103 protein-coding genes, 1 tRNA gene and 5 pseudogenes (2 of these 109 cut by a window edge) are annotated in these 113,710 nt (G+C 70.9%); 68 read left to right on the top strand and 41 right to left on the bottom strand.

Annotated elements, in window-relative coordinates:
• Positions 1 to 410 carry the 3' portion of a TetR/AcrR family transcriptional regulator gene (locus ACIPXB_RS01280; RefSeq protein ID WP_401442962.1) on the top strand. The gene continues 178 nt to the left of window position 1, outside the view, so the window shows 410 of its 588 coding nt (coding positions 179-588); its start codon lies off the left edge, out of view; its stop codon occupies positions 408 to 410.
• Positions 407 to 787 (top strand): hypothetical protein, encoded by a 381-nt coding sequence (locus ACIPXB_RS01275; protein WP_401442959.1) that lies wholly within the window; start codon positions 407 to 409, stop codon positions 785 to 787. The genes ACIPXB_RS01280 and ACIPXB_RS01275 overlap by 4 nt, the downstream gene beginning before the upstream one ends.
• 37 nt (positions 788 to 824) lie before the next feature.
• Here the strand turns inward: ACIPXB_RS01275 and ACIPXB_RS01270 are convergent, their stop codons facing one another.
• From ACIPXB_RS01270 to ACIPXB_RS01240, 7 genes are all read right to left on the bottom strand, one after another.
• Positions 825 to 2,534 carry a hypothetical protein gene (locus ACIPXB_RS01270; RefSeq protein WP_401442957.1) on the bottom strand — a complete coding sequence of 570 codons (1,710 nt, stop codon included), beginning with the start codon at positions 2,532 to 2,534 and terminating at the stop codon, positions 825 to 827.
• A gap of 122 nt (positions 2,535 to 2,656) precedes the next feature.
• On the bottom strand, positions 2,657 to 3,208 hold the full coding sequence (locus tag ACIPXB_RS01265; protein WP_401442955.1) for a hypothetical protein: 552 nt from the start codon (positions 3,206 to 3,208) through the stop codon (positions 2,657 to 2,659).
• 186 nt (positions 3,209 to 3,394) lie between these two features.
• Complete coding sequence (locus tag ACIPXB_RS01260) at positions 3,395 to 4,825, bottom strand: dihydrolipoyl dehydrogenase family protein (RefSeq protein WP_401442953.1); 1,431 nt, start codon at positions 4,823 to 4,825, stop codon at positions 3,395 to 3,397.
• 118 nt (positions 4,826 to 4,943) lie between these two features.
• The gene (gene trxA, locus ACIPXB_RS01255) at positions 4,944 to 5,363 is read right to left on the bottom strand and encodes a thioredoxin (protein ID WP_401442951.1); all 420 of its coding nucleotides are present in this window, start codon (positions 5,361 to 5,363) and stop codon (positions 4,944 to 4,946) included.
• Between the two features lie 120 nt (positions 5,364 to 5,483).
• The gene (locus ACIPXB_RS01250) at positions 5,484 to 6,923 is read right to left on the bottom strand and encodes an aldehyde dehydrogenase family protein (protein WP_401442948.1); all 1,440 of its coding nucleotides are present in this window, start codon (positions 6,921 to 6,923) and stop codon (positions 5,484 to 5,486) included.
• An 868-nt stretch (positions 6,924 to 7,791) separates the two neighbouring features.
• A complete protein-coding gene (locus ACIPXB_RS01245) occupies positions 7,792 to 8,976 on the bottom strand; it encodes a thiolase family protein (RefSeq protein WP_401442946.1) in 1,185 nt (394 codons plus the stop codon).
• Between the two features lie 202 nt (positions 8,977 to 9,178).
• Positions 9,179 to 10,228 carry a LacI family DNA-binding transcriptional regulator gene (locus ACIPXB_RS01240; RefSeq protein WP_401442945.1) on the bottom strand — a complete coding sequence of 350 codons (1,050 nt, stop codon included), beginning with the start codon at positions 10,226 to 10,228 and terminating at the stop codon, positions 9,179 to 9,181.
• A 287-nt stretch (positions 10,229 to 10,515) separates the two neighbouring features.
• Between ACIPXB_RS01240 and ACIPXB_RS01235 the strand changes: the two genes are divergently transcribed.
• Positions 10,516 to 12,048 (top strand): MFS transporter, encoded by a 1,533-nt coding sequence (locus tag ACIPXB_RS01235; protein ID WP_401442942.1) that lies wholly within the window; start codon positions 10,516 to 10,518, stop codon positions 12,046 to 12,048.
• A gap of 12 nt (positions 12,049 to 12,060) precedes the next feature.
• Entirely contained in the window at positions 12,061 to 13,497 is a 1,437-nt protein-coding gene (locus ACIPXB_RS01230; protein ID WP_401442940.1) for an amidase, read from the top strand.
• A 3-nt stretch (positions 13,498 to 13,500) separates the two neighbouring features.
• On the opposite strand, the gene ACIPXB_RS01225 is transcribed toward ACIPXB_RS01230, so the two are convergent.
• The gene (locus ACIPXB_RS01225; RefSeq protein ID WP_401442938.1) at positions 13,501 to 14,541 is read right to left on the bottom strand and encodes a hypothetical protein; all 1,041 of its coding nucleotides are present in this window, start codon (positions 14,539 to 14,541) and stop codon (positions 13,501 to 13,503) included.
• Between the two features lie 84 nt (positions 14,542 to 14,625).
• Between ACIPXB_RS01225 and ACIPXB_RS01220 the strand changes: the two genes are divergently transcribed.
• On the top strand, positions 14,626 to 15,075 hold the full coding sequence (locus ACIPXB_RS01220) for a type II toxin-antitoxin system PemK/MazF family toxin (RefSeq protein ID WP_401444369.1): 450 nt from the start codon (positions 14,626 to 14,628) through the stop codon (positions 15,073 to 15,075).
• Positions 15,076 to 15,175: 100 nt separating this feature from the next.
• On the opposite strand, the gene ACIPXB_RS01215 is transcribed toward ACIPXB_RS01220, so the two are convergent.
• A complete protein-coding gene (locus ACIPXB_RS01215; protein WP_401442935.1) occupies positions 15,176 to 15,991 on the bottom strand; it encodes a TIGR02452 family protein in 816 nt (271 codons plus the stop codon).
• A gap of 190 nt (positions 15,992 to 16,181) precedes the next feature.
• Here ACIPXB_RS01215 and egtA point away from each other — a divergent pair, with 190 nt between their 5' ends.
• The 4 genes from egtA to egtD are packed head-to-tail and all read left to right on the top strand — an operon-like array spanning position 16,182 to position 20,531.
• Positions 16,182 to 17,465 carry an ergothioneine biosynthesis glutamate--cysteine ligase EgtA gene (egtA, locus tag ACIPXB_RS01210; protein WP_401442932.1) on the top strand — a complete coding sequence of 428 codons (1,284 nt, stop codon included), beginning with the start codon at positions 16,182 to 16,184 and terminating at the stop codon, positions 17,463 to 17,465.
• Entirely contained in the window at positions 17,462 to 18,781 is a 1,320-nt protein-coding gene (gene egtB / locus ACIPXB_RS01205; protein ID WP_401442930.1) for an ergothioneine biosynthesis protein EgtB, read from the top strand. The genes egtA and egtB overlap by 4 nt, the downstream gene beginning before the upstream one ends.
• Positions 18,781 to 19,542, top strand: coding sequence for an ergothioneine biosynthesis protein EgtC (gene egtC / locus ACIPXB_RS01200; protein ID WP_401442927.1), 762 nt, complete (start codon positions 18,781 to 18,783; stop codon positions 19,540 to 19,542). Before egtB ends, egtC begins: the two co-directional genes overlap by 1 nt.
• Positions 19,539 to 20,531 carry an L-histidine N(alpha)-methyltransferase gene (gene egtD, locus ACIPXB_RS01195; RefSeq protein ID WP_401442925.1) on the top strand — a complete coding sequence of 331 codons (993 nt, stop codon included), beginning with the start codon at positions 19,539 to 19,541 and terminating at the stop codon, positions 20,529 to 20,531. Before egtC ends, egtD begins: the two co-directional genes overlap by 4 nt.
• Positions 20,532 to 20,812: 281 nt before the next feature.
• Here the strand turns inward: egtD and ACIPXB_RS01190 are convergent.
• From ACIPXB_RS01190 to ACIPXB_RS01180, 3 genes and pseudogenes are all read right to left on the bottom strand, one after another.
• Positions 20,813 to 21,340, bottom strand: a pseudogene (locus ACIPXB_RS01190) (lysophospholipid acyltransferase family protein); the annotation flags it as partial.
• Positions 21,337 to 22,110, bottom strand: a complete 774-nt coding sequence (locus ACIPXB_RS01185; protein WP_401442923.1) for a GNAT family N-acetyltransferase — start codon at positions 22,108 to 22,110, stop codon at positions 21,337 to 21,339. The pseudogene ACIPXB_RS01190 and the gene ACIPXB_RS01185, both read right to left, overlap by 4 nt.
• 170 nt (positions 22,111 to 22,280) lie before the next feature.
• Positions 22,281 to 23,543 (bottom strand): extracellular solute-binding protein, encoded by a 1,263-nt coding sequence (locus ACIPXB_RS01180; protein WP_401442920.1) that lies wholly within the window; start codon positions 23,541 to 23,543, stop codon positions 22,281 to 22,283.
• Between the two features lie 200 nt (positions 23,544 to 23,743).
• On the opposite strand from ACIPXB_RS01180, the gene ACIPXB_RS01175 reads away from it, so the two are divergent.
• Entirely contained in the window at positions 23,744 to 23,959 is a 216-nt protein-coding gene (locus ACIPXB_RS01175) for a dodecin (RefSeq protein WP_401442917.1), read from the top strand.
• Between the two features lie 18 nt (positions 23,960 to 23,977).
• Here ACIPXB_RS01175 and ACIPXB_RS01170 read toward each other — a convergent pair whose 3' ends face one another.
• On the bottom strand, positions 23,978 to 24,472 hold the full coding sequence (locus ACIPXB_RS01170) for a hypothetical protein (protein WP_401442914.1): 495 nt from the start codon (positions 24,470 to 24,472) through the stop codon (positions 23,978 to 23,980).
• A 53-nt stretch (positions 24,473 to 24,525) separates the two neighbouring features.
• On the opposite strand from ACIPXB_RS01170, the pseudogene ACIPXB_RS01165 reads away from it, so the two are divergent.
• Positions 24,526 to 24,660 (top strand): annotated as a pseudogene (locus tag ACIPXB_RS01165) (LLM class flavin-dependent oxidoreductase); the annotation flags it as partial.
• A gap of 464 nt (positions 24,661 to 25,124) precedes the next feature.
• Here ACIPXB_RS01165 and ACIPXB_RS01160 read toward each other — a convergent pair.
• A pseudogene (locus ACIPXB_RS01160) lies at positions 25,125 to 25,286 on the bottom strand (HNH endonuclease); the annotation flags it as partial.
• Between the two features lie 386 nt (positions 25,287 to 25,672).
• Here ACIPXB_RS01160 and ACIPXB_RS01155 point away from each other — a divergent pair.
• On the top strand, positions 25,673 to 25,819 hold the full coding sequence (locus tag ACIPXB_RS01155; RefSeq protein ID WP_401442911.1) for a hypothetical protein: 147 nt from the start codon (positions 25,673 to 25,675) through the stop codon (positions 25,817 to 25,819).
• 412 nt (positions 25,820 to 26,231) lie between these two features.
• Here ACIPXB_RS01155 and ACIPXB_RS01150 read toward each other — a convergent pair.
• The 7 genes and pseudogenes from ACIPXB_RS01150 to ACIPXB_RS01120 all read right to left on the bottom strand — a co-directional run.
• A pseudogene (locus ACIPXB_RS01150) lies at positions 26,232 to 26,405 on the bottom strand (hypothetical protein); the annotation flags it as partial.
• Positions 26,406 to 27,004: 599 nt separating this feature from the next.
• The gene (locus ACIPXB_RS01145; protein WP_401442908.1) at positions 27,005 to 27,727 is read right to left on the bottom strand and encodes a hypothetical protein; all 723 of its coding nucleotides are present in this window, start codon (positions 27,725 to 27,727) and stop codon (positions 27,005 to 27,007) included.
• Positions 27,728 to 28,202: 475 nt separating this feature from the next.
• Positions 28,203 to 28,490 (bottom strand): transposase, encoded by a 288-nt coding sequence (locus tag ACIPXB_RS01140; protein WP_401444367.1) that lies wholly within the window; start codon positions 28,488 to 28,490, stop codon positions 28,203 to 28,205.
• Positions 28,491 to 28,506: 16 nt separating this feature from the next.
• The gene (locus tag ACIPXB_RS01135) at positions 28,507 to 29,517 is read right to left on the bottom strand and encodes a hypothetical protein (RefSeq protein ID WP_401442906.1); all 1,011 of its coding nucleotides are present in this window, start codon (positions 29,515 to 29,517) and stop codon (positions 28,507 to 28,509) included.
• A 9-nt stretch (positions 29,518 to 29,526) separates the two neighbouring features.
• Positions 29,527 to 30,276, bottom strand: a complete 750-nt coding sequence (locus tag ACIPXB_RS01130; RefSeq protein WP_401442904.1) for a transposase family protein — start codon at positions 30,274 to 30,276, stop codon at positions 29,527 to 29,529.
• 42 nt (positions 30,277 to 30,318) lie between these two features.
• Positions 30,319 to 32,535 (bottom strand): hypothetical protein, encoded by a 2,217-nt coding sequence (locus ACIPXB_RS01125; RefSeq protein WP_401442902.1) that lies wholly within the window; start codon positions 32,533 to 32,535, stop codon positions 30,319 to 30,321.
• Positions 32,536 to 34,415: 1,880 nt separating this feature from the next.
• The gene (locus ACIPXB_RS01120) at positions 34,416 to 36,095 is read right to left on the bottom strand and encodes an FAD-dependent oxidoreductase (RefSeq protein WP_401442900.1); all 1,680 of its coding nucleotides are present in this window, start codon (positions 36,093 to 36,095) and stop codon (positions 34,416 to 34,418) included.
• Positions 36,096 to 36,419: 324 nt separating this feature from the next.
• On the opposite strand from ACIPXB_RS01120, the gene ACIPXB_RS01115 reads away from it, so the two are divergent.
• From ACIPXB_RS01115 to ACIPXB_RS01095, 5 genes are all read left to right on the top strand, one after another.
• Positions 36,420 to 36,584, top strand: coding sequence for a hypothetical protein (locus tag ACIPXB_RS01115; protein WP_401442898.1), 165 nt, complete (start codon positions 36,420 to 36,422; stop codon positions 36,582 to 36,584).
• Between the two features lie 73 nt (positions 36,585 to 36,657).
• The gene (locus tag ACIPXB_RS01110; protein ID WP_401442895.1) at positions 36,658 to 38,286 is read left to right on the top strand and encodes an ISAzo13 family transposase; all 1,629 of its coding nucleotides are present in this window, start codon (positions 36,658 to 36,660) and stop codon (positions 38,284 to 38,286) included.
• Positions 38,287 to 38,971: 685 nt separating this feature from the next.
• Positions 38,972 to 39,676: a hypothetical protein gene (locus ACIPXB_RS01105; protein WP_401442893.1), complete on the top strand. Its 705-nt coding sequence runs from the start codon at positions 38,972 to 38,974 to the stop codon at positions 39,674 to 39,676.
• Entirely contained in the window at positions 39,673 to 41,655 is a 1,983-nt protein-coding gene (locus tag ACIPXB_RS01100; RefSeq protein ID WP_401442891.1) for an ATP-binding protein, read from the top strand. The genes ACIPXB_RS01105 and ACIPXB_RS01100 overlap by 4 nt, the downstream gene beginning before the upstream one ends.
• Positions 41,656 to 41,691: 36 nt before the next feature.
• The gene (locus ACIPXB_RS01095; RefSeq protein WP_401442889.1) at positions 41,692 to 43,779 is read left to right on the top strand and encodes a hypothetical protein; all 2,088 of its coding nucleotides are present in this window, start codon (positions 41,692 to 41,694) and stop codon (positions 43,777 to 43,779) included.
• A gap of 15 nt (positions 43,780 to 43,794) precedes the next feature.
• Here ACIPXB_RS01095 and ACIPXB_RS01090 read toward each other — a convergent pair whose 3' ends face one another.
• The gene (locus ACIPXB_RS01090; RefSeq protein WP_401442887.1) at positions 43,795 to 44,163 is read right to left on the bottom strand and encodes a hypothetical protein; all 369 of its coding nucleotides are present in this window, start codon (positions 44,161 to 44,163) and stop codon (positions 43,795 to 43,797) included.
• Between the two features lie 155 nt (positions 44,164 to 44,318).
• Here ACIPXB_RS01090 and ACIPXB_RS01085 point away from each other — a divergent pair, with 155 nt between their 5' ends.
• Complete coding sequence (locus ACIPXB_RS01085; RefSeq protein WP_401442884.1) at positions 44,319 to 45,434, top strand: hypothetical protein; 1,116 nt, start codon at positions 44,319 to 44,321, stop codon at positions 45,432 to 45,434.
• A gap of 137 nt (positions 45,435 to 45,571) precedes the next feature.
• On the opposite strand, the gene ACIPXB_RS01080 is transcribed toward ACIPXB_RS01085, so the two are convergent.
• Both ACIPXB_RS01080 and ACIPXB_RS01075 read right to left on the bottom strand, forming a co-directional pair.
• Positions 45,572 to 46,474 carry a phosphotransferase family protein gene (locus ACIPXB_RS01080; RefSeq protein WP_401442881.1) on the bottom strand — a complete coding sequence of 301 codons (903 nt, stop codon included), beginning with the start codon at positions 46,472 to 46,474 and terminating at the stop codon, positions 45,572 to 45,574.
• Between the two features lie 33 nt (positions 46,475 to 46,507).
• The gene (locus ACIPXB_RS01075; protein ID WP_401442878.1) at positions 46,508 to 47,437 is read right to left on the bottom strand and encodes an XRE family transcriptional regulator; all 930 of its coding nucleotides are present in this window, start codon (positions 47,435 to 47,437) and stop codon (positions 46,508 to 46,510) included.
• Positions 47,438 to 48,171: 734 nt separating this feature from the next.
• Here ACIPXB_RS01075 and ACIPXB_RS01070 point away from each other — a divergent pair.
• The 6 genes from ACIPXB_RS01070 (at position 48,172) to ACIPXB_RS01045 (ending at position 53,456) form a co-directional block, all read left to right on the top strand.
• Positions 48,172 to 48,750, top strand: coding sequence for an ATP-binding protein (locus tag ACIPXB_RS01070; RefSeq protein WP_401442876.1), 579 nt, complete (start codon positions 48,172 to 48,174; stop codon positions 48,748 to 48,750).
• Positions 48,751 to 48,816: 66 nt separating this feature from the next.
• Positions 48,817 to 49,014 carry a DUF5999 family protein gene (locus ACIPXB_RS01065; protein ID WP_401442874.1) on the top strand — a complete coding sequence of 66 codons (198 nt, stop codon included), beginning with the start codon at positions 48,817 to 48,819 and terminating at the stop codon, positions 49,012 to 49,014.
• Between the two features lie 62 nt (positions 49,015 to 49,076).
• A complete protein-coding gene (locus ACIPXB_RS01060; RefSeq protein ID WP_401444365.1) occupies positions 49,077 to 50,897 on the top strand; it encodes a glycoside hydrolase family 15 protein in 1,821 nt (606 codons plus the stop codon).
• Between the two features lie 53 nt (positions 50,898 to 50,950).
• Positions 50,951 to 51,835 (top strand): hypothetical protein, encoded by an 885-nt coding sequence (locus ACIPXB_RS01055; protein WP_401442872.1) that lies wholly within the window; start codon positions 50,951 to 50,953, stop codon positions 51,833 to 51,835.
• Between the two features lie 83 nt (positions 51,836 to 51,918).
• Positions 51,919 to 52,155: a hypothetical protein gene (locus ACIPXB_RS01050; RefSeq protein WP_401442870.1), complete on the top strand. Its 237-nt coding sequence runs from the start codon at positions 51,919 to 51,921 to the stop codon at positions 52,153 to 52,155.
• Positions 52,152 to 53,456, top strand: coding sequence for a M14 family zinc carboxypeptidase (locus tag ACIPXB_RS01045; RefSeq protein ID WP_401442867.1), 1,305 nt, complete (start codon positions 52,152 to 52,154; stop codon positions 53,454 to 53,456). Before ACIPXB_RS01050 ends, ACIPXB_RS01045 begins: the two co-directional genes overlap by 4 nt.
• Before the next feature lie 378 nt (positions 53,457 to 53,834).
• Here the strand turns inward: ACIPXB_RS01045 and ACIPXB_RS01040 are convergent, their stop codons facing one another.
• Positions 53,835 to 55,157 carry an XRE family transcriptional regulator gene (locus ACIPXB_RS01040; protein ID WP_401442865.1) on the bottom strand — a complete coding sequence of 441 codons (1,323 nt, stop codon included), beginning with the start codon at positions 55,155 to 55,157 and terminating at the stop codon, positions 53,835 to 53,837.
• A 233-nt stretch (positions 55,158 to 55,390) separates the two neighbouring features.
• Here ACIPXB_RS01040 and ACIPXB_RS01035 point away from each other — a divergent pair, with 233 nt between their 5' ends.
• The 11 genes from ACIPXB_RS01035 (at position 55,391) to ACIPXB_RS00985 (ending at position 64,722) form a co-directional block, all read left to right on the top strand.
• A complete protein-coding gene (locus tag ACIPXB_RS01035; RefSeq protein WP_401442863.1) occupies positions 55,391 to 55,999 on the top strand; it encodes an rRNA adenine N-6-methyltransferase family protein in 609 nt (202 codons plus the stop codon).
• Positions 55,987 to 57,165, top strand: a complete 1,179-nt coding sequence (locus ACIPXB_RS01030) for a phosphodiesterase (protein WP_401442861.1) — start codon at positions 55,987 to 55,989, stop codon at positions 57,163 to 57,165. The genes ACIPXB_RS01035 and ACIPXB_RS01030 overlap by 13 nt, the downstream gene beginning before the upstream one ends.
• Entirely contained in the window at positions 57,162 to 57,977 is an 816-nt protein-coding gene (locus ACIPXB_RS01025) for a TauD/TfdA family dioxygenase (RefSeq protein WP_401442859.1), read from the top strand. Before ACIPXB_RS01030 ends, ACIPXB_RS01025 begins: the two co-directional genes overlap by 4 nt.
• A complete protein-coding gene (locus tag ACIPXB_RS01020; protein ID WP_401442857.1) occupies positions 57,974 to 58,534 on the top strand; it encodes a dCTP deaminase domain-containing protein in 561 nt (186 codons plus the stop codon). The genes ACIPXB_RS01025 and ACIPXB_RS01020 overlap by 4 nt, the downstream gene beginning before the upstream one ends.
• Positions 58,531 to 59,055 carry a dCTP deaminase gene (gene dcd, locus ACIPXB_RS01015; RefSeq protein ID WP_401442855.1) on the top strand — a complete coding sequence of 175 codons (525 nt, stop codon included), beginning with the start codon at positions 58,531 to 58,533 and terminating at the stop codon, positions 59,053 to 59,055. Before ACIPXB_RS01020 ends, dcd begins: the two co-directional genes overlap by 4 nt.
• Positions 59,052 to 59,795: a PIG-L deacetylase family protein gene (locus ACIPXB_RS01010; protein WP_401442852.1), complete on the top strand. Its 744-nt coding sequence runs from the start codon at positions 59,052 to 59,054 to the stop codon at positions 59,793 to 59,795. Before dcd ends, ACIPXB_RS01010 begins: the two co-directional genes overlap by 4 nt.
• Positions 59,792 to 60,526 (top strand): WbqC family protein, encoded by a 735-nt coding sequence (locus tag ACIPXB_RS01005; protein WP_401442850.1) that lies wholly within the window; start codon positions 59,792 to 59,794, stop codon positions 60,524 to 60,526. The genes ACIPXB_RS01010 and ACIPXB_RS01005 overlap by 4 nt, the downstream gene beginning before the upstream one ends.
• Positions 60,523 to 61,629: a glycosyltransferase family 4 protein gene (locus tag ACIPXB_RS01000; protein WP_401442847.1), complete on the top strand. Its 1,107-nt coding sequence runs from the start codon at positions 60,523 to 60,525 to the stop codon at positions 61,627 to 61,629. Before ACIPXB_RS01005 ends, ACIPXB_RS01000 begins: the two co-directional genes overlap by 4 nt.
• On the top strand, positions 61,626 to 63,296 hold the full coding sequence (locus tag ACIPXB_RS00995; RefSeq protein WP_401442845.1) for a proline--tRNA ligase: 1,671 nt from the start codon (positions 61,626 to 61,628) through the stop codon (positions 63,294 to 63,296). The genes ACIPXB_RS01000 and ACIPXB_RS00995 overlap by 4 nt, the downstream gene beginning before the upstream one ends.
• A 197-nt stretch (positions 63,297 to 63,493) precedes the next feature.
• Positions 63,494 to 63,568: transfer RNA gene (locus ACIPXB_RS00990), tRNA-Ala, on the top strand.
• A gap of 74 nt (positions 63,569 to 63,642) precedes the next feature.
• Positions 63,643 to 64,722, top strand: coding sequence for a UDP-N-acetylglucosamine--N-acetylmuramyl-(pentapeptide) pyrophosphoryl-undecaprenol N-acetylglucosamine transferase (locus ACIPXB_RS00985; protein ID WP_401442842.1), 1,080 nt, complete (start codon positions 63,643 to 63,645; stop codon positions 64,720 to 64,722).
• A gap of 7 nt (positions 64,723 to 64,729) precedes the next feature.
• Here the strand turns inward: ACIPXB_RS00985 and ACIPXB_RS00980 are convergent, their stop codons facing one another.
• Complete coding sequence (locus tag ACIPXB_RS00980; protein ID WP_401442839.1) at positions 64,730 to 65,107, bottom strand: HIT domain-containing protein; 378 nt, start codon at positions 65,105 to 65,107, stop codon at positions 64,730 to 64,732.
• A gap of 221 nt (positions 65,108 to 65,328) precedes the next feature.
• Between ACIPXB_RS00980 and ACIPXB_RS00975 the strand changes: the two genes are divergently transcribed.
• The 10 genes from ACIPXB_RS00975 to ACIPXB_RS00930 all read left to right on the top strand — a co-directional run bounded on the left by ACIPXB_RS00975 (position 65,329) and on the right by ACIPXB_RS00930 (position 78,030).
• A complete protein-coding gene (locus tag ACIPXB_RS00975) occupies positions 65,329 to 66,225 on the top strand; it encodes a radical SAM protein (RefSeq protein WP_401442836.1) in 897 nt (298 codons plus the stop codon).
• A gap of 15 nt (positions 66,226 to 66,240) precedes the next feature.
• Positions 66,241 to 67,413, top strand: a complete 1,173-nt coding sequence (locus ACIPXB_RS00970; RefSeq protein ID WP_401442833.1) for a methyltransferase domain-containing protein — start codon at positions 66,241 to 66,243, stop codon at positions 67,411 to 67,413.
• Between the two features lie 449 nt (positions 67,414 to 67,862).
• The gene (locus tag ACIPXB_RS00965) at positions 67,863 to 69,752 is read left to right on the top strand and encodes an ABC transporter ATP-binding protein (RefSeq protein WP_401442830.1); all 1,890 of its coding nucleotides are present in this window, start codon (positions 67,863 to 67,865) and stop codon (positions 69,750 to 69,752) included.
• Between the two features lie 64 nt (positions 69,753 to 69,816).
• A complete protein-coding gene (locus tag ACIPXB_RS00960; protein WP_401442827.1) occupies positions 69,817 to 70,782 on the top strand; it encodes a hypothetical protein in 966 nt (321 codons plus the stop codon).
• Entirely contained in the window at positions 70,779 to 71,255 is a 477-nt protein-coding gene (locus tag ACIPXB_RS00955; protein ID WP_401442824.1) for an NUDIX domain-containing protein, read from the top strand. The genes ACIPXB_RS00960 and ACIPXB_RS00955 overlap by 4 nt, the downstream gene beginning before the upstream one ends.
• The gene (locus ACIPXB_RS00950) at positions 71,252 to 72,031 is read left to right on the top strand and encodes an MFS transporter (protein ID WP_401442821.1); all 780 of its coding nucleotides are present in this window, start codon (positions 71,252 to 71,254) and stop codon (positions 72,029 to 72,031) included. The genes ACIPXB_RS00955 and ACIPXB_RS00950 overlap by 4 nt, the downstream gene beginning before the upstream one ends.
• Positions 72,032 to 72,193: 162 nt before the next feature.
• A complete protein-coding gene (locus ACIPXB_RS00945; protein WP_401444363.1) occupies positions 72,194 to 73,579 on the top strand; it encodes a site-specific integrase in 1,386 nt (461 codons plus the stop codon).
• A complete protein-coding gene (locus ACIPXB_RS00940; protein WP_401442818.1) occupies positions 73,579 to 75,357 on the top strand; it encodes a hypothetical protein in 1,779 nt (592 codons plus the stop codon). The genes ACIPXB_RS00945 and ACIPXB_RS00940 overlap by 1 nt, the downstream gene beginning before the upstream one ends.
• Positions 75,354 to 77,531, top strand: coding sequence for a site-specific integrase (locus ACIPXB_RS00935; RefSeq protein ID WP_401442815.1), 2,178 nt, complete (start codon positions 75,354 to 75,356; stop codon positions 77,529 to 77,531). Before ACIPXB_RS00940 ends, ACIPXB_RS00935 begins: the two co-directional genes overlap by 4 nt.
• A gap of 1 nt (position 77,532) precedes the next feature.
• Positions 77,533 to 78,030 (top strand): hypothetical protein, encoded by a 498-nt coding sequence (locus ACIPXB_RS00930; RefSeq protein ID WP_401442813.1) that lies wholly within the window; start codon positions 77,533 to 77,535, stop codon positions 78,028 to 78,030.
• Between the two features lie 68 nt (positions 78,031 to 78,098).
• On the opposite strand, the gene ACIPXB_RS00925 is transcribed toward ACIPXB_RS00930, so the two are convergent.
• Complete coding sequence (locus ACIPXB_RS00925) at positions 78,099 to 78,434, bottom strand: hypothetical protein (RefSeq protein ID WP_401442811.1); 336 nt, start codon at positions 78,432 to 78,434, stop codon at positions 78,099 to 78,101.
• 87 nt (positions 78,435 to 78,521) lie between these two features.
• Here ACIPXB_RS00925 and ACIPXB_RS00920 point away from each other — a divergent pair, with 87 nt between their 5' ends.
• Positions 78,522 to 78,947 (top strand): heavy metal-responsive transcriptional regulator, encoded by a 426-nt coding sequence (locus ACIPXB_RS00920; protein WP_401442808.1) that lies wholly within the window; start codon positions 78,522 to 78,524, stop codon positions 78,945 to 78,947.
• 73 nt (positions 78,948 to 79,020) lie between these two features.
• Positions 79,021 to 79,335, top strand: coding sequence for a DUF427 domain-containing protein (locus tag ACIPXB_RS00915; protein ID WP_401442805.1), 315 nt, complete (start codon positions 79,021 to 79,023; stop codon positions 79,333 to 79,335).
• On the opposite strand, the gene ACIPXB_RS00910 is transcribed toward ACIPXB_RS00915, so the two are convergent.
• On the bottom strand, positions 79,227 to 80,006 hold the full coding sequence (locus ACIPXB_RS00910) for a CDP-alcohol phosphatidyltransferase family protein (RefSeq protein WP_401442802.1): 780 nt from the start codon (positions 80,004 to 80,006) through the stop codon (positions 79,227 to 79,229). The genes ACIPXB_RS00915 and ACIPXB_RS00910 overlap by 109 nt on opposite strands.
• 176 nt (positions 80,007 to 80,182) lie before the next feature.
• Between ACIPXB_RS00910 and ACIPXB_RS00905 the strand changes: the two genes are divergently transcribed.
• Complete coding sequence (locus ACIPXB_RS00905; RefSeq protein WP_401442799.1) at positions 80,183 to 80,725, top strand: SRPBCC family protein; 543 nt, start codon at positions 80,183 to 80,185, stop codon at positions 80,723 to 80,725.
• Between the two features lie 354 nt (positions 80,726 to 81,079).
• Here the strand turns inward: ACIPXB_RS00905 and ACIPXB_RS00900 are convergent, their stop codons facing one another.
• From ACIPXB_RS00900 to ACIPXB_RS00890, 3 genes are read right to left on the bottom strand one after another with little or no spacing between them, the layout of a single operon-like run.
• On the bottom strand, positions 81,080 to 82,453 hold the full coding sequence (locus tag ACIPXB_RS00900; protein WP_401442796.1) for a dihydrolipoyl dehydrogenase family protein: 1,374 nt from the start codon (positions 82,451 to 82,453) through the stop codon (positions 81,080 to 81,082).
• Positions 82,454 to 82,491: 38 nt separating this feature from the next.
• Positions 82,492 to 83,205 carry a hypothetical protein gene (locus ACIPXB_RS00895; protein ID WP_401442794.1) on the bottom strand — a complete coding sequence of 238 codons (714 nt, stop codon included), beginning with the start codon at positions 83,203 to 83,205 and terminating at the stop codon, positions 82,492 to 82,494.
• Positions 83,202 to 84,179 carry a DUF3179 domain-containing protein gene (locus ACIPXB_RS00890; protein WP_401442792.1) on the bottom strand — a complete coding sequence of 326 codons (978 nt, stop codon included), beginning with the start codon at positions 84,177 to 84,179 and terminating at the stop codon, positions 83,202 to 83,204. The genes ACIPXB_RS00895 and ACIPXB_RS00890 overlap by 4 nt, the downstream gene beginning before the upstream one ends.
• Positions 84,180 to 84,359: 180 nt before the next feature.
• Between ACIPXB_RS00890 and ACIPXB_RS00885 the strand changes: the two genes are divergently transcribed.
• The 8 genes from ACIPXB_RS00885 to ACIPXB_RS00850 all read left to right on the top strand — a co-directional run bounded on the left by ACIPXB_RS00885 (position 84,360) and on the right by ACIPXB_RS00850 (position 90,588).
• On the top strand, positions 84,360 to 84,815 hold the full coding sequence (locus tag ACIPXB_RS00885; protein WP_401442789.1) for a MauE/DoxX family redox-associated membrane protein: 456 nt from the start codon (positions 84,360 to 84,362) through the stop codon (positions 84,813 to 84,815).
• Positions 84,799 to 85,107 carry a hypothetical protein gene (locus ACIPXB_RS00880; protein WP_401442787.1) on the top strand — a complete coding sequence of 103 codons (309 nt, stop codon included), beginning with the start codon at positions 84,799 to 84,801 and terminating at the stop codon, positions 85,105 to 85,107. The genes ACIPXB_RS00885 and ACIPXB_RS00880 overlap by 17 nt, the downstream gene beginning before the upstream one ends.
• 32 nt (positions 85,108 to 85,139) lie before the next feature.
• The gene (locus ACIPXB_RS00875; protein ID WP_401442784.1) at positions 85,140 to 86,708 is read left to right on the top strand and encodes a radical SAM protein; all 1,569 of its coding nucleotides are present in this window, start codon (positions 85,140 to 85,142) and stop codon (positions 86,706 to 86,708) included.
• Positions 86,705 to 87,496: a class I SAM-dependent methyltransferase gene (locus ACIPXB_RS00870; RefSeq protein WP_401442782.1), complete on the top strand. Its 792-nt coding sequence runs from the start codon at positions 86,705 to 86,707 to the stop codon at positions 87,494 to 87,496. Before ACIPXB_RS00875 ends, ACIPXB_RS00870 begins: the two co-directional genes overlap by 4 nt.
• A gap of 114 nt (positions 87,497 to 87,610) precedes the next feature.
• Positions 87,611 to 88,087, top strand: a complete 477-nt coding sequence (locus ACIPXB_RS00865) for a hypothetical protein (protein ID WP_401442779.1) — start codon at positions 87,611 to 87,613, stop codon at positions 88,085 to 88,087.
• Positions 88,084 to 88,992, top strand: coding sequence for a Crp/Fnr family transcriptional regulator (locus ACIPXB_RS00860; RefSeq protein ID WP_401442776.1), 909 nt, complete (start codon positions 88,084 to 88,086; stop codon positions 88,990 to 88,992). Before ACIPXB_RS00865 ends, ACIPXB_RS00860 begins: the two co-directional genes overlap by 4 nt.
• 99 nt (positions 88,993 to 89,091) lie before the next feature.
• The gene (locus ACIPXB_RS00855; protein ID WP_401442774.1) at positions 89,092 to 89,685 is read left to right on the top strand and encodes a redoxin domain-containing protein; all 594 of its coding nucleotides are present in this window, start codon (positions 89,092 to 89,094) and stop codon (positions 89,683 to 89,685) included.
• A gap of 6 nt (positions 89,686 to 89,691) precedes the next feature.
• Complete coding sequence (locus ACIPXB_RS00850; RefSeq protein ID WP_401442772.1) at positions 89,692 to 90,588, top strand: cytochrome c biogenesis CcdA family protein; 897 nt, start codon at positions 89,692 to 89,694, stop codon at positions 90,586 to 90,588.
• Positions 90,589 to 90,688: 100 nt separating this feature from the next.
• Here the strand turns inward: ACIPXB_RS00850 and ACIPXB_RS00845 are convergent, their stop codons facing one another.
• The 3 genes from ACIPXB_RS00845 to ACIPXB_RS00835 all read right to left on the bottom strand — a co-directional run bounded on the left by ACIPXB_RS00845 (position 90,689) and on the right by ACIPXB_RS00835 (position 95,220).
• Positions 90,689 to 92,338 (bottom strand): nickel/cobalt transporter, encoded by a 1,650-nt coding sequence (locus ACIPXB_RS00845; RefSeq protein WP_401442769.1) that lies wholly within the window; start codon positions 92,336 to 92,338, stop codon positions 90,689 to 90,691.
• The gene (locus ACIPXB_RS00840; RefSeq protein ID WP_401442766.1) at positions 92,335 to 93,648 is read right to left on the bottom strand and encodes a tetratricopeptide repeat protein; all 1,314 of its coding nucleotides are present in this window, start codon (positions 93,646 to 93,648) and stop codon (positions 92,335 to 92,337) included. The genes ACIPXB_RS00845 and ACIPXB_RS00840 overlap by 4 nt, the downstream gene beginning before the upstream one ends.
• Before the next feature lie 108 nt (positions 93,649 to 93,756).
• Positions 93,757 to 95,220, bottom strand: coding sequence for a DUF4331 domain-containing protein (locus ACIPXB_RS00835; protein ID WP_401444361.1), 1,464 nt, complete (start codon positions 95,218 to 95,220; stop codon positions 93,757 to 93,759).
• 1,083 nt (positions 95,221 to 96,303) lie between these two features.
• Between ACIPXB_RS00835 and ACIPXB_RS00830 the strand changes: the two genes are divergently transcribed.
• Positions 96,304 to 97,173 carry a DUF4394 domain-containing protein gene (locus tag ACIPXB_RS00830; protein ID WP_401442763.1) on the top strand — a complete coding sequence of 290 codons (870 nt, stop codon included), beginning with the start codon at positions 96,304 to 96,306 and terminating at the stop codon, positions 97,171 to 97,173.
• A gap of 146 nt (positions 97,174 to 97,319) precedes the next feature.
• On the opposite strand, the gene ACIPXB_RS00825 is transcribed toward ACIPXB_RS00830, so the two are convergent.
• The 3 genes from ACIPXB_RS00825 to ACIPXB_RS00815 all read right to left on the bottom strand — a co-directional run bounded on the left by ACIPXB_RS00825 (position 97,320) and on the right by ACIPXB_RS00815 (position 101,749).
• Entirely contained in the window at positions 97,320 to 97,970 is a 651-nt protein-coding gene (locus ACIPXB_RS00825) for a fasciclin domain-containing protein (RefSeq protein WP_401442761.1), read from the bottom strand.
• Between the two features lie 92 nt (positions 97,971 to 98,062).
• Positions 98,063 to 99,658 carry a molybdopterin-dependent oxidoreductase gene (locus ACIPXB_RS00820; protein WP_401442759.1) on the bottom strand — a complete coding sequence of 532 codons (1,596 nt, stop codon included), beginning with the start codon at positions 99,656 to 99,658 and terminating at the stop codon, positions 98,063 to 98,065.
• A gap of 66 nt (positions 99,659 to 99,724) precedes the next feature.
• Entirely contained in the window at positions 99,725 to 101,749 is a 2,025-nt protein-coding gene (locus ACIPXB_RS00815; protein WP_401442756.1) for an MMPL family transporter, read from the bottom strand.
• 529 nt (positions 101,750 to 102,278) lie between these two features.
• Between ACIPXB_RS00815 and ACIPXB_RS00810 the strand changes: the two genes are divergently transcribed.
• Positions 102,279 to 102,689 carry an ATP-binding protein gene (locus tag ACIPXB_RS00810; RefSeq protein WP_401442753.1) on the top strand — a complete coding sequence of 137 codons (411 nt, stop codon included), beginning with the start codon at positions 102,279 to 102,281 and terminating at the stop codon, positions 102,687 to 102,689.
• Positions 102,690 to 102,875: 186 nt separating this feature from the next.
• Here the strand turns inward: ACIPXB_RS00810 and ACIPXB_RS00805 are convergent, their stop codons facing one another.
• Positions 102,876 to 103,115: a chaplin gene (locus ACIPXB_RS00805; RefSeq protein ID WP_401442751.1), complete on the bottom strand. Its 240-nt coding sequence runs from the start codon at positions 103,113 to 103,115 to the stop codon at positions 102,876 to 102,878.
• A 375-nt stretch (positions 103,116 to 103,490) separates the two neighbouring features.
• Between ACIPXB_RS00805 and sigK the strand changes: the two genes are divergently transcribed.
• From sigK to ACIPXB_RS00755, 10 genes are all read left to right on the top strand, one after another.
• A complete protein-coding gene (gene sigK, locus ACIPXB_RS00800; protein ID WP_401442749.1) occupies positions 103,491 to 104,078 on the top strand; it encodes an ECF RNA polymerase sigma factor SigK in 588 nt (195 codons plus the stop codon).
• A complete protein-coding gene (locus ACIPXB_RS00795) occupies positions 104,075 to 104,824 on the top strand; it encodes an anti-sigma factor (protein WP_401442746.1) in 750 nt (249 codons plus the stop codon). Before sigK ends, ACIPXB_RS00795 begins: the two co-directional genes overlap by 4 nt.
• Positions 104,825 to 104,887: 63 nt before the next feature.
• On the top strand, positions 104,888 to 105,370 hold the full coding sequence (locus ACIPXB_RS00790) for a peroxiredoxin (protein WP_401442743.1): 483 nt from the start codon (positions 104,888 to 104,890) through the stop codon (positions 105,368 to 105,370).
• Between the two features lie 130 nt (positions 105,371 to 105,500).
• Positions 105,501 to 106,763, top strand: a complete 1,263-nt coding sequence (locus ACIPXB_RS00785; protein ID WP_401442740.1) for an NAD(P)/FAD-dependent oxidoreductase — start codon at positions 105,501 to 105,503, stop codon at positions 106,761 to 106,763.
• A 71-nt stretch (positions 106,764 to 106,834) separates the two neighbouring features.
• Positions 106,835 to 107,539: a DUF1365 domain-containing protein gene (locus ACIPXB_RS00780; protein WP_401442737.1), complete on the top strand. Its 705-nt coding sequence runs from the start codon at positions 106,835 to 106,837 to the stop codon at positions 107,537 to 107,539.
• The gene (locus ACIPXB_RS00775) at positions 107,536 to 108,876 is read left to right on the top strand and encodes a class I SAM-dependent methyltransferase (RefSeq protein WP_401442734.1); all 1,341 of its coding nucleotides are present in this window, start codon (positions 107,536 to 107,538) and stop codon (positions 108,874 to 108,876) included. The genes ACIPXB_RS00780 and ACIPXB_RS00775 overlap by 4 nt, the downstream gene beginning before the upstream one ends.
• Positions 108,873 to 110,159: a class I SAM-dependent methyltransferase gene (locus ACIPXB_RS00770; protein WP_401442731.1), complete on the top strand. Its 1,287-nt coding sequence runs from the start codon at positions 108,873 to 108,875 to the stop codon at positions 110,157 to 110,159. The genes ACIPXB_RS00775 and ACIPXB_RS00770 overlap by 4 nt, the downstream gene beginning before the upstream one ends.
• Positions 110,156 to 110,986 (top strand): DUF1295 domain-containing protein, encoded by an 831-nt coding sequence (locus tag ACIPXB_RS00765; protein WP_401442729.1) that lies wholly within the window; start codon positions 110,156 to 110,158, stop codon positions 110,984 to 110,986. The genes ACIPXB_RS00770 and ACIPXB_RS00765 overlap by 4 nt, the downstream gene beginning before the upstream one ends.
• The gene (locus ACIPXB_RS00760; protein ID WP_401442727.1) at positions 110,983 to 111,711 is read left to right on the top strand and encodes an alpha/beta fold hydrolase; all 729 of its coding nucleotides are present in this window, start codon (positions 110,983 to 110,985) and stop codon (positions 111,709 to 111,711) included. Before ACIPXB_RS00765 ends, ACIPXB_RS00760 begins: the two co-directional genes overlap by 4 nt.
• 86 nt (positions 111,712 to 111,797) lie before the next feature.
• Positions 111,798 to 112,193 (top strand): hypothetical protein, encoded by a 396-nt coding sequence (locus ACIPXB_RS00755; RefSeq protein ID WP_401442725.1) that lies wholly within the window; start codon positions 111,798 to 111,800, stop codon positions 112,191 to 112,193.
• Here ACIPXB_RS00755 and ACIPXB_RS00750 read toward each other — a convergent pair.
• The 3 genes and pseudogenes from ACIPXB_RS00750 to ACIPXB_RS00740 form a co-directional block, all read right to left on the bottom strand.
• Positions 112,162 to 112,557 carry a hypothetical protein gene (locus ACIPXB_RS00750; RefSeq protein ID WP_401442722.1) on the bottom strand — a complete coding sequence of 132 codons (396 nt, stop codon included), beginning with the start codon at positions 112,555 to 112,557 and terminating at the stop codon, positions 112,162 to 112,164. The two genes, ACIPXB_RS00755 and ACIPXB_RS00750, sit on opposite strands and share 32 nt — an antisense overlap.
• An 82-nt stretch (positions 112,558 to 112,639) precedes the next feature.
• Positions 112,640 to 113,002 (bottom strand): cupredoxin domain-containing protein, encoded by a 363-nt coding sequence (locus tag ACIPXB_RS00745; RefSeq protein ID WP_401442719.1) that lies wholly within the window; start codon positions 113,000 to 113,002, stop codon positions 112,640 to 112,642.
• 270 nt (positions 113,003 to 113,272) lie between these two features.
• Positions 113,273 to 113,710, bottom strand: a pseudogene (locus ACIPXB_RS00740) (hypothetical protein) (its annotated part continues 231 nt past the right edge of the window); the annotation flags it as partial.

Raw genomic sequence — 113,710 nt, 5'->3', positions numbered from 1 at the left:
CGGAGTTGGTCTTCGAGGCCGTGTTCACGACCACCGACCACGCCCCGGTCCCGGACACCGGAACGCTGACCGGGGACCTGACCGCACTGCTGCGGGGCCTGATCGACGAGTTCCGCGCACCCGCCGCGGCAGCGGCGCTCCCGGGGCTGCTCGCCGACTTCGCCGCCGATCCGGTGCTGAGGGCCCGCATCCGCGGCGACTTCCTGGCCCCGTCCAAGGAACGGCTGCTGATCGTCTTCGAACGCGCCGTGACGCGCGGCGAGATCGCGGCCGGCGCACCCGTGGACCTGGTCCTGGACACGCTGGCCGGAGCCGTGTTCTTCCACGTCGGCCTGGTCGGGGAAGCCCCCGACCCTCAGCTGGCCGACCGGCTGGCCGAGGTCATGGCCAAGGGAATCGAGATCCGGTGAACGGCTGGTTTCTCGCGGCGGGCCTCACCGCGTCCGGTGTGGCCGCGGTGCACATCGCCGCCGGGCACCGGGACGTGGTCCGCCCGCTGCTGTCCTGCGGACTCGCGGACGAACCCCGGCGTGTCCTTCATGTCGTATGGCACATGGTGAGCGTCGACCTGGTGCTCTCCGCGGCCGCCCTGCTCTACCTGGCGCCCGCGGACGATACGTCGGCGACCGGCCCGGTGGCGTGGTTCGTGGCCGCGCACTTCGTCGCGTACACGGCCGCTTTCCTGGTCGTCACGCTGTCGGTCGGCTGGCCGAGGCCACTGCTCCGGCTGCCGCAGTGGATGCTGCTCCTGCCGGTGGCGGTCCTGACGGTGGCGGGTGCCGTGTAGCGGCGGCCGACGGCCCGGGGGATGTACGGCATGCCGTTCAGCTGTCGCGGGCCGCGCGGCGGCGCCTGACCAGGAGCCAGCCGGTCGCCGTCAGGGCGGCCGACGCCGCACCGAGGGGCAGCACCGCGGCTCCGGTGGCGGCGAGGGCGGAAGCCGGGCCCGGGGTGGTACCGGCCGTGGTCGCACCGTTCGTGACGGCGCCGGTCGTGGTGGACGTCGTGCCCGTCCCGCCGGCCACCGCCCCTCCGGCCGTCGAGGTACCGCCGTTCGTGGCCGTGCCGGAGGTGGAGGCCCCCGGGTCCGCGGTCGCGCCGGGGGTGGCGGTGGGGCCCGGGGCGGCGGGGCCGCCGGTCGAGCCGCCGGTCGGACTGCCCGTGGCCGGGCCGGACGGCTGCGCAGTCACCGTGAGCGTCATGGCCGCCGTCCGGGCCGTCCCGGCGTCGTTGCGGAACTCCGCACGGTAGCGGTGGCCGTGGTCGGCGGCGGTCGCCGTGAAGGTGTGGTCGGTCCCGGTGGCTCCGGCCACGGGCCGCCAGGTCGCCCCGGCATCGGCGCTGACCTGCCAGGCGACGGTCGGCGGCGGGGTGCCCTCGGCCCGCGCGGTCAGGGTGACCGCGGCGCCGGCGGCCACCGTCCGGTCGGCCGGATCCTGGACGACCTTCGGCGGTACGGCCCGCTCCAGTTCGGTGATCCTCCCCTCGGCCGGGTTGGTCACGAAGACCGTGCCCCCGCCGGGCCGGACGGCCACCGCCGCCGCCCCCGACTGGGCGTGGTTGCCGGGCAGGGACACGGCCGTGGCCACCTCCTTGAGGTCGCCCGTGCGGTACACGGTGAAGGTGCCGTTGTTGTCGCTCCCGGGCTGGTCGGGGTCACCCGCGTCCTGCCACACCACGTACGCCTCGTGCGTGACCGGGTCGAAGGCGGCCGCCCGGGGCAGGTCGGCGCCGTCGATGGTGGCGACGCGGGCGCCGTCGGGTCCGTACACGACGACGGAGTTGTCGATGCCGACCCATACCCGGCCAGTCTCGGGATCGACCTCGGTGAACCCGCCGAAGCCCTCCCCGGCCGGGAGGTCGAACCCGGCCGTGACCGTGAGGGTGTCCGTGTTCACCTTGTACAGGCGGCGGTTGGGGACGTCGGTGAACCAGACGGTCCGGCGGGCGGCGTCCACCGCGAACGTGTCGCCGCCCTCCAGGGTCACCGACCGTTTCACGACGGCGCCCTCGACCTCCACCTCCGACAGGAGCGGGCCCTGCGCGACCAGGACGGTCGCGGGGTCGGGCCCGGGCGCCGCGTCGGTGACGGCAGCGCCCGTCAGCCAGGCGCCGGCGGCGGCCGCGTCGCCGTCCTTGGCGGTGCCGATCCCGCGCAGCGGGTAGACGAACACGGCGCCGTCGCCGGGCAGCGGGCGCACCAGGCGCGTCACGGCCCGGCGGGCGAGCGTGCCGGTGGGCCCGGGGGCCTGGCCGACCGTGGAGCGGACCCTGCCGTCGGCCGGGTCCAGGGCGTGCAGCCCGCCCTCGTTGACGTCCGCCGTGCCCGGCAGGTCCTCCGAACCGACGTACAGCGTCCGGGAGTCCGGGTGCAGCAGGAGGTCGCGCGGGCGGCCCGCCGCGGTGAACTCGGCGGTCTGCCGGTAAACAGCCGCGCCGCCCTCGGGTGCCTGCGGCCCCACGCCGCCGGGGTGGACGGCCGGGCCGAGGGCGAGGACGCCCGCGAGGAACGCGGCGGGGTGGGGGGTCGGCACGGGAACTGCTCCTTGTCGGGAGTGGTCGGGCGCGGTCGGGCGCGGTCGGGCGCCGTCGAGGTGGTCGTCACCGGGACATGCGGTCAGCTGAAGGGGAATGGGGAAGGTTCCCGGGCCGGCGGCTAGTTGAAGGAGATCGGGGCGTGGACGTCGTAGGTGCGCTTGCCCGAGTTGAAGTGGTCGGCGCGGGTGACGACCGCGCACTGCACCGTCTCGCCGCAGATCTGGCCGCCGCCGAGGTCGGCCTTGACGTGGATGGTGACGCTGAAGGTGCCGCCGGGGCCGTACGTGGAGGTGTTGGCCAGGGTCCCGCCGAAGAGGTTGTGGATCCAGTGGGAGGCACCGGTGGTGCCGGACTGGTCCGAGCCGCCGAGGCAGGGGGTCGGCTTGCCCGCTCCCTGCGCCCCGTTCACGGCGCACAGGCCGACGTAGATCCCCTGGCCGGGGTTGTAGCCGCTGCCGGTGACGGTGATGTTCTCGCCGGCCGCGGCGGCCGCGCCGGGCGCGGTGAGGCTGAGCCGGTACGTGGTCCCGCCGTCGGTGACCGTGCGGGTCGCGGTGGCGGCCGAGGCGGAGCCGGCCGGCCCGAGGGCGAGCGCACCGGCGGCAGCGGCGGCGACGGCGGTCCGGGCGGCGGGGCGGACGAGGGAACGGGACAGGGAGAGAGCACGCATGACGGCAGCACCTTTCCAGTGCGGGATGTCCGGCGCGGGGCGCGGGAAGATCGAAAACTGAGGTTAGGCTAACCTAACCTCGATCAAGAAAAAAGGGCGGCTCCGCGCCACTCGACGCGAAACCGCCCTCGATCCGGCGGGGTGTCAACTCCCCTTTCCCGCCCAGGTCTTGCCCGCTGCTACGGCCTATCCGCGATACGTCTCCAGCAGCCTCAGCCAGACTTCGCTCATCGTCGGAAAGGACGGGACCGCGTGCCAGAGCCGGTCCACCGGCACCTCGCCCGCCACCGCGACGGTCGCCGCGTGCAGGAGTTCGCCGGCGCCCGGGCCGACGAAGGTGGCGCCCAGCAGCACCTCGCGGTCGAGGTCGACCAGCATCCGGGCCCGCCCCGTGTAGCCGTCGGCGTACAGGCCCGCTCCGGTGACCTTGCCCAGGTCGTAGTCGACCGCACGCACCCGCAGGCCCGCGCGTTCGGCGTCGGCGAGGGTGGGGCCGACCGCCGCGGCCTCCGGGTCGGTGAAGACCACCTGCGGCAGGGCCGCGGTGTCGGCGGTCGCCGCGTGCGCGCCCCACCGGCCGGTGTCGAGCGCGCCGTCGCCCGCCGCGCGGGCCGCGATGACCGCACCGGCGATCCGGCCCTGGTACTTGCCCTGATGGGTCAGCAGGACACGGTGGTTGACGTCCCCGACGGCGTACAGCCAGTCGTGTCCGGTGACCAGGCAGGTGTCGTCCACGGGCAGCCAGCCGCCGGGGGTGAGCCCGACCGTGTCGAGCCCGATGTCGTCCGTGCGCGGCGCGCGCCCGGTGGCCATCAGCAGTTCGTCGCCCTCGACCGTCTCGCCGCCCTCCAGGACGACCGTGACCGGCCCGGTCGAGCCGTCCCGTACGACCGCCTCGACGTCCACACCCGTACGTACGACCGCGCCCGCCGCGCGCAGCGCCTCGGCGACGAGCTCGCCGGCGAAGGGCTCCATCCGGGGCAGCAGGCGGTCACCGCGCACCAGCACGGTGACCTGGGAGCCCAGGGCCTGCCAGGCGGTGGCCATCTCGGCCGCGACCACCGAACCGCCCACGATGACCAGCCGTCCCGGCACGTGCCGGGCGGAGGTGGCCTCCCGGCTGGTCCAGGGGCCGGCGTTCTCGACGCCGGGCAGGTCGGGGACCACGGCCCGGGTACCGGTGGCGACCACGACAGCGTGCCGGGCGGCGAGCACCTGGTGCACCCCCTCGGGGCTGGTCACGGCGACCTTGCGGGGGCCGTGGAGCCGGCCGTGCCCGCGGTAGAGGTGGGCGCCGATGGAATCCAGCCAGTCCTGCTGGCCGTCGTCCTTCCAGTTCCCGGTCCAGTAGTCGCGGTGGGCGAACACGGCCGCGCTGTCCAGCGGCCCCCGCACCGCCTGCGCCAGCCCCGGCACCTGGCGCGCCTCGGACCGGGCCAGCGCCGGGCGCAGCAGCGCCTTGCTCGGCACACAGGCCCAGTACGAGCACTCGCCGCCGACGAGCTCGCTCTCGACCACGGCGGTGGTCAGCCCGGCGGCGCGGGTCCGGTCGGCGACGTTCTCGCCGGCCGGTCCCGCGCCCAGTACTACGACGTCGTATTCAATGGCTTCCGTCATGCGGTCCAGTGTCACGGCAGCGCCGACGCGCCACGCCGCAACCACCGGACCCCGGCGTGCCGGACCGGTCGGCCCGGTTCAGCCGGCCGGTTCAACCAGTTCAGCCGGTTCAACCAGTTCAGCCGGTGCCCTCGCCGGCCTCCTTCGCGGTGTCGCCGGCCGGGCCGCTCACCGCACCCTGCTGCTCGGCGGCGATCTTCGCGCGCACCTCGTCCATGTCCAGGGCGCGCGCCTGCCCGATCAGCTCCTCCAGCATCGGCCCCGGCAGCGCGCCGGGCTGCGAGAAGATGGCCACCTGGTCCCGGATGATCATCAGGGTGGGGATGGACCGGATCTCGAACGCGGCGGCCAGCTCCGCCTGCGCCTCCGTGTCGACCTTCGCAAAGACCAGGTCGGAGTGGGTCTCCGAGGCCTGCTCGAAGACCGGGGCGAACCCCCGGCACGGTCCGCACCACTCCGCCCAGAAATCGATCAGCACGAAATCGTTCTCGCTGACCGTCTGGTCGAAGTTCTCCTTGGTGAGCTCGACTGTAGCCACGGTGTTCCGGCCTCCTTCAGGCTTGCGTATGCCCCCCACAACGAACGGAGGGCCCCAGTCATTCCGCGGGCCCGTGCACCGCTGCCGGTGTTCGTCCGAACGGGTGCCCGGAGCAGGTGTCTAGAACGGGTGCGGGGCCGGGGTGCGGCGCGAGGTGGTCCAGCGCAGTTCGGTGAAGGCCTCCAGGTTGGACTCGCCTCCGAAGCGGGCGCCGGTACCGGAGTCCCCGAACCCGCCGAAGGGGGCCACCGCCTCGTCGTTGACGGTCTGGTCGTTGATGTGCACGGTCCCCGTCGGGATCCGCTCGGCCAGCTCCAGGCCGCGCGCCGGGTCACCGGTGACGATGCCCAGCGAGAGCCCGTACGGGCCGGCCGCGGCCATGGCCACCGCCTCCTGCTCGGTGGTGAAGGAGCGTACGGGCGCGACCGGGCCGAAGACCTCCTCCGCGTACGCCGGGGTGTCGTCGGCGACGCCCGCGAGCACCGTCGGCCGGTAGAAGAGGTCCTCGTGGGTACCGCCGGCGACCAGCTTGGCGCCCTGCTCGGTGCTGGCCTCGACGAGCGCGTGGACCCGGTCGCGCTGGGCCGCGTCGATCAGCGGGCCGAGGTGGACCCGCTCGCGGTGGGGGTCGCCGACCGCGAGCGACTCGGCGCGGGCGGCGAGCCGCTCGACGTACTCGTCGTAGAGGGAGGAGTGCACCAGGTGCCGGCCGGCGGTCATGCAGACCTGGCCCTGGTGGAAGAAGGAGCCGAAGGAGGCCTGGGCGACCGCGGCCTCGACATCGGCGTCGCGCAGCACCAGCAGCGCCGAGTTGCCGCCCAGTTCCAGGTGGGCGCGGGTGAGGTGGCGGCCGGCGAGTTCGGCGACCCGGCGCCCGCTCGCGGTCGAGCCGGTGAACGACACGACGCGGACATGCGGTTCGGCGACGACGGCGGCTCCGATGCGCGCGTCGCCCGGCAGCACGTGCAGCAGGCCGCCGGGCAACCCGGCGGCGGCGAACAGCGCGGCGAGCGCCAGCCCGCCGGACACGGCGGTGCGGGCGTCGGGCTTGAGCAGCACGGCGTTGCCGAGGGCGAGCGCGGGCGCCACGGAACGCATCGCCAGGATCAGCGGGACGTTGAAGGGCGCGATGACGCCGACGACTCCGGCGGGCACCCGCCGGGTGTACGACAGCCGGGGCGCCTCGCTGGGCAGCACCTGGCCGGTGGGGCGCGAGGCGAGCGCGGCGGCCTCGTAGCACTCCTGGGCGGCGACGTGCAGCTCGAAGTCGGCCTTGCCCGGGATGGACCCCGACTCCCGGACCAGCCAGTCGCGCAGTTCGTCGGCGTGGCGGGCGAACAGGTCACCGGCGCGGCGCAGGACGGCCGCGCGCTCGGTGTGGGTGGCGGCCGCCCAGTCGCGCTGGGCGGCGTGCGCCCGTACGGCCGCCTCGGCGACGTCGGGTACGGCAGCGAGATCGAGGGTGGCGAGGATGCGGCCGGTCGCGGGCTCGACGACCGGGGCCGTGCCGCCCCTCAGTGTCGGTCCGTCCTGCCAGATGGTGGGGTCGAGGAGCGGCATGGCGCGGGGCCTCCGGGGCTGGGCTGGGCAGGGGTGAGGATGGGGGGTGGCGGGCGGAGCACGCGCCATGGTGCCAGACCGGATGCCTCAATTCTGTTCAGTTATTGGGCAGTTGCCGAGCGACCTGACCGGAAACCATCGACCCCACCGCCCGACCGACCGAGGGCACGGGTCCGGGCCCGGCCGCCCGGCCGCCCGGCAGCCGGGGGGCACGGGGCAAGCACCGCCGCCCGGGGAGCCGGGGTCCGGCCACCGCCACCCGCCCGGCACGGCCCCCGCCACCGCCGCCCGGCCCACCGGGAAGCACAGGTCCAGGCACCACCGCCCAGCCGAACTGGGGGCACGGCCCGGACACCGCCGCCCGCCCAGCCGACCGGCACGGCCCCCACCGCCGCCCGGCCCACCCGTAAGCACAGGTCCAAGCACCACCGCCCAGCCGAACTGGGGGCACGGCCCGGACACCGCCGCCCGCCCAGCCGACCGGCACGGCCCCCGCCACCACCGCCCGGCCGACCGGGGGCACGGGTCCGGGCACGGCCGCCCGGCCCACCGGGGCACGGCCCCGGGCACCGGCTGCCGACAACGACCACCGGACCGGGGACGCCGAAGCGCATCGATCCCCCATCCGGCCACAGCCCGGCCACGGCTACGGCCGCCAAGGGGCGGTCGCCGAACCGGCCGCCCGGGGTCATCGGCCCTCATGGTCACCGGCAGCGGGCGTCGGCGTCGTTCGCGGCCACCGGCCACGGTTGTCATCGGCCGCGCTGCGCACCACGGCGGGTACCGTTCGGGGCCACCGGCCACCCGGGCGGTACCGCTCGCGGCCACCGGCCACCCCCGACCCCGCACCGGGCGCGCCTGCGCCTCGTCAGCGTTCCAGGACGAGTGCGATGCCCTGGCCGACGCCGATGCACAGTGCCGCCATGCCCGTGCCCGAGCCCGCCGCCGCGAGCTGGTGCGCGACCGCGCCCGCCAGGCGGGCGCCGGACGCGCCCAGCGGGTGCCCGATCGCGATCGCCCCGCCGCGCGGGTTGACCACGGCCGGGTCCAGCTCGGGCCACGCCGACAGGCAGCCCAGCGCCTGCGCGGCGAAGGCCTCGTTGAGTTCGAGGACGTCGAGGTCGCCGAGGCCCCGCCCGGCCTTGGCCAGGGCGCGCTGGACCGCCTCGACGGGACCGAGCCCGAACAGCTGCGGCTCGATGCCGGTCACGGCCGACGCCCGGATCCGGGCCAGCGGCTCGCGCCCGGTCGCCCGCAGTCCCTCCTCGTCGACCAGCAGCAGCGCGGCGGCGCCGTCGTTGAGCGGCGAGGCGTTGCCCGCGGTGACCGTACCGTCCGGACGGAACGCGGGCTTCAGCCGGGCCAGGGCCTCCAGCGACGAGTCCGCACGGATGCACTCGTCGCGCGACAGGTCCACGCCCGGGTAGGGGACGACCTCGCCGTCGTACTGCCCGGCGGCCCAGGCGGCCGCCGCCTTGCGGTGGCTGGCCAGGGCGAACGCGTCCTGCGCGGCCCGGTCGATGCCGTACTTGTCGGCGATCAGTTCCGCGCCCTCCCCCAGCGAGACGGTCCACTCCGCGGACATCCGGGGGTTCGTCATGCGCCAGCCCAGGGTGGTGGACCACATCTGCTGGTGCGCGGCGGGGAAGGTGCGCTCGGGCTTCTGCACCACCCAGGGGGCGCGGGTCATCGACTCGACGCCGCCGGCGATGGCGACCGAGGCGTCCCCGACGGCGATGGCCCGGGCGGCCTGGATCACGGCCTCGAGGCCGGAGCCGCACAGCCGGTTGACGGTGACGCCGGGCACGCCGACGGGCAGACCGGCGAGCAGGACGGCCATCCGGGCGACGTCCCGGTTGTCCTCACCGGCCCCGTTGGCGTCGCCGAAGACGACGTCGTCGATCCGCTCCGGGTCGAGCCCGGGCGTACGGTCGACCAGCGCGCGGACGACATGGGCGGCCAGGTCGTCCGGGCGGACCCCGGCGAGGGCCCCGCCGAACTTCCCGACGGGGGTGCGGACGGCGTCGACGATGAACACGTCGCGGATGCTCATGGGTTCTCCTGGGCGGATCCGTGCGGGCGCGCCGGTGGGCGCGCCCGCAGTCTCCGTCCCCCGATCACGGCCTGTCAACGCCTGTCGACGCCCCCCCGGCGCCCCCCGGCGCCCTCCGGCCCGTCAGCGGCGCGCAAACCCGGTCCCGTCCGGTCCGCGCCCCGCCGGGCCCCTTCCGGCCCACGCGGGGCGGCGGCGGCCGTCAGGTCGACTCGCGGGGGATCGCCACCGCCGCCATCAGCCCGGCCCGCTCGGTCGTCTCCGCGGGCTCGCGCACCACACGGTCGACGAGCGTCGCCAGGTGTTCGCCGGTGGGCATCTCGATCTGTACGGTGCTCAGCCGCGGCCGCAGCAGCCGGCCCAGCAGCAGGTCGTCGGCGCCCATGACGGCGACGTCGTCGGGCACCCGCAGGCCCTCGTCCTGGAGGGCGCGCATCAGGAGCATCGCGTACTCGTCGTTGTACGCGAACACGGCGTCGAGCCCGAGCGCGGGCCAGCGCCGGGCCAGCTCGGCGGCCGACCGCTCGGTGTAGGCCAGCGACAGGGGCACCGCCTCCACCCCCGGCACCGAGAGCGCGCCCCGCAGTCGCGGGGCGGAGAAGAGTTCGAGCCCGGCCTCCTCGGGGACCACCACACCGATCCGGCGGTGGCCGCGTTCGAGGAGGTGGGCGGCGGCGCACGCGCCGACCTCGCTCTGGTCCATGACCAGGGCGTGGGCGCCGGGCACGGTGGCCGGGCCGAGGGTGATCACGGCCTTGGCCCCGGCGCGCTTGAGGGTGGCGACGTTGCGCGCGGTGAGGGTGATCTCGCCGAGGGAGATCACCGCGACCGGGCGCAGTTCGGCCCAGGCCCGGGCCGCCTGGTCACCGCCCAGGCCGAGGCTGCCGTACTGGACGACGGTGTAGTCCAGGCGGCGCAGGGCCCACTGGAACTCGTTGAGGAAGGCGCTGTACAGCGGGCCCGCGGGGACGTGGGACGTGGGCAGCAGCACGATCCGGGTGTGGCCGGCGCGCAGGCTGCGGGCGGCCGCGTGGGGCACGTAACCGAGTTCCTCGGCGGCCTCGCGGACCTTGCGGCGGGTGGGCTCGCTGATCCGTACGGCTTCCGCGTTGTTCAGGACGTAGCTGACCGTGGCGCGCGAGACCCCGGCGAGGCGGGCGACGTCGGCGCTGGTCGGGGCGGTTGACGGCGGGGCCGAGGAGGTCGACGCGTGCTGGGCCCGCGGCTTCGGCGACTTCGGTGACTGTGACATTGCGCAGGCATCTTTCCAGACCGGTTGTCTTCGATTGTCTCCGAGGGCTGGCGGTTGGCCGGAAACGAATGCTACACAGTGGTTACGCGAGTAACTGACACGTGTAACTCGGGTGTCACATCCCGCTCGTCCAGGTGTGCCCCCACGCGTCACCTCGCACCCCGCCGTGCCGCCGCCCTGCCGCGCTCCGTCGCACCCCCGCCGTCGCGACAGGGCGGCGCGCACCCCCTCTCACCCACCCCGAACCCACCCCGAACCCACCCCGAACCCCTGCCCAGGAGGGCACCGTGGCCCTTTCCTCCCCCGGCACCGGCAACGACACCGCCGAGTCCTCCCCCGCCGCGTCCTCGGCGGCCGCCCCCGCCCGCGGTCTGCTGCCCCTGCTGCTGGTCGGCAACACCGCCATGTACGCGCTCTACACCGGTGTCGCCGGCGTGCTGCTCGCGCTCCACGTCGAGGACGTCGACCCCGCGAACAAGGTGGCCGACTTCGGCCTGATCGCGGGGGTCTCGGCCATCTTCGCGACGGTGTTCAACCCGGTCGCGGGCGCCCTCTCCGACCGCAGCGGACGGCGCAACCCGTGGATCCTCGGCGGCGGACTGGCCGCCGTACCCGCGATGTTCCTGCTCGGCTTCGCCGACACCATCCTGCTGATCACCATCGCCTGGTGCCTGGGGCAGGCCGTGATGAACGTCTACCAGGCCGCCATCACCTCCGTGGTGCCCGACCGGGTCCCGGTGGGCGCACGCGGCAAGGCCTCCGCGGCGGTCGGTCTCGGCCTGCCCTTCGGCTCGACGATCGGCGCGCTGGCGGGCGCCGCGTTCTCCGAGGACTACCGCACCGGATACCTCGTCTTCGGCGCGATCGTGGCGGCCGCCGCCCTGCTGTTCACGGTCTGCTCCCGCGAGGAGCGGCTGCCGGCGCGCGCGCCGGTGCCCGCGCGCGCCCAGCTCGCCGCGTTCGCCGGGGCGCTGGCCCACCACGACTTCCGGTGGGCCTTCATCGGGCGCGCGCTGCTGGTGCTCGGGTACTTCGCGGTGAGCGGGTACCAGCTGTACGTCCTCCAGGACCGCACCGTGCTGCCCCAGGGCATGGAGCCCGAGGCCGCCGTGGCCGTACTGATGCCGCTGACCAGCGTGGCGATGGTCGTCTCGACCGTGGTGGGCGGCTACCTCTCCGACCGGTTCGACCGGCGCAAGCTGTTCGTCGGGGCGTCCGCGCTGCTGTCGGCGCTGGCGCTGCTGATCCCGGCACTGTCGGCGAGCTGGCCCGCGATGCTGGCGTTCGCCGTGGTCAACGGGCTGGGCTTCGGCTGCTACATGGCCGTGGACACCGCCCTGGTGACGATGGTGCTCCCGAAGGCGGAGGACGCGGCGCGCGGTGTTCTCCGATCCCGCCTGGCACCTGGCGAGCCCCGGGGAGAGGTTCGGGCCGGAGCTGTTCGCGCAGTTCAAGGCGGCGTCCGGGGAACGGATCCGGGAGCTGAACCCGCGCTGGGAGGAAGCGGACATCGACATCGAGCTGGCCACGCTGGCCCTGTGGGACGAGACGGCCGCGGGGAGCCTGGCGGCGCTCGCTGGACAGGACCTGCTCCCGGCGGCGCCCGTCGTGCCCTCGCTCGTCCAGGTCGCCGACCCCAGCTTCCTGATCCCGTCGCAGCGGGCGGAGCTCCTGGCGGAGCGCGGCTTCGAGGTCCGGTCGGTCGCCGGGGCCGGGCACACCATCCACCGGGACGACTTCGACGGTTTCATGGCCTCGCTGGAAGGCTGGATCTAGCCAGCTCCGGACCCGCCCGTTACTGTCGAGCTACTGATCGGTAACGGGGAGGTCCGGTGTCGGTTCCGGTAGCGGCGTCCAGGTCCGACGGGCTGGCGCAGACCGCACGAGCGCTCGCCGAAGGCACGGTCTCCTCACGGGAGTCGACCGAGCGGGCCCTGGAGCGGATCGCGGTCTCGCAGCCCGTGCTCAACGCCTTCCGGATCGTACGGGCGCAGGCCGCGCTCGCCGAGGCGGACGCGGCCGACCGGCGGCTGGCCGCCGGGGAGCGGCAGCCGCTGCTGGGGGTGCCGCTCGCCGTCAAGGACGACATGGACGTGGCCGGGCTGCCGACCGCGTTCGGCTGCCCGGGGGACTTCCCGCCGAAGATCGCCGACAGTGAGGCCGTACGCCGGCTGCGCGCGGCCGGGGCCGTGATCGTCGGCAAGACGCAGACGCCGGAGCTGGGTCAGTGGCCGTTCACCGAGGGCCCCGCCTTCGGCGAGACCCGCAACCCGTGGAACCCCGCGTACACGCCCGGGGGTTCCTCGGGCGGTTCGGCGGCCGCGGTGGCCGCCGGGCTGGTGCCGGCGGCCCTGGGTTCGGACGGCGCCGGTTCGGTCCGGATCCCCGCCGCGTGGACGCACCTGGTCGGCATCAAGCCGCAGCGCGGCCGCATCTCCACCTGGCCTGAGCCGGAGTCGTTCCGCGGCCTGACGGTCAACGGCGTGCTGGCCCGTACGGTCGCCGACGCGGCACTGCTGCTGGACGCGGCGAGCGGTGCGCACCCCGGCGACCTGCACCGTCCGGCTCCGATCGACGCGGTCGCGGCCGCCGGCCGGGCGCCGCGGCGGCTGCGGATCGCGCTCTCCTTCGGGATGGCGTTCACCGCGACGCCCAAGTCCCTGGATCCGGTGGTCCGTTCGGCCGTGGAGCGGCTGGCCGGACGGCTGGAGTCACTGGGGCACGAGGTGGTGCCCGAGGACCCGCGGTACGGACAGATCGGGCTGACCTTCGTGCCGCGTGCCACCCGCGGGGTGCGCGACTGGCGGGTGCGGGTGCCCGATCCGGCGCTGCTGGATCCGCGCACCCACGAGGCCATGCGCACCGGTCGGCTGCTGGGCGGGCTGCCGCTGCGCGTCGCCCGGCGGGCGGAGGCTCTGCTCCAGCACCGGATCGGGGAGATCTTCGGCCGCTTCGACGTGGTGCTCACGCCGACGACGGCCACCCCGCCGCTGCGCATCGGGGCCCTGGCCGGGCTCGGCGCCCTCGGCACCGACCGGGCGATGATCGCCGCCTGCCCGTACGCGTGGACGTGGAACATCCTGGGCTGGCCGGGCATCAGCGTCCCGGCCGGCTTCACCCCCGACGGCCTCCCCCTGGGCGCCCAGCTCCTGGGCCCGGCGGCTTCCGAACCCCGCCTGATCTCGCTGGCGGCCCAACTGGAGGCGGCGGAAGCCTGGTCCACCCACTGGCCCCCGGCCCTGCCCGCGCCTGCGCCCGCGCCCGCCTAGGGCTTACGTGGGGCCCGGGTCGGGGCGCCGGCGGTCGACGGTGTCGCCGGTGAGCGTGAGCCAGGCGCCCTCGGCCAGGGGAACGGGGTCGGGGCAGGACGTGCCCGGGTAGGCGAGTTCGGCGACGGGACGCAGGGTGCGGGCGTCCAGGAGGACATGGCGGGGCGCGTCGGGCCGGGCGTCGGGGGCTCCGGCGGCCGCGGCGAGGATCCGGTGGCGGTCGAGGAAGCCGGGCCGGCCGGCGAGGAGCAGGCCGTCGGGCAGGAGGTCGGCGGCCGACGCCTCGACCGGTGTCCAGTGGCCGGGGTGGTGGCGCGAGAGGTGGCGGCCGGGGCGGTGGCGCGCGAGCCGGCTCCCGTCGGCGGCGACCTTGAGGAAGTCGTCCCGGACGAGCCCGGGGCCGGCGAACGGCTCGTCCCAGCGGCCGATGCCGACGGTGTGCAGCGTGCCGTCGTACAACTCGACGAGCAGGGCGTGGGCGGCGTCCCGGGCGCGCCCCTGCCCCTGCCCCTGGATCACGTTCAGTTGCACCTCGCGGGCCCGCGGCGCGAGGGACTGCTGGAACGCGTACGTCGCGCCGGACCCGGGCAGCGCCACCGCGGCCACCGGCTTCCCCGTGACCAGGTCCAGTGCCACGCACACCTCGCCGGGGTAGTCCCGGCCGGGCACGGCGGCCGCCGGCACCACGGCGAACAGGTGTGCGCCGGCCGGGTCGGCCGTACAGGCGCCGACCCCGTCCCAGGCCGGATGCCCGTGCGCCCAGCGCTCCCGCCCGTCCGCCTCGTACACGGTGACGGTGCCCGGCCCTCCGACCGCGACCCCGCCGCCGGGCACCGGCGACGCGTACCGGGCGCCGCCCCCGAAGACCCCGTCCCGCCAGGCGACGACGCCCTCCCCGCGGCCCGCCGGCGCCACCCGCCCGACCCGGACCCCGTCCCCCGCGGGGGCCACCACCCAGTACGCGCCGCCCCGCACCAGCCACCGGCAGTCCGGGGGCACCTCCTCACCGGCCATCAGCTCCACGCACTGCCGCTCACGTTCCATGGGCCCCCCATTGCCGGCGAACGGCCGCGGGACGGAACGGACATGACCCCTGCCCGGGTCTGTGGGGGCGATGGCGTGAGCCGGGTGACGGCTCTCTTCGACCACACCGATCAGCCCGGCCGCGCCGGGGCCGCTGCCACCACCGAGGCCGATCCGCGTGCGATCGGGCCGGTGCGGACCTCCTACGCGCCCGACCACGACGGGGACCCCGACCCCGGGGAGATCGTCTGGACCTGGGTGCCGTTCGAGGAGAACGACGGGCGCGGCAAGGACCGGCCGGTGCTCGTCGTGGCCCGGGAGCCCGGCGACACGCTGCTCGCGGTGCAGCTGTCCAGCAAGCGGCACGACCACGACCGCGAGTGGGTGCCGATCGGCACCGGGCCGTGGGACCGCGACGGGCGGGAGTCCTGGGTGGACGTGGACCGGGTGCTGCGGGTCCACGACCGCAGCATGCGGCGCGAGGCGTGCGCCCTGGACCGGGGCCGCTTCCAGCGGGTGGTGCACCGGCTGCGCGAGCGGCACGGCTGGCAGTAGCCCGGCGGCGGGAGGTCGGCCCGCCGGGCGACCGCGCCGCCCGGACCGGGCCTCGTGGTCGGTGTCCTGGGCGTCCGCCGCTCCCCGTCATGGGCGCGTCCTACGGATTTTCGAACACGGAATCGAACGCCTGTCGGGTCCGGCCCTCGCGGTCCAGGATGGCGAAGACCACCCGGTCGAAGGCGCCCGCGAACCGGCCCCGCAGCAGGTCGCGGAAGGCCGTGGCCACCTGGGCCGGGTCGTTCTGGAAGACCCCGCACCCCCACGCCCCCAGCACCAGCTGCCGGTGGCCGTGCAGCACCGCCGTCTCCAGGACTCGTTCCGCACGCCGGGCCAGGGCCGCCGGGATGCCGGCCGCCCGTTCGGGCTCCTGGCGGCGGATGACCCCCGCGTTGGGGGCCGGCGACGTCAGGAAGGTGGCCAGGAAGGGCTCGGGGAGCAGTTCGCCCTGGTCGTCGCGGAAAACCGGTACCCCCGGGGAGTGAATCACCCGGTCGGTGTAGAACGTCGAGCGCAGCGCGCGGTGGGCCTCGTAGTACTCCGGGGCCTCGAGCAGCGTCTCGTAGAGCGCCGAGGCCCGGCACAGCGCCTCCTCCTGGGCCTTGGCCCCGCGCACGTATCCGCCCCCGGGATTGCGGGCCGACGCGAAGTTCAGCACCGCCACGGGGCCGTCCGCCGCGAGCCTGCGCGCCGCGACCGTACTGCTCTCCCCCGTCACCTCGACGGCGATCCGGCCGCCCCCGCCCACCGGCTGCTCGTCTGGAATGACCTGGTTTGGCCCGTATATCCTGGTTTCCGCCCTGGCATCCGCCACGGCGGCGGCGAGGGAGACCTCCCGCCCCGACCGCGTCCGGTACCCACCGGCCGCCACGATCTCCGCGTTCTCCCGCGCGATGGCGCGCAACCTGCTGCTCATACCGCGATCCTCACGAACCGCGCGGCGGGACCGCAACGCAAATACACGGCAACACCGACGGCACCGGCGGCACCGCCGGCACCGCCGGCACCGGCGACGTGGATGGCGCGGATCGCATGATTCGCGCGCCCAGAGGGACGGGTAGGCACGGGTGATGCAACGGCTTACGACAGGAGACGAGGATCCGGTCATGCCACAGCCTCCGCCTCTCATCCGTTCCCGCAACCGCGCGCTCACCGAGACCGACGCCGAGGACCTGGTGCACGGCATCTGTTTCAAAACGGGCCCGCCCCGCCTCCTCGGGGCCGAACTCGAATGGCTGGTGGTGGACGCCGAGCACCCCGCCCGCCCCCTCCCGCCCGATCTGCTCGTCGCCGCGCACGACGCGGCCCGCGCCCTGCCACTGCGCTCCACCGTCACCGTCGAACCCGGTGGCCAGCTCGAACTCAGCTCCGCCCCCGCCGCCTCGCTGACCCGTTGCGTGGACGACCTCCAGGCCGATCTGGCCGCCGTCCGGGGCGCCCTGCACGACCTCGGCCTCCTCCTGCACGGCTGCGGCAACGACCCGCGCCGGCCCGCGCGCCGGGTGCTCGACAGCCCGCGCTACCGGGCCATGGAGGCCTACCTCGACCGCACCGGCCCGGCCGGCCGCGCCATGATGCGCTCCTCGGCCTCCGTGCAGGTCTGCGTGGACGCCGGCCACGAGGAGCCGGGCCCGCTGGGGCACGGGCGCCGCTGGCACCTGGCCCATCTGATCGGCGCCGTGCTGGTCTCCGCCTTCGCCAACTCCCCCGCCCACGACGGCCCGTACGCGGGCTGGCGGTGCTCCCGCCAGGCCCAGTGGAGCGATCTCGACCCCCGCCGCGCGCTCGCCCCGCCGCTGGACGCCGCGCCCCGCGCGGGCTGGGTGCGGCACGCCCTCGACACCGAGGTGATGTGCGTACGGGCGGACGGCGACGACCCCTGGACCGTCCCCGACGGCCTCACCTTCCGCGACTGGCTGCGCACCGGCGGGCCCCGCCCGGCCACCGCCGACGACCTCGAGTACCACCTGACCACGCTGTTCCCGCCGGTCCGGCCGCGCGGCCACCTGGAGCTGCGCATGATCGACGCGCAGCCGGGCGACGACGGCTGGCTGGTCCCGGTGGCCGTCGCGCACGCGCTGTTCGACGACCATGAGGCCGCGGAGACCGCGTACCGGGTGGCCAAGGGCCTCGCCGACACGTACGGTTCCCAGCCCGCCCCCCGCAACCGGCTCTGGCGTTCGGCCGCCCGCCGGGGACCGGCCGACCCGGAGCTGCGCACGGCGGCCGCCACCTGTTTCCGGGCCGCCGGCGAGGCCCTGCCCCGCCTGGGCGCCTCCACCGAAGTCCTGGACGCGGTGGCCGCCTTCACCGAGCGCTACGTCCTGCGCGGCCGGTGCCCGGCCGATGACGTCCACGCCCCGACCGCCGGGAAGGAACCGCGCCCGTGACCACCGAAGCCGCCCGCCCGGCCCACCCCGATCTGCGCGAGCGGGTGTTCGGCGCCCTGACCGCCGCCCGCGCCCGGACCGCCCTGCTCACCGACGCCGTCGACGAGCGGGACCTGACCGCCCAGCACTCTCCCCTGATGTCCCCGCTGGTCTGGGACCTCGCGCACATCGGCAACCAGGAGGAGCTGTGGCTCCTGCGCCGGGTCGCCGGCCGCGAGGCGATGCGCCCGGACATCGACCCCCTCTACGACGCCTTCGAGCACCCGCGCGCCGAGCGGCCCAAGCTGCCGCTGCTCGGCCCGGCCGAGGCCCGGGCGTACGCGGCGGAGGTGCGCGGCCGGGTCACCGACCTGCTGGAGCGCACCCCGCTGGAGGGATCGCCGCTGCTCGACACCGCGTTCGCCTTCGGGATGATCGCGCAGCACGAACAGCAGCACGACGAAACCATGCTGATCACCCATCAGCTGCGGTCGGGGCCGGCCGTACTCACCGCGCCCGATCCGCTGGTCCCGGCCGGTCCGCCGCCGGCCGCCCGTGAAGTCCTCGTCCCGGCGGGACCGTTCACCATGGGCACCTCCACCGAGCCGTGGGCCCTGGACAACGAGCGGCCCGCGCACCCCCGGACGACGGCGGCCTTCTGGATCGACACCGTCCCGGTCACCTGCGGCGCGTACCGGGCCTTCATCGCCGACGGCGGCTACCGCGAACCGCGCTGGTGGGCCCCGGAGGGCTGGGAGCAGATCCGCAAGCACTCCATCGAGGCCCCCCTGTTCTGGCACCGGGAGGGCGAGATCTGGCTGCGGCGCCGGTTCGGCGTGACCGAGCCGGTGCCGGACGCGGAACCGGTTCTGCACGTCAGCTGGTACGAGGCCGACGCGTACGCCCGCTGGGCGGGACGGCGGCTGCCGACGGAGGCCGAGTGGGAGAAGGCCGCCCGGTACGACCCGGCGACCGGCCTCTCGCGCCGCTACCCGTGGGGGGATGCCGACCCGACGCCGGAGCGGGCCAACCTCGGCCAGCGGCACCTGCGCCCGGCGCCGGCCGGCAGCTACCCGGCCGGGGCCTCCCCGCTGGGGGTGCGCCAGCTGATCGGCGACGTGTGGGAGTGGACGGCGAGCGACTTCCTGCCGTATCCGGGCTTTCGCGCCTTCCCCTACCGCGAGTACTCGGAGGTGTTCTTCGGGCCGGCCCACAAGGTGCTGCGCGGTGGCTCCTTCGCCGTGGCGCCGGTGGCCTGCCGGGGCACGTTCCGCAACTGGGACCTGCCGGTGCGCCGGCAGATCTTCTCCGGGTTCCGGACCGCGAGGGACGCCTGATGTGCCGTCATCTGGCCTACATAGGCCCGCCGGTACGCCTGGGCCGGCTGCTCACCGATCCCGAGCACTGCCTGGTGCGGCAGTCCTACGCGCCGCGCAGGCAGCGGTACGGCACGGTCAACGCGGACGGCTTCGGCGTCGGCTGGTACGCCGAGGGCGACCCGGCGCCGGCCCGCTACCGCCGGGCGGGCCCGATCTGGGGCGACGCCTCGTTCGCCGACCTCGCGCGGGTGGTGCGCAGCGAGGCGGTGCTGGCCGCCGTACGCGACGCGACGCGCTCCGGCGCCGACGGGGAGGCGGCGGCCGCGCCGTTCGCCGCGGGCCCGTGGCTGTTCAGCCACAACGGCGCGGTGCGCGACTGGCCGGGGTCGGCCGCCGATCTGGCCCTCGGCCTGCCGCCCCGGGAACTGCTCGAACTCGCCGCCCGCACGGACGCGGCCCTGGTGTGGGCCCTGGTGCTGCACCGGCTGCGGGCCGGTGACGACCTCGGTACGGCGCTGGCCGAACCGGTGCAGGAGCTGTCGGCCGCGGCGCCCGACTCCCGGCTCAACCTGCTGCTCACCGACGGCGCGGCGATCGCCGCGACCGCGTGGGGCGATTCCCTGTGGTACCTGGCCGACCCGGGCGGCGGGGGCCGCACGGTCGTCGCGTCGGAGCCGTACGACGACGATCCGCGCTGGCGCGAGGTGCCGGACCGGACCCTGCTGACGGCGACCCGCACCCGTGTCGCCCTCACCCCGCTCAAGGAGAACCACCTGTGAGTGACTTCCAGTTGACCCGGACCCTCGACGACGACGCCGCCGAGAAGGCGCTGCGCGCGGATGTGCTGCACGGCCTGACGCAGACCCCCAAGTCGCTGCCGCCGAAGTGGTTCTACGACGCGCGGGGCAGCGACCTCTTCGAGGAGATCACCCGGCTGCCCGAGTACTACCCGACGCGCGCCGAGCGGGAGATCCTGCTGGAGCGCGCCCAGGAGATCGCGGCGGCCAGCCGGGCGCGGACCCTGGTCGAGCTGGGTTCGGGGTCCTCGGCCAAGACCCGGCACCTGATCGAGGCCATGCCGGCGCTCGACACGTACATCCCGGTGGACGTGAGCGAGAGCGCGCTGGCGGGTGCGGCGGGGGTCCTGCTGGCCTCGCACCCGGGGCTGAGGGTGCACGCGCTGCTGGCGGACTTCACGCAGCCGCTGCACCTGCCCGAGAGCCCCGAGCCGCGGCTGGTGGTGTTCCTGGGCGGCACGATCGGCAACCTGGTGCCGGCCGAGCGCGCGACGTTCCTGGCGGCCGTCCGGGCGATGCTCTCGCCCGGCGACGCCCTGCTGATGGGGACGGACCTGGTCAAGGAGGAGTCGGTCCTGGTGGCGGCGTACGACGACGCCCAGGGGGTGACGGCGGAGTTCAACAAGAACGTGCTCGCCGTCATCGACCGTGAGCTCGACGCCGACTTCCACACGGCGGACTTCGACCACGTGGCGGTGTGGAACCGGGAGCAGGAGTGGATGGAGATGCGGCTGCGGGCCCGGTCGGAACTGACGGTGAAGATCCGGGCCCTGGACCTGGTCGTGGCGTTCGCGGCGGGTGAGGAGATCCTGACGGAGATCTCCGCCAAGTTCCGTCAGGAGGGGGTGCGCAAGGAGCTGGCGGCGGCGGGGCTGGAGCTGACCCAGTGGTGGACCGACGCGGCGGGCCGCTTCGCGCTGTCGCTGTCGGTGGCGGACGGGGAGGTGCGCACCGGTTCCCTCGGCGGATAGGGGACGGCGGGCACGCCCGAGGAGGCGGTGACGGCTTCCTCGGCGGCCGCGGCGAGTTCCCGCCGGTCCGGGTGCCGGCCCGGCGGGATGCGCGGCAGCAGCCGTACCTCGGCCCGCAGGCCGCGGGCGCGGGCGATCCGCCACAGGGAGGCGGGCAGCGGGTCGTCCCCGACGAAGGCGGGCGTCCCGGCGAGCCGGCCGCCGTCGAGGACGTAGCCGAGCTGTACGGGCTGGACGGGGACCTGTGCGTCCAGGGCGGCCTGGAACGCGGCCCGCCGGAACCGTCCCTGGGCGCGGCCGCACCAGGTGCTGCCCTCGGGGAAGACGGTGACGCGGTCCCCGGCGAGCAGGGCGGCGGTGAGGGTCTCGACGGTGGCGGGCAGGGCCCGGATGCGGTCGCGGTCGATGAAGAGCGTGCCGGCCCCGGCGGCGAGGCGGCCCAGCACCGGCCAGCGGCCGATCTCGCCCTTGGCCAGCATCCGCGAGGGCATCGCGGCGGCGACCAGCGCGATGTCGAGCCAGGATATGTGGTTGGCCACGATCAGCCGCCCGCCGTCGGGGCCGGGGCTGCCGTGGAAGGTGACGCGGACGCCGAAGGACCGGACCAGTGCGGTGCACCAGGCGCGGATCACGGCGCGGCGGGGGCGCTCCGGCAGCAGCCGGACCGGCGGGGCGCCCAGGAGCCCGAGCAGCACGAGGGCGGCGACGGCGGCCAGCCGCAGGACGGCGTGCGGTACGGAGGCGGCCCGGCCCTCGTGGCCGGCGCACGCCTGCGGCGTACAGGGAGCGGTGGGCAGCCAGACGCTCATGCGGCCGGGGCGAGCGAGAGGAAGTGGCGCAGGTAGCGGGGGTTGGTGCGGCGCAGCGAGAGCAGGACGTACAGGTCGGCGCAGCCGAACTCGACGTCGAGGGCCGGCTCGCCGCAGACCCAGGCGCCCAGCCGCAGGTAGCCGCGCAGCAGCGGGGGCAGCTCGACCCGGTCGGGGAAGGAGATGCCCTGCGGCTGCCAGGGCTGGTGCGGGGTGACCCGGTACTCCTCGGGGGCGAGGTTGCGGGTGAGGACGGTCTCGCGGGTGGCGGCGGCCAGCACGCCGCCGTCGGCCAGCGGTATCGAGCAGCAGCCGGCCAGCCAGTTGTGGCCGGAGCGGTCCATGTAGCGGGCCAGGCCCGCCCAGATCAGGGCGATGACGGCGCCGTTGCGGTGGGCGGGGTGGACGCAGGAGCGGCCGACCTCGACCAGGTCGGGGCGGATCGGGGCCAGCGCCGAGAGGTCGAACTCGCCCTCCGAGTAGAGCCGGCCGGCGACGGCGGCGCGCTCGGGCGGCAGCAGCCGGTAGGTGCCCACGACCTGCTCGGTCTCCTCCTCGACGACGAGGAGGTGGTCGCAGTACGCGTCGAAGGCGTCGATGTCCAGACCTGGCTCGGGGCCCTCCAGGCGGGCGCCGAGCTCGCCGGCGAAGACCTGGTGGCGCAGCCGCTGGGCCGCGCGCACCTCGTCCTCGTTGCGGGCGAGCCGTACGGCGTACCGGGCGGGGACGTCGGTGAGCGGCTGGACGGGGGAGAGGGGGGCGATGGTCATGGCGGCTCCTGGTCCGGACGTGAAGGCCGGGTCCGGCGTGCGCCGTCCCGACCCTTACGTTTTTCCGTGACCGGCTGGATTCGACATGACCGACCGGCGGCAGTTGGATGTGCGGCTGCTGAATGACCGGAATCGGCGCCCGGGGACCTTGATCATTGACGCCCCGGCGTCTAGCGGTCCGAGCTGAGGACCTTGCTGATCGTCTCCGAGGCGGTCCTGGCGGACTGCCGGGGGTCCTGACCGGTCAGCACGGCCGTCATGAACGGCTTGATCGGGTTCTTGCCCTCGAGGTCGGCCCAGCGGGCGGACTTGGGGGTGGCCCGGCCCTGGGCCGCGCCGGGTGCCATCGCGGCGGCTCCCTCGTTGCCCTGGACGACGTGCGCGAGCGTGGTCTTGTTCGGCACGTAGCTCATCGTACGGGCCAGCTCGGTCTGCCACTTCTCGCTCACCAGGGCGGTGATCACGTCCACGGCGGCGGCGCGGTCGCGGGTCCTGGCCGGGATGATGAGGTCGGAGCCGCCGGTGAACACGGCGCCGGGCTTGTCGGAGGTCTTGCCGGGGATCGGGAAGTAGCCCAGCTTGCCCTTGAGCGCGGGGTTGCGCGCCTCGATCTGGGCGGCCTGCCCGGGCGGCGCGATGATCTGGGCGACCTTGCCGCGGGCGAAGACCTCCGCCTGCGGGGGCGTCTCCTCGTCGGCGCCCTTGGGGCCGTCGCCGAGGTTCTGGAGCTTCTTGTAGAACTCCATGCCGGCCAGGGCCTCGTCGCTGTCGAGAGTGCCCATCCACTGCCCGTTGGCCTCGATGGCGAGTTCGCCGCCCTCGTCCCAGACGAAGCCGGCGAGCACGTACCAGTTCTGGCCGGCGAGGTAGATGCCCTGCTGGTCGCCCTTGTCGAGCTTCTGGGTGGCGGCGAGCCACTCCTGGCGGTTGCGGGGCAGGTCCTTGACGCCGGCGGCGGCGAACAGGTCCTTGTGGTAGATGACGACGCGGTTGGCGGCGTACCACGGGACGCCGAACTGGGCGCCGTCCACGTTGCCGGGTTCGGACAGGCCCCTCAGCCAGTCCCTGCCGCCCCACTTGCGCCGGCCCTCCAGGGTGACTTCGGAGATGCCGCCGGTCTCGATGTACTGGGCGACCTGGGTGTTGCCGACCTCGATGACGTCGGCGCTTTCCTTGCTGCTGCCGGTGAGCACACCGTTGACCTTCTCCCCGATCCCGGTCCACTCCTGGATCTTCACCTCCAGGTCGACACCGGGGTGTTCGCGCTCGAAGGTGCGGGTGAACGCATCGATGAAGTCGTCCGATGCGCTGCCCTTCATGAGCCACAGGGTCACCTTCCGCGTACCGCCGTCCGAGCCGGCCGACAGGGTGCAGCCGGTCAGGGCGGTGGCGGCCGCAAGGGCGGTGCACAGGGCGAGGAAGCGCATCTTCACGTGGTCACCTTCTGGGGTAGCTCTCGGAGATGGCTTGAAATTGGCATAGACCAATGGGTGGGTCAAGGGTCTTTCGCGCGGGATTGTTCAGACATGAACGACTTATCGGTACGACTCCCACCGGCGTGTTCCACCGCGCGGACCGGGACGTACTGGGGCACCTTTGTACGAGGCACCAGCCCCCACCCTCGGGAGACCGCATGTCCAACCACACCTACCGGGTGACCGAAATCGTCGGCACCTCGCACCAGGGCCTCGACCAGGCCATCCGCAACGGCATCGCCCGGGCGGGCCAGACCCTGCACAATCTGGACTGGTTCGAGGTCACCCAGGTGCGCGGTCACATCGAGAACGGCGAGATCGCACACTTCCAGGTGGGCCTCAAGGTCGGCTTCCGCCTCGACGGCGACGCCTGAGAGGCGCCGGCCGACGGCTCAGGTGCGGCCCTCCTGCTCCTGGGCCGCCGTCAGCTCCGGCGCCTCGGCGGCCCAGTCGGCGAGCACCGCCGTGAACCCCTCGGCCCGCGCGGCCCGGACCACCAGCTCGTCGTCGTCCACCAGCATCCGCACCTCGCGGCCCCGGGCGAGCCGCCGCAGCACCTCCAGCTTGGTGGTCCTGGCCGGGCGCCGGTCCCGGTCACCGCGCATCCACACCCGCCCCTCGGGCAGACCGTGCCGGGTGAGCCACTCCAGGGTGTCCGCCCGGCACCGCTCCGGCCGCCCCGTCAGGTAGACGACCTCGCACTCCCCGGCGCTCTCCAGCGCGAGCGCGGTGCCGCGGGCGAGCGGCGGGTCCGCCGGGGCGGCCCCGAAGAAGCCGTTCCAGTCCCGGGGCCGGCGCTCCAGGAAGTGCTGGCGGTGCGCGGTGTCGGCCAGGGTGTTGTCGATGTCGAAGACCGCCAGCGGCGGCCGGTTCCTGCTCTCGCTCATGCGTGTCAGGGTAGGCGGGGGAATCCCGGCCTCCGTGCCGCGTTGACACCTGTGTGATCCAGCGACTCTCGATACTCGACCGGTCCCGTACCCGGCAGGGGTACGACGCCCCACAGGCCCTGCGGGACACGGTGGACCTGGCCCGCCGCGCCGAGGAGCTCGGCTACCACCGCTTCTGGGTGCATCGTACACCCTGCTAGCCACAAAACAGCAGGTCAGAGGCCTAGCCTGCTCGACACGGCACGCACCTGTCGGTGTTCGGCGTTGTCTTCCTCCTCACCAGACAGCAGGGCCTGTCCGGGGCGTTGCGGTGCGGTACGACGAAGCCGGTGTCGATGTAGGCGCGGTCGGCCAGCACGGTCACGCCACGCAGGCAGTGGCCAGCCCGAGTCACCCCACTCTTTCGCATAAGCGGTGGTACCGGGACCGGCCGCGCTGCGGCGATCACCAGTTTGGTGTCGGTATCGACAATGACCCTGCACGTTCGCCGAGACCGGTAGTCATAGGGACACGCCGGTCATGCGGTCACAGACCGGCATGAGAGGGCCGTCCACGATCCACAACCGCTCGACCGCGGCGGACGGATGGGCGGCCTGCTCAAAGACCTCAGGCTTCAAGGCTTCGATCCTCAGTGGTCAGGGCTGACACCTCCTTACCTGACTTGCTTGCACCTCCTCCACACCGCCAGGGACGCGTCGTTCTTACTGCGGTTGCACGCACCGTAGGCGGGGATGACGTTGGCTATCGCGTGCCGCCCGCCTTTGGTGAGCGGAACGACGTGGTCCTTCTCCAGCGGGTGTTCGGGACGGAGCTCGCAGTAAGCGCATCGGTAGTCATCGCGTCGCTTGGATTCGTGATCACCAGCTCTGCACGACGGCCGGCCGCCGCCCGCCTACGAGGGGGTTGTGAGTCCGCCACTCACGGACATATTCCCCCTGCAGCTCTCGGTTGCGCTCGTAATAGTCGATAGCGCCGGCCCTGCGCCGTTCCACCTCTCGGGCTACCGGCCGGTGTTGCGGATCTTCTCCGCGGCCTTCCCCGACGGTGTGGCCCGCAAGCGCTGATGTGCGCCGCTGCTCTTGCAAGAGCGCGAGCAGTACATGGCATTGCTTCGCTTGTGCGAGATGTCAATCCCGCTCGCAGGTCAGGTGTGATATCTACTTCGGCGAGCGAGTCTTCGGCCGTCGGGTTGGCTCGTTGGTGGGGGTGCTGGGTGGCATCGGTGGTGGGCTGCTGGAGGAGCGGGAACTGGCCGTGCGGGAGCGTGTTGAAACGCTCCGCGAGGAGGCGGAGCGGGTGCTGGCCGTGCTGGCGGATGCGGAGACCGACTGGGAGGGCTGGAAGTGATCGTCCGGCAGCGGGTCGGCCAGGTGGTCGTACCCGCGGGAGGATGCCGGCACCGTGGCCGCCCGCAGTGACTGTGCGTCCACGACCGCGGCGGTCGGCTCCGGATCACGGCCCTCCTCCTTGCGGACCTGCCCGCGCAGCCGGTCATGCAGTTCGGCGAGCAGGCCCTTGACCCGCCACGGCGCGAGAAGGCATAGACGCGGTCCCAGGCAGGGAAGTCCGGGCGTCACCCGCCAGGTGATGCCGCCCGCGACCAGGTAGCGGACCGCATCCAGCATCTGCCGGTGGCGGAGCCTAGCCCAGCCTCACGAGGTGGGCCGGGTCCCGAGTAGGAGAGGTCGATAGGGCGTCGGTGCAGGTGTAGAGGGCGAGGACGGCTTCGGGGTGGTAGTAGGAGCTGGCCAGGAGGAGGCGGGTGGTCGAGGGCGGCGACCAGGTAGCCGTGGCTGGCCAGCTCCTCCGCCCAGGCGGTGTCCTGGGTCCGCACCCTGCCCGCCCCCGGGGAGAACAGGACAACCGGGAACCGTTCTCCCCCACCGGCCACAGCACACTCCTGGTCCGGAGCGACTCGCTCACCCAGCGCCTCGAACAACTGCGGATGCGGATTGTGTTGGGTATGTTCGGCGAACGTCAGCCCGCAGCAGTGACCATCTACGCACTTGGCGCGAGTACGGCCAGACTGCGCTACTCCCCCTGGACACAGGGGGAACTCGCGCCATCCCCGCTCATCACACAGGTTCACCGGAATCCAGAGCTCTGACTCCCCTGTACGGCCGCTGCGCCCCGCCGCAGATCGAACCCGATGAACCGACCCGCCTGGCAAACTAGCCCCGTTCGGCGTCCGGAGCAAACGCGGCCTCCCAGCCCTCATCCCAGCCGGAGACGGTGAGCGGGTGCTGGGTGGCGGCCAGGGAAGACGGTTGGAGCGAAGCGTCGGACCGAGGTACCCCCCTCCGGAGGGGTGACCTTGGCCGCGCACTCCGCGCGCGGATCGAATGGGTGTCAGCCGGGGACCAGGTGGAAACGATGAACTCCGGAATGCGTGCCGTACCCGTCACCGTGACAGCCACCAGTACCAGCCGAGACCACTCGTTCGGGAATGGCTGAGCAGAACCGGTAGCCCTCCATCAGGGCAGGTACCCCCGACAGAGTTCCGCACAGCACCTACAGCCGACGAACCGGACGTCACGCCGCAAGCTCCACAGCATTCTGAGCGAGCATCCGGTCACCGCCGACCTCGACAACCGGCCGCCGGTAGCTCACGGCGATCCCGAAGCGCGTGGTGAACTCCACCAGCTCGCACCGCAGCACCCCCAAGACCGGCTCCGCCGCCGCGTCCAGGGCGGCGGCCATCGCAGGCAGCGCAGCAGTGAGTTCCCAGGAACTCGATTCGAGGCAGAACACGCCCAGCTCGGGAAGATCCGCCAGACGGAAGCCAATGCTGACCTCCGGCATCGGACCACGGCCAGCCTGGGCTGCCGCCTTGCGGTCAGCCAGGCCTACCGGACAACCGCACAACGATCCACGTGCCCCTATCGGCTCCAAGAACCGGTTTCCATCGCAGACATGGAGAGTCCTCCCCGCTCCGCGCATCACCATGCGAAATGAGACAGCCTCACGGCCTTCCAAAAACAGGACACGAACGCGATCGCAACGAGTCCGGACCTCAAGAACATGGTCATCGCCGGATTCCAACAGCTGCGGTATGCCTCCCAGAAGTCTGCTCAACGCATCAGCCGTCGCCCCGTCCTCTGTCGTGACACACCACGTCGACACTGCAATGGACTTTCCGCCTTGCTGGCTCGCGACACGGAACCGCCCTACCGGACGGCCTCCCGATACGCGAGGAGAATCTGGCGCCTCTTCGGCAGACTCCAGATCCGAACCAGGACTGTGCAGGTGACCCATGCGATTCTTCCATGAGACAGCAGCGGTGCGCCCACGTTTGCCAGTGACGGAGATATTCTCGTTTATCCAGCGGTCTTCTATAAGGCCGGCCAAGTGCTTCCCTTCACATGGAGGACGTCTGTCAAGCAGCGCTTGATACTTCACCATATCCCCCCTGCAATATGGGAGGACAGCACCGTCCGCTCCCGACCCACCGCCAAGCAGCCAGTGCGAACGGGATCTATGGTCTACGAAAACACCGGTTAGGCTAACCGGCGATCACGGTGTATGTTTCGCGCGCCGCAGGCGGCGATCAGCATTGACCTCGATTCGTCAGCGATGATCGCTGTTCGATAAGGCGGTCGGTTCACCCCGGTTTGTTCCGCGTGATCGTGGTCGGGGTCGTCGCGTGACGCTGCGGGATGCGCCGGGTTCCACTGGCCCGGGGCTGCGAGTTGTCCTCCTTCCTGGTCCTCGTCGGGGCGAGAGCCGGCGGTCAGGGGATCGCCGGAAGGGAGGTGAGCCGCTGCCAGGCCACGACGAACGCGTTGGCCCACGGCCAGGAGTGTTCGATCCGCAGCCGCCGACGGCGGGCGTGTTTCGCCAGGCGAGCGGGCAGGTGATAGAGCCGGAAGCGCATGGTGTCGGGTTCGGCGTCGGCGAGGTCGTCCTGGTCGTGCAGGGCCAGCAGCCGTAGCCAGGCGTCCAGGTCGGCGGCGAGGTTGCAGGTGAGCATCCACGCGGCGTTGACCTGCCAGGACTTCGAGCGGCGCCCTCGTACCAGGGACCGAGCTGCCGGCTCAAGGGCCGGACGCCGCTGTGGTTCGCATTAGGGACATGGGCCCCTTGAGCAGCCCGATCAGGCCGGACAGCTGTCCGGCGGCCAGCCTGCCGTTGAGCGTGTTCCCGGACAAATCCGGTGCTTCTGTGGCGAGGGCCGTCAGCTGCATGCTCATCGAGTTCATGCTCATCTCCGAGAGCACCCAACCCAGCGGCGCGGCCATCTGCGGCTCCGTACGAGGCGTCACCAGGAAGCTGCGGGTGGGCGAAGCCACCTCGAGCGTGGTCCCCGGCAGAGGGCCGGTGAACCGCACCAGAGCTGCCTGCTGCAAGGTCGCTGTACGGGCTGCGGTCGTGCGCGCCCGGTTTCCGGTGACGGGGGCTACGAGTTCGTCCAGGGGCTCAATCTTCGGGTCGGGCGCCTTCACGGAGTAGTGGCTGTCGAGGAGGACGACGAGCGGGACCACGTAAGGCAGTTTTTCCTCTGGCTTGGCTGCTACTTTGAGGTTGTGGGCGGCCACCTCGAGGTTTTTCGCGGCCACGGCGGGTTCGACCGCCGACCAGAACTCCAGCAGCGCCGCCATCCCGCTGCCCTCCAGATATCCGCCATCAATGGAAGAGATAGACGTAACATCCGGGGGATCTCCCTCGTCGTTATAGGCGCAGCGGTACATCGTGCCGCTGGGGGAGACGTAGGTGAACCGGGCCGAGAGGTGGGCGGCGGTCGACATCCGCAGCCCTCGGTTCAGGGGCCTGCAGTTCGCCGCGTCGTTGAACGCGACGGCATCGACCGTAGCGGTGACGAACTGAGCTCCACGCAGGGCGATGTTCGGCTTCTGGCATCTCAGCCTCTCGTCGGCGAGAGCAACGCCCGTCGTCCGGCGGGCGGCGACAGCGATCCGGCAGCCGGAGGCGACGTCCGTGCCGTTCATGAGCAGGAAGGGCCGCCACATGGTGTCGTGGAGGCTGGCGGAGGACAGCCCGCGTTCCCACGCGTCCTTGTCCGTCTGTTCCCAGGCGCGTTCAAACACTGAGCTTCTTCAGCGTTGCAGCTCCAGGGTGAGGACCGCTTTGGAGATTGACGTCATGCGGTTGGGGCTGCAGCGGGACCTGCGGAAGATCCGCCAGGTCTTCAGGCGGGCGACTCCACGTTCGACGGGGGCTCGTGTGGCGGCCAGGGCACGGTTTCGGGTCTTCTCGGTGGGGGTCAGTTCCTTCAGGGGCCTGCGCTTGATGCCAGTGGTCAGCCACGGACCGGCACCCTGGTAGGCGAGATCGGCCACGATCGGAACGCCCTGGCGCTCGCAGATCCGGATGATCCGGTGGGTGCGGGCGGCGGTCAGGTCGTGGGTGCGGCCCGGCAGGGCGGGCGAGAGCCATAGCAGCCGGCCGTCGGAATCGGTGACGACCTGCACGTTCACGCCGTGGCGCCGGTGCTTGTGGGAGTAGTCGGCCCGGCCGTCGCCGACCCGGTCGCATTCGGCGAGAGTGCCGTCGAGCAGGACGAAGTCCGGATCGTGGTCGCGCAGCGTCTTCAGCAGACCCGGTGCACGGGCGGCGAGAAGGTCGACGACCGCGCTGGTGTAGGCATGCGCGGTGGACTCGCTGATCCCGAACCCGGCAGCGATCTTCGCCAGAGTGATGTGCTCGCGCAGGTACACCAGTGCCACCATCGCTCGCTGGGACGGACGGAGCTTGCAGCGCCGGTCACCCTCGCGGGTGACGATCAGCATGGTGACCCACTCCACGAGTGCATGCGGCAGATCGAGTGCGGCAGGATGGATCACCAACGAGGCCCCCGAGCAACGTGATTGAGACGTCAGACATCTCGATCAACAGCCCGGGGGCCTCGCTCGTTGCGCTTCACGGGCCGTCATCCGATCGGTGGCCAATTCGAAGAAGCTCACTGAGGCCCGGTCGCTGTAGGCGTGGTTCAGTCCGTGGAAGGCATGGGTGCCGTCCCGGTACAGCAGGGCTGCGACGTTCGCGGCCAGGGCGTCCTCGCCGGCCAGCTTGCGGACGGCCTCGCTGCTCTTCGTACCGGCGGGTTGCCAGCTGGTGAGGGTGTGGGCCGCGAGCCCGAGGCTTCCGCCGGAGACGCCGCTGAGCGCGAAGGAGTAGGAACGTGCACAGGGCGATGCGTCCGTCAGCCGGTCCATGGCGGCACTGGTCCAGTAGGCGGCTCGGATCCCCCCACCCGCCGCAGCGACGAAGAGCATGGGGATGGCCTCGCCCCTGGCCCCGTTGCCGCAGGCCGCGGCCTGCTTGTACCAGTCGCCGAACTCCTTCTGGGCGGAGAACGGCGCGACGTTGTCCGTGGACGCTTCTACTGGATGCAGCCGGACCGCGTGGTACACCCCGGAGTTGTCCAGCATCGACTGCGTCGCCAGTACAGCGAGGACAGGCAGCCAGATCGGGGTGAACCGGAACCGCAGTGCGCGGAACGCCCGGTACGGTTCGCGCGACTCCACTCGGCGGATAAACAAGGCGCCGAGCAGGACGACTGTGGCGAGCATCAGCGAGAGTACGCCGAGGGTCCGCAGCCATGCCCCCGCCTCGAGCGGGAACACGGCGGTGAGCACCCCGAGCAGACACACAAGGAAGAGCAGGAACGCCCCCACGACCTTCGGGAGGCGGACCCGGCGCTGCAGCTCCCTGGCAGTCGCCGTGCCGGGCTCCCCGAACAGGCTGATCTCTGCGTGCCTGAGGAGCCAGTAGATGAGGGGCGGGACGAGGAGGGTCAGCACCAGCCCGCCCAGAAACCACACCAGGATCCAGCGGCGGTCGACGCCGCTGTCAATCAGCGAGCCGAGGAGGACGGGTCTGGCGAATGCCCGCACCAGGCCCAGCCCCGCGATCACAAGCGGAACGACGGTGAGCGCCCGCCCGATCGTCTCAACCTTCGCCCGTGCAATAGGAACATCCACCCACCGCACGGCAGGGTCAGGGCTGACGACAAAGGCACCCAGGACGGCAATTGCCAGCGCCACGACGGGAATGGCCAGCCCACCCGCATTGTGCGCAAAAGGCCCCTCCCAAAGGACCGGCCAGGCGATGGCGAGGGCAACGAACGCACCCAATGACAGAAAGAAAAAGTCCCACTTGCTGCGCGCCTTCTTCCGCTTTTTCGCCAGGCCATCCAAGAGCGCCCAGCGACCCGCCACCCACAGCGCGGCACACAGGCCAACCAAGGTCAGGGCTGGCCCGGCGATATCCGCGAGGCTTGTCCAAGGGCTGTCATGCACCCAGGCACGCTGGATGTCGGGAACCTGCTCCAGCGGCCCCCCACCGGGCAGGGCGATCAGTGCCGTCAGCACGGCGAGGACAGCCAGCTGCACGCGATGACGGGTCCAGCTGCGGGACGCGCGGGAGATGCCGCAGCGCCAGCGGATGAACCAGCGGGTCAAGATGCCGGGCAAAATGTCGACGACAAAGACTGCCGCCCCCAGGAACACCACGGCCGCCAGCAGCAGCCACTTTACCGAGGACAGCAACGCGACGGCGCAGGCCCATGTGTCGATGCTGCCTCCTTCGGCATGGACGAGGCCGCAGGTGGCCCCCGTTTCGGCCCAGTCGGTGACGAGCAGGGCGGACACCAGCATGGTGATCCCGGTGAGGCCGAACGGAATGGCCGTCGGCTGCCTCTTCGCGGCGCGGAAGTCGAACAGCCAGTGCAGCAGCAGGTACAGCGCGATGACGTAAGCGGGGGCGAAGACGAGGAAGTCGAGCACGATGTGCGTCATCAGCCAGAATTCGAGCTTGTCCGCACGGCTTGGGCCGTCGGCAGGCATGGTGGCGGCCCAAGCGTTCCATGCCTCGACCGCACTGGCGCGGTTGGTGTCCGACCAGGGCGGGAAGCCGGGCGAGCTGGTGAGCGCACCGGCGCTGTATGTGAAGTGGCCCTTCGCGGCGAGTGTCTCCAGCAGTTGGGAGATCTCCCCCATGACCAAGGCAGCAGCGGCGGCCAGGGGCGCTGCCCAGGCCAGTCGCCATCGCCATCCCCAGGCCCGTTCCCACAATGTGACCAGCCGGTTATTGCTTTCCGTCACTGGAGTGCCCATAGGACGACCTACGCAGAGGCCGGCTGGGCGCGTCACGCTGACGCGCCCGGTGGGTTACACGGATTCACTCCTTGCCGTGGCAGTGTGCGTAGTCGGATGGTGATCGTCTGATGTGAAGGTTGCGCCGGAAACCTGTCATGCCCGTCAGCGGCCCGCCCAGCAGACCTCCTCCGCTGGGGCGTACGGTGTCAGCGTCGCCCACGGTGCTTGATGCGACGGCCGGAGGTTCATGGCGTACGAGAGTACGCCGGCGTGTCGCGCTGGAAGCCCCGGCTGTCCGTGAGGGTGCCCACGTCGAGCTGTCAGATCAGAGCAGGTCCAGGAGGGCGGCGCCGAACTCATCGGGGTCGGCTCGTCGTGGTCGCTGCAGTCGCCCATCACGCGGACGTCGAGAAACCACCGTTCGTGCCCTTCGTTCCGGAGCAACCGGTGCCGCTCGCGTTGATGAAGCGGTTCGTTGAGCCCGTTGCTGATACCTCCCGATGTCACGGGGCTGTCCGGAAGTCAATGACCAGGCGGTCGCCGGTGTGCAGGACGGCCGCAAGTGTGACGGCGGCGAGCAGGCCGGCGAGAACGGGGGCGAGGAGGAACGCCCGGCCGCGCCGTGGGATGAGGACTGGCAGGAAGGCCGTCGGTAACGCGCCGGCAAGGAGAAGGAACGCCAGGAAGGACAGTGAGGTGCCAGCGTGTGTGAGAGCTTCTCGCGGACCGTTCGCCAGAGTCTCGACGTGGCGTGCGGAGAGCGCCGCCGCAGTGAGGGCGGTGGACAGCGGCGCCGCGTACAGGGCGCGGTCTCCAGCCCGGCGGATACCTGCAGGACCACGAGTACGAGCGTGCAGGCCCCTCCCGCGCAGGCCGCAGCCCACCAGTCCCACTGGGTGGCGCAGGAGGGCTGGCCGCCGCCAAGGATGGGGTGACCGGTCCAGCGGGCGGCCACGGCTCCCGTGGACGCGGCGACGGCGGTCACCAGGGCAAAGAGCGGAATCCACGCCGGTGCTGCTGGATGCCCCCTGTGCAGGGTCGTCCGACGGGCGCGGTCCGCCGGCCGCGCCCGCAGCGCGGACCACGCGGCGAGGACAGCAACTGCGGCCAGGTCCAGGTCCAGGTCCAGGTCCAGGTCCAGGTCCAGGTCCAGGTCCAGGTCCAGGTCCAGGTCCAGGTCCAGGTCCAGGTCCAGGTCCACGGGAATTTTCGATGGCGACGCGAGTCCACCGAGCACCACGGCGTCGACGAAGCCGAAGGCGCTGAGGAAGTGGCCGCTGTCCTGACCGATCCACAGCGCTCCGGTGACCAGGGCAATATTCGCGCCAGAGGCACCGGCCAGCTCCGCCCCTGGCCATGGGCGTCACCGCGGCGGGCGGCCCACAGCCGGGCAAGCGCCGCGCTCAGCGCACCTGTGGCAGCGGTGGCCACCGGCACCGTCGCAACCGTCCAACATAAGCCCGACGCTCCCATCGCGCTCGTGCCGGTACTCGCGAGCTGCGCCAGGGAGCCCAGGACCATACCTGCGGTCAGAGCGAGCAGTGCCCCGCGCGGCGCCGACCCGTTGCCATGCCCCGACAGGGTGTTCTTGCACGGGATTCTCCTGGGCGGGATTGGCCTGAGCCGTCACCTCGGGTGCGGGTGCCGGAGCGGCTGGCTGTGTGCCGCTGTCCTCCGGGCTGTCCGCCACCGTCTCTTCCCCACCACCCGCCTGCCGGCGGGTGAGCAACGCCTGGATTCTGCGGCGGGTGGCATGGTCGTTGTTGAAGAATTCCGGTTTTTGAACGGGTTTTTGAAGGCACTGACGGGTCTGGCGAGCCCTACGGGCGATCTCAGAAAGCGATGGTTCTCTGAAGAGGGTCACAGTGGAGGTGGGCCCCCACGGGTCAGGGACTCTGATGTGCGTGTGAGGCGTCAATGTCCTGGTACGCCTGACTATCCTCATCAACGAGAATCTTTTTCCAATTGTCGCCCGCCGCCCTCAGATAGGCCTGCATGGCGGCGACCGCCGCCACCCCTTGGCCGACGGCCTGTCCGACCCGCTGCTGCGAGCTGACCCGTACGTCACCCGCCGCGAACACGCCGGGCAAACTTGTTTCGAAAATAAGCTTCGGAGTTTCACTTAGGTAGCGGTCGGTCAGGATGAAATCCTTCTCTTTCTTTGGTTGATCCCCCAGCCACTGAGTGTTCGGTTTTCCACCGGATAGATCGTAAACAGAATTGACTTCAATGGATTCTTCAGGATCCGTTGCCCCTTCCATCTGATAGGAAACCTCTTCGATCTGTGTCTCGCCGATAAATTTCACCACCCTGGCCGGAGTGAAGACATCAATTCCATCCGTGTCGTCGAGTCTTCTTCGTGACGCGGGGTGCATCGCGTCTTTCAGGCCGATCACGGTGACCCACGTGGACCCAGCGTCCTTGAATAGTGTGGCGGCGTCGGCCGCGGCCTCTCCGGCCCCGACGATCACCACCCTCTTGTCTTCTTCCGCCGCAGGTGTGATACCCCACGGTCCGCGATGGATCGCGCTCCCGAGCCTGGACTCGCTGTCCCTGTCGTCTCCGTCTTCGATGACGTGGTGGAACCTGCGTCCGCAGGCCAGCAAGACCATTCCTGCGGACACCTCGGTGATTTGGTTTCCGCACGAGACCCCGATCGTGTAGCGGAAATCGCCATCGGACGTGAGGGAGGTGGCCCTCATGTGCGGGGACATGTGGACGTGGGAGCAGCCCCTGACGTGCTCAGCCGCAACCTTGAGGAACTTTGCCCCTGTGAGACCCAGGGGGAATCCCAGATAGTTCCGGATCACGTTCATCGCGGCCACTGCCCGGCCGCCGGGCTGGTTATCCTCGATGAGCAATGTCCGGAGGCCGATGCTGTCCGCGCTCACCGCGGCCGACATTCCGGCCGGCCCAGCGCCCACGATAACGAGATCGTATTTTCGGTTCCTGATGATGGTGTGGTCCGTTGATGGGATGATATTCAGGGCGGCACAGACACTGCCCACCGTCGACTGCCCTTTTTCGCTGGGAGTTTCGTGTCCGATGTCCTCGCTGGTTGAGCTATGCCATGTGTAGCGGATGCCATGGACAAAGAGAATGTCCCTCAGCATCATTGCTTGCTTCGTTCCGGGGGCGCCAATGAAGGTAATCTCGGCCTCGGGGGGTTGCCAGTCGAAGAAGAGCCGCTCTACCTCTGCCTCAAGATCCGAAACGGGAATCCGGCGCATGCCATCGGTCGCGTCGCTGTCATGGTCGTCGTCCGAGAGCAGCGCCACCAGGACGGACCCAAACCGGTTGCGGTTGAGGCGCTGGAGGATGTCCGGGACGAGACGGGGGTCGGCAATCACGGCGACCACTTGGCTGGGGCGGTGATCCTCGCGGAACAGCGTGGCCAGTTCGTCCAGGCCAGCCAGGCCGATGACCTCCAGGCCGTCGGCGCACCCGTGCCGGATCCGGTCGATGAGCCTGCTGCGTTCCACCGGCTCGGGATGCATGAGAAGGATGGCCGGCCGATAGGCGTCGCGACGGCTGGCGGTGGCGCGCGATGATTCGGATGGGGGCATGGCCAGATGGATTCCACGTACGCAGGCCCGAACATGCAGCTCTCCCGCCTCGTCATGCGTTCGGCGGGTCGCGCACTCCCGGGCCTGTGCGCCCGGACTCGGGGCGCTGATTGCTTGTCAACGCCCTTCGTCAGGGAAGGGTTGGCGGCCTTGTGCGGGCGAGGGCCTCGCGGACATTCAGGTCCGATGGACCAAGAGATTCAAAATCGTACGGCGGAGCTCCCTCCCCTCCCCTCCCCTCCCCTCCCCCCATTGCCGTTTTGGTTGCCCCGCAATGGGGCGCCAATCGGCGGCGCGGGCGTCACTGACGACCACATGCTCTCCATGGCCCTTCACCTGCGTGAGCAGGAGATGAGCCTGCGCGACATCGCCGCCCGGCTCGTCATCACCACGGGCAAGAAGAAGGGACAACACCCCTCGCCCGCGACCGTCATGCGGATGCTGCGCGAGCACGACGAGCAGATGGCCGCGATGGAACCCGCACGCTGACCTGCGGATCATTCCCTAAGGGCTTGCAGGGAATCAAGGTGTTGCTTCCTGTTCTGGGGCTCGTTGGTGTGGTATGAGCATTTTGGGCGAGACCCGTAGCCAACTCTCTGTGAAGTTCGCGGAGTTGTTCCCGCATCTGGACGAGCGGCAGCGGCGTCTGTTGATGTCCGCGGAGTCCCGGGTGCTGGGGCATGGCGGCGTTCGGGCCGTCGCCCGGGCGGCCGAGGTGAGCGAGACGACGGTCCGCAAGGGTGTGTTCGAGCTCGAGGCCGGTGAGGAGCCCCTGGGGCGGGTGCGGCGTCCGGGCGGGGGCCGCAAACGAGTGGCCGATGTCGATCCGGGGCTGCGGCCGGCGCTGCTGGCGCTGGTCGAGCCGGATGTGCGGGGTGATCCGATGTCGCCGCTGCGCTGGACGGTGAAGTCGACCCGCGTACTGGCGCGGGAACTGACCCGGGCCGGGCACCGGGTCAGTGCGGACACCGTTGCCGATCTGCTGCGGGAGGAGGGCTTCAGCCTGCAGGCCAACGTCAAGATCCTCGAGGGCAGCCGGCACGTGGACCGGGACGCGCAGTTCCGTTACCTCAACGAGGAAGCCCGCGAGCACCAAGGCGCCGGCCAGCCGGTGATCAGCGTGGACACCAAGAAGAAGGAACTTGTGGGCGCGTTCAAGACCGACGGCCGCCAGTGGCGCCCGGCCGGTGATCCGGTGCCGGTGAACATGCACGACTTCGCCGACCCGAAGCTGGGCAGAGCGATCCCCTATGGCGTATACGACCTGGCGGCGAACACCGGCTGGGTCAACGTCGGTACCGACCACGACACGGCCGCATTCGCGGTGGAATCGATCCGCCGCTGGTGGCACGGCCAGGGCCAGTCCGTCTACCCGCGGGCGACACGGCTGCTGATCACCGCCGACGCGGGCGGCTCCAACGGCTACCGCACCCGGGCCTGGAAACTCGAACTTGCCCGGCTCGCCGCTGAGACGGGCCTGACGATCACCGTCTGCCACCTGCCGCCGGGCACATCGAAATGGAACAAGGTCGAACACCGGCTCTTCTCCCACATCACCATGAACTGGCGGGGCCGCCCGCTGACCAGCCACGAAGTCATCGTCCAGTCCATCGCCGCAACGACCACCCGCATCGGACTACGGATGCATGCCGAACTCGACACCAGCACCTACCCGACCGGAGTGCAGATCGGTGACGCGGAGATGGCGGCTCTGCCACTGACTCGCCATGGCTTCCACGGCGACTGGAACTACGTCCTGCACCCCCAGCCGGCCCCGGCCGTCCCGGCGGCCCGGGCCCCACACACACCAGAGCCGGAGTGGAACCAGGCACTGCTGACCGACCCCACGCTGACCAGCATGTCCCCGAAGCAACTGAATGACCTCACAAAGGCTCTCGCCCCGGACAGCGGCGACCGGCGCGGCCGTCCGCCCCGGCTCGCCTTCGCCGACCAGGTCCTGGCCACCGTGCTCCACCTGCACCTCGCCCTGGCCGCAGAACCCCTCGCCGTGCTCTTCGGCGGCAGCCGCACAGCCATGCACCGCACCCTGCTGAAGATCAGGAAACTGCTTGGAGCACGCGGCATCGTCATCCCACCGGCGACCACCCCACCCGCAGCCCTCGCGCCCCTCCAAGCTCGGGTCCTCGCCCAGAGCAGCGATCCCGAGAGCAAGATCAAGACAACGTGTTAATGATCTGCAAGCCCTTAGGCATCTGCGGCAATTAGAAGAGGGACGGAGGTGTAGGTTGACATGCTTCTACGCAGGGTTCCACTCCCACTCCGGAAGTTTCGTCTGCCGTGAGCGATGCCGAACCCCGACCTCGCCCCTTGGCGCCACCGCGCACCTACTCGTAGGAAGCCGGCGTCGAAATGGCGACCACGAAGTTGCGCGCCGCTTGACGTGCAAGGGCTGCTACGGCGGCGATATGCACATCGGGATGGAGCTTGGCAGGCTGCCTGGGCTGATGACGGCCGGACAGACGGCCACGGCCTACGAATCGGCGCCACATGCGTCCGCGGTATTCGCGTGCGCAGCCGGGGCAGCCGACGAGTGTCCACCGGATGGGGGAACTGGCCGGTGCTGCGGTTGCAGCCGACGCCGCGGAGGACTATCGGGACGATGCCACCGTGGCGGTCTTCTTCCGCCTGGGCTGACGAGCACTCCGCAGGCCCGGCGTCGGCATTCCGTCTTCCGGGAGAGCCGGCGACCGCGCCTCCAGCTTCGTTGAACCCGTTGCCTGCCCAGCATCAGCCAGTCGGCAGCGTGCTGTTCCATCACCGCGCCTGGCCCCCCTCGAACGCCAAGGTGTCACGATTTGCGGCAGGAATCCGAAGACGCCATGGGCAGAGCGTGTACGGCTCACTACTCTGGCGCAATGGATCACAACGGAGCGGGCACGGAAGCTGAAGGCCCGGCGACCAGCCGCGAGCAGGACGCCGTCCGCATTCTGCTGCTGATCGACGGGGCCTGCGAGCCACTGTCCCTACCGGAGCAGGCCGAGCCCGCCCTGCAGCAAGCCGTCGGGGTCATGCGGACACAGGTCAAGCTGCAGAAACTCGACTTCTGGTTGCGGAACCCGGACTTCCTGGCCAACGAACTCCTCAACGGCTACCAGGCCACCGGCGAGCTTGAGCTCCTGGAGCACGCCGCAGCGATCTTGGACTCCGAAGAACCCGAGGTCCGCCGTTATCCGATGCTTCGCCACCATTTCGGTGCCTACGGGTGGCTGGACGATGCCCTGGCAGTTCTGCGGAGCGCTGGTCTGATTATCCGTCAGCGGCGGGGAACGATCGAGCGCGTGCGTCAGCACGACTACTACCTGCTGCAGCACGGCCGCCATGTCGTGCGGGAGATCATCCGTGAAGCGCCGGCCTTCGCGTACTACGTCGACCGGGTCGGGCTTGTCCTGGCGCTCGCCGGCGACAGGCGGGGCAGCGAACTCAAGGACATGCAGTACAGGATCCCCGAATACGCGGAGACACCGCGGGGACAGGAAATCCAGTCACTCAGCGCGAAAGCACGAGGGCGCCTGGCAGAACTTCGCCGGGAACTCGCGACGCACGGAGGGGGACAGGCATGAGTGCACCACAGGGCGAGGTGGCCCTGGAGGACAGGATCGCGAAGAAGGCGGACGTTCCTGTCGACGACGTCCGTGACGTGTTCGCGGCCTACGGTCTGCCCCTCGTCGTTTCGCCCGCCCGCGCCCGCCCGCTGCGCGTGCACCGGCTGCGACTGGCCGGGGAGCGGACTGGCGACGTCCAGCCAGGTCCGTTCGACACCTCGCTCGACTTCTCAGAAGGCCTTACCGCCTTCGTTGCGTCGAACTTCCGGGGCAAGAGTTCGGTACTGGAGCTGGTGACGTGGTGCCTGCGCGGAACCTGGCGGGACGCCCTGCAGACCCGGGTTCGCCACTGGCTCCGGCACGTCGATCTGGACGCGACTATCGCCAGCACTCCCATAGCGTTCCGTCTGGACCTCGCAGAGGGGGAGATCACCTCCGCCGTCGTCCTGACCGGACCGGACATTACCGCGCTCGAAGAAGTACGCGCGCCCGACCCCGGCAGGGGGATCACACCCCTACTCCGGGCAGCGAGCACGACGAGCTACGCGGAGCAGATCGCGGGGCTGATGCTGGGCCGGATGGACTTGCAACCCCTCCTCAATAGCCGCATGGAGACCAGCACGACAACGCACGGATGGCCTGCGTACTTCGGAGCGGTCTACCTCCCCACCGGCGCCGACAAGCCGCTCATGGGCGACGTCATGACCGACGGCCTGCCGGGACGCCTCCTGCAGGTCTTCCTCGACCTGCCGGCTGCCGCCGCTCTCACCCGGGTGAAGACGGTCCGCGACGTACGGGTCGCTGGCATCAAGGCACGGCGCAAGGAGGCCGAGGCGGCGGCTGCCGCGCGTACGACCGAGCGGGCCCGCCTCCAGGACGAACTCGGCAAGGCTCAAGATCTTCTGGCCAGCTTGAGTCCGAGCGGTACGAGCGAGGTCTCGCTGGTCGACCTCGCGCACACCGCCATGGACCTCGCGCAAGTCGTGGCCGACGCGCAAGACGTCTGGGAGGAAGCGGACCGCACGTTCCGCCGGGCGCGCACGGAACGGCAGCACGCGGCGAAACTCCTCAACGACGTCACCGAGAGCGCGACCGCCCGCGTCCTGTTCCACGGACTCAACCCGACGAGCTGCCCTCGATGCGACCAGACCATCGACGACGAGCGTCGCCGCGAAGAGCGGCAGGCGCACACCTGTGCGGTCTGTGCCAGGGAGGTAGTGGGTGATGACGAAGACCCGCAGGGTGTGACCGCCGAAGCCGAGTCCCGACTCGAAGCCACCACCGCGGCCGAAGAAGCCGCGAAGACCGAACGCGAGCAGGCCCAAACCGAAGTTCGGCGGCTTACCGGCCAGCTGGAGGAGGCCCAAGCAGAGCTGCGGCGCGCGCAGTCGGCCGCCGACCTGCCGGCGCGGGTCGCCGCACACGAAGCCGTACTGCGCCTCGAAGGCGCACTCAGCGTGCTGGAGGTCCCGCCGGAGTCCCTTCCGGACGAAGCGGAGGAGAAGGCTATCCGCATCCTGGCTGCTGCTGCCAGCCTGCTTGACGGTGACAGCAAGGCCACGGCCGCGAAGCTCTTCGAAGAGATCAACGCGGAGATCGCCAGTCTCGCCACCCGGTTCGGAGTGCCCTCTCTGGAGTCCGTGTCCATCGACCGCGCCGCCCGTCTGAAGATCTACCCCGTCGGCAGCGCACAGGAATGGTTCCAAGGCCAGACAGCTGGCGCAAAACTCCGGCTACGTGTCGCGGTCGCCATCGCCCTCCTGAGGATCGGCCGACGCAACGGCGTGTCCACGCACCCCGGCCTCCTGCTGATCGACAGCCCGAAGTCCGAGGAAATGCAGTCCGCAGATGCCCATAAACTCTTCCGCGAACTGGCCGCGGTCGCAGCCGACAGCGAGCTCCAGGTCCTACTCACCACGGCGGACTTCGACCTCGCCAACGCCACCCTCCCCAAGGACACCATCCGGCAGGCGGCCGAAGGCGCCCCGCTGTGGTGACCCACCTCCGGCACGGCACAAGGAAGGACGAAGGACATGCTCCAGCTCGCCGACCGGCTCACTGAACTGGCCGCGGGCAGCGAGCCCATCACCTTCCCCGCCATCGGACTGTCCCCTGACACGGTGGTGGGCCAAGCCGGGGCAGTGGCCGCCGGCCCCCTCGCACCCTTCCTCGCCGAGGCCGTCGCGGACGCCTACAACCGCGGGGACGCACGGTGGCAGACCGTCGCAACGACCCTTCCACCAGGCCTCGCCACCCAACCCAGCGTGCTCCACCTCACCGCCTCGCTCGACGCCCTGCTCGACAGCGCCCCGGCCGCCAAAGCCCTCGGAAAGCCGCTGACCACAGCCCTCCTGAACGACCTACTGGCCCGCATCGAAACGATGCCGCTGCTGGCCGCCGCCCGGCTCGAAGGAGCCGTACGCCTGGCGATCGCCGAAGCCGTCAGCCCCTTCAAGGTGTGGCAGGCCCTCGAAGACGTCCCTGCCGACGGACCCGAGGACTTCCTCGAGCGGCTCCCGCGAATCCTCGGCCTCACCCTCGACCGCTGGGCCCATGAGGACACGATCGCCGACAGCGTCCGAGACCTCCTCGTGCAGCTCACGCATGACGAAGCCGCTGACGCCGATGCCATGTTCGAACTCGGCTGCGACCTGCTGCGCCGCGCACTATCCTCAAGGACCGTCGGTGAGGTGACCAACCACCTCGTCCAGGCCCGCAGGCACTTCGCGAGCGCCACCCAGGCCGACGAGGCCCGCCACGACGCCGAGACCTTCGCAGCAGTCTGCGACGCGATCATGGCGTTCAGCCGACACGACACGAACGCCATCACCGATGCCGCAGATCGGATCGCAAACCTCCTCGACCGGCGCGAGGCCTGGATCCACCGTACCCACCACCCCGCCTGGCTCCAACCCAGACGCTCGGCCGAGATCGCCTGGCACGAGCTCGTCCTGCAACTGCGCGGCGCCGCCAACGCCCTCAACGAGGATGCCTGGCTGGACGGCTGGCAGGCCCTGAGCACGGTTCTCGCCGCATACCAGGCCAGCCGCACCGTCCAGCCGATGACCGGCGACAGCGGCCACGGGCTCGCCACCTTGGTCCAACCAGTGATCGAAGACAGCTTCCTGCGCCAGCAGGCCTTCCTCGCACAACTACGCCGAGCCGCCCAAGAGACCGAGCGTCACGCAGACAGCGGTTTCGACGCGGAGACCGCCAACGCCCTGCTCAATGCGATCGAGAACACCTCATCACAGCGCGACGCCCGCGACGCCAGCCCCTCGGCAGGCCAAGATCACTCCGAGGACGACGACCCCGACCGGGCCCTCTTGACCCGCCTGCAGCGCCGGGCCCCAACCCTGCTGGTCCTCCTCGGAACCGATCAGGCGCTGCGCATCGCCGCCTCCCTTGAAGATCCCCAGCTCCTCGCCATCGAGGGGATCGCTCACGACAACGACGTCGCCCGTCTCGAAGCCACAGACCCACTCATCGTCCCCAAGCTCGACGAACTCATGGAAGCCCTGCACGAGCATCCCGCGTTCACCGGCGAGACCAGAAGGACCTTCTCAGCCCTCGTGCAACAGACCCTGCTATTCCTCAAGAGCCGCTCCGACCTCACCCGCACAAACCTCGTCGGCAGCAGCAAGAAGAACGAGCCTCCCCTGTTCGACTACCGGCGCAAACCCGAAGGAAGCAACGCCCGCAAGCCGGTCGAGGCCGACCTCCAGCGCGACTTTCACCAATGGCTGCAAATGGGTCCGCTCCACAACGCCGTGATGGTCGAACCCGTCGACGTGGCCATGGGCCGCGCCGACGTCATGGTGCACTTCGCCAGCCTGCGCTACCTCACCGAGATCAAGAAGGACGATTCCGACAACAGCCGCCAGTACCTGGAAGGCCGCTACCTCACGCAGACAGCCGACTACAGCAACACCAACGCCCCGTTCGGACAACTCCTCGTCCTCGATCTCACCTCCAAGACCGGCACCAAGGGCAACCTCCGACTCGAAGAGAGCGTGTGGAGCACGACCCACCGGCCGCAGGGAGCAACCGTGGACCGGGCCGTCGTCGTCGGCATCGTCGCCGGCAACCGCACGACGCCCTCCAGCTACTCCCGGAAGTAGCCGGTCCCGGACAGCTCAGCGGTACCAGTCGAGGGGTTCCGCCGCGTACGTGCCGTCGGTGAGGACCGCGTCCGTCAGCTCGAACCGCTGCCGACGGACGCTCGACGGCTCCTGCCAGGTGATGACGGTGCCGGCAGGCCGACTGCTGGGAAGCTGGACCACGTGACCGTCCGGGGCCCGCGTACCGATCAGGGTGTACGTGCGGGCGGGTCGCGTCGCTGCCCCGTTTCCACCCGTTGCGGTGCCGTGCCGGTCACCGCGACGGCGGCGGGCCCGTGCGACGAGGGCCACAGCCACGACCACGGCGCAGCCCCCCAGAAGCTCTGCGATCGAGCCAGTGATCACATCGTTCAGCATGTCGGTGAGTTCGCTTCCTCTGCCCATTGCTCGCATCGCACGTGCCCCGGGGACCCGGTCGCGTGACAGCGCAGGGACCGCAAGACGCCAGTGAAGTCGCCCACTTCCGCCCCTGCGGCCCCATTGAGCCAGACGTTGAATTTCCCGCCCCACGACACTTCGCGGGGTTCTAAGGTGCGGAAGTGACCCGCGACGACACCTCACGCGCGGACCAGGAGCTGCTCAGGCACCTCCACGACCGCGGCCTGGCCACATCAGCGGCGCAGCTGGAACGCTGGCGGCGAGCCTGCCTGCTGCCGCGGCACACCCGCAAGGCGCTGGGCAGAGGCCGCGGCTCATCATCCGTTCTGGACCCCCGCACCGTGGAGATCGCCGATGTCCTGACACGTTGCAGCGGTCAGGGCAAGGACCTACGCGCCACGGTCCTGGCCTGGTACATGCGAGCCGGTACCCCAGGAGCGCACTCCCGCCAGCCGGTACCGGAGCCGCCCTTCGAGCCCGTCCGTGACGCCCTCGTCTGGGCCCTGCGCCGCAGTCCTGTCCAACGCCTGATCGAGCAGGCCCGTCGGGCACGCGACGACACCGATACCGACGTTCTCTACGCCGACGCAGAGAAGTACCTGGCCCGCTCGCCGGGACCGTTCGGTCATCCGGCGCGCATGCGCGAAGCAATCCTCGACAGCGGCCAGGACATCCAGCCACCACTACGCGGTGGACAGCGCAGCATGGTCAACCTCATCGCGCTGCTCGGACTACCCCAGGGGGAGGTGAGTGGGGAGAGCTTCGCGCAGGCGGTGACCGCCTCCGGGCTGCTGCCAGAAGTGGACGGTGCGACGCTGGCCGCGGCCTTCGAGCAAGCTGAGCGCGACGGAACCTTGGAGCACGTACTACGCGGGGCACAGCAGCATGACGTGGTAGCCGAAGCCGAAACCGTCAGCTCCGAGAGACTGGCCCGCGCACGGGAAGTCGCCCGCGTCCTGGGCTTCTGCGGCGGCATTTACCTGATGCATGGCCTGCTGCTCCCGGACACCCCCGGCCAGCAAGCCATCCGCGCCAGAATCGACGAGCTGGGCCTGGGCGAAGCAGCAATCACGGCAGCCCAATGCGTCAGCAAAGTCGCCGCGGCCAACGTGCTCAGCTTCTGCTTGGAACCCTCCTTCGACCACCTCGCTGGGCAGCTCAACGAGGTGATGACGGAGCACATGGCCGGCGTCTTCCGCTGCCCCGGAGAGCTGGACTCAGCCGAGGACCTCATGGCCCAGTGGCTGGCAGCAATCCGGGACGCAGCAGAGCGGTAGTGCGGCCGGCCAGGAGCTCCCGCGGCGAAATGCACGCAGCGGTAGCCAGCCCGTGCCTGAGACAGGGTCTCGTTGCTCGGGACTCCAGATCCGACTCAGGGCGGAGCCGCAGCGCCAACCATGGCAGGAAAGGACAGCTAGAGGATGTTCCAGTGAAGTTGCCCGTCTCGCCTCCGGAGCCCGTCAACCCGACGCTGAATCTCACTCAGAGAATCGGGGGCATGTCGCACCTTCCGGGCATTCGTCGTAACCATGCGCAATTCGCGAATATCGCGTAGAACCGAGTAGCCAGCGCCTTTCCTAATGTCCCACCCGTAGGCGTCCACGAACGCCTGGTAGTGGGCTTGGCCGTAACCAAACCGGCGGCAGTGAACCTCAACGGTGACGAGATCCCATTCCGGCTGACCTTGGGCAATCGTGTCCCAATCACACAACACCGCAGTTCCATCGGCGATTTGCAGCGCGTTTCGGTGCTGAGGATCGCCCTGTATCAGTCCGGGGGCCAGGGCGAACGGGACTCCTTCCAGCGCCTCTTCGAGCCGGTCCACCTCTTCCTCCATATACCGGACGCAAGCGGCAGGGAGGCACGTGATCGCGGTGAGTGAGCGACGGATCGCACGGATGTTGTCGTGCTCGGCAAGGACGATCGGAGGTCGAGGCAGGGTGTGGAGAGCTTTGAGGGGCCCTGCAAGTTGCCAGGCCGCCACCGGGCTCTCGTGCTGTGGCAGGTACGTCCAGAAGGTGACAGCGTGCCCGTCAATGACCATTGGCTGATCGCAAGGGTGAAGAGGGACTGTGGGGAAGTCTGCCTCCATAAGCCAGCGTACGAAGGCAACGGTACGCGCGACGCTGTCGACGTCCGTCCCCTTGCGAGCGATCTTGGCCACCACCTGCTCCTTCTCCAGGAGGAGAACCGCGTTGGTGTGACCGCGGAGGAGACGCGCATCACGGCTGTCGAGGCCGGCCTTATCGCAGGCCCGCTCCAGCACCTGGTACATCTCGAACTCGTCGAACCCACCGGGGGCCGGCGTGATTTTCATGTCACCCAGGCTTACCGACGAAGGCCCGTCCTGTCACCTCGGGCCGGGCGGAAGCTCGATGATCTCCAGCAGCTCGCGCGCCGCTCGGCCTGTACGTATCGACGGCGGAAGGACCTCTACGACCTCTCGGGCCCTTTCCTCCACGATGGGCGTGCGGTGGGAGGGGTCCATCCGCAGGAAGGTGGTGCCGGCCAGCTGGCAGGCTTCGTCGGGACTGCGATCCCGCGCAAAGCAGATCGCGGCCTCCAGCCGGAGCAGGGCCGGATCGATCCCGCTCTTGTCCCGGTAGAGAGCAAGAGCCTCCTCCTGGACCACGCGTGCCTCGCGGGTGTGGCCGAGTGCTGTCAACGTGCCGCTCTTGTAGAGCAGGTAGCGGCGCGCCGGAAAGGCGAAGGCGTCGGTGGCCGAGTCCCCGCCGAAGTGCTCGAACGCCTTGGCCGCATAGCGCAGGGCGGCCTCCGCCTCGGCCTGGGCGCCGAGCTTAGCAAGGGCCCGCGCTTCTGCTGCTGCCGCGAAGGCATGCGTGGCGCTGGTCCGTGCTCTGCTACTGATCACCCTGGCCTCCCGGCATAGGTTCACTGCGCTGACGGTCGGACCGTAGTAGAAGGGCAGCATCGCGGCCTGAGCCCTGACGCGGGCACGAAGCTCGACGTTCCCGCTGTCGTCCGCAGCGGTACGCGCCGTGGCGTACCACGATCTTGACCGCACAAGGTCGCCGAGCTTCATGAGCGCGTCCGCGGTCAGCGTCGAGATCATCGCTGTCAATTCGGAGAGGCGGACCTGAACGGTGGCTGGCTGCCGGGACGCGGCTAGCTCCTGGACCTCTGCGAGAAGGTCCAGAAGACGACTTAGCATCAAGGCCGGTGGCGTGGAGACGTACTCCTGGCTGGCCCAAAGGACCATCTCGTCAATGTGGTCCAGCTGCGTTGAGTTGACCGTGGCGGAGGCCAGGGTGCGGTCCACCGCTCGGCGTACGGCATCGACCCTGGCAGCGAGAGACCCAGCAGCAGCCGGAGCGCGCCCTGCAAAGTCAGGCACGCTGTGCTTCTCGGCGCGGTATCCGTCAGAGGACCCTGTCCGAAGAACGATTCCCGCGACCGCCCCGGCGTCGTCCAAGTCCAAATCGCCTGGTGAACAAGCGTAGAAGGCTGCCAGCACGAGCACGGTTGCATGGAGTGGCCGGTGCTTTCCTGTCTCCCATAGGCGTAGTTGCTCCACGGTGACCCGCGGGGCTCCGCTCTGATCGGCGACCAGCCCTCGGATCTGTTCCACAGCGCCGGTAAGGGTGAGGCCCCTGGCCAGACGCTGCGAACGCAGGCGAGAGACCGAGCAATGCGCATGAATCGAGGAGGCGATCTCGCCGATTGAGCGTCCGCTCTCGGCCCCGCTCTCGCGTAACCGCCGTGCGCAGGACGGACCGTGAGGTTCAAGGCCACTTCGCATGAAGACGATTCCCTTCCGGCTCGCTCGCCAGCGTACTGATCTGTTGTCCGGTCGGCGTCAGAAAACGTGACTCCGTCGACCACGGACCCGGAAATACGTGAAGGGTCACGCACGCCCGTCGCGCATGCGTGCACCGTCGCGGTTGCTGCTCCTGTCTGCGAGGGCGAACGTTGCCCTCCCCGTGGTCCCGAGCTCACACGCTGCTCGCCGGCCCGGACATTCGACGGCCCCCTCTCCAACTCGGGAGGCACATCGTGTCCCAGGCACCACACCCGAGCGACAGGCTCACGCTGGCCACCACCCCGAACGCCGTGGGCCTTGCGAGGTTGCACACCATAGACGTCCTCTCCCGCTGGGGCGTGTCCGCCGACGTGATCGAGACGGTGCGGCTCATCGTCTCGGAGCTGACGACGAACGCGGTGCAGCACTCCGAGGAGGGCGAGCAGGTCTCGCCGTACTCCCCCCTGTCGCCCCTGAGGACCTTCGAGCTGCAGCTTCAGATCGTCTACGGGGCGGTCCGGGTATCCGTTTGGGACATCGACGAGCGTCCGCCCGTCTTGAAGCAGGCCGGCGTCGACGCCACCGGCGGCCGGGGGGTCCTCCTCGTCGCCGTCATGAGCAGCAGGTGGGGGCACTACCCCCTCCGCGACAGGCACGGGAAGGTCGTGTGGGCCGAGGTCAGTCTCGTGCCCATGAGCGAGCCGCGCAGAGACGGACGGGAACGGTCGCTCTTTGGCGAGCCGGCCGTGACCGGGCGCGTCGCGAAGCCCCGTGCGGGTGAGGCGGACCCGCGTCTGCTTGGCCGGCTGCTTGTCGCCGTGAGGGGCCTTTGAACCCAGCGCCCTTGGCCACGGCCCTTCCCTCCCTCTCCCCTGTCCACCTCCACCAAGGAATCCACCATGTGTGAGCACCCGACGCCGTGCCCGTCCGCTGACTCCCCCGACCGGGAGGCGGCCCGGCCGACCGCGAGCCACCCCGAGCAGGGCTGGACCCGGCTGTGCAACGGCGTCCTTCTCTTCGAGGACACCGGCGAACTGCTCCCCGACGGCCAGATCATCGCCCCGCACCGCCCCATGACCGGGGCGGTGGCCGCGTGACCGCCCTCACCGCCGTCCCCCACCAGCACACGGCGGACCGTTGGCCTGTCGCTGGCCAGTGGATCGAGGACCACGGATACGTGAGCGATCAGCGAGGCAGTGCCCTGGTCCGCCGTGACGGCTCCATTCCCTGGCTGTGCATGCCCCGGTACGACTCCGCCGCCGTCTTCACCAGCCTCCTGGGCACCGAGCAGCACGGCTTCTGGCAGGTCGCGCCCACCATGCTGATGGACGGCACCGCGGTCCCCGCCTCCGGACGCCAGTACGCGGGCAACTCGCTCATCGTGCAGACCACGTGGAGCCACGGCACCGCCAGCGCCACCGTCTACGACTTCATGGTCCCTGGCGGCGGCTCCCCGCGCCTGGTGCGGGTCGTGACCGGGCACTCGGGCGCGATGACCATGCGGTCGTTGCTACGGGCCCGCCCCGATTACGGAAGCGTCGTGCCCCGGATCGTCGAGTTCGACGGGCGCCACGCGATCGACCTGCCGGAGAGCGACGGCGGCAGGCTGTGGCTCGACGCCACCGTCCCCGTGCACATCGACCGTGCCGACCTCGTCGCGGAGTTCACCGTCACCGCCGGCCAGACGGTCGCCTTCGGCCTCTCCTGGCGGGAGGGCGCGGACAGCCCGCCGCCCGCCCCCGCCGATGACGCCATGCTGGGGTTCACCCTGGAGTTCTGGGAGAGGTGGGCGGCCCGCTGTACCTACACCGGCCCCGACCGCGAGGCGGTCGTCCGCTCCCTTCTCACCCTGGGCGCCCTCATCTACGCGCCGACGGGCGCAATCGTGGCGGCGCCGACCACGTCCCTGCCGGAGGAGATCGGCGGCGTCCGGAACTACGACTACCGCTTCGCCTGGCTGCGCGATGGGGCGCTCACCGCCGGCGTCCTGCGCAAGTACGGCTACCTGCGTGAGGCACTCGCGTGGGCATGCTGGGCTGTGCAGGCCAGCCTCGGCCAGGATCGGCGGCAGATCATGTACGGAGTCGGCGGCGAAACGGAGCTGCCGGAGATAGAGCTGGGCTGGCTGCCGGGATACGAGCGGTCCGCGCCGGTCCGCATCGGCAACGCCGCCGCCGGGCAGCTCCAGGTCGACATCTACGGCGAACTGGCCATGGAGCTCTACGAACTCGCCCAGGCGGACAGCAGCTGGGCCCGGCGGCTGGGTTCGGTCATCGTCGCGCTCGCCGGGGAACTGGAGCAGGTCTGGGACCAGCCCGATTCGGGGATCTGGGAGATGCGCGGGCCCGTGCGCCACTTCACCCACTCCAAGATCATGGGCTGGGCCGCCATCGACCGTGCTATCCGCACCATCGAGGCCGGCCACGCCGACGGGCCGCTGGAGCGGTTGCGGGCGCTGCGCGACACGATCCACGCCGAGGTGTGCGAGCGGGGCTACGACGCCGACCTCAATGCCTTCACCCAGTCCTACGGGTCGCGGGATCTGGACGCCTCTCTCCTGCACGCCATGCTCTGCGGGTTCCTGCCCGCCGACGACAAGAGGGTCATCGGAACCATCGAGGCGATCCAGCGTAAGCTGGGCACCGACGACGGGTTCGTCCTGCGCTACCACACCGCCGGCGACCACGTCGGGGCGGACGGATTCCCCGGCGATGAGGGGCGGTTCCTCTTCTGCTCCGGGTGGATGGCCGAGGCCCTCGCCATGATCGGCCGGCCTGACGATGCCCGCACCGTCCTCGACAGCCTCCTCGCCGTCCGCAACGGCCTCGGCCTGCTCGCCGAGGAGTACGACCCGCGCACCGGCCGCCAGCTCGGAAACTTCCCGCAGGCGTTCAGCCACGGCGGCCACTTGGGCGCAACCGCCGCGCTCGCAGGCTTCGGCGCTTTCAGCACGCTCCGCCTGGCGGGGGCGGAATCGTGACGGCCAGGGCACACACGCAATCGCTCCTGGGGGACGGGGACACGCCGGACTGGATGCCAGACTGGATGCCGACCAACGGCGAGACCGTCCGCCGTGCCTGCGGCGAGGACTTCGACGCCGTCCGCGTCACCGCCGATCTAGCCGCGCCGGCGCTGGCCGCCCTCGGCCCCGGGCAGGGACCGGTCCTCGCCAACAACACCACCAAGACCTGGGTCTTCCTGGTTCCGCCGGGCTCCGCACCGCCCGGCCGCTGGGCCCTGGGGGTGCGGGTCATGCCGCGCGGCGCGGCCATAGGCATCCCTCCGATCGGAAGGACCGGCGGCCGGGACGTCCACTGGGCCGTACCCCCTGGCCGGGGCGTGACCTATGTCGAGGACCTGAAGCGGATCCTGACCGGCTCGCTCCCTCCTGCCGCCCCCGCCCGCAGGGCAGGCAGGAAGGCATCTGCCACGACCCCGGACCCACGCCGCGCCGCAGCCGCGGTCCGCCCGCGTCCGCTGTCCCCGACCCTGCTGAAGGTCGGCGCTCTCCTCCTCGCGGGTCACTCGGACACCCAGATCGCCAAGGAATTGTCCCGGTCCCTCACCACGGTCCGGGCTCACGTGCGGCAAATCGGCAACCTTCTCAACGCCCCCAACCCGGCCCTCAAGGCCGCGGCTCTGCTCGCTGGCGGCCATCTGCCCCCGCCGCCAGTTCAGATGCAGGCCCCCGGCCTCGTCCCGGTCGACCTCGCCGTCCTGCGCGTACTCGCCGGCATCAGCAGGGATGCCGAACTCCCCGTCGCACTGCGTCCCACCAGCCCCTTCCTTGACCACGTCGAAGGGCTCCGTGAACGGTGCGCTGCCCGGACCGACGCCCACCTCATCGCCCTGGCCACCGCCTGGGGCCTCCTCCCCACCCTCAACAGCCCCGCCTCCAGAAGGGAGCCGCAGCCGTGATCCGCAAGGCACGCTTACCCGGCCCCGGTTTCAGATTCGGGAGGTTCGATGCCGAATCCGTCCCCGGCCTCATGATCCTGGGCATGAACGCGATCGGTCTCGCCTTGGCCGGAGCCCTGGTCGCTGACGAGATCAACAGCACGGGCGGAATCGCCGCCGCATCCACGCCGGACCTGGAGCCGCACGCCGAAGAGCAGCCGCACGACGCGGCCAACGCCACGGCGTCCAGCAGCATCCACACCTACCGCTACGCGACGCGCCCGGCCCAGCAGACCGCCCCACCGGCTGGTGACGGCCTCCGGCAGGAGGGCTGGTCGTGACCGCCGGTACGTTCGCCCCGTACATCGGCGACAGGCCGCCCACCCTCGATGAGCTGGAGCGGGAGCTGGGGAAGATCGCCTCCGAGCACCCGAAGGTCAGCACCCTCCACGAGATCGGCCGCCCCCGCACCGGCCGCCCCATGACCATGCTGACCATCCCCGGCGGCCACAAGCACGTCCTCGTCATCGGCGCCCCACACCCGAACGAACCGATCGGCCTCGCGGTGATCCCCGCGCTGGCCCGGTACGTCGCCGAACACCCCGCGGACCGCGAGACGGTCACCTGGCACCTCGTGGGATGCGCCGACCCCGACGGCGTCGCTGCCAACGAGGACTGGTGGTCGAGGGCCTGGCCGCCGCCGATGGGTTCGTACCACCGCGGGCTGTACCGCCCCCCGGCCGCCGCTCAGCCCGAATGGACCTTCCCCGCACCGTCGTTCAGCGTGACCATGCCGGAGACTCGCGCCCTCATGAGCGTGATCGACCGCGTGCGTCCGGCCCTAACCGCCTCGCTCCACGGAAGCGACACCGGCGGCGTATGGGCGATGGCCTCCCGCGCCGAGCCCGCCCTCGCCCCGGTCATGGCGGACCTGGCCGCCCAGTACGGCCTGACCGTCGAGGAGACGCCCTCGGACTGCGTCGGTCTCCCCTCCTTCGGGACTGGCGCCTACCTCCTGGCTGCCCCTCCCAACATCAGAGCGGACGCTGGCAGCAGGGAGGACGACGACTGCGAGTGGGAGCCGGCCGGAGCCAGCAGCGCCCACTACACCGCCCGGCACGGTGGCCTCGGCCTCTTCCCGGAGGTCCCGATATGGGCGTCCACCCCGCTCAGGCTCGCGCCCCAGGGAGCCATCGGCGTTCTCGAGGACGCGCGTCACGTGCTCGGTGACCTCATCCCCGAGCGCACTCCAGTCACGAACGAGGAAACCAAGTTCCTGACCGCCGCGAAGGAGATCCGCTCGTTCATCCCCGTGATGACCCGGAACATCCAGCGCCAGCCCGGATCCGGCAAGGGGCAGGACCTGGTCCTCCTCGTCCCGACACGCGCCGCCGGCATGCTTCTGCGCCACTACGACCAGCTCCTCGCCGCCGACGCTGATTACGACCAGCTCCACGAGCTGCGAGCGAAGACTGAGGCCGTCCTGCTCGCCTGGTGCCACCGTGCCGAAGAGGCGCTCCGGCCCCAGCCCCTGCCGTTGTCCCGTACGGCCGGCTACCAGGCCGACCTTGTCCTGGCCCTGGCACGGACGCTCCCCTTCACTGCGGCCGGCACCTCTGCGAGCCGCCGCAACACCCGCTGACCGCGCGTCTGCGACATGCCGTTCTGCCTCCAGCCGGTGTCCCGTCACCCGCGTCACCCACGGAGGTCCGCTCCACCCCAGAGACAGCCCTGCACCCCGTCCTTGACCACTCTCTCTGACTCCCGGAGCCCCATCAGTGACAGCGGCACCCGAGATTCACACTGACCCGCCCCACGCCGGCGAGGGCCTGAAGCGGTCACTCTCCCTGCTGTTGACGGGCCTGGGCATGGCAGACGCCGGACGGACGGACGAGGCAGGTTCCGTCTACACCCAGACTCTGGAGCAGTACCGCGGCCTGCGCGCAGTGAACGCGGAGCGCGTGCGGCGGCGGTCGGAGGTCTCCCGGTGACCCGGAAAACAGTGCCTGCCCTTTCCGAGCTATGCGACGGCGTGCAGCAGTTCAGGCACGCCTTCCGCCGTGCGGTACGGCCTGAAAGCAGGAGCCAGGTCTCGGACGAGCTGGACGCATCGCGGGGCCCCGATCCGTTCGGCCAGGCGGAGGGCTTCGAGGGCGTCGGCAGCTGCTGCTTCGGGTTCGCGACGGCTGAGATAGCCCTGCGCCCGGTATGCCAGGAAGACTCCGCGGGTCTTGTCGCGGCTGGCCGGCAGGAGCGCTTGGCCTTCGGCGATGAGGCGGTGCGCCTGCGTGGTGTCGCCGAGGTCAAGCAGACACCGGCCCGAGTCGACGGCGAGGTCGGCGGGCGACATCCACGAGCACCAGGCGGGGGTGTCGTCTGTGCCCCCGGCGTTGAGCAGGCGTTCTGCCGCATTCAGAGAGCGCAGGGTGGCGCGACGTTCGCCGAGCGCGGCGTGTGCGCGTGCCAGTCGCAGGTGCAGCAGCGAGCTGGCGGCGGGATGGGTGGTGCGGCTGAGGGCCTTGGTGAGGATGCCGGCGGCGGTGACGGGGTCATCCCGCCAGGAGGCCTGATAGGCGAGGTCACTGAGGAGGGCCGCGCCCATGTCCCGGTCGTTGCCGGCGTGAGCGTTGTGCAGCCCGGCGATCCAGTACCGGCTGGCGGCGCCGTGCTGGCCGTGGTCGAAACGGATCCAGGCGACCGTCTGGGAGAGGCTGGCGGCGAGCCTGTGCAGGCGCGCCCCCAGGGGGCGGGTGTAGCGCTGCTCCTCGATCAGGTCGGTGACGCGGACAAGGTGGGCGTCGTAGAGGGGCGCGATGTGCTGGCGCTGCTCGGTGGCCAGAGCGTTGAGGCGGGCGCTGGTCTCCTCCAGCAGGGCTACGACGTCCTCGCCCACCGCAGCGCCCGGGCGCGAGGGGCCGGCCGCGAGGGCTACGGGCTGGGTTCCGGCCCAGCTTCCGGCCAGGATGACGAGCGCGGATCCGGGGATCGCGCTGAGGAGGGTTCGGCGGTCCATGGTGTGCAGGGCCTCTCGCAGAGCGGGCACGATGTTGGCTGGGCCGAGTGGCACGACACCCTGATCGACACGGGGAAGCCAGGCAGGCCAGGCGGCGGGGTCTACATCACCGGCCGGGATGCCCAGGACTTCCGCGATGTAGGTCTGGGAGACCGCGTCGGGCCGTACGCCATTGACCTCCCACTTGCGCACCCGGGCCTTGTCGACGCCAGAGCGAAGTCCGCGACGGCCAGCAGCGCCGTGAATCGCCTCGGCGAACTCCACACGGTTGAACCCGCGCGCGATGCGGACCGCGGCCAGCGGGTGGGGTGTGCGCTCATCCTCGTCCACGACGAAATCCAATCAGGCAGGCACGACCCGAGCGTACCGCCGCAGGCAACGGGACTCCCACGGGACTCCCGCCAACCCCTGTGGCAGCAAGCACAGTTGACCGACACTCGATCATCCCGGCGACCCTTCGGTCCCTGTGGCGCATCACCCCGGCTCCGGCTTCACGGTGCCCCTGTGCGCACCCGACTGCGGCATTCGACGCCGAACAGGTGCCTCGCGAAAGGACTTCCTCAGTGATCAAGCAACCCTTGATGGTGGACGAAGTCGTCGGCGGCGCGGCCGACCGCTATGCCGCTCTCGGATTCCAGACCCGCGGGGACCTCGGGCAGCATTTCCTGCGCACCCCGGACGCCGCGCACGCCCTGCTGGAGCGGGCCGGCATTCCGGCCGGAGCGCACGTGCTTGAGGTCGGAGCGGGGCTGGGCACGCTCTCCTGGGCGATCGCGTCTGCCGGACACCGCATATGGGCGGTGGAGAAGGACGAGCGGCTGAGGGATGACTTGACCGAGCGGCTCGCCCCGTTCGGGGCCCGGGCCCGCGTGACCTTCGAGGACGTACGCCGCGTCGACCTGGATGGCGGCCTGGACCTCGGCAGCGCGCTGGTCTCCATCATGCCGTTCGACCCCGAGCTGGCCGCCGACCTGATCCAGCACGTGTTCACCTGCCCCCGCGTGGAGTTCGGACTGGTGGTCGTACCCAGCGCCTCCGCCCGGCTGCTCACCCGCTGTGCGGACTTGGTGGTGGAGGAGGTCGATGGCATTGCCCGGTCCTCCTTCTGGCCGCCGGCGCCCACCGTGCTGCGGGTCCTCGCGATCGGCCGGAGGTCGACGTGCAGCAACTGATCGCCACGGGCTGCTTCCACTCCGCGCTGCCCGAGGGCCATCGTGCCCTGTCGGCGCTGCGCTCCGCACGGAAGGCCGGAGCTCTGGTCGTCGACGCTGGTGACTTCTTCTCCGGCAGTGCCTTCCACACCTTCTCCGGCGGCCGTGTGGAGGAGGGCCTGCTGGCCGAGCTGTACGACGCGGTGGTCCCCGGCAACCACGACCTACCCGATCTGATGCGGCTGCGTCGTCCCGAGGCGTTCCCGCCGGTGGTCTGCGCCAACGTCGCTCCCCCGCGCGCCTTCGCCGGCCGCTGGATGACCGGGCTGGTGCTTGACGGGGCCTCGCTGCGGGTCGGGATCGTCGGATACCTGGGCGAGCAGGCGTACGAGGCGATCCCTCCGGCTGAGCGCGCGGGTTTCACCTATCGGGCCCCGACGGCCGCGCTGATCGCCGCCGAAGCCGATGCGCTGCGGTCGGCGGGGGCCGATGTGGTGGTGGGGGTGAGCCACAGCGGCTTCCTCGCCGATGTCGCCGACCAGGAAGCCGGGTGGCCGCTGACCACGGTGATCTCCTCGCACTGCCACTCGCCATGGACGCACTGGACGGCAGGGACCCGCCACGTGGTCAAGCCGGGCGCGCAGGGCTCCGGACTGCTCCGCCTCGACCTGGGTATGGACGGTCCGCTCAGCGTGGGCCACGACAGCCCGGCCGCGGGCGGCCCGGAGGACGCGGCGCGCGGCATGGACGCGGAGTTCGAGGCGTTTGCGGCGTGGGGGGCGCACCCTGTGGGCCGTCTCACGGCCGCCCTGCCCCGGCGGGAGGACGTGGCCCGCATCCTCGCAGCCCGCGCGCTGCGTGCGACGGGCGCCGACGCCTTCGTCCTCAACACCTACACGCTGCGCGGAGGACTGCCCTGCGAGGTGACCCGGGCGGCGCTGTGGGCCTGCCTGCCCTTCGACAGTGACCTGGTGGTGCTGGAGGGAAGCCACTCGCCATGGGCCCTGGACGAACAGGCCCGCGAGCTGGGCGAGGACCTCACCGTCGCTCCCGCCCCGGCCGGCGAGCAGCCGGGGCGCATCGCCACCACCGCCTATCTCGCAGGGCGCCTGGGACTGCCCGCCCTGCCTCCTGTCCAGCCGTGCACGCTGCACGGCGTCCTCACCGCCTGTCTGGAGACGTCATGACCGACCTGCTGCATCTGGACGCTCGCGTGTTGACCTGCGGCCCGACCGCACCGGACGCCTTCGCGCACGCCTTCGACGGCCCCGGCGTGGGCCGGGCGCTCGTCACATTCGGCTCCGAGAACCACGACGGGAATCTGGACGTCGCGCTGAGCATGCTGTCCACCCTGGGCACGGTCCTGTCCCTCTACCCGGACCGGGGCTGCTGGGATGAGCTGACGGTCCGCGACGATGTCGACCCCGGACGTACCCACGGCGTGGGCGAGAACCGGCTGCACGTCGACCTCGTCGACCGCGACCGCAGCCCGCGTCTGATCGCCTTGTACTGCGTGCGCGCGGACCCGGCCGGCGGCGGCGCCTCTGCCCTGTCCGACCTCCACACCGCTGCCGCGGACCTCGACCAGGCCGACCGCGAGCTGCTGCGGCAGCCGGTGTTCTCCTACTTCACCGACCACGGGGTGCACGGCGTCGGGGAGGGCCTGTCCCGCTTCCCCGTCTTGCCTGAGCTCCTCGACGGCCGGGCCCCGATCCGCTTCACCTCCAAAATGCTCCCCCACCTCCAGCGCGGCGAACTGGTGGACGGCGGCGCCCCCGAGCAGGTCGCGGCTGCGTTCGGCCGTCTCGTGAAGGCCGCCGAGTCCCAGCGGACCACCGTGCGCCTGCAGCCCGGCCAGCTCCTCGTCTTCGACCAGTGGCGCTACGCCCACGGCCGTATGCCGCTGGGCCCCGGGCAGAGCGACCTGCCGCCTGGCCAGCGGCGGCTGCTGAAGCAGGCCTACGGTCACCGCCCCGAGGCGAGTGGAGGAACACGATGATCCTCACCGGACCAGCGATCCGCCAAGCCGTCACGAGCGGGACGATCACCATCGACCCGTTCGACCCGCACCTGCTCAACCCCAACAGCTACAACTACCGGCTCGGCGACCGACTCGAAGAGCTCACCAGCCGGCCGGCCGACCCCGCCGTGCCCGCCCGCACGCGCACCATCTGCCTGACCGATGACGGCTTCGTGCTCCAGCCGGGCACCGTGTACCTGGGTACGACCGCCGAGACGATCGGCAGCGAGGCCTTCGTCACCAGCCTGATCGGCCGCTCCTCCCTCGGCCGTCTCGGTTGCTTCCTGCAGATCTCCGCCGACCTCGGCCAACTCGGCGCCGTGCACCGTTGGACGCTGGAGATCACCGTGGTCCAGCCCCTGCGGATCTACCCGGGCATGCGCGTCGGGCAGGTCTCCTTCTGGCGTCCGGTCGGCAGCCGCTCCCCCTACTACGGGCACTACGGCACCCTCAGCGTCCCCGCAGCCTGGTCGCCGCGCGCAGTCGCCGGCCACGGCGCGGCCCCCGCCCTTCTCCTCCAGGAGGTGACCACATGATCCTCACCGGCCCCGAGATCACGTCCCGCGTCAAGGACGGCCGCATCCGCATCGAGCCCTTCGACTCGAGCCACGCCCAGCCCAATTCCTACGACTTCCACCTCGGCGAGACCATCGGCTCGTACACCAGCCACGTCCTGGACTGCGCCCGCGACAACCCCTTCGAGCAGCACCCCATTCCCACCGACGGGTTCGAGCTTCAGCCGCACCGCATCTACCTGGCCGCCACCCGGGAGCAGATCGGCAGCGACTACGTCGTACCGATCATCCGGGCCCGCTCCTCCATCGCCCGCCTGGGCCTGTTCGTCCACGTCACCGCCGACCTGATCGACCTCGGCTCCTTCGGACAGCTCACCCTGCAACTGCACGCCGTGCAGCCGGTGCGCATCTACCCGGGCATGTTGGTCGGGCAGGTCACCTTCTGGGAGACGACCGGGGACCGCGTCCTGTACGACGGCAAGTACCAGCACAGCAGTGGCCCGCAGCCCTCCAAGGCCCACGTCGACTTCGAGGCCCGGTGAACACCCCCACGGCCCCCGGCCGCGAGCCGCACGGTCCTGTGCTTGGCGGGCTGGGGGAGAAGGTGGTGGCGGTCGTCGCCCACCCCGACGACGCCGAGCTGCTGTGCTACGGAACGCTGCGCCGCGCCAGCCAGGCCGGAGCCACCGTAACGGTGGTCGTGGTCACCCACGGCGCCAACGGCGTCTCCCTGGCCGACGCCGCCGACGGCCGACGCCTGGGCACCGACGAGCGGGCCGAAGAGGTCCGCGCGGCCTGGCACTCCACCGGCATCCACCTCACCTTCCTCGGCATGCCCGACGGCGCCCTGGTAGCCGACCGGCGCCTGATCTCCACCTTGGAGGCCGAACTGACAGGCTTGGGATGCACGCTGCTGATCACCCACAGCCTGAACGCCGACACCGACCACCAGGACCACCGCGCGCTGGCCGGGGCCGCTGTGAACGCCGCCACCCGCGTGGCCACCTGCCACACCGTCCTGCACGGCGAGCCCCACGCCCCACGCTCCTCCTTTGCTCCCACCGTCCTCGTCGACATCACCGAGCACCTCGACGCCAAGGTCACCGCCCTGGCCGCACACCGCACCCAGGCCGGCCGTTGGTACCTCGGCAAGGACTACACCCACCACCGCGCCGCCCAGGCCGGATGGCGCCTGCGCCCCGCAGCGGCAGCCGCTGGGCGCGCGTACGAGTCCTTCGAAACCTCCGTGCTCACCCTCTTCCCCCAGGAGGACCGGTCGTGATCTACATCGAGCAGCCGCCCTTCGCGCCCTGGCTGGGCTTCTGCGAGGCCCTCTTCGCCTGCGACACCGTCGCCCTCTACGACGACGTGCCCTACACCGACGGCGGATACCAGAACCGCAACCGGATCAAGACGGCCGACGGGGTGCGCTGGCTGACCGTCGCGGTCACCCGCGCCCCCGGGCAGCTGATCCGCGACACCCCCATCGCCGCCGGCTTCGACGCCGACCTCATGCTGCGCACGATCCGCCTGGCCTACGCCCGCACCCCGCACATCGACGAGGCCCTTCACGTCCTGCGGCCCGTGCTCGGCGCGGGGCACACCTGGCTGGTCGACCTGAACCTCGACCTGCTCACCCACATCCGCGCTGCCCTCGGTGCACCCGCGCGCCTCCAGCTCACCTCCGAGCTGCGTATCGACGAAGCCGACCGCACCCGGCGCCTGGCCGCCATCTGTGGCGCGGCTGGCAGCAAGGTCCTGTGGGCGGGATCCGGCACCCGCACCTACCTCGACACCACGGCCCTGGCCGAGCACGGCGTCAGCGTGCGGTGGAACGAGTACGCCGACCGCCACCCCGTCTACCGGCAGGCCTGGAGCCGGCAGGGCTTCGCGCCCAACCTGTCCGTCATCGACACCGTGTGCGCGCTGGGCTGGGCGGGCACTGCGGCGCTCCTGCGCAGAGGCCTCGCCGCCTACCTCCAGCAGTACGCCCCGAAGGAGGCGACCGCGTGACCCGCCCGCTGATCCTCACCGGCATCGACCTGCCCCTGGAGCCCTCGTGCGGCTCGACCATCTGGTGCAGCGACGTCTACACCCGCCTGGCGGGGCACGGCTACGACACGGTGTTCGCGCACCTGCCCGGCAGCGGCACCTGGCAGCACGGCTTCGCGGCAACCGCCCAACTGGCCACGGCAAAGGCACCGTATGGGCCTGGCTTCGACGCATACGCCCACGCGCTCACCAACGAAGTGGCCGGCCTCGTCCGCGACCACAGACCCGACCTGATTCACGCGCAGCACCTGGGGTTCGGCCTCGCGCTCGCCTTCGCCCGGGCGGCCGGCGACACGCCTATGGTGTCCGTCGCGCACGGCACCGACGTCATTGCCGCCACCGAGCACAAGCAGGCGCGAGCCGTCCTGAACGAGATCGTTGACGCGAGCGTGAGCGTCATCGTCCCCAACCCGGCCATGGCCGACGAGGTCAACCGGCTCACCGACGGCCGACACACCGGCCGGCTGTTGGTCGTGCCCTGGGGCGTGCCGCTTCCCGAAGCCCCGACGGCTCACCCGCGCGCCGGAAGGCGGCTGCGCCTGGTCCACGCGGGTCGGCTGGACACCAACAAGGACACGATCACCGCCATCGAGGCTCTGGCGCGGACCACGGGACACCGGCTCACCGTGATCGGCAGCGGCGACGAACTGGACACCCTCACCCGGCGCGCCGCCGAACTCGACCTCGCCGACCGGGTGGCGTTCGAGCCGTTCCTGCCGCGCCGGGACCTGTTCAAGCGGTTCGGCGACTTCGACGCGATGCTCTTCACCACCCGCACGCTGGAGGCCTACGGCCTCGTCGCCGTCGAAGCCCAAGCGCACGGCCTGCCCGTCCTGTTCAGCAACGTACCCGGGATGGCCGCCACCCTGGGCGCCGGCGGCCTGGAATTCCCGCCCGGCGACGCCGTCGCGCTCGCCACGCTCATCGACAAACTGGCCGCGAGCCCCACCACCCGCCAACTCCTCCACGAAGCAGCCATCGCCAACGCCCGCGGCTACGACATCGCCCACACCGTGGCCCACCTCGCCGCACTGTCCCGCACCGCGAGGGGAGGCTCCCGATGACCGACGTCCCTCTGTACGCCAGCCGCCTGTGGCCGCCGGTTAGGCCCCGCACCGGCGATGCCTCCGCCTCCACCCTCGACCTGCTGCACACCCTCGGCCTGATCTCCCGCACCGACGCGACTGGAGTCCACACCCTCCTGCCGCTCGGCGTCCGGGTCCACGACCGGCTCTCCGCCATCGCCCGCCGCGCCTTCGAAGAACGCGGAGCCCTGACGTTCGCCCCGCCCACTCTGCAGAGCCGCACCCTGTGGGACCAGACCGGGCGCTGGGACGTCTACCGCCGCGAAGGAGCACTGCTGACCGTGTCCTCCTCCAGTGGCGAGGAGATGTGTCTGGCCCCTACGTCCGAGGAGATCGCGGCCTCCACCGTCCGCGACCACCTGCGCTCCCACCGGGACCTGCCCGTCCGCCTGTCACTGAGCACCACCAAGTTTCGCGACGAGCTCTCCCCGCGCGGCGGGCTGATGCGAGGCCGCGAGTTCACCATGGCCGACGCCTACACCTTCGACACCGGACCTGACACCATGCGCGACTCCGTCGCCTTCCTCAACGACGCCGTCGCCGCCGCCCTCACCAGCATGGGACTGACGGGCACGTTCACCGCGCCCGCCGACGGCGGCAGCATCTCCGCCGGCCCCAGCACCGAACACCTCGTCCTCGCCGACAGCGGGCAGGGCACCATCGTCGCCTGCAGCCACTGCGGCAACCGCGGCGACGGCGCCGTCCTCGCAGCCCAGGCCCCGGCGCCCGGCCCGGACCCGGTAGTCAACGTCATCGCCTTCACCCTCACCCTGCCCGACGGCACCACCCAGACCGCGACCGTCGCCATCCGCTCCGACCTCCAGGTCAGCCAGCGCAAGATCGCCGCTGCCACCGGCGCCGCGCGCGTCGACCTCCTCGACCCCGACCTCCTGCCCGACCAGCTCGGCAAGAAGGCCGGCACCCTCACCCCCTGGGACGCCACCGACGCCACCGACGTCCTGCCCCTGTACGACCTGTCCGCCGCCGAACTGGAGACCTTCAACATCTCCGACGGAGACACCGGGCTGCGCGCCGGCGTCCGCTGGAGCGGCACCCCGGGCCTGCGCGCACTGCACCCCCACGGCACCGACCTGCACCACGCGACCGAACACAGCGGCTGCGGAGCCTGCCGCCAGGGCCGCTACGGCGTCCTACGCGCCGTCGAGGTCGCCCACGTCTTCGAACTGGGCACGCAGTACGCCACCCCGATGAACCTCAGCTACAGCGACCCCGCCGGCCGCCCCGCCACACCCTGGATGGCCTGCTCGGGCATCGGCATCACCCGATGCCTGCAGACGGCCGCCGAACTCAACCGCGACCACCACGGCCTGCGATGGACGCCGGGCACCGGCCCCGCCGACGTCCACGTCGTGGTGCTGCGCGCCGATCAGCCAGACATGCGCGAGCGCGCGGACCTTCTCGCCCGGCGCCTCGCCGACCGCCACATCAGCGTCCTCGTCGACGACCGGCCCCTGCCCGCCGGCGACAAGCTCCGCTACGCCCGCCTCCTCGGCCTGCCCCACGCCGCCGTTCTGTCCCCCGACCACCCCGACACCAAGATCGAAGTCATCGCACGCCGCACCGGACGCACCACCCGTACTGATCTCAGCCACATCGTCAGCCAGAACCCTTTCACGCACACATAGACCCACAGCAATAAACCACCAGGAAAAGCAGGGCGAAACCCAGTCCAGGCGACGCCTAGAATTGCCGTACCCAAAATCGAAAACCTTACCTGCAATTCAACGGGCCCGTACGACGGCGGGATTCATGCGCTCGACCGTACGGGCCCGTTGACCGCAGACCTCAGGCCGTCTAGCGTCCTTCTCATCGCAACTCGAAACGGGTCGTAGCTCAATTGGTGGAGCACGGCAAAAGCGTTGCCGAGGAGCTGGTTCGAATCCAGCCGACCCGACCACTATCCACCCCCAAGGCGACAGGAAGAGCGCTCTCGCGGTGAAACACGGTGCGATCATTTCAGAAAAGGGACCGATGAAAATCGCCATCACGGGCGGCGCCAGCGCCGGTCATGTCGTTCCGGCCCTCGCTGTTGCCGGCCAGCTCCGTGACCGTGGCGCCGAGCTGGTCTTCCTCGGGCGCGAGAACACCATCGAGCACGACTACGCCCAGCGCGCCGGGATTCCCTTCCGCCATGTCCCCTCGGCCGGGCTGCGCCGCCACCGCTCCGCAAGCAACCTGCTGATGCCGTTCAGGGTCGCCCGGGGCATCTTCACCGCCTTCACGGTGCTGCGGCGCGAGCGTCCCGACGCGCTGTTCTCCAAGGGCTCGTACGTCTCCGTGCCCGTCGGGATCGGCGCCGCCCTCGCCCGCGTCCCCGTCGTCATCCACGAGAGCGACCACTCCCTTGGCCTGGCGAACAGGATCCTGGGGCACGTGGCCACCACCATCTGCCTGAGCGTCCCGGCTTCCGGCCCGACGCCGCGCTGGATGCGCAACAAGACTCAGGTGACCGGGCTGCCGTTGCGAGCGGACCTTGCCGAAGCCAAGCCCGAAGCGCTGCGCGAGCGACTCGGCGTCCCTGACGACAAGCGGGTGCTGCTGATCTTCTGCGGAAGCAGCGGCTCTCAGCGCATCAACGCCGCCGTCCGCGCCCAACTCGACTGCCTGTGCGAGCGGTACAGCGTGCTGCACGTCGTCGGCAAGGGCAACCTCGCCCCTCAGCTCGCCGTCCGGCCCGGGTACTGGCAGCTGGAGTACCTCCACGACGACATGCCGCACGCCCTGGCCCTGGCGGACCTCGTCATCGGCCGGGCCGGTGCCACCACCCTGGCCGAACTCGCCGCCCTGGAACTACCCGCCGTCCTGGTACCACTGCCGGCCTCCGTCAGCCGCGGGGACCAGCTCGACAACGCGCGCGCCTTCGCCGCCCAGCACCCGGAACGCTGCCGCGTCGTCGCCGACGAGCAGCTGACCGACCCCGGCACCCTCATCCAGGCCTGCGCTGCCCTGTCCGCCGTCCCCCGCGGCGGACAGGGCGCCCGGCCGCGGCCGGAAGCCGCGGCCCAACGCATCGCGGACCTCGTCCTGCGGGCAGCAGGCCGGCGCAAGTAGCGCGATATCAGTCGTGGTTGCCGTACATGTCGCGGATCTCCGCCTCGCTCTCACCCCGGTAGGTGAGGTGCCAGTGCATGTGCTTCGACTCCTGGTACAGCCCCAGGTTCGTCGTCACCGAGCACGATCCGTGCTCCTTCTCCACCCCAGCGGCCACCTCCCGCACCACCGCGACAACCTCGTGCAGAAGGCCTTCCTCAGAGTTCCCGAGGTCGGTGAGCGAAGGGACGTGCTCCTTGGGGATCACCACGATGTGCACCGGATACGACGGATTCGTGTGGTGGAAGGCCAGCACCCGATCAGTCTCCGCCACCTTCTCGATGGGGACCGCGCCGGTGAGCGCCTGGTGGCAGTAGAAGTCGGAGACGGTCGCGGTACCGGTCACAGGTGCACACCTTCGTTGGGCAGGAATGTCGGACGATCGCCCGCCGCACGTGTTCGCCGGGCAGGCGCCGACGCCAGCGTAGCGATCAGCCAACCTACAGCCGAATCAGCTCAACACAGGCTCCACGAAAGGGTGTTCGTCGAACACTTGCCGCACTCCATGGAACTCTCCCGCAAGGGAGGCACGAACAGATCCTGGACCATCGCGAAGGGACCACGTTCATGACCGTCACGCTCGAACCCTCGGTGGCGAAGCCGCCGACCGCGCCTGGGCTCCTCGAACTGGAGATCACCCGGCGCTGCCAGTTGACCTGCCAATCGCACTGCTACGCCAAGGCCGGCCCGACGCAGGGGCACGGCACCATGACCACCGCCGAGTGGAAGCGGATCATCAGCGAGGCCGCCGCCATCGGCACGGAGCGGATCCAGCTGATCGGCGGCGAGCCGACGCTGCACCCCGACTTCGCCGAGCTCGTCGAGCACACCCTGTCGAGCGGGCTCAAGGTGATCGTCTACTCGAACCTCTACCACGTGCCCGCCCAGCACTGGGAACTCTTCGCCCGGCCCGGCGTCAGCCTCGCCACTTCCTACTACGCGGACACCGGCAACGGCCACGACCGGATCACCGGCCGCACCGGATCCCACGCCGCCACCCGAGCGAACATCATCGAGGCGCACCGCCGCGGTATCCACGTCCGGGTCGGGATCGTCGACGTTCTGGAGGGGCAGCGCGTCGCCGAGGCCCGCGCGGACCTCCAGAACCTCGGCATCACGGACATCCACACCGACCGTGTCCGCGCCGTCGGCAACGCCGCGAAGGGCACGGCCCTGCCGTCCACCTCCGCGCTGTGCGGCCGGTGCGCCAACGGTATCGCTGCGGTCCTGTCGGACGGGACGGTCACCCCGTGCGTCCTGGGCCGATTCCTGCCCGCCGGCCATGTCCAGGGCAATACGCTGCAGGGGGTGCTCGCCTCCCCGTCCTGGCGGCAGGTCGCCGCGAGCATCCCCGCCAGTCGGCATGACCCCTGCGGCCCCGACTGCGGGCCCAACGATGACAGCTGCAAGGGCGGCGGCACCTGCGACCCTGCCTCCGGCCTCACTCCGACCACTGCGGACTGAACGGGAAGAACCTCGATGGACTGGGAATCAGCGGCACGCCGGCTCGCCGCCAGCACCGCCATCCGACCGGAGTCCCGGTGGTACGCACCGCTCGCCACCACACCGCGCCACCGATTCGTGCCGCGCTGGTGGGCCCGGGACACCGAGGACGACGGCAAGCGCGTCTGGGTGCTGCGGGACGGTGCAGCTGACCCCGAGCAGTGGCTGCGGACTGCCTACAGCGACAGCACGCTCATCACCCGGGTTGGCTCCCATCACGCCGACCACGCCGACCCGGGCCAGTCCCTTGTCCGCAGGTCCGACAGGTACCAAACGTCGTCGTCCACGCTGCCCTCACTGGTACTGCTGATGTACCGCTCCGGATGCATCACCGACACCTCCCGCGTGCTGGTGACCACCGGAAGCGGCTACGGCACCGCCCTGGCCTGCGCCCGGCTCGGCGACGACCAGGTCACAAGCGTCGACGTCGACCCCTACCTCGTCTCGGCGGCCCGACAGCGCCTCGCTGACGCCGGACACCACCCGCGGCTTCAGGTCTGCGACCTGACCAAGACGCTACCCGACGGCAGCTACGACCGGATCATCTCCACCGTGTCAGTCCCCGCCGTGCCCGTTTCCTGGCTGGAGGCACTCGCCGCCGGCGGACGGCTGGTGACCACCCTCTCCCGTACCGGACTGATCATCGTCGCGGACAAGAACGACGACGGCGGGGCGACCGGGCACGTCGCCCCAGAGTCGGCCGGCTTCATGAGCACACGCCACGGCGAGGACTACGACGCCATCCTCACGGACGACGCACCCGGGTGGCAGCACGCCCGGCATGCCGAAGGCGAGACCAGCACGGGCCGCTATCCACTGATGTACGTGCCGGACACCTGGGACTTGCGGTCCACTCTCGAACTCATGTTGCCCGGCATCGAGCACCGTCAGCACACGGCGGACGACGGCAGCCGCACCGTGTACATGCTGCACCAGGACGGCTCCTGGGCCCGGGCGACGGCACTAACGCGCCACGAGCTGCCGACCGTGCACCAGGGTGGGCCAACCCGCCTGTGGGACGCACTGGATCGCATTCGCACCTGGCTCGTCGTTGATGGGGACCTCCCCGTCCGAGGCGCCGCAGTGACCGTCGCCGCCAACGGGGCGGTCACCTTCTCGCGGAAGGGATGGACTGCAACGGTCGGATGAGACCTTGCCGACCGGTTCGACCATGGCGGCCACCATGCCGTACTCCGCGTAGGCGAGCGGTCGCCCCCGTCCGCGAAAGCCCGTGCGCTGCCGTGGCCTTTACCCTCGGCGGTTTGCTCACCTCACCGACGGGCGACACCCGGCTCCGGCAGCTCATCCCATACCAGCAGTAGTACGTCGCAGGCCGTGGGGTCACCTCGACGCCCCACGGCCACACTGCTGCCGGGTGCCGCGCAAGAGCAACCTCTCCCCACTGACGTCACCATCGGCGATTCGGCCAAACGCACGACTGCACAGACCTGTTGCGGGGGCTGGGTCCGTGCATCTTCCATACGCCCCCACCCGCGCTATCTCGGGAAATCTGAAGCGACTCAAATACACCAGTTCGATATCCCGGCCGGGTCGTTGAGCCTCACGACCACGCCGCACGACCGTCTAGGGGGACCACGTTGACCTCGGCCGCAACGAACGAGCAGCAGAACTCAGTGCCTCCTCCGCCCCCGCCAGCGGAGATCACCTACAGCGGGCAGTACTCCGTCAACCCGCTCGCCGAGGTCTCCTTCCGGCGGATGTGCGCGCAGATCCCAGCCGTCCTCGGCCGGATCCTGCGCCTGTCCTGGCGGACCGACCGGCGGGCCGTGCAGCTGCTGATGGGCTGCCAGGTGGTTACGGGCGTCTCGGCCGCCGTGCTGCTGGCAGCCACGGCCCGGGCCATGGAACCGGTCCTAGGGGAGGGCACTGCCGGCGAGCGGCTGCGCGGCGCGCTGCCGGCGCTGCTCGTGGTGGCTTTCGCTTCGGCGCTCGTGCGCGGGGCGGGGGCGGTAGCCACGTACGCGGAACGGCGGATCACTCCGCGGCTGACCACTGAGACGGACTCCGCGCTGGTCGAGGCGGTGTGCCGAGTGGAGGCGTCCGCCTATGCGGAGAACGGATTCTCGGACCGGCACGAGGCGGCCGAGATGGGGGTGATCCGTACCCACGTCATGGTCACCGACGCGCAGCGGCTCGTGTCCGCGCTGATCCGCATGGTCACCGCGGGTGGCGTGCTGTCGGTCCTCAACCCGTGGATGGTGCCGCCGCTCCTGCTCGCGGTGCTGCCGGCCGGCGTCGGCGCCATGCTGACCGCCCGGGTCGACTACGAGATTCACTACGCCAACATCGCCGACCGCAACGTGCGCGGCATGATGCGCTGGTGGGCGACCGAGTCGAAGTACGGCGACGAGGTCCGCGCCAACTCGATGACCGACTACCTCATCTACTGGTACCGGGCCCTGTCCGACCGCTGCGACCGGCGCACCCTGGCCGCCGCCCCGCGGACTCTGCGGATCTCCCTGCTCTCCGCGTTGGCCGGCGGCATCTTCCTCGTCGCGACCTGGGGCGCCCTGGCATGGCTGGCGGTCTCCGGCCGGATCGAACTCGCGGTCGCTGCGACGGCCGTCATCGCCGTGCAGACCACGCTCGCCGCTCTGTCCCAGGTCGTCATCAACGGCGCCGCGGTCTTCCACACCAGCCTGTACCTGAGCGACATGCAGGCCTTCCTCGACGACGCTGCCGCCCACGCCCCCAAGCGCGGCCCCCGCGCACACGCCGCGCCGACTGAGGAGATCCGACTCGAGGAGGTCGTCTACCAGTACCCGGGCAAGGACAAGCCCGCCGTGGACGGTGTCTCCCTCACCCTTCGGCGCGGCCAGATCCTTGCGATCGTCGGCGCGAACGGCTCGGGGAAGTCCACGCTCACCCGGCTGCTGACCGGGATCTACCTGCCAGACAAGGGCAAGGTCACGTGGAACAGCACCGACCTCGCCGAGGTGGACCCCGCCACGGTATGGGCGAACACCGGGCTCGTGCCGCAGATCTTCGCGCAGTGGCCACTGCGGGTCCGCGAAAACGTCACCCTCGGCCAGCCTCACACCCACGACGACGCCCCCGTGTGGGAAGCCATCGACGCGGTCGGCCTGCGCGAGGCCGTCGAGGACCTCCCCGCAGGCCTGGACACCCTCCTGGCCCGCGACGTCTTCGGCGGCTCGGAACTCTCCGGCGGGCAGTGGCAGCGCGTGGCATGTTCGAGGGCCCTGTACAGACGCCCGGGACTGCTGATCCTGGACGAGCCCACCTCCCAGATGGACCCGCGCGGCGAGCACCAGATCTTCGAGCAGATCAAGGCCATCGCCGCGGACCGCATCACGATCGTGGTCACGCACCGCCTGGAGAACACCAAGATCGCCGACCACATCATCGTGATGGAGCACGGCCGGATCACCGAGCAGGGTCGGTATGGCGACCTCGTCCACGCCGGCGGCACCTTCGCCGAACTCCTGGAACTGTCGCAGGACCGCTGAGATCCGCCTCGCCCCGTCCCGCCCGCCCCGCCCCGGCGGGACGGGCCGCATCAAAGGAGGACCCGTGCCCCCATCTCCCGCCGCTGCCGACGCCTTCGCCTCCCACTCCTCGTACGCCTCGCACCCCGATCGCGAGGTGCACGGCGTGAGGCAGACGAAACCCCTGCCCACCACCGTGCAACGCTGGGCGGAGCGGCGAACCGGGCCGGTGGTGGCCGTGCGCGATGCCTCGCACGACTGGCACCGCTCCCGGGTGTGGGAGTTGACCGGCAAGGGCGGCGCCCGCTGGTACGTGAAGGTCTCGCCCTCGGTGAAGTTTTTCACCCGCGAGACCAGGGCCTACCGGCACGTTGTTCCCGCGCTCGGGCACAGCCGGGCGCCTCATCTCCTCAACAGCCGTGCGGACGACCTGGCCTTGCTGCTCACGGCCGCGCCCGGCGCTCCGGCGCCGGGGCTGCGCCTGACCTCCGTAGAGTGGCGGGCAGTGCACTCGCAGGCCGGCATCCTGTGCGCCCGGCTCCACGAGGCCGGTGAACTCGACCGCGCAGACCGGACGGAGGCCGAAGGGGCTCTAGCCGCCGCAGCCGGCGGCGCGGAGAAGTACCTGGGCCGCGCCGGGGACCGGCTCACCGGGGACGAGCAGCAGCTGGTCCGCGACTACGCGGCCCAGCTCCGCCGCGTCGGGCCAGTGCCGCTCGGCTACATCCACGGCGACAACCAGCCGCGGAACTGGCTGTGGTCCGAGGCGGGGCTCGCGCTCTGCGACTTCGAGCGAACCCGGCCAGCCGCCCGCGTGCAGGACCTCGTCATCCTCGCCGTCACCGAGTGGCTCGACCACCCCGACCGCAAGCAGGCGTTCTTCCAGTCGTACGGGTGGGCACTCACCGACGCCGAGCGGCAGGCGCTGCGCTGTCTGACTGCACTGGACGCGGTCAACTGCCTGGCCTGGGGCCCGGACAACGGCCACCCCGACGTCACCGCCCGGGGCCGGCGGACCCTGGACCGGCTCATGAGGGAGGACCGGCCGTGAGCAGAGTCCATCGCAGCCTTGCGCACGTCATGGTCCTGCTCCAGCGTCCCGCCGACGGCCGGGTCCTCACCGTCCGGCATCAGAAGGGATCGTGGCACTCCCCTGGGCTGCTCACCGTCGTAGGCGGCCGTCTCGAAGCCGATGAGTTCTTCGACGAGGGCGCCGCGCGCGAGCTCGCCGAGGAGACCGGCATCCGCATCCCCGCCGGCCTGCTCGAGTTCTGCCAGCTGGTCCATCTGCACGCCGCGGACGGAGAACGGGTGGCCGGCGTCGTGTTTCTGGCACGGGAGTGGGAGGGCGAGCCGTACAACCGGGAGCCGGACACCCACAGCGAGCTTGTCTGGGTCGATCCTGCCGCTCCGCCGGGGGACTGCCACCCCTTCACCCACGAGGTCCTGCGCCGCTTCGTCGCCGGGCACTGGTACGGCAACGTGATCGCCCCCGAGCCGACCGTCGGGGGTGAGCGCCGGTGACGGTCACTGTCAGGAGCCGGAAGAGCACCGCCTGGGCGATCCCGGCCTATCGGTACCTGCTCGGGAGCGAGGCCGTGAGCCTGGCCGGGTCGGCGGTGAGTGCCGTCGCCTTGCCGTCGCTCGCCGTCCTGGAGCTGCGCGCCACCGCCGGCCAGGTGGCGACGCTCGCGTTCCTCGGCCAACTTCCCAGCACGCTCGCGCTGTGGGCCGGCGCCTTGTCGGACCGGCACACCAAGCGTTTCCAGCTGCTCGTGTCGGACCTGGTGGCCGCCGCGTCGCTCACCACGGTCCCGGTCGCTGCTCTGGCCGGGGTACTCACCATCGGCCAGCTGTACGGGGTAACGCTCGCCGTCGGCGCGGCGAGGATGGTCCGTGACGCCGCGGCGATCAGTCTCCTGCCGGCCGTCGTGGCGCCGAACCTGTTGCACGACGCCAACTCCCGTCTGGGCGCGTCGTCCTCGGTGGCCGACAGCGCGGGCAGCAACGTGGGAGCCGCGCTCGTGGGAGCCGTCGGGGCCGCGCGATCGGTTCTCGTCGACGTCGCCTCCTTCCTCGCCTCTGCCGTGCTGGTCTGGCGCATCCGCGTACCCGAGCCGCACACGCCCCCCGTCGAGGCCAATAAGCGGCGCGGTCTCACCGCGGACATGACGGCGGGCGTGCGTTACGTGGCCGGGCAGCCGACGATCCGCACGGTGATCGCGGCCCTCGCCGTGCTGTCCTTCGGACTCGCGCTGATGAACACCTTCTGGGCGTACTACCTCCTTGTTCCCGCTTAACGACAGTGTTGCTTTCTGCCTGGCACCCCACCTGACCTGCTTGTTTGGCTGTTGCAGTCCGCCGGGTTGCATTGATACTCATCGGCCATGCACCAATCGACGTACTCAACAGCGGGCTGGGAGTCCTGGGGGCTCGCGTTCAGGCCGGCGATCCCGGAGGGGATCCCGTTGCTGTTCGACGACGACCTCCTCTTCGAAGACAGCAACGGCGTCCGCCCCACCACCGTGATCAACTGCTGGGCCTGCGAGCTGCCGGCGAATGGGTGCCCATCGCCGAACTCGTGGCCCTATTACGTGCGTACGGTGCGTGAGTGGCTGGAGTTCATATCCGGGCGCGGGGTCGACCTTTTCGACTCGCGGCGTCGCCTGAAGGCAGCATTGAGCGCGTACTCCGTGTATCGGGCCCAGGGCCCCATCAAGCACCGCTTCGAAGCGTCCACGTGGAACCAGAACATGGGGATTCTGGCCGGGTTCTACAAGTGGGCGAAGGACGAGCAGTACGCGGACTCCGAGCCGTTCACATACCGGCAGGCGGTCTGGGCTTTCAAGGGGCAAGTCCGTCGCGGGCGGGTCAACCAGTCACGGCGGCGCCAGGCGAAGCCTCATGTGACGATCAAGTATCTCGACGACGACTTCACGGACATCTTCCTCAAGGCGTTGGCGGGGTTGGATCCTGACGGGGAGCGGGATCTGAGGTACCGGGGGCGGGAGTTGGCCCGGAATTCAGCGGTCGGCCGGTTGGTCGTCTCCAGCGGTCTGCGGAGCCAGGAGTACACGTACCTGCTGGCCTGCGAAGTGCCACTGCTTCCCTCGCGACGGACTGCGGTGCCTGTGTCGTTCCCGGTCTCGTCCGGTATCAGCAAGGGAAGCAAGTACCGCGAGTCGTGGATCGATTACGACTCGCTGGCTGAACTGCACTCCTACATCGCCCTCGACCGGGCAGCGGCGACGTTCGGATCGTCGTGGCTGCCGCCGGCCCGGTGGGGAGAGCCGCTGTTCGTGACGGACGCCGACGAGCGAGGCGGACGCGTTAACGGGGTCCGTGTGCGGTGGAGCTCACTTCGCCCTGCCGAGCGGCGGCGTCTGGTCGCCCCGGAGGGAGGTTCGATGCTGCTGTCGGTGTGGGGCCAGGGACGCCCCTTCACCGGATGGTCCACGGTCTTCGCCAGGACCTCCGACCGCATCCGCGAGCGATACGAGCCGCGCTTCCCGCATGTCAGCCCGCACCGGTTGCGTCACACCATGGCGATGGCGACCATGGCTCGGCTGATGCGCGGCTGGTACGAGCAGGCTGCTCGGCAGGTCCGCGACACCGATGACGATGCCGCCCTGGCGCACTACCTGCGGACGCAGGAGCCGCTGCTGATTCTGCGCGATCTGCTCGGACATACCAGCTCGCTGACCACGGAATCGTACCTGCACCGCCTGGACGTACTGCGCCTGTTCACTTCCCTGTACCGGCGGGTCGGCAAGGAGTACGGGCTGCTGGACGAGGATGTCGAGCTGGAGCTCGGGACCGAGTTCGACGACGAGCCGGCGGTGCTCTGATGCCGGCCACCGTCACCCTGGACCCGCTGGGTGTGCACTGCGTCTTCAGCGACGGGTCGGAGTATCGCCGTCGCCTGCGCGTGCTGCGGCCGGTGGAGCTCCCGGAGCTGGCGCGCACCCTGCTGGAGGGTGCTACGGATCTTGTACATCCGCACGGGCAGGTCGACAGCGCGGGCGGCTTCGACCTGTACCTCACCGCCGTCCGCGGCTTCACCGACTGGCTGGTCGAGTTCGGGTTCTCCGGCGGGGCCTCTGACCTGACGCGCGCGCTCCTCGCCCGGTACTGGCGACAGGGGGTGCGGTCCTCCCAGGAGAGCGCGCTGCGGGCGATGTTGCGCTGCGCGGATGACCAGGATCAGATTCTGGCGCCGGGAGTGCGCGCGTTCGTCGATGGCCGGCTGTTCAACACGGGCGAGCGGTACGGCTCGCACCAGCCGTACAGCGAGGCCGAATGGGCTCGGCTCATCCGTACCTGCCGGGCCGAGGTCGATGGCGCCTATCGCGCGTTCTGCGCGGCCCGTGAGCAGGCATCGTCGGCTGACGGGCCGGGGGCTTCGCTCCGCGAGCGCACTGCCCATCACTGGCTGGTGGTTCAGAACGGGCCCGACCCGCTTGTCAAGGAGATGGCAGAGAGCGGCTCGTTCCCCTTCCGGCAGAGATACGGCGCCGGACTTCGCGCGGTGCTGGATCCGCTGATCCCGCCCCTGGACGTGATCATCGCCTATCAGCTGCTGTTCGGCGCCTACACCGGCATCGTGCCGGACGGGATCGCGGACCTGGGACTTGACGACATCGAGTGGGCGGGTGACGAGAAGATCCTCCTCAGCTACGTCAAGGGCCGCACGGCGGCGGAGAGCCTTGCTCTGTCACGTCAGGCCACTCGTCTGCTGGAACAGTGGCTCGATCACTCCGCGGTGGCCCGCCGATTCGCGCCCGAGGGGTTGCGTCCCGAGCTCTGGGTGCGTTTCACGCCGAGCGGCACGTGGGCGGGAGAGCGATGGCTGGCCAAGCCGGCCACGCGCCTGTCCGTCGTCCGCTGGGTTGAGCGCCGCCAAGCCGTCGACGAGGACGGGCACCCCACGCAGATGACGGGTGACGACGGTCTCCCCCTGGCCCTTCACCGGCACCGCATCCGCACGACCCACGACGCGCTGAAAGACCGATCACACTGGCGCGGCAGCCGCCGGACCACGCTCGATCCGAATCGGTCCCCCGGCATCGAGGGGGACCACTACCTGACGAACACGACGCCGGCTCAGCGCGAGGCGGCGGAGGACATCATCGCCCAGGCACAGGAGGACCTGGTGCGCCGGGCGCTGCCGCCTTTGGTGCTGGCCACCGCCGATATGGCCGACCTGGTGGAGAACTATCCGGAGCACATGAGGCGGCTCGGCCTGGACGACAACGCCTTGGCGCAGCTGCTGTCCGGGGAACGCGACGTGTTCACCGCGGCGTGTGGGGATCAGCTGTCGGGACTCCACGGGCCGAAGGGCAAGCCCTGTCCGGCACGCCCGTGGGTGTGCCTGCTGTGCCCGCTGGCCTTGTTCGCTCCCCGCCATCTGCCTAACCTGCTGCGGCTACGGGCGTTCTTCTCCCGCCAGTGGCAGCAGATGGCCACCGCCGAGTTCATCCCCGTCTTCGGCCCGTACGCCCACCGTCTCGACGAGATCCTGACCCCCGGCCGGTACTTCTCCGAGCACGCGCTGCGGGCGGCTGCTGTCGAGGTCACCGGCTCCGATGTGGAGCTTCCACTGCGACCTGAGGAGCACACCGTATGACCACCCTGCCCCGGCCCACGGGCCTCGCGGCTGCCTTTCGGCGTTCTGTCTTTCGGGGTGAAGACGTGTGTGCTGCGGCAGGTCTGCCGGTCTGCGGCGCGGGCCCGCGTCCTTGCTTCGATGACGCGGTCTGGGACTTCACCGGTGTCATCGGGCTGCCGCGGTACCTTGCGCGGTACGCGCGGATCTTGTCCTTCACCGAGATCGTCAATCCCCAGTGGAGGGAACTCGCACAGGAGTTCATATTCGCCCGGCTCGCACCGGACCACCACGCTGTGCGGGAACTCGCCCACGCCTACCGCACACCCGTGCAGATAGCCACGGTGCACGGGCGGCTGACCGTGCTCACCGGCTGGCTCAACTGGCTCACCGAACAGGGCGTCGACCGTCTCGGGGAGGTAACCCAGCAGCACTGCGCCGCCTACCTGGAACTTCGCAAAAAGGTACGGGACAAGCACGGCGTCGTGATCCGCGACAGCAGTCCCGGCTACCGCATGGACGTCGTGGCGGTTATCCAGGAATTGGGCTACTACACCGAATTGTTCTCCACCGGCGGCTACGTGCCGGGCTTCCGTCCATGGGGGCGACGCACGGCGTACTCGGTTGCCGGGATGGTCCGTAGGACGGGCAACACAACGCCGCCGCTGAGCAACGACATATTCCAGCCGCTCGTGGCAGCGGCCCTGTACGTGGTGGAGGTGCTGGCGCCGCACGTCGTGGAACTCCAGCAACAGCTGCGGGAGATGACGCCGAACCGGCCGGGCCGCAACAGCGGGCGTCCGAGCTGGAAGGTCGAGGTCGTCCGGGCCATCGACCGCCACATCCGGGAGGGCGACCCGTTCGACGTCGCCCTCGATCACGTCGTAGCCGAGCGGCTGGCGGACGGGTGGGATTCGGACGATCCGCTGCTGCGGGTGAACCTGATCTCCCTCGCCCACGAGACCGGACGGCGTGCCTTCCACTACACGTGGCTGCCCACCCTGCGCGGCCACCTGGAGAAGGCCGTCAGGGAAGTCGGCCTGTCCAAACGCTGGGGCCGGGCGGCCGCCCTGGTCGAACGCGCGGACGGCCGGGGCAGTGTCCCCTGGACTTTGCCGATGAACACCACCGAGGCCCGACTGCAGCTCTCCCGGGCCCGCACAGCCTGCCTCATCGCGCTCGCCGCACTGACCGGAATGCGCAAGAGCGAACTGGCCGAGCTGACCCACGACTGCCGCCTGCCTCCCGAACAGCTCGGCGAGGGCCGCGTCCGCTACCGCCTGAAGGGCAAGGTCATCAAAGGCCGGAAGCTGGGTGGTGAACACGATCAGTGGGTGACCATCAAGCAGGCGTACGACACCGCCGGCGTAGCCGCCTCGCTCGCCGATCCGGTGAAGAACGACGGTCACCTGTTCAAGTCGCTCTCCTTCTTCACCCCGTACGAATGGTTCCTGACCTGGGTCAATGGCCCAGACGGCCGTCGCCTTGGGCTGGCTCCGATCCCCGAGGTGCCGGTCAGTCTGCGGATGCTACGCAGAACTCTCGCGGTGGAAATGGCGCATCGGCCCGGTGGTCTTCTGGCCGCCAAGATCCATCTCAAGCACATCTCGGTGGTCACGACCGAGGGCTACGCGGACCGCCCCGGTGGGGCCCAGTCGGTGCTGATGGCCGAGTTCGGCCAAGAGGAGCGCGAGCATAAGATGCGCGTCGCCCTCGACGCATTCCACGACTACCAAAATGGTATCCGGCCCTCGGGGCCTGGTGCCGGAGATCTCCTGGACTTCTTCGCCTTCGTCGACGAGCAGTTGGACTTCTCTGGGGCGCCAAACGTCAAGCGCAGCGACCAGGAGGTGACGAATCTCCTCGCCAAGCGGGCCAAGTCCCTGCATCTGGGGCCGGCGAACTACTGCTGGTTCCTCGATCCGTCCAAGGCGCTGTGCCTCAAGCTCGCAGGGGCCCGCGCCCGCGGGGCGACAGAGCCTTTGATCGGCATGTGCGATTCCGCGCGGTGCCCCCAGGCCACCCACCATGCCGGGCACCGCCCGGTATGGGCGGCCAGCGCCGAGAGTAAGAAGGTCTTCATCGCCACCATCGGACGCGCACAGCGGACGGAGAAGGCCCGGCTGAGGGCGGAACTCGCCCGCGATGAACGGGTGCTGGCCGAGATCGACGCCCACTGCGGAACGGGGGCCTGACATGGCCCGCATCAGCGACGAAACCCGACGGAGCAACGAGAGGGCCATTCGGCAGGTCATGGAACAGCTCCTGGCCGGTGACGTCCCCCCGGGCGGCAAGTGCGACATCAAGACCCTCGCGACCCAGGCCGGGGTCGCCCGCACCGGCTTCTATCCCAAGAAGAACCGCGACGGCTCACCGCGGCCCGGTCTGTACCAGCACCTGGCCGAGGAGTTCGAGCGCCGCCTGGCAGCACTGCGCGAGGCCGGCGCCATGACCGACCCACGAGCCGCCCAGGTCGAACGCCTCAAGAGTCAAGTAGCCGGGTTGAAGGACCGGCTCGCCGGGCGGCAGGAGCAACTTGCCGAGCTCGATGAGTTCAAGCGGCGAGCGCTGTCCCAGATCGCCGCGCAGCAGATGGAGATTCAACGGCTTCGGGAGGCCCTGGCCGCACCGTCGAATCTGCGGGCACTTCCCCGGGCTCAAAGAGGATCTGCCCCCTACGGGTCATGTAGCTGAACTCCGGGCCATATGCGCGGATCCCGGTCATTGCGATGGGCCATCTGCCAGGTGTGCCGGGACCGCGGTCAGGGCAGCACACCGCTCTCAGTCAGGACTCGGTGCAGGTCCGCAGCGGCCGGTGCACCCTCGGTCGTGCCGTCGGCATGGCGGTAGAGCCGACAGGACAGGCCCGCTTGGAGTTCCTCCGCTGCGAACGGCTCGGCTCCGTCCAGCAGGAGGGTGGGCGAGCCCGACATCCCTAGCCTGACAGCCTCGTCCGCGTCACGGACCTCGACCCATTCCACCGGCACGGCCCGGCCCTGGAGAGCCTCGGTGATGCGCTCGCGGATGAGCGGGGCGTTCGGGCAGTCGGGCACGGTCAGCACCGTAAGGCGCGACGCCTCAGTCTCGAAGTAGTTCATGGCGGACCCCTTCCTGGCGAGGTTCTTCCTGATGTGTGGACGGTAAACCTTCCAGTGCGCTGGAAGGTCAAGGGCTAGCCTGGAGGTATGCGCATCGGTGACCTTGCTGCCGTCAGCGGGGTGACGGCGAAGACCCTCCGGTTCTACGAGCAGGCCGGGCTGCTGCCCGCCCCACCCCGCACCGCGGGCGGCTATCGCGACTACCCGCCACAGACGGTGCAGCGGCTTGCGTTCATCCGTGACGCCCAGGGCGCGGGGCTGAGCCTGGCCGAGATCCGCTCCGTGCTCGCTCTGCGTGATGCCGGCGCCTCTCCCTGCGCCCATGTCACCGCACTCGTCGCGGCGCACCTTCAGGACATCGACCGGCGCCTGGCCGAGCTGCGCGCCACCAGGGCGGTGCTGCGGGGGCTTGCCGAGCGGGCCGCCGCGACCGATCCAGCCGACTGCACCGACGTCGAGGTGTGCCGCATCCTCACCGGGGCGGGCAGCGCGGTTGGTGAGCGTCCTCACTGAACCGTCGGGCCGGGCCCGCCTAGCGTGAGGACTCCCGGGACATACCGGTCCCGTTCAGGTAGAGGAGCAGGCCATGCTGCGTGCGGTGTGGAACGGAACGGTGATCGCGGAGGCTCCGCGCACGGTGATCGTCGAGGGCAACCACTACTTCCCGCCCGAGTCGCTGCACCGGCAGTACCTCACGCCGAGCAGGACCAGGTCGCTGTGCTTCTGGAAGGGAGTAGCCCGCTACTACAGCCTCGAGGTCGACGGACTGACGAATCCGGATGCCGCCTGGTACTACCCCAAGCCCAGCCCCCTGGCCCGGAAGATCAAGAACCATGTGGCGTTCTGGCAGGGCGTACAGGTCGAGGGCACGCCGGAGACGTCGGCAGACGGCGGGCAGTGACCGAGGCGGGTCAGGTGCCGGAGGGCGACGACGGCCTGAAGAGCGGCGGCCGGACGCAGCAGGACGGGTCGGGGCCGCTCGGGCATGGCACCGCGGCGCAGGCCGAGGCCGGTGACGGTGACGACGGGCAGCGCCCAGGCCGCGATGGCCGCCACCCGTACGGCGGCGCTGGGTTCGTGACGCAGGGTGAGCCATGTCCAGAACGCGGCGTCGGCGAAGGTGTCGGCGTAGTCACCGAAGGGAGAGGACGTGCCCTGATGACGGGCAAGGCGCCCGTCGGCGAGATCAAGGCCGACCGCCAGGACGCCGGAGGCGCGGCCGGTACCGCCGGGCAGGGCGGAGAGGTTGGCGCGCAGCAGCGTCAGGACGTCTGCGGCGGTCAGGCGGGTGCGGTGCTCCAGCAGCCCCAGGTGCGAGGCGGCGAGGACCCAGCTGGCGGCCACCCAGCGCCGCCCTGGCCGCCTGCCCCGCGCCAGCCGGTACAGGACGCCGTGCAGGGCGGTGAGCTCGGCCAACGCTCGGGGGCGGCGGGCGGCCTGGAGCAGCGACCGGTGTGCGGCCTGGCCGAGGAAGCTCACGACGGCGGCCGGAGAGAGGTTGTCCGCGCGCAGACCGGCCAGCAGCGCGGTCGTCGCGGCACGACTGCCGGCCATCTCGGAAACAGGCTCCACGTTCCTTGGTCCTCCACCACGACGGCTATGGCGATCAGGGTAGGGGCCGACGCGCCGGGAGAACGGTGAGCGCGCTCACTGATCGGCGTACATGCCCGGCCTAGCGTCGTAGGTGAGACGGGGACAGACACGCGTGGAGAGGTCGGGCAATGGCGTGGATCGGTGCTCTGGGAGCGGTGAGCGTAGCGGGCGTAGGCGCGGCGGCCGGGTATCTGGGGCTGGTGACCGGGGCACTGCCTCTGGATGTGGGAGTCGGGCGGCGCACACGGCCGCTGGGACCGCAAACCGTCGACATCGCGGCGCCGCGTGAGGTGGTGTTCGACGTCATCGCCCAGCCGTATCTGGGCCGGGCCACCCGAGCGATGCGCGAGAAGGTCACGGTACTGGAACAGGGCAGCGACATGGTGCTCGCCGCCCATCGCACCCCGGTCGCGGGCGGACGGCTGACGGCGACGACGGTGGAGACGGTGCGGTTCACCCGCCCAGAAAGGGTCGACTTCCGCCTGGTGCGCGGGCCCGTCCCGGCGGTCACCGAATCCTTCACCCTCACCGAGCGCGAGTCCGGTACGCGGCTGCTCTACGAGGGCGAGCTCGCCACGGATCTGTGGCGGGCCGGACAGTGGTGGGGCGGCCTGGTCGCCCCCCGGTGGGAAGCGACCGTCGCGGCGTCCCTGCGCACGGTCCGGCAAGAGGCGGAGCGGCGCTCGACTCTGAGGTGAGCGGCTCGCCGGTACCGCACGGCGGGCTGACGGACGCGGTGGAGTGCGGGCGGCGTATCTGTTCGCACCGAGAGGGAAGGCGGCGATGAGACATGGTGACGCGGCCGAGCGGGCTGGCCCGGCGGGCCGGGACGCAGCATGAGTTGAGGCCGGCGCCGGGCGGCGCGCCGGCGCCTGAGGGGCCGGCCGCCTCCCGCGGTGCCCGGGGTCCGGTGTGGGTGCGTGATCGAGTGGGCGACTGGCTGACCAGGGCGCTCACGCGGGCGGTGTTCTGCTGGCTGCCTCCTCCCCACCGTTGACCCGCCGGGCGCGGGGTCGGCCGCCCCGCTGTGGTGCGTCCGTGCCCCTGGGCGGTCAGTCGCCATGGCCGAGGTCGGCCAGGGCGTCTTCCACGGTGCGGTGGAAGGTGGGGTAGGCGAACATCATGTGGCGCAGCCGCTCGACGGGAATCTCGTTCTGCGCGGCGAGGGCCAGGCCGTAGAGGACTTCGCCGCCCGCCGGGCCGGCGGAGGTGGCCCCGACCAGGACGCCGCGGTCGATGTCCTCGACGAGTTTGACCAGGCCCTGGTTGCCGGCCTTGTGGATCCAGCCGCGTGCCGAGGACGGCACCCGCGCGGTGCCTGTCCGTACGCGCAGGCCCTGCGCGCGGGCGGCGTGCTCGGTCAGGCCCACGGAGCCGACCTCGGGGTCGGTGAAGGTGACGCGGGGCAGGGCCTGGGAGTCGGCGTCCGGTCCGGGCCGGCCGAGGATGTCGCGGACAGCGATCTCGGCCTGGTACATCGCCACATGGGTGAACAGTCCTCGGCCGGTGACGTCGCCGACACCCCACACGCCCTGTGCGGCCCGCATCTGCCCGTCCACGGCCAGGGCGCGGGCGTGGGGGTCGAGGCCGATGGTCTCCAGGCCGAGCCCGGCCAGCTGGGGTCGGCGTCCGGTGGCCACCAGCAGGTGCTGCCCGGCGATCTCCTCCCTGCTTTCCAGGGTGAGCCGGAAGGCGTGATCGACGTGCCGTACTGCGGTGGCGCGTGCTCCGGTGCGTACGGTGACACCTTCCTCTGCCAGCGCCTCGGCCAGCAGTGCGCCGGCTTCGGGTTCTTCCGCGGGCAGCAGCCGCTCCATGGCCTCCACGACGGTCACCGCGGTGCCGAAGCGGGCGAACGCCTGTGCCAGCTCCATGCCGATCGCGCCGCCGCCGAGCACGAGCAGCGAGGCCGGCGGCTCCTTGGCCGAGACCGCCTGCCGGTTGGTCCAGTACGGCACGTCCTCCAGCCCGGGAACGGGCGGGATCTGCGGGCGGCTGCCGGTGGCCAGTACCACCGCGCGCCGGACGGCGAACATCTCGCCCCCGGCCTCCACACGGCCGGGGCCGGCCAGGCGTGCACGGCCGCGGACGAAGCGCCCGCCCTTGCGGGTGAACCGGTCGACGGCCACCGGATCGTTCCAGTCGTCAGTGGCCTCGTCCCGGATCCGGGCGGCGACCGGCGCGAAGTCCGGGACCACCTGGGAGTCTCCGGCCATACCGGGCACCCGCCGCGCCTCGGCGAGCAGATTGCCGGCGCGGATCATCATCTTGCTCGGGATACACGCCCAGTACGGGCACTCACCACCAACCAGTTCCGCCTCCACCCCGACCACGTCCAGCCCTTCCTCGGCCAGCCGCTCGGCGACATGCTCACCCCCGACGCCCATGCCGATCACCACCACATCGACTTCCTGCACCAGCACCATGAGGAACCTCCCTGATCAACAGCGTTCGAGGGCCTTGGTCATTGGGTATCTGGCGTATCCGGGACGGCGGAAGGCGCCGGCGCCGCCGCATCGCCGGTGTCACCCCCGTGGTGGGTAGGCCGCCCGGAGCGGCCGGTCCGTGCAGTGCCCCACACCAGCGTGCCGGTCAGCATCAGCAGGGTGAGCGGGTAGAAGACCGGGCGCAGCGGGATCAGGACCGGCAGGAGTGCGGCGGCGGTGCTCGCGCCCAGGACGAGCAGGAACGTGGGTACGCAGCAGGCGAATCCGAGCAGGAACGCCGGGAGCACGCCCAGCAGCCGGGCGTAGCGGGTGCGTCGGCAGGAGGCGGCCTGCCGGGCGGCGTGGGCGGCCACGGCGATGTTGCAGCCGACCAGCGCCGCCACGACCGCGCCGAGCAGCAGGTTGACCGGGCTGAGGAAGATAGCGAGGTGGCTGGTGGGGTGCCAGGCGAGGACCGGCTCGAACAGATACGGCGCCCGGACCTGGAGCAGCTGTCCGGGAGCGGTCCGGAACACGGGCGCGCCGGTGAAGCGGCCGGAGGCCGAAACGGCGAGGTCCCCGATGGAGAACAGGTACACCAGCAGGGTCAGGCTCGCGGCGATCAGCCCGGTCCTGCGGTGGCGGCGCACAGCGAGGGAGGCACGCACCCGCCCTGGCGTGGTCCTGATCGCGACGACGGTGGCGTCCCAGGCGTCGCCCGTCCTGGCGAGCAAGGTGAGCAGCCTGCTCATGTCCGCACCTGGCCGCCCGGGTAGAACGCGTACCAGGCGAACCACATCGAGTCGAGGAAGTCCGCCGGCTCCCATCGCTCACCCTCTTGCTGGACGACGCGGGCGGTGCCGAGCCGGTCGTCCCAGCGGGCCTCCACCCGCGTGCCGCCCAACTCGGCGCGTACGGTCCGGTGCGTGCGGACGAGGTCCTTGTCGATGGCGAGGCGCTCCTTGCCGACGCGGACGCCGATGACGACGTCCTTGTCGGCGAGCCGGTCGCTGGTGGCGAGGACGGGGAAGATCGGCCGGCCCTTGGCGTAGTAGCCGCCCCGGTCCGGATAGGAGTCGTAGGAGCCGTACGGGTCGCTGCCGTAACTGCGCAGCGCCCCGCTGTCGGTGGACAGCACCTCGGTGTCGGGGTGCGCGGTCCGCCACTGCTTCCACGTGGTCCACACCAGCGGGACGGTGTCCAGCTTCGTTCCCTTGAGCGGGCCGCTGACCGCGGTGCCGATCAGCTGGGGCCACTCGGAGCCGGTCTGCCGGTCGTACATCAGCAGGTTGGAGTTGACGAGCTTGCCGGTGGTGCCGAACGTCAGGTCCTGGACGCCGGGCGGGGCGGAGAAGCCGATGACCGTGCCGGTCAGCGGGCAGTACGTGACCGCGAGAGGCTCGCCGCCGACGGTGTCGTTGACGATCTCGTGCCACACCAGCACCAGCTGCGGGTAGGCCCTCACCTCGCCGCTGTGCTCCAGGCCGAAGACCGGATCGTCGTCGTGGAGGAAGCCGGCCTTGCTCGCCGTCACGAAGCGGGGCTTGTCGAGGGAGGGGATGCCGTCCTTGCCCGGCCCGCCGGACACGGCGGCGCCGGCGAGCGCCTCCAGCGACGGGTCCTGGCCCGGCTGTACGGCCGTCACGGGGTCGGAGGGCCCATCGGAGGCCAGTTTCCCACCGAGGATCGCCCCGCCCGCGAGCACCAGGCTGATGGCGCAGACCACGGCCCCGCCCTTGAGTATCTGTCGCCGCGACGGGCGAGGGGGTTTCCGATCGTTCTGGCCGGTCACCTGGCACCGCCCGAACCCGATGGGATTCGTACTGCCGATCGTGCCCTGTGCCGGGCGGCGCTTCGGTGAGCGCGCTTACAGTTCTCACCCTCCTTGGCGGCCTACGGTCGGATCATGGTGCTGCGGATCGTGCTCGGGACGGTGTACACGGCGATGGCGGTCGGCCAGCTCGCCTCCTTCGGGCATATGCCCGGGATTCTGGCCGCGTACGGGCTGGTGGACGGCGCCGGGGCGACCGCGCTGGCCGTGGCACTGATCGCGGGCGAGCTGGTGGCGGGCGTCTGGTTCCTGGCCCGCCCGCGGTCGAAGGCCCTGGCGCCGGTGTGGGTGTACACGGGTGTGTCGGTGGTGTGGACGGTGCTGGCCGTGCAGGCGTACGCGCGGGGCCTGACGGTGGACAACTGCGGCTGCTTCGGGATCTATCTCACGCAGCGGCTGAGCTGGTTCGTGCTGCTGCAGGATGCCCTGACGCTGCTCTACGCGGGCGTCCTGATCCGCTCCGCCCGCCGAGCGCCCGCGCCGTCGCCCGCTGACCGGGAGGAGGCGAGCCGCGATGTCCGCATTCCGTGAAAGGTCGGGCCTCGGCGGCATCGCGGCGGCCGTGGGTGCCGGGCTGCTGATGGTGGTGTGCTGCGCGGGCCCGCTGCTCGTGGCCGGCGGAGCACTCGGCGCCGTTGGCGGGGCCCTGGCCAATCCGTGGCTGATCACCGTCGGTGCGGTCGTGCTGCTCGCCGGCACCGGCTACGCCCTGCGCTGCCGAGCGCGTCGCCGCCGGGGCGCCGGGCCGGCCGAGTGCTGCACGACCGTACCCGCCGGCCCCCAGCCACATGAAGAAGTCGATCCGGACGGCGAGGTCCGCTGAACCCAGGCCCCAACGGAAGAAGGAGTTCTGCGATGACCCAGGCGCCAGAGCCGAGGCGCAAGGCGGACCGGGACGAGGTGTTCGTGGAGTTCACCAAGTCCATCTGTCCCCTGTGCAAGACACCCGTCGACGCGCAGGTCAACATCCGCACGGACAAGGTGTATCTGCGTAAAACCTGCCGCGATCACGGCGAGTTCGAGGCTCTGGTGTACGGGGACGCGGAGGAGTACCTGTCCTCGGCGCGGTTCAACAAGCCCGGCACGATCCCCCTGACGTTCCAGACCGAGGTGAAGGACGGCTGCCCCTCGGACTGCGGACTGTGCCCGGAGCACAAGCAGCACGCCTGCCTGGGCATCATCGAGGTCAACACCGGCTGCAACCTGGACTGCCCGATCTGCTTCGCCGACTCCGGCCACCAGAGCGACGGCTACTCCATCACCCATGAGCAGTGCGAGCGGATGCTCGACGCCTTCGTCGCCTCCGAGGGCGAAGCGGAGGTGGTGATGTTCTCCGGCGGAGAGCCCACCATCCACAAGCAGATCCTCGACTTCATCGACCTCGCCCAGGCCCGCCCCATCAAGAACGTCAACCTCAACACCAACGGCATCCGCCTGGCCACCGACAAGAACTTCGTCACCGAACTCGGCAAACGCAACCAGGTCCCCGGCAGGTTGGTGAACGTCTACCTCCAGTTCGACGGCTTCGACGAGCGCACCCACCTGGAGATCCGCGGCCGGGACCTGCGCACCTTCAAGCAGCGGGCGCTCGACAACTGCGCCGAGGCCGGGCTGACCGTCACCCTCGTCGCGGCCGTGGAGCGCGGCCTGAACGAGCACGAACTCGGCGCGATCATCGAGTACGGCATCGACCACCCCGCCGTCCGCTCGGTGGCGTTCCAGCCGGTCACCCACTCCGGCCGGCACGTGGAGTTCGACCCGTTGGAGAGGCTCACCAACCCGGACGTCATCCGGCTGATCAACGCACAACGGCCCGACTGGTTCCAAAAGGGAGACTTCTTCCCCGTACCGTGCTGCTTCCCGACCTGCCGCTCCATCACCTACCTCCTGGTGGACGGCGAACCGGGCAACCGCACCGTCGTGCCCATCCCGCGGCTGCTGAACGTGGAGGACTACCTCGACTACGTCACCAACCGCGTCATGCCCGACGCCGGCATCCGCGAGGCCCTGGAGAAGCTCTGGTCGGCCTCCGCCTTCATGGGCACCGAGACGACCGAGGACAAGCTGAGGGCCACCGCCGAGGCCCTGGACTGCGCGGACACCTGCGGCATCGACCTGCCCGAGACCGTCAAGCAGCTGAACGACAAGGCGTTCATGATCGTCGTGCAGGACTTCCAGGACCCCTACACCCTCAACGTCAAGCAGCTGATGAAGTGCTGCGTCGAGGAGATCACCCCCGACGGACGCCTGATCCCCTTCTGTGCGTACAACTCCGTCGGCTACCGAGAACAGGTCCGCGAGCAGATGTCCGGTGTCCCCGTCGCCCCGGTCGCCCCGAACGCGCTGCCCCTCGCCGGCCGGCTGACGACAACCCCGTACGGCTCGAAGACCACCCGCACCGGACGCGAGGAGCGCCGGCCGTGAACCACGAGGAGATCAAGTCCTGCTGCGCGGACGCCTACTCCAAGGACATCGTCGCGCTACTGCTCGGGGACTCCTACCACCCCGGCGGCACCGCCCTGACCCGCCGCCTCGCCGACCGGCTCGCGCTCACTCCCGGCGCGCGAGTCCTCGACGTCGCCTCGGGGCGAGGCACCACCGCCCTCCTGCTCGCCGACGCTTACGGGGTGCGGGCGGACGGCATCGACTACGCGCCCGCCAACACTGCCCTCGCCCGAGGAGCCGCCGAAGCCTCGGGGCTCACCGACCGGACCGCCTTCACCACCGGCGACGCCGAGCACCTCCCGTACGACAACGAGGTCTTCGACGCGGTGGTGTCCGAGTGCGCGCTGTGCACCTTCCCCGACAAACCCAGGGCCGCAGCCGAAGTCGCCCGCGTCCTGAAACCCGGCGCACGCCTCGGCATCACCGACGTCACCGCCGACACCGACCGCCTCCCGCCCGAACTGCGTGGACTGACCGCCCGGATCGCCTGCATCGCCGATGCCCGTCCGCTCAACGACTACGCCAAGGTCCTTGCCACTGCCGGGTTGCGCACCCTCACCACGGAGCGGCACGACGAGGCGATGATCCGCATGGTCGACCAGGTCCAGGCCCGCCTGGACCTGCTGCGCATCACCGCCCCGGCACGCCTCGCCGACGCCGGCGTCGACCTGGACGCGGCCCCGGCCGTCCTGGACGCGGCCCGCGCCGCCGTCACCGACGGCGTACTCGGCTACGCCCTGCTGACCGCCGTGAAGTCAGCACCCTGACGGCCCCGGCGATCTACCGCCGGGTACGTAAGCGCCCTCACATACCCGCACGGGCACTGCGCCCTAGCGTCAGCGGCGAGAGCGGAAGGACAACCGCAAAGGAGGACGATCACCATGGCCACCACTGTGCACGCATCCCCGAAGACCGCCGCGATCCCGCTGCACGCGGTGTGGGGCGCTGTGGCCGGACTGGTCGGCGGTATCGGGATGGGCATCTGGATGTCGGTGTCCCGGCCGATGATGGACACCGCCATGATCACCATGGTCGCGGGGCTCCTCGGCTCCACGAACGCCTTCGTCGGCTGGCTGATCCACCTCGGGATCGCCACCTTCGCCGGCATCACCTTCGGCGTGGTCCTCGGACAGCTCGCCCAGCGCATCGCCCCCGCCGTCATCCTCGGCCTCGTCTACGGCGCCGTGTGGTGGACCCTAGGCGCCCTGTGGATCATGCCCGCCAACATGGGCATGCCCGTCTTCACCTGGAACGACGTCACCGCCTCCAGCCTCGGCGCCCATCTCGTATTCGGGCTCCTCGCCGGAGCGACGTTCGCCGGCATCGCGCAGGCGATGGGCAAGGACACGGCCCGATGAACCGTGAGGCTCCCGCGTCTACCTTCGACCCCATCGCCCCATCGCCGGGCGCGGCACTGCGCCGCATAGCCGTCGAGCGCGGTGCGGTGCCCTACTGTCTGGCCAGCAGCGCCGAGGCGCTGGCCAGCCCGGCATGGGGCACCGCCCCACCGCCGTGGGCCCCGGGACGACGCGAGGAAACGCACCACATGAACCACGCCACATCGGACGACGACACCGAGCGGACCTGGTGCCTGGCAGAGGTCGACATCTTCTGCGACCTCTCCGAGCAGGAGATGGAAGCCATCGCCGCCGCGGCACCGATGAAGACCTACCACGCCGGCGAGATCCTCTACTCGCCCACCCAGCCCTCCGAAGTCCTGTTCATCCTGAAAAAGGGCCGGGTCCGCGTCTTCCGGGTCTCCGCCGACGGGCGGGCGCTCACGACCGCGATCATCTCCCCAGGCACCATCTTCGGCGAGATGGTCCTGCTCGGACAGCACATGTACGACAACTACGCCGAAGCCCTCGACGACACCATCGTCTGCGTCATGAGCCGCGCCGACGTGCACACATTCCTCTTGTCGGACGCCCGCATCGCCGCGCGGATCACCACGATCCTCGGCCGCCGGCTGGCCGACCTCGAACAGCGTTTGTCCGACAGCGTCTTCAAGACCGTCGCCCAGCGCGTGGCGACCACCCTGGTCACGTTGAGTACCGCCCAGCCGCCGGGCAGTCCGCTGCTGCCGGGCGGACGCCACCCCCAGATCGCCCTCACCCACGAGCAGCTTGCCGCACTCGCCGGCACCTCCCGCGAGACCTGCACCAAAGTGCTGCGCGATCTGGCCGACCACGGACTCCTCCGGCTCGCCCGCGGGCGTATCACCGTGCTCGACCGAGAGCGGCTCCAGGACACAGCGGGCTGACCCCTGGAAGCGTCACCGAACCGTAAGGCCCACCCGCATCCCATGACCCGAGGAAGCGATCTACGCTCCCCTCTGGTCCCCGACACACAGGAGTCGTCCATGCGTCCCCGCACCCTCATTCCGGCCACCATCGCCGCCGCGCTGCTCGCTCTCACCGCGTGCGGCGCGAACGGCGGCTCGGATTCAGCCGGTGACGCCGGGGCAGTCTCCCCGTCGCAGGCATCGTCCCCCGCTCAGCCTCCCGCCGGCTCGGACGGGAGCGGAACCGGGACGGGCGGGGCCAAGGTGCCTGCGGCGCTGGACTTCACCGCCACCACGGTGGACGGCAAGCCCTTCGACGCGAAGACGCTCGCGGGCAAGCCGACCGTCCTGTGGTTCTGGGCACCGTGGTGCCCCAAGTGCAAGGCCCAGGCGGCCGAGACCGCCAAGGTCGCCGCCGACAACCAAGGCAAGGCGAACGTCGTCGGAGTCGCCGGGCTCGACACCAACGCCGCGATGAAGGACTTCGTCTCCGACACGGGCACCGGCTCCTTCCCGCACCTGTCCGATGAGAAGGGCGAGGTGTGGAAGCGGTTCAAGGTCACCGAGCAGAGCCGCTACGTCATCCTCGACAAGGACGGCACCACCGTCTACGAGGGCGTCCTGCCCGCAGGCAAGGGACTGGCCGACAAGGTCGCCGGACTCACCGGCTGAACCGCCATGTCCGACCTGCCTCTCGCCCTCGCCCTCACTGCTGGCATGCTCGCCGCCGTCAACCCCTGCGGCTTCGCCCTGCTCCCCGCTTACCTCTCCCTCCTCGTCCTCGGCGACGATACGCCCAGCCGGGCCGTCGCCGTGGGCCGGGCCCTGACCGCCACCGCCGCTATGACCGTCGGGTTCGCCGCCCTGTTCGGCATATTCGGCCTCGTGATCCAGCCCGTCGCTGGACAGGTCCAAGAGCACCTGCCCTGGTTCACCATCGGCTTCGGACTGCTTATGGCCGTCGCCGGTGGCTGGCTGCTCGCGGGCCGCCAACTCCCCGCCCTGGCCCCGAAGGTCCGCCGGGCCCCGACCGTCACCCGCTCCGTCCCCTCGATGGCCCTGTTCGGAATGGCCTACGCCACCGCCTCGCTGGGCTGCACCATCGCCCCGTTCCTCGCCATCGTCGTCTCCGCCTTCCGCGGAGGCTCCACCACCCACGGCATCCTTCTGTTCACCGCCTACGCCGCCGGCATGGGCCTGATCGTCGGCGCCGCCTCCCTCACCGTCGCCCTCACCCGCACCACGGCAGTGACCCGCCTTCGCCGGGCGGGTGCCGTCGCACCCCGCCTCGGCGGCGGGCTCCTCCTCGTCGTCGGCGCGTACGTCGCCTACTACGGCTGGTACGAGATCCGCACCCAGCGTGATCCCGCCACCACCGACCCCGTGATCGACGCCGCCGGCGCCGTACAGCGCGCCTTCGCGGGCGCCGTGGACGCCGCCGGTCCCGCACTCATCGCCGCGCTGCTGGCCGCGCTCCTGCTCACGGCCTGGGCCGTCCGCCGCCGGCGAGCGCACAAGCCCGCCCCTGCCGATCACGGCACGACACCCGGCCCAGGACCGGAACACAGCCGTTGAGGGCTGGGGTAGGCAGTTCTGCGCGGCCACGGAAGGCGCACCTTCCGGCCATGGAACACCGTCACGGGTGACAGCCGTACACAGAGCACCGAGCCCGGCGTCACGATGCGAGGGCGCGCGCGGTCAGTCCGATTCCGACCAGGACGACGAGGCAGGAGGTGGCCGTCGGTCCGACCCGTGCGGCGGTGTCGACGAGCCGGCGAGCGCGGGGGTGGCTGTCACCGAGGGTCCTGATGCGGTCCTTGACGTGGAGGAGGAGGAGCCCGGCGAGGGTGAGGGTGGCGGCCATGCCCAGTCCGTAGGCGAGGACGAGGAGGACTCCGAAGGCGGTGCGGCCGAGGGCGACGGCTCCGAGGAGGACGACAAGAGCAGAGGGACTGGGCACGAGTCCGCCGGCGATGCCCATGCCGATCAAGCCTCTCCTCGCCCCCGGGCTGCGGGCTTGGGTGCGGCCGGATGAGGCGTGATGGTGTGGCTCACCCTGGACCGCTGCCGGTGCCGGTGCCGGTGCGGTCAGGGTGCGAGTGCGGGTGTTGACTGCGTCCGCTTCGGGGGGACCTGTACGGGCTGCGGGCACAGGTCCGGCTGACGGGGCGTGGCCTGGGTGGTGATCTCTCTCGTGGTCGTGATCATGCTCGTGGTGTCCGGGTCCGTGGTGATGATGGTGAGTGTGATGACCGTGATGGTGGTGGTGGGGGTCGGGGTCGTTGCGCAGGGCTCTGGTCAGGAGCCAAAGGCCGATAGCGGTGACAATCAGTCCGCTGATGGTTCCGAGCCAGGCCAGGACGGTTTCCCCGGCGAGGTGGGTTGCGGCGGGGAGGGCGAGACCGAGTACGAGGACACCTGCGGTGTGAGTGAGGGTCACCGTCGCGCCGACCGTGACGGCGTCACGCCGGGTGCCGCGTCGCCCGGCTAGATGGGCGGCCATGATGGTCTTGCCGTGGCCGGGCAGGAGGGCGTGTGAGGCGCCCAGGACGATGGCGAGCAGGAGCGCGAGGAGTCCGACGGGAACGGTGAGTTCGCGGCGGGCGACCAGGGAGTCGAACCAGGCCGCTACCCGGTCCGCTGTCTGCCCGACCACAGGCGGGCCGGGCAGCACGCTGGTAGCTGGGGGATCGGCGGAGGGTGTGGTGCGCAGTTCTGCGGTGCGCTGATCGAGTGGGGTGGCGAGCGGGTCCGGTGGGTAGCGGCGGAGCCGGTCGGTGGGTGAGGTGGCGGGCAGGTCGGTTCCTGTGATCGCCAGTCCGGCGCCCTTGGCGGTGATCTCGCGCCATCCGATGCGGGTGGTGTCGTAGGCCGTGCGGACGCTGACGGCGCCGCCGCGCTCCAGTGGGGCCGTAGTGGTGTATGCGCAGGTAAGCCGGCTTGTCTTCAGGCCCGCTTCGCCCGGCTCCCAGGTCATCTGTGCGGTCCGGGGGCTCCATCGGGCGGGGCCTGCGGGGGTGCGCAGGTCGAGTTGACCGGCCAGCGCCGTGCACCTGGCAGTGGCGTACCGGGTGGTTTCCGCCTCGGTGAGGGTGTTGTCGCGGTCGGTGTCGATGCGGGGGCGTTCTTGGAGGGCTGCGATCTCGGCTCGGTCGACGACGACGGTGGCGTCGATGTGGTCGGGGTGCAGGACGAGGCCCGTGTGGTAGTTGACGGTGAAGTTGCCCAGCGGGTGGGCCGGGGCCGCCGCGGCCGGGGTGGTGAGGCAGCAGGCGGTGATGAGCAGGCCGGCGGCTGCGGTGAGGGTGCGGTGTGCGGGGGTCATGGGCGGGTGCCGATTCGTTCGAGCAGGGCACGCGCGTCGGTGGCGTGCAGGGGATGGAGTGCGGGGGCAGGGCCGAGGGCCGACCGCAGATCGGCGGTGGCGGCCTGGTCGTTGCCCAGCGCGTGGTGGATGGCGCCTCGGTGGTAGCGCCACAGCGAGTGGCGTGTCCCCAGGGCGAGGGCCTGGTCGGCGTGGGCGAGGGCTTCCCGGTGGCGGCCGGCTCTGTGCAGGGCCCAGGCGTAGGCGTCGTGGACGGCGACGAACGGCCGTGTGCGCAGGGCTTGCTCGGCCAGAGCGACGGCGCGGACGGGGCTGCCGTGGTCGGCTTCGAAGAGGATGGCGTCGGTGTCCGGCGGTCCGCCGCCGGAGGTGCGAAGGGTGTCCTGGGCTCGCAGGAGCGTGTACTGGGCTTGGGCCTGTTCGTCGTGTCCGAGAGCCTGGTGCGTCTCGCCGAGGGCGAGCAGGAGGTGCGGCAGGGGTGCGATGTCCGTGGCGCGCTGCCAGTCCGCGCGCGCCTGGTCCGTCTTGCCCAGGGCGGCGTGGGCGCGTGCGCGGGCGTCGAGGAGCGCCGGGTCCTCGGGGGCTTCGCGCAGTCCTTGGTCGGCTTCGTCGAGTGCCAGGCGGGCGTTGCCGTCCTCGAGGGCGAGGTTGGACAGGCAGGCGTGGGCGAAGGCGCGTTCGCTGTCGGTGGTGGCCGCGGTCAGGGAGCGGCGCATCAGTTCGGCGGCCCGTTCGGTCTTGCCGCGCAGTTCGAAGGTGTAGGAGGCGCGGGCCAGGGAGGCGGCGTCGGGCCGCAGATCGTTCATCTTCTGCACAGCCCGCTCCGCGTCGCGGTAGTGGCCGAGCTGGGTGTGGGCGTCGGCCAGAACTCCGTAGGCGGCGGGGCTGTAGGGGGCGCTGGCGAGGGCCTTTTCGGCCCAGGTGCGGGCGGTGGTGAAGTCGTGGCGGGCTGCGGCGAGGGCGGCCATGCCGGTCTCGGCGCCGGTGTTGCCGCTCGGCTGCAGGGAGAGGGAGCGGCGCAGCGCTTTGTCGGCCTTGGTGTAGAGCGCGGGGTCGGCGGTCGTGCGGGCCTGCTCGATATGGGCCATGCCGAGGGCTGACCAGGCGTTCCAGTCACCCGGAAGGCGCTGAAGCCGCGCTGTCAGGGCCGCGGCCGTGTCTGCCGGCCGGGCGGCAGCGGCGGCGGTGCCGCCCGGTGCGGGCGCGTCGGGGGTGTCGGGTTCGATGAGTACGGCCCCGGCGGCGAACATCGCGGTGCCCAGCGCGAGGGTGACGGCGATGGCTTTCACGCGGTGCCTGCGGCGGGGCATACGGGGGTCAGGGTGCATCGGAGGGTTCTTTCGTGCGTGAGGTGACGCGCTCTGCGGCCGGACGATTCCGGTCCGGCCGCAGAGCCTTAACGGAGCGGTGGCGTCACATCAGGCGCGGTTGCGGCGGCGCATCCTCCATCCGGCGGCCGCCAGCAGGGCGGCACCCGCGCCGCCGAGGGAGGCCGCGGACTTCTCCTTGCTCATGGTCATGCCGGACGGTCCGCTGTTGACGGACTTGGTGTGCGGCAGGGCCAGGTAGGGGAAGGAGGTGCCGAAGGGGACCTCGTTGGCGTTGACCTTGTCGCCGTCGGCGAGGGCGGGAATGAGCTGTCCGGTCTGGGCGGCGCCTTCGACGGCCTGGAGGGAGATGTCGATGACGTCGTCGGTCAGGCGGCGGCCGTTGGGGAATCCGGCGAGGTCGCCGGCGAGGACGCCGTACCGGTTGGGGTTCGCGGTCGGGGGTACGGCCATGTTGAGGCGCAGTTCCTCCGCGGGCACGATCTTGCGGAGGTTGGCGTCGCGGTTGAGGCGGTGGGCGTTGAGGTCGGCCTGGATGGGCCCGCACGCCTTGCAGATCCCGGTGAGGTAGATCTCGAACAGGTCGTTGCGCGGGGCGGGCGGGGCGGGGATGCCGTAGACCTGCTGGATCAGCTTGGGCAGGATCGGGTCGAGGACCTTGTCGACGACCGGCTGGACGGTGCGGTCCTGGTCGGGGTTGAGGGTGTTGAAGGCGTCCTTGAACTTCAGCGGGACGACGACCTCGTTGACCAGCGGGTTGCCCAGGCGGGAGACCTGCTTCCACTGGTCGCCGTGGCCGGTGCGCGAGTCGGAGACCTGCACGCCCTTGCGGTCGGTGGTCGACCAGATCCCGACGACCGGGTTCCGGGAGGGGTTACCGCCCAAGGCGAGGTGCTTCTTGGGGATCTGCAGGGCGACGGAGTTGACGTTGTAGCCAGCCAGGGTGTCCTGCCCGCGCTCGGACAGGTCCCCGCCGTACAGCAGGTCGAAGACCCGGAGGTCCGCGAAGAACGGGTCCTCGGCCTGCCCTGCGAACGCCTTCCCGCCGCCCGGCAGGGAGCGCACGGCCTGGGCGCGCAGAGAGGCATAGTCGGGCATCGAGGCCGGTCCCACCCGGGACGGGGCTGCGGGCACGTTGGACAGCAGCACCCTGCTCCTGCCGTGGCGGGTTTCGACCAGGTCGTAAACCTGCCGGAAGTTCAGGTCCGGATCGTCCAGGGTGGTCACCTGGCCGGTGTTGTAGAGGAACTGGTCGGCGGCGTCGCGGATCTGGTTCTTGAACCGCCAGCTGTAGGTGACGTCGGCGTTGCCGTCACCGGTGTTGTCGATCTTGATGTTGTAGCGGAGGTCCTCGCCGAAGGCGTAGAAGTTCGGTCCGCCGTTGGGTTCCTCGAACGGGATCCAGTTCGCCAGCAGGGTGACGGTGTCGCTCTTGTCGGGGCTGGTGAACGCGTACACGTCGGTGTTGTCGGCGCGCGGATCGCCCGCGATCAGCGGCGCCTCACGGTGGCTGGAGGCGGAGCTGACGCCAGGGCCGAGGGTGAGGACGGCCATGGCGGTCGCGAGCGCGCCGGAGCCGAGGACGAGCAAGGACTGGTCTAGCAGCCGGCGTCGGCCGGACGCCGCGGGTGTTGCCTTCACGGAGAGGTGGTTCCTTCCCAGCAGGGTGCGCACCGGGCCCGGCCTGAATCGGGCAGGCGGCGGTGCCGCTACGGCTTTGTGCGGGTGACGGTCGGCACCGCGGCGAACCAGGGGGTGGCTCGCGCTGCCCAGGCACGGCCAGGAAAGGCAACGGGGACTGGCCAAGGTCCGGGCACACCATCGCGCAGGGCTGCGCAGGCCGAAGGAAACCACGCCCGGAGGCAGCCGCGCGGCCGCTCACCTGCCCGCGCCGTCATGCCCAGGACCGCGGAAGGTGGTGATTGCGCAGTTCAGAGCCCTGACGGTGATCGACTGCGGCGGCTTCCAGGAGTGGGCGACACGCAGCATCAGGGTTAGCCCGAACGAGCCAACGACCGCTTACTGCAAGAGAGTTGCAACAAAGTGCCGGTGGTGTGGGGCGTGCCCGTTCACCTGCCTGGGTGCGGCAGGCAGGGGGCCGGCCGCACGGCTTCACGGCACGCAGGGCCCATCGACCGGCTCACCGTCGGGGTGACCGCCCAGCTCGCCGACGGACCGCAGCCATCGGCCCGCAGCGCTGCACCGAAGAGCGGGTCTCTCACATGCCGAACCGGGAAAGCTCCGTCAAGGTTGCTCCCTGCACCGGCACGGGCGGGGGCGCGAGCGGGGCCTCCTGGTCTCCCAGCGCTGCCGCCAAGGAGCGGGGCAGGACCTCCTGCCAGCCCAGCAGTCGCAGCCCGCGTACCTCGTCCCCGTCCCGGCAGATCTCAAGCCCCGCACAATCCGTGGGCAGCCATGTCTCATCTGTAGCCACGACCACACCCTCAACCCGGCAACGTCATCCCGCCCGGGAGCAGACAGGCGCGCCGCCGTTCCCACCCAGTCGGCGCAGCCCGGGACGGCCTCCTTGGGCCATGAGAGTGGCATCCTCCCCGGTCACCGATCCCCCGCGGCACCGGTGACGAATGCATCACAAGACCTGGGCCACCCTGACCCAGGCCCGATGAAGGAGTGATCATGCGCAACCGGACCGTGACCGCAGCTTCCGCGGTCGTCCTGGCTGCCCTGTGCGCGGCGCCCGCGCTGGCGGCGTCCGACACCGCCTCGAAGACGCTGCCCGCCCACGACCACAAGGCCCTGCACGCCATCGGCCTGACCAGCGACCAGCGCCTGGTCGAGTTCGACGTCCACAAGCCCTCCAAGACCTGGTCGCTCGGCAAGGTCTCCGGGCTGTCCGGCGACACCAAGCTCGTCGGCATCGACTTCCGCGTCCAGAACGAGAAGCTGTACGGCGTCGGCGACCGGGGCGGCATCTACACCCTGAACACCACCAACGCCAAGGCCATGAAGGTCTCCCAGCTGACGGTGGCCCTGGCCGGGAGCACGTTCGGCGTGGACTTCAACCCCGCCGCCAACCGGCTCCGGGTCATCTCCAACACCGGGCAGAACCTGCGGCACAACATCGACGACGCGGCCGCCCCGCTGACCACTATCGTCGACGGCACCCTGACCAACCCGACCATGCCGCCGTCGACCGCGATGGGAGTGACCGGAGCCGCGTACACCAACAACGACCTGAACGCCGCGACCGCGACGACGCTGTTCGACCTCGACACGATGGCCGACCGGATCTCCCTGCAGTCCCCCGCCAACGCCGGCACCCTCGCCCCCACCGGGAACCTCGGCGTGGACGCCGCCCTCGACGCGGGCTTCGACATCTACTCCGACCCCAAGTCGGGCATGAACCACGGCTTCGCCGCCATCGGCACCGGCGGCTCCTACCGCCTCTACGCCGTCGACGTGCTGGCCGGCAAGGCCACCCACAAGGGCGCGTTCCCGCAGAGGTACCAGGTCACCGACCTGGCCCTGCCCATCAACCAGAAGTAGACCGCCCGCCGGTCGGCCCGGGCACCGCTGGGTGCTGCGCCCGGGCCGGCCGGGTCCTCGTACGGGGCGTTCGCGCCGTGGCCCTGCACCCTTCCGAGGAGGACAGGATGCAGGGCCGTCGACGTGTGCCGATCTCGCCCGAGCGCCTACTTGGGCATCAGGACGGTGTCGATGATGTAGACGTTGGCGTTGGCGGTCTTGACGTTGCCGCAGACCACGTTGGCGGTGTCGTTGACCTTGTAGGACTCGCCGGACCCGGTGGTGGTGACCATGCCCTTCTGGAGGGTCTCGAAGCTGCCGTTCTCCAGCTGCTTGGGGGTGAGCTTCTGGCCGACGACGTGGTACGTGAGGATCTTGGTGAGCATGTCCTTGTCGGCGAGAACCTTGTCGAGGTCGGCCTTCGGGAGCTTGGCGAAGGCGTCGTTCGTCGGGGCGAAGACCGTGATGTCCTTGGCGTTGTTCAGGGTGTCCACCAGGCCGGCCTGCTTGACCGCGGTCACCAGGGTGGACAGGGCCGGGTTGTTGGACGCGGCGGTGGCGACCGGGTCCTTGGCCATGCCGTCGAAGGAGCCCGCGCCTTCCTTGGGGACGCCGGCGCAGGCAGGGCCGAACGGCTGGTCGCCGGTCATGGTGTCGCCCGCCGGGGTGCTCTCGCCGGTCTTCGCGGCGTCCTCGGCGGCCGCGCTGGGGGCGGCCTTGGTGTCGCTGCCGGAGTCGGAGCACGCGGCGAGGGAGAGGGGCAGCAGGGCGGCTGCGGCGACGGCGATCGCGGTACGGCGGATCTTCATGCTGTTCATGATCTTGGGCTCCTCGTGGGGCTGTTTGTACGGGTTTTCAGAGGTGGTTGTGCTGTGCTGCCCGGGCCGGCCTGACGGCCGGGTCCGGTGGTCTAGGAGACGGTGACGAAGACGCTGTGCCAGCCGCTCGCCCCGTCGGGGATGGTGCGGGTGCGCTGCTCGGTCTGGACCTGGCCGGTGCCGTCGGTGGCGCGGACGGTGAGGTTGTGTCCGCCGGGGGTGGCGTTCCAGCGGTAGGACCACTGGCGCCAGGTGTCGATGCCTGCCTGGGCGGCGAGGTCGGCGTCCTTCCAGGGCCCGTCGTCGACGCGGATCTCGACGCGGGTGATGCCGCGGCGCTGGGCCCAGGCGACGCCGGCGATGGTGACGGTGCCGGCGGCGGGGCGGGCGAAGGGTTTGGGGGTGTCGATGCGGGACTGGGTCTTGATCGGCGCCTTGCGGGCCCACTTCCGCTTGACCCAGTACGGGTCGTAGGAGTCGAAGGTGGTGAGTTCGATGTCCTCGATCCACTTGCAGGCCGAGACGTAGCCGTAGAGGCCGGGGACGAGCATGCGGACGGGGAAGCCGTGGTCGAAGGGGAGCGGTTCGCCGTTCATGCCGACCGCCAGGATGGCGTCGCGGCCGTCCATCACGTCCTCCACCGGGGAGCCGAGCGTCATGCCGTCCACCGAGCGGGCCACCAGCTGATCCGCACGCCCGCCCTTCGACGGTGGCCGGACGCCGGCTTCCTCCAGGAGGTCGGCGAGTGGGACGCCGAGCCAGCGGGCGTTGCCGATGTAAGGGCCGCCGACCTCGTTCGAGACGCAGGTCAGTGTGATGTCGCGTTCGATGAGCGGGCGGGCCAGGAGCTGGTCGAGGGTGTAGGTGCGGGGGCGGGTGACGCCACGGCCGTGGACGCGCAGCCGCCAGGTTCCGGCGTCGACCTTGGGCACGGTCAGGGCGGTGTCGACGCGGTAGAAGTCGGCGTTGGGGGTGGTGAAGGCCGTGATGCCTGGAACCTTCAACTGGACGCCGACCGGTACGGCTTGGGCTGGGGAGGCAGGCTTCGGCAGGACCAGGTTCTCCCGCGAGGCGATCGCGCCCTGGCCTTGCCGGCCGGTGAAGTACCGGCCCAGCGCACCGGCCGAGCCCGCCGCGACCGCGGTCACACCAGCCGTAACAAGGAACCCGCGCCTGCTCCACACCCCAGTGCCTGCCTGGCCGTCCGCACCCGCCGCGGCAGGAGAGGAGAGGGCGGCTTTGGCCGCCAGCACATAGAGGGCGAGGGCTCCCGCGACCGCTCCCGTGATCGAGGGCAGTGCGTCACCGATGCCGGTGGAGTCGGGGCGGCTCAGGGCCGCGGCTGCGCCCACGATCCCGAACAGCAGCACCCCCACAGCACCGGCCCGCCGATGGAACAGGGCGAGGACACCGAGGCCGACGGCGATGAAAGCGAGGATCACAAGGATCCCCAGCTGGAGAACAATCTTGTCGTTCTCTCCGAACGTGCGGATCGCGAAGTCCTTCACCGCGGCAGGCGTCCGGTCGATCACCGCGCCGCCCACCACGGTCACGGGCCCGGCCGCGGGCCGCACCAGTCCGGCGACCAGCTCGGCCACGGCCAGGGCCGTGAAAGCGGCCAGGAGTCCGGCCAGCGCGCCCATCGCGGCGCGGACGAGTTTGCTGCGGAAGCTGCTCACACGGTCCATTCGGCATCCTCCGCCCGGCGGATTGGTCCGGCCCCCGAAAGGGTGAACCGCGTGGCCGGCGCTGCCCTACGCAGTCGGCCTGGAGACGGCGGGGCGGCCAGGGCCCCCGACATGCGGGGCGGGTCCGGTGACGGGCCGGTGGTCACCCGGGAGGCGGGCGGGCCACCAGGTACGGGGGCCGTGGTCGAGGATGAGAGCGGGGACGAGAAAGAGACGTACCAGGAGGGTGTCGATGAGAACCCCGAGGGCGACGATGCAGCCGATCTGAGCGAGGTAGAGCAAGGGCATCACCGTCAGTGCGGCGAAGGTGGCGGCCAGGATGAGGCCGGCGGCGCTGATGACGCCGCCGGTGGTCACCAGCCCCCGGCGCACCCCGTCCGCCGTGCCGTGCCGGGCCGCTTCGGCGCGGATCCGGTGTACGAGGAAGATGTTGTAGTCGACCCCCAGCGCGACAAGGAACACGAAGGAGAACAACACCACTGCGGGCTCGGTCGCACCGCTGTCGAACACCAGATGGAACAGGAGCGCGGCGGCCCCGAACGCGGTGAACAGGCTGACCCAGGCAGCCGCGACCAGCAGCAGCGGCAGCAGCAGGCAGCGCAGCAGGACCATCAGGACGGCCAGGACCACCGCCAGCACCAGGGGCATGATCAGCCGGTGGCCGCGCACCGATGCCTGGTGCAGATCGGCGAGCTGCGCGCTCTGTCCGCCGACCAGCGCCCCAGTCCCGGCCAGCGAGGCCCGCAGCCGGCCCACCGTGTCCCGGGCGCGGGCGCTGTCCGGGGTGTCCGACAGCGTCGCCAGGATCTGTGCCCCTGCGGTGGGTCCGGTCGGTACCGCGGCGGTGGCCGCCACGCCCGGTGTCGAAGCGATGCGGTCGCGGACCTCGGCCGACCGGGTAGCGGGGGCGAGGATGACCAGGGGGCTGGCGGTGCCGGCGGAGAAGTGGCGTACGAGGACGGTGTGCCCGGCCACGGAGGGAGCCTTGGCCGGCAGGGCCTGGTGGAGGGGGACGCCGCTCTGGGTAAGGAGCGGCGCCAAGGCCGCTCCGGCGGCGAGGAGAACGAGGCAGCCGGTCCAGACCCGGCGCGGCCGGTGCTCGAGCGTGCGAGCCAGCCGCGCCCACCTGTCGCCCGGCCGTGGTTCTGTGTGCGGCCGCAGTACGCGCCGCCCGCACAGCACCAGTACGGCCGGCAGGAGGGTCAGCGACACGGCGGTGCAGCACACCATCGCGATCGCCACCGCCGGCCCCAGGGCCTGCTCGGAGGCCAGGTCGCTGAGGACGAGGGTCATCATGGCGCAGACGATGGTCGCGGCACTGGCCAGCACGGGCGGTGCGGTGGCCCGGCACGCTGCCGCCATCGCCCGGCCGGTGTCCGGCTGTTCGGCGAGTTCTTCGCGGGCCCGGGCGACCAGGAGCAGGGCGTAGTCGGTGCTGGCGCCGACGACCAGGACGAACACGATGCCCTGCGCCTGGCCATCGATGGCGAGCCAGTCTGGTCGGGCCAGTGCGTACAGGACGGCGCAGGCCACCGCGAGGGCCAGGAGAGAGCCCGTGATCACCAGCAGGGGCATGATCACGCTGCGATAGACCAGCAGCAGGATCAGCAGAACGCCACCGAGGGCGACGGCCAACAAGGCGCCGTCGATATGCGAGAAAGCCGCGTCAAGGTCTGCTTGAGCGACCGCAGGCCCCGCCAGGTGCACGCTCGTGCCTGCGACCGAGGCCGCCACCTTGGCGACGGCAGCCAGGCGGACGGCCCCGCCGTCGGGTTCGGCGGTGATCACCGCGGTCAGGGCCCGGCCGTCCCGGGAGAGGACCGGAGCGCCGGCGGTTCCTGTCAGACGGACGATGACCTGACGCGCCGCCTGCTGCTGGCGCTCCGTGATCCGTTCGCCCTCCGGGCGGGAAGTCCAGACCACGGCCAAAGGCGCGGCGGCTTCCGCCCCGGTGGGGTTCAGCAGCCGCTCGACCCGGGCCGACTCCGTCGTCTCCCGCAGCCGTACATCCCCACCGGACTGCGCGACCTCGCCGAGACGGACGGTGTAGGGGGCAGCGGCCACAGCCAGGACCACCCACAGCAGGATCACGGCGAGCCCCCCTGACCGAGTGAAACTCCGCACGAGCACGCGCCTCTCCGTTAATGCCGGGCCGATGCCGCCCGGCGGGCTTGGCCCGGCCGCCCTGCGTGGCCGGCCTTCCTGATCCGCTCGGCCGATTCGCCACGAGAGCACGGCCTGGATGGGACCGACGCCCGGACACCACCCGAAAGAAGGCCCACCCGATTCGGTCGCTCACGCAATCCATCACCTGATTCGTCCCGAATCCCATACATGAGGCTCCTGACGGAGCCGCACATCACCCCGATCGACAGGCTTCGAGGAGGCACGGGCGATGACCGCACCCCTGCGGACACGGCACGAGGTCGCCGCGGAAGGCGAGGGAGCGGCGTTCGCCGCAACGGAGAGCTTCGGCACGGATGTGTCGGCAAGGAGCCCGGCGATGGGAACCGCCACGACAAGCGGTGACCCCGGCCGGGTCACCGGAGCTACAGGCCCGTCCCCTCCACTCCACTCCACCGGTCCGCGTCTGGGGGGCCGCTCCCTCTGAGGAGTCATCATGGACACCGCCCTCGCATCCCGTGCATGTCCGGCCACGCTGCACATCCCTCTCCCGCCCGGTGCGCAGGCGGCACGGCATGCCCGTCAGAGCGCGGCACGCCTGCTGGCCCTGGAGACGGTGCCCTGTCCGCGCGACATCGCAGAGGACCTCGCACTCATCGTCTCCGAACTGGTCACCAACGCGGTCCTGCACGCCGATGGCCCCTACGCGCTCACCCTCGGTGTCGGCCCCGGACGGGCCGGCATCGCCGTCAGCGACTCCTCCCCCCACCTATCCGGTCGCCACGACGGCACCCGGCGTACCGAACCGGGTGGGCGCGGCCTGAAGATCGTCCGGGCGCTGGGCGCGGAACTCTTCGTCAGCCCCTCACGCCACGGCAAGCAGGTGATCGCGGTCCTCACCTGGTAGGCCCAGGCACAGGCTCGGGATACTGCGGGTGGCTGTGCCGACAGCCACCCGCAGCAGACCCGCCCGGCTCACGGTGCGCGCAAGGCGTCCCCAAGGCTGCCTCGTACACCGCGACCGGGGCAGGTCACCGGTCCGCGCCACCCCGTCTTGTCGGCGCCGGACCGGAGCTCTTCTCCCCGCGTCCGGTCAGGCGTTGACGCAGGTGTTGCCGAAGGACGGGTTCAGCAGACCGATGACGCTGACGGTGTTGCCGCAGGCGTTGACCGGGATGTGGATGGGCACCTGGATGAGGTTGCCGGAACCCACGCCCGGCGAGTACGCCGCCACACCCTGCGCGCCGGCATCAGCCGACGCCGCCGACGCGCCTCCCGCCAGGACCGCACCGGCCGCCACCGCCACCGCCAGACCTCGTCGCACACGAACCATCTCCACTACCTCCCATGGGATACCTGCGGTCGTGCGGAGAGTTCCGCGCGACCGGTGAGGAAACCGCCGATCTCGCTGTTCCCTCACCGTGCCTTCGCGGCTGCCGGCCCAACGGCTGGGCCGGCACTGCACGTTTCCCTCGAACGGGGGAATCGCCGGGGGTTCGGGTGACGAAGTACGCTCCCATCCGCACGTCCGTCCGCTACGAAGAACTGCTGACACGCCCACCTGCTGCGGTGGCCGGACCACACCCGTGCGGCGATCCGGCCGGCGCTCGAGCGACACGTCAAGGACTGGCATGCGATGGACACCCCGCCCACCGGCGGCCTTCCCCGGCCGCCCCTTCGTCTTCTCTCCACGGCCGGAGCCCCGCAGGTGAACCAACCGCTCCCCTTCGGCCCCGGACCGGCCGCGGACCGCACTGACCTGGCCCACGTCATGGACAAGGTCGCCCACGGCGACAAACAGGCGTTCTCCGCTCTCTACGACGCCCTCGCACCGCTGGTCTTCGGGATCGTGGTCAAGGTCGTACGGGACCGGGCGCAGTCCGAGGAGGTCGCCCAGGAGGTCATGATCGACCTGTGGCGGCAGGCCGCCCGCTACCGGGCCGACGCCGGTGCGGTGACGACGTGGGCGGCGACGATCGCCCACCGGCGGGCCGTGGACCGGGTCCGCTCCGCCCAGGCCGCCACCGACCGCGAACAGGCCCAGGCCGCCCGCGAGCACACCACCGCCTTCGACGAGGTCGCCGAGCAGGTCGAGACCCGCCTGGAGTCCGAGCAAGTGCGCCGCTGCCTGCGGGGCCTGACCGAACTCCAGCGCCAGGCGGTGACTCTCGCCTACTACCGGGGACTGACCTACCGTGAGGTCGCCGAAGCCCTGCGCACACCGCTTCCCACCATCAAGACACGCATGCGCGACGGGCTCATCCGGCTCCGCGACTGCATGGGGGTGACCACGTGAAACACCACACCACCGACGCCCACACCCTCGCCGCGGCCTACGCTCTCGGCGCGCTGGAGGACGACGAGCGCCGGGCCTTCGAGGAGCACCTGCAGGCGTGCGAGGCATGCCGGCTGGAAGCCGCCGAGTTCAAGGCGACCGCGGCACGCCTGGCAGCAGCGGCGGCCCAGCCGCCGCCCGCCGCGGCCAAGGCGCGGGTCATGGCCGCCATCGACGGCGTGCGCCAGCTGCCGCCGCACATCCCCGTACCCGCAGCCGCACCCGCCCTCGGCGGCATCCTGCGCCGCCGTGCCGTGTCCCTGGCGCTGGCCGCCAGTGTGGCCGCGGCGGCACTGGGCGGAGTCGCGGTGTGGCAGTCGCAGAACGCGGACGATCTCGAACAGCAGGCCCGCCAGGCCCAGCAGCAGCTCGACGAGGTCAGCGCCGTACTGGCTGCCCCGGACGCGAGCACCGTCCACGGCAAGGCCGCCAACGGAGCCCTGACGACCGTCGTCGCGTCCGAGCAGCAGAACAAGGCCGTCTTCACCGCCGCGAACCTGCCCGCACCCGGAGCGGGGAAGACCTACCAGCTGTGGCTCGACCACGACGGCACCATGCGCCCTGCCGGACTCATCCACGGCGACGGCACCGTCATCCTCACCGGAAACCCCGCCGACGCGAGCGCCGTCGGCCTCACCCTCGAACCCGCCGGGGGCTCCCCCCAGCCCACCACCGACCCCCTGCTCCTGATGACCCTCCCCGCCTGACCCGGGACCGCCCACCACAAACGCCGGAGGCGTGCCCGCACCACGTACAGAATCGAGGCCCCCATGGCCCCCACCCCGAAGATCGGGGACACCGTCGCCGACTTCCGCCTGCCCGGCGGACACCTGGACGGCGAAACCTTCCACCGCCGCGACTACACCCTGTGCGAACAGCGCGGCAAGCCCCACGTCCTCGCCTTCTACTCCGGCGACGACACCCCCGTGTGCACCGCGCAGCTGTGCTCCTACTCCGACGGCCTGGCCGAGCTCCACTTGGCCGGGGCCACCGTGTGGGGCATCAGCCCCCAGCGAGTGGACAGCCACGAGCGGTTCGCCCGCGCCCGCGGCCTGCGCATGCCCCTGCTGTCCGACCAGGGGCGCACGGTGGCGAAGTCCTTCGGGATCACCGCACCCCTGATCGGAGTGCGCCGGGCGGTGTTCATCCTCACCGCCACCGGCCGCCTGCACTGGAAGCACGTCACCGCCGTAGGCGCCACCTATCCGCCCGCCGCCATCCTGACCGCACAACTCGCCCGCCTGGCAGGCTGAACACACCCACGACTCCTGCGGCAAGGCACCACACACCGCCGCGTATCTCCCTCCAATCCGACCGCCGGGCCGCTGCGAAGTACGGGTGAAACGCAGCAGCCTGGCGGCGTGTCGAGTGGCGGGAGCGGTTGTGGAGGAACAGCGAAAAGCGGCCGTCGTGGGAAGCGGGGTGGCGGGCCTGACCGCCGCCTACGTCCTGGCCGCCTCGTACGAGGTCACCCTGTACGAGGCGGACGGGCGGCTCGGCGGCCACGCCCACACCCGCGACCTGCCGACCCCCGACGGGCGGCCGGTAGCGGTGGATTCAGGGTTCATCGTCCACAACGAACGCACCTACCCCACGCTGCTGCGGTTGTTCCGCGAGCTGGGGATCCCGACGCAGGACGCCGAGATGAGCATGTCGGTGCGGTGTGACGGCTGCGGCCTGGAGTACGCGGGCGCCCGCGGCCCGGCCGCTCTGTTCGCCTCCCGTCCCGCGTTGCGGGGCCGCTACCTGCGGCTGCTGGCCGAGGTTCCAGCCTTTCACCGAGGCGCCCGCCGCCTGCTGGCCCGCACCACGCACGCGGGCATCACGTTCGGGGACTTCCTGCGCGAGGGCGGATTCTCCGCCTACTTCGTCAGCCACTTCGCGCTCCCGCTGGTCTCCGCGGTCTGGTCATGCCCGGCACGCACCGCCCTGTCCTACCCGGCCGCCTACCTCTTCGCCTTCCTCGACCACCACGGCCTGCTGTCCGTCACCGGCTCTCCGCAGTGGAAGACGGTCACCGGCGGCTCGACCGCCTACGTCGACGCCGCCGCCAAACACATCCAGCGCATCCGTACCTCCAGCCCCGTCGATGCCGTCCGGCGCACCAGCCGAGGTGTGCTGATCACCACCGGCGACGGGACCACCGACGCCCACGACGCCGTCGTGATCGCCACGCACCCCGACCAGGCATTGCGCATGCTCGCCGACCCCACCACGGACGAGAAGCGGCTTCTGGGTGCTTTCACCTACTCCCGCAACCCCACCGTCCTGCACACCGACACCTCCGTCCTGCCGCGCTCGCCGCGCGCACGCGCCTGCTGGAACTACCGGATGACCAGCTGCGACCCCTCGACCGAGCCCGTCCGCGTCAGTTACGACATGCAGCGTCTGCAGCAGCTGCCCGCGGGTGCCGACTACGTCGTCACGCTGGGCGGCGAGGAGGGCATCGCGGCGGACCGGGTGGTGGAGCGGATGGTGTACGAGCATCCGGTGTACACCCCTACCTCGGTCGCCGCGCAAAGGGAGCTGCCCAGTCTCAACACGGGCATGACCGCGTACGCCGGTGCCTGGCACGGCTGGGGATTCCACGAGGACGGCTGCCGCTCCGGCGTCGAGGCCGCCCGGTCCCTGGGGGTGGAGTGGTGACCTACGCGGGAGGAAGCGTCATACCCGCAGATCGCCACGCCGCGGAGCCGGTCGCGGCGTTGTACGAGTGCGTGATCACGCACGTCCGCCGCACCCCCCTGCGCCACACTCTGCGGCACCGCACCTACCTGTGGTGCGTGGACGTCGACCGGCTGCCGGTGCTGCCCCGGCCGTTGCGTCCGCTCGCCCGTTTCAACGCCCGCGACCACTTCGCCGGCACCGCCGGGTCGATCCGTGCGGGGCTCGACGCCTTCCTCGCCACCCAGGGCGTCGACCTGAAGGGCGGGCGGGTGGTGATGCTGGCGCACGCCCGGGTGTTCGGGTCCGTCTTCAACCCGCTCAGCGTGTTCTGGTGCCACGACTCCTCAGGCGCCCTGGTGTGCGTCGTCGCGGAGGTCCACAACACCTACGGGCAGCGCCACTGCTACCTGCTGCACACCGACGAGGCGGGTCAGGCGGAGGTGGACAAGGAGTTCTACGTCTCCCCGTTCTTCGCGGTCGAGGGCCGCTACCGGATGCGACTGCCGCTGCCCGGCGAACGTCTCGGTCTGACCGTCCATCTGGAGCACGACGGCGGGCGGGTGTTCACCGCCGTCGTCCGGGGCGTCCGCCGTCCCGCGAGCGTGCCCGCCCTGCTGTCCGCGACCGTGCGCAGGCCCTGGTCCACCGCCGCCGTCTGGGCGGGGATCCGCCGCCACGGCATCCATCTGCTGCTGCGCGGACTGCCCGTGCATCCCCGTCCTCGTTCCACTCCGCAGAAAGGCATGCTGCCGTGACCCGCCCCGCCCTCACCCCCCAGGCCCGCTCCCGGCCCGCGGGCCGCACCGTCGGAATCCCTCCCCAGGCGATCCCGGGCAGTGGGCCGGCGGCCGCGGCGCCGACCGTCCGCCGCGGCGACGTCGACGCCGGCCGGTGGCCGGACGTGGCCCAGGTGCCGTCGGCCGGGCCCGTCCGAACCGTCGTCGCCCGGTACCTGGTGGAGGGGGCCCTGGACCGGCTGGGCGTGACCGGGCCCTCCGCCGGCGGCCGCCCGGCGGCCGCCGGACCACGTCTGGTCCTCCACGACCCGGACGCGTTCTATCGGCGTATCGGCCGGCACGGCCTGATCGGCTTCGGTGAGTCCTACCTGGCCGGCGAATGGGACAGTGACGATCTGGCCGGCGTCCTGACCGTCCTCGCCGCCCACGTCGACGAGCTCGCCCCCGCGCCGCTGCGTCGGCTCCGCGGCCTGTGGGTGTCCGCCCGCCCCGCCGCCGACCGGAACACCCGCAACGGGTCCCGGAACAACATCCACCGTCACTACGACCTGTCCAACGACCTGTTCGCGACGTTCCTCGACCCCACCCTCACCTACTCCTCCGCCATTTTCAGCGCCTTCCCCGCCCGCTTCGAGTCCCTCGCCGCCGCCCAGCACCGCAAGATCGACCGGCTCCTGAACCTCGCCGGCGTCGGCCAGGGCACCCGGCTGCTGGAGATCGGCACCGGCTGGGGCGAACTCGCCCTGCGGGCCGCCGCCCGCGGCGCGCGGGTCACCACCCTGACCCTCTCCGCCGAACAGGCGGCCCTGGCCCGCGAACGGATCGCGGCAGCCAGGCTCACCGACCGGGTGGACGTCCAGCTGCGCGACTACCGCGACATCGAGGGCCGCTACGACTCCGTGATCAGCGTGGAGATGATCGAAGCGGTCGGCGCCGACTACTGGCCCTCCTACTTCACCGCCCTGCGCCGCGCGCTCGCGCCCGGCGGCAGGATCGCCCTGCAGGCCATCACCATGGGCCACCAGCAGATGCTCCACACCGCCACCACCCACACCTTCATCAGCAAGTACGTCTTCCCCGGCGGCCTGATCCCCTCCCGCGAGGCCATCGCCGAACACTCCGCCGCCGCCGGCCTGCGCACGGTCGCCGACGACGGCTACGGCGATCACTACGCCGAGACGCTCCGCCTGTGGCGGGAACGCTTCACCGCTCACCGCCCCGCCGTCACCGACCTCGGCTTCGACCCCGTCTTCCAGCGCATGTGGGAGTTCTACCTCGCCTACTCGGAAGCCGGATTCCGCTCCCGCTACCTCGACGTCCGCCAGCTCCTCCTCACCGAAGGAACCCACCGATGAGGCCCGCCGCCGACCGACTCGCCCAGCTCCTCGGCCACTTCCTCCCCGGCCCGCTCCCCGTGCGCGTCCGTGCCTGGGACGGCAGTCAGGAAGGCCCCGCCGACGCACCCCTGGTCGCCCTCCGCTCCCCCGACGCCCTGCGCCGCCTGCTGTGGCAGCCGGGCGAACTCGGCCTCGCCGAGGCGTACATCACCGGAGACCTCGACGTCGAAGGCGACCTGGCCGACGCCCTCTCCCAGGCCGGCCGGAGCGTCCGCGACCGGCCGGGGACCCGCCCCGGGCCGACGGGCATGGCCGTGGCCACCGCCCTCGCGGTACGCCTGGGTGTCGTCGGTCCGCCCCCGAAGCGCCCCGCCGGACGGGCGCGGCTGACCGGTGGTCTTCACAGCGTCTCGCGGGACCGCGCGGGAATCAGCCACCACTACGACCTCTCCAACGACTTCTACTCGCTCCTCCTCGACGAGACGATGGCGTACTCCTGCGCCTACTGGACCCGGCCCGACGACCCGAGTTACACCCTGGCCGACGCCCAGCGCGACAAGCTCGAACTGATCTGCCGCAAACTGGGCCTGGGCCCCGGGGACCGGCTGCTCGACGTCGGCTGCGGCTGGGGTTCCCTCACCGTGCATGCGGCGCGCGAACACAAAGCCCGCGTCACCGCGGTCACCCTGTCCCGCGCCCAGCACGACTTCGTCACCGCACGGGCCGCCCGCGAGGGTGTGACCGACCTCGTGGACGTGCAGCTGCGGCACTGGCGCGACATCGACGGCGGCGGCTACGACGCCGCAGCAGCCGTCGAGATGGGCGAACACGTCGGCAACGCCGAATACCCCGCCTTCGCCGCCAAGCTGCACGACGCGCTGCGCCCCGAAGGCCGACTGCTGATCCAGCAGATGTCCCGCGGCGCGCACGCGCCCGGCGGCGGCGCCTTCATCGAGACGTACATCGCACCCGACATGCACATGCGCCCCGTCGGGCACACCGTGGACATGCTGGAGAACGCCGGCTTGGAGACGCGCTCCGTGGAGGCCCTGCGCGAGCACTACGCGACCACCATCGACGCCTGGCGCGCCACGCTCGAACAACGCTGGAGCGACATCGAGGCCCTCGTCGGAACGACAACCGCCCGGGTGTGGCGCCTCTACCTCGCCGGCGCGTCGCTCGCCTTCTCCGAACGCCGCATGGGCGTCGACCAGATCCTCGCCGTACGGCCCACCCGCGAAGGAGCATCGGCCATGCCGGCCACCCCCGCCACCTGGTACACCCCGGGGAGCCGGGCGTGAACGGCACCGACTGGGGCGCCCTCGGCGTCAACCTCGCCGCCGCCGCGGCCACGGCGCTGACGGTGCTCCTCAGCACCTTCGCCGTCGCCGTACGCCGCGGACTGCACCGCATCGTCGACATCGCCTGGGGCCTCGCCTTCGCCGCCGTCGCCGCCGTCACCTGGCTGCTGTCCGCCGGACACGGTGACGACGGCCGGCGCCTGCTCGTCGCCGCGGCGACCGTCGTCTGGGGACTGCGGCTGGCGGCCCACATCGCCCACCGCTCCCGTGGACACGGCGAGGACCCCCGCTACATTGCCCTCCTCGACAAGGCTTCCGGCAACCGGACCCTCTACGCGCTCCGCACCGTGTACCTCGGGCAGGCGGCCCTCGTCTGGCTGATCTCCCTCCCTGTCCAGGCCGCCTCCTACAGCTCCGCGCCCCTGGACGCCCTGGCGTACGGCGGGCTCGCGGTGTGGACAGTCGGGCTCGCCTTCGAGGCCGTCGGCGACCACCAGCTGGCCCGTTTCAAGGCGGACCCCGCCAACCGGGGACGGATCATGGACCAGGGCCTGTGGGCGTGGACCCGGCACCCCAACTACTTCGGGGACAGCCTCGTCTGGTGGGGCCTGTACCTGCTCGCCTGCACCGCGTGGCAGCCCGCCCTCGCCGTCCTCGTCTCCCCGGTCCTGATGATCCTGCTCCTCACCGTCGGCAGCGGCAAGCGCCTGCTGGAGAAGCACATGTCCGGGCGCCCCGGCTACGCCGCCTACGCCGCGCGCACCAGCGGCTTCCTTCCCCTGCCACCCCGCAAGCCCGCTCGTGGCACGCCGGAGAGTACGAAATGAGCGAACCCGACCGGAGCGGTGCCTTCCGTGCTCTCCACATGCCCGAGCCCCGGTTTCTGCCCGCGGCCGGCGCGGTACTGCTGCTGCACGGCGGACGCGCCGACTCACTCGTACCCCCGCCCGCCCTCAACCTGCCCGACCTGAGGATGAGAGCTTTCGCCCGGGCGGTCGCCGAAGACCCCTCCCATGCCGACATCCTCATCGGCTACGTCCGCTACCGGATGCGAGGCTGGAACGCAGAACGCGCCGACCCCGTTCACGACACACGCCGCGCCCTGGCCGAACTCGCGGACATGGCCGGCCCTCTCCCCGTGGTGCTGCTCGGGCACTCCATGGGCGCCCGCGCCGCGCTGCGCGCCGCCGACGATCCGCACATCCGGGGTGTCGTCGCCCTCGCCCCCTGGTGCCCTCCCGGTGAGCCGGTCACCCACCTGGCCCACCGCACCATCGTCGCTCTGCACGACCCGGCCGACCCGGTCACGTCCGCCACCGACACCTGGGCCTACCTCCACCGCGCCGAAGCGGCCGGGGCCCGCGTCCGAGGCATCCGCATGCCTGGCGGCCGCCACACGATGATCAGTCGCTCGCGCCTCTGGCACAGCCTCGCCACCCGCAGCACAGCCGAAGTCCTCGGCTTGGCATCCCCGCCCCGCGCCTCCGCTCCGGACACGGTGTGGGGGGCCGGCCCACTGGACGCTGCCATGTTCATCCCCGGTCGCCGGTGAGCGTCACACACTCCGCCCACGCCACCCCAACCGGTCGGTACGCTCGGACGGCCTTTCCTGCCCGCCCTCTTGACTGAAGGATTCCCATGACCTCTGCGCGTTCCGCGCTCCTGCTCGCTGGGCTGATGGCCTCGGCCGGTGTTGCTCACTTCGCCGCACCCAGGCAGTTCGACTCCATCGTGCCGCGTTCCCTGCCGGGCAGCCCCCGGGCCTGGACCACAGCCAGCGGCGTGGCCGAACTGGCGCTGGCCGCCGGTCTCGCGCTACCGGCGACCCGAAAGGCGAGCGCCCGGGCCACCGCCCTGTTCTTCGCAGGAGTGTTCCCGGCGAACGTCAAGATGGCCTACGACTGGCGTCACCGCTCGACGACCGCGAGAGCCGTCGCCTACGCCAGGCTTCCCCTCCAGGTCCCGCTGATCCTCTGGGCCCGCCACGCCGGTATGCAGGACGTCAGGCGGGGCGCCGTGGGCGCCGACGGGTGAGGAGGAGCAGCGAGGCGGCGACGAGTGCCAGCACTTGCACGATGACGACGAGATTCTTGTCGGTGAACCAGGCCGGTTCGTACATGTTGGGCACGGGGCCGAGTTCACCGACGTCAACGTAACGGTAGAGCAGGAGTGCGGCCAGTCCGCCGGCGGCGACGGTCCAGGCGAAGGCGTCTGCCAATGGGCGGCGCCAGGCAAGGACCAGCAGTGCCGCGAGTGCGGCGACAGCGGCTTCGATTCTGAACAGGGTGCCCTGGCTGAGGGTGGCGCTGACGGCGTCGTAGCGGTCGGCGAGGTGCGCGTGGAGGTAGGCGTCGGCTGCAAGGCCGGCTGCGGCCAGGAGACGGGCGACCGAGCGCAATTTCCGGTGTGGAGTGTCCGGGCGAGTCGGATCGTGGTCCATGGGGTTGCTCCGGCATGAGAAGCCGCGTGGCCTGCGCGGGTCAGCGGACGGTGAGAGTGCCCGTCATGGACGGATGGATGTCGCAGAGGTAGCGGTAGGTGCCGGCAGTGGGCGGCGCGGTGAAGGTGACTGTCTGACCCCCTTCGATGGTGCTGGTATCGAAGGCGCTTGCGTCTTCGGCCGTCACGGTGTGAGGGGCGGAGTCCTCGTTCACCACGGAGACCTTGCCTCCGGGTGCGACCGTGAGATCGGCCGGCTCGAAGCGGAAGTCCTTGATGACGATGCGCTCTTCACTGACCGACGTTGCGGACGGCGTCGAGGGCGGCGGGGAGGTGGGCGCGGTCCCGCCCGGGGCGGAGCAGCCGACGAGGGCGATGAGCATGCCCAGCAAGGCGATCGTCACAACCATGTGCAGTCTGCGGGAGCGGAGATGAACAAGCATGGGATCCTCCTGGGTGCGCTGGGCCGGATGCCCGACTGCCGCAGAGCCAGATGGTGCGCCAGGGGGCTCCCCGGACAACCGAGGCAGCATCCGGACGGGTGGGGCCGAAGTCCTGGGCGGACGTGGTGACAGCCTCGGCGACCACTCGACGCCGAGGCCGTCGTAAGGGCAGAACGGCTGCGGCCCTTATAGCGGTGTGCGTCACCCCTTCGCCGAGGGTCAGTACTTGCTCATGGAGCCGCCGCCGTGGCCTTCGATGGTGCCGCAGCTGGCGGGGGCGGTGGCTTCCTGGGGCAGCTTGGGGTCGAGTTCACTCTTGCCCTTGCCGAAGTCGTACATACCGTTGCCGTTGGGGTCGATGCCGTGCTGGACGACGTGCAGGTAGGTGATGTTGTCGGCGACGGACTGGGAGACGGCGATCGTCCGCGAGTACGACAGGTTGCCGTTCTTGTCCGCGACCGGCATCCGGTCGACGGCGAGACCGCTGGCCTTGCTCGTGTCGCCCTTGGTGGTCAGGGAGATGTTGATGTCTCCGTAGGCGGGCAGCCCCTCGGCTGTGGTGACGATGCCGTCACGGTTCTTGTCGGCACTGGCGTCGGGGCAGGTGAAGTCGTGCCCGGAGGTCGACCCGTGGATGTGCTGGGCGTGCGGCTGGCCCGGGACCAGGCC

It is taken from the genome of Streptomyces sp. NPDC090022, assembly GCF_044748145.1.
In the GTDB taxonomy this organism is placed as follows: Bacteria; Actinomycetota; Actinomycetes; order Streptomycetales; family Streptomycetaceae; genus Streptomyces.
This window is presented reverse-complemented; position numbering and strand designations above follow the sequence as displayed.

Bases quoted from the DNA above. Each gene is read 5' to 3' on its own strand.
- ACIPXB_RS01265 (WP_401442955.1), bottom strand. From the start codon at position 3,208: ATGCGTGCTCTCTCCCTGTCCCGTTCCCTCGTCCGCCCCGCCGCCCGG.
- ACIPXB_RS01260 (WP_401442953.1), bottom strand. From the start codon at position 4,825: ATGACGGAAGCCATTGAATACGACGTCGTAGTACTGGGCGCGGGACCG.
- ACIPXB_RS01250 (WP_401442948.1), bottom strand. From the start codon at position 6,923: ATGCCGCTCCTCGACCCCACCATCTGGCAGGACGGACCGACACTGAGG.
- ACIPXB_RS01245 (WP_401442946.1), bottom strand. From the start codon at position 8,976: ATGAGCATCCGCGACGTGTTCATCGTCGACGCCGTCCGCACCCCCGTC.
- ACIPXB_RS01240 (WP_401442945.1), bottom strand. From the start codon at position 10,228: ATGTCACAGTCACCGAAGTCGCCGAAGCCGCGGGCCCAGCACGCGTCG.
- ACIPXB_RS01225 (WP_401442938.1), bottom strand. From the start codon at position 14,541: ATGGAACGTGAGCGGCAGTGCGTGGAGCTGATGGCCGGTGAGGAGGTG.
- ACIPXB_RS01215 (WP_401442935.1), bottom strand. From the start codon at position 15,991: ATGAGCAGCAGGTTGCGCGCCATCGCGCGGGAGAACGCGGAGATCGTG.
- egtA (WP_401442932.1), top strand. From the start codon at position 16,182: ATGCCACAGCCTCCGCCTCTCATCCGTTCCCGCAACCGCGCGCTCACC.
- egtC (WP_401442927.1), top strand. From the start codon at position 18,781: ATGTGCCGTCATCTGGCCTACATAGGCCCGCCGGTACGCCTGGGCCGG.
- ACIPXB_RS01185 (WP_401442923.1), bottom strand. From the start codon at position 22,110: ATGACCATCGCCCCCCTCTCCCCCGTCCAGCCGCTCACCGACGTCCCC.
- ACIPXB_RS01175 (WP_401442917.1), top strand. From the start codon at position 23,744: ATGTCCAACCACACCTACCGGGTGACCGAAATCGTCGGCACCTCGCAC.
- ACIPXB_RS01170 (WP_401442914.1), bottom strand. From the start codon at position 24,472: ATGAGCGAGAGCAGGAACCGGCCGCCGCTGGCGGTCTTCGACATCGAC.
- ACIPXB_RS01145 (WP_401442908.1), bottom strand. From the start codon at position 27,727: ATGGGTCACCTGCACAGTCCTGGTTCGGATCTGGAGTCTGCCGAAGAG.
- ACIPXB_RS01120 (WP_401442900.1), bottom strand. From the start codon at position 36,095: ATGCCCCCATCCGAATCATCGCGCGCCACCGCCAGCCGTCGCGACGCC.
- ACIPXB_RS01115 (WP_401442898.1), top strand. From the start codon at position 36,420: ATGGCCCTTCACCTGCGTGAGCAGGAGATGAGCCTGCGCGACATCGCC.
- ACIPXB_RS01110 (WP_401442895.1), top strand. From the start codon at position 36,658: ATGAGCATTTTGGGCGAGACCCGTAGCCAACTCTCTGTGAAGTTCGCG.
- ACIPXB_RS01105 (WP_401442893.1), top strand. From the start codon at position 38,972: ATGGATCACAACGGAGCGGGCACGGAAGCTGAAGGCCCGGCGACCAGC.
- ACIPXB_RS01100 (WP_401442891.1), top strand. From the start codon at position 39,673: ATGAGTGCACCACAGGGCGAGGTGGCCCTGGAGGACAGGATCGCGAAG.
- ACIPXB_RS01095 (WP_401442889.1), top strand. From the start codon at position 41,692: ATGCTCCAGCTCGCCGACCGGCTCACTGAACTGGCCGCGGGCAGCGAG.
- ACIPXB_RS01090 (WP_401442887.1), bottom strand. From the start codon at position 44,163: ATGGGCAGAGGAAGCGAACTCACCGACATGCTGAACGATGTGATCACT.
- ACIPXB_RS01080 (WP_401442881.1), bottom strand. From the start codon at position 46,474: ATGAAAATCACGCCGGCCCCCGGTGGGTTCGACGAGTTCGAGATGTAC.
- ACIPXB_RS01065 (WP_401442874.1), top strand. From the start codon at position 48,817: ATGTGTGAGCACCCGACGCCGTGCCCGTCCGCTGACTCCCCCGACCGG.
- ACIPXB_RS01055 (WP_401442872.1), top strand. From the start codon at position 50,951: ATGCCAGACTGGATGCCGACCAACGGCGAGACCGTCCGCCGTGCCTGC.
- ACIPXB_RS01050 (WP_401442870.1), top strand. From the start codon at position 51,919: ATGAACGCGATCGGTCTCGCCTTGGCCGGAGCCCTGGTCGCTGACGAG.
- ACIPXB_RS01025 (WP_401442859.1), top strand. From the start codon at position 57,162: ATGACCGACCTGCTGCATCTGGACGCTCGCGTGTTGACCTGCGGCCCG.
- ACIPXB_RS01020 (WP_401442857.1), top strand. From the start codon at position 57,974: ATGATCCTCACCGGACCAGCGATCCGCCAAGCCGTCACGAGCGGGACG.
- dcd (WP_401442855.1), top strand. From the start codon at position 58,531: ATGATCCTCACCGGCCCCGAGATCACGTCCCGCGTCAAGGACGGCCGC.
- ACIPXB_RS00995 (WP_401442845.1), top strand. From the start codon at position 61,626: ATGACCGACGTCCCTCTGTACGCCAGCCGCCTGTGGCCGCCGGTTAGG.
- ACIPXB_RS00985 (WP_401442842.1), top strand. From the start codon at position 63,643: ATGAAAATCGCCATCACGGGCGGCGCCAGCGCCGGTCATGTCGTTCCG.
- ACIPXB_RS00975 (WP_401442836.1), top strand. From the start codon at position 65,329: ATGACCGTCACGCTCGAACCCTCGGTGGCGAAGCCGCCGACCGCGCCT.
- ACIPXB_RS00970 (WP_401442833.1), top strand. From the start codon at position 66,241: ATGGACTGGGAATCAGCGGCACGCCGGCTCGCCGCCAGCACCGCCATC.
- ACIPXB_RS00940 (WP_401442818.1), top strand. From the start codon at position 73,579: ATGCCGGCCACCGTCACCCTGGACCCGCTGGGTGTGCACTGCGTCTTC.
- ACIPXB_RS00935 (WP_401442815.1), top strand. From the start codon at position 75,354: ATGACCACCCTGCCCCGGCCCACGGGCCTCGCGGCTGCCTTTCGGCGT.
- ACIPXB_RS00930 (WP_401442813.1), top strand. From the start codon at position 77,533: ATGGCCCGCATCAGCGACGAAACCCGACGGAGCAACGAGAGGGCCATT.
- ACIPXB_RS00925 (WP_401442811.1), bottom strand. From the start codon at position 78,434: ATGAACTACTTCGAGACTGAGGCGTCGCGCCTTACGGTGCTGACCGTG.
- ACIPXB_RS00920 (WP_401442808.1), top strand. From the start codon at position 78,522: ATGCGCATCGGTGACCTTGCTGCCGTCAGCGGGGTGACGGCGAAGACC.
- ACIPXB_RS00915 (WP_401442805.1), top strand. From the start codon at position 79,021: ATGCTGCGTGCGGTGTGGAACGGAACGGTGATCGCGGAGGCTCCGCGC.
- ACIPXB_RS00900 (WP_401442796.1), bottom strand. From the start codon at position 82,453: ATGGTGCTGGTGCAGGAAGTCGATGTGGTGGTGATCGGCATGGGCGTC.
- ACIPXB_RS00895 (WP_401442794.1), bottom strand. From the start codon at position 83,205: ATGAGCAGGCTGCTCACCTTGCTCGCCAGGACGGGCGACGCCTGGGAC.
- ACIPXB_RS00885 (WP_401442789.1), top strand. From the start codon at position 84,360: ATGGTGCTGCGGATCGTGCTCGGGACGGTGTACACGGCGATGGCGGTC.
- ACIPXB_RS00880 (WP_401442787.1), top strand. From the start codon at position 84,799: ATGTCCGCATTCCGTGAAAGGTCGGGCCTCGGCGGCATCGCGGCGGCC.
- ACIPXB_RS00875 (WP_401442784.1), top strand. From the start codon at position 85,140: ATGACCCAGGCGCCAGAGCCGAGGCGCAAGGCGGACCGGGACGAGGTG.
- ACIPXB_RS00865 (WP_401442779.1), top strand. From the start codon at position 87,611: ATGGCCACCACTGTGCACGCATCCCCGAAGACCGCCGCGATCCCGCTG.
- ACIPXB_RS00860 (WP_401442776.1), top strand. From the start codon at position 88,084: ATGAACCGTGAGGCTCCCGCGTCTACCTTCGACCCCATCGCCCCATCG.
- ACIPXB_RS00855 (WP_401442774.1), top strand. From the start codon at position 89,092: ATGCGTCCCCGCACCCTCATTCCGGCCACCATCGCCGCCGCGCTGCTC.
- ACIPXB_RS00850 (WP_401442772.1), top strand. From the start codon at position 89,692: ATGTCCGACCTGCCTCTCGCCCTCGCCCTCACTGCTGGCATGCTCGCC.
- ACIPXB_RS00845 (WP_401442769.1), bottom strand. From the start codon at position 92,338: ATGACCCCCGCACACCGCACCCTCACCGCAGCCGCCGGCCTGCTCATC.
- ACIPXB_RS00840 (WP_401442766.1), bottom strand. From the start codon at position 93,648: ATGCCCCGCCGCAGGCACCGCGTGAAAGCCATCGCCGTCACCCTCGCG.
- ACIPXB_RS00835 (WP_401444361.1), bottom strand. From the start codon at position 95,220: ATGGCCGTCCTCACCCTCGGCCCTGGCGTCAGCTCCGCCTCCAGCCAC.
- ACIPXB_RS00830 (WP_401442763.1), top strand. From the start codon at position 96,304: ATGCGCAACCGGACCGTGACCGCAGCTTCCGCGGTCGTCCTGGCTGCC.
- ACIPXB_RS00825 (WP_401442761.1), bottom strand. From the start codon at position 97,970: ATGAACAGCATGAAGATCCGCCGTACCGCGATCGCCGTCGCCGCAGCC.
- ACIPXB_RS00820 (WP_401442759.1), bottom strand. From the start codon at position 99,658: ATGGACCGTGTGAGCAGCTTCCGCAGCAAACTCGTCCGCGCCGCGATG.
- ACIPXB_RS00810 (WP_401442753.1), top strand. From the start codon at position 102,279: ATGGACACCGCCCTCGCATCCCGTGCATGTCCGGCCACGCTGCACATC.
- ACIPXB_RS00805 (WP_401442751.1), bottom strand. From the start codon at position 103,115: ATGGTTCGTGTGCGACGAGGTCTGGCGGTGGCGGTGGCGGCCGGTGCG.
- ACIPXB_RS00790 (WP_401442743.1), top strand. From the start codon at position 104,888: ATGGCCCCCACCCCGAAGATCGGGGACACCGTCGCCGACTTCCGCCTG.
- ACIPXB_RS00770 (WP_401442731.1), top strand. From the start codon at position 108,873: ATGAGGCCCGCCGCCGACCGACTCGCCCAGCTCCTCGGCCACTTCCTC.
- ACIPXB_RS00760 (WP_401442727.1), top strand. From the start codon at position 110,983: ATGAGCGAACCCGACCGGAGCGGTGCCTTCCGTGCTCTCCACATGCCC.
- ACIPXB_RS00755 (WP_401442725.1), top strand. From the start codon at position 111,798: ATGACCTCTGCGCGTTCCGCGCTCCTGCTCGCTGGGCTGATGGCCTCG.